This is a genomic window from Thermanaerosceptrum fracticalcis, assembly GCF_000746025.2.
GTDB classification, from domain to species: Bacteria; Bacillota; Peptococcia; order DRI-13; family DRI-13; genus Thermanaerosceptrum; species Thermanaerosceptrum fracticalcis.
This window is the reverse complement of record NZ_CP045798.1, coordinates 3,646,808-3,762,150: the sequence shown is the minus strand read 5'-3', so window position 1 is coordinate 3,762,150 and position 115,343 is coordinate 3,646,808. Positions and strand designations below refer to the sequence as shown.

The following is a 115,343-nucleotide window of genomic DNA, read 5'->3' as shown; positions in this document are numbered from 1 at the left end:
TAGTGAGAAATGGAAAGAGTTATACAAAGGGTGTACTGCTGTAGAAAGAGTTTTAAGACGTTCATGCTGTTCTGCATAATAAAAGCGGAATTCAGGCATACATAGAAATTTATACATAGTTTAATAGATTCCTGTTTGCGACGTTAACGAAAACTTCAAAATGAAAAAAGAATAGGACTCCAAAAACGGGTCCTTAAAACATTTTACCAAATATATATAGTTAGGGAGGTAAAGGAGATTTTATTGATATTTAAGAGTTAGCTTGAGGCTGTTGCTTAAACCGGTGGAAGCCACGGCCCATACCATAAGGTTTCTTGCTTGGGTCCCATTGTCCGGACTTGATTGCCTCAAGCCTAGCATTCATTCTCTCTTCCATTAATTTTGCCTGTTCCTGAGTAATGGTACCATCGGCAACATTTTGCTGGAGTATTTGTTTTTTAAGTTCCAGCATTTGCGTTAACAAAGCAGTCATTTGCGCTTTTTGCTCATCGGTTATTTTCAATTGGGGGAGATTTTTAAATTGCGCCCCCTTGCCCTTAAAGGGATTTGTTGCTGCAGGATTATCATCGGCCAAAGCCAAAGAAGCCGCACCTATACTAAGCACTAAGACCAGGATGATAATTAAGGCTTTTTTCACTTTGCTTCACCTCCTTTCTTGAGTTGGTTTTAATATACCCGGAAATTATGGCAAAAAAAGTACAGAGATGTGAACTTTTTGTGAACATTGAAGTTCTCAGGGTTTTTTTATAATTTTTTTGTAGTATATTCTTAGAAGGAGGGAAACAAATGAGTAATAAGCCGATTCTCTTAGTGGATGATGATCCCCATGTTCTTGAAGTTTTATCCCTTTATTTGAAGAAAGAGGAGTATCCGGTTGTCTTAGCAGATAACGGCATGGAAGCACTGGAGAAAATAGAGGAGGCAGACCCGCGTCTTATCGTATTAGACGTGATGATGCCGCAAATGGACGGTATCGAAGTCTGCCGGAAGATCCGGGCTGTGAAATCTACCCCCATTATCATGCTTACGGCTAAATCAGAAGATATCGATAAGATTTTAGGCTTGGAGCTGGGGGCTGACGACTATATTACCAAACCATTTAATCCCAGGGAGGTAGTAGCCAGGATTAAGGCTGTTTTAAGACGTACCAGTGATACAAACAGGAATATTAAAACGCTTTCTTTCCCTAATCTTGAAATTAATTTAGCGGAATACCGGGTTAAGGTAAAAAATCAAGTTGTGCCTTTAACGCCCAAAGAAATTGAGTTGCTTGCCCTTATGGCCTCCCATCCTAACATGGTCTTTACACGGGAGAATCTCCTGGAAAACGTTTGGGGTTATGACTATATCGGAGAAACCAGAACGGTGGATACCCATGTGAAAAGACTGCGCCGTAAGCTGATGGTCGCACCCCATAACCCCTGGGATATAAAAACCATCTGGGGGGTCGGCTATAAATTCGAGGTGAAATAAATGAACTCGAAAATAGGAGTAAAACTGCTTACTTCATATATTGTTCTTGTTGTGATTACCCTGGTTATTGTGGGGTCCCTTTTGAATCCACTTTTCAAGAATTATTTAATCACAGCCAAAAAAAATGAGCTTATGTACAAGGCCAATGAAATAGTTACTCTAACCCAAAAATATAACAATAAAGAAATGGATGAAGAGTCCTTCAACCGGATTGTGGAAACCTTAGACAGATTTATCGATACCCGCTTCCTGATCATTGATAAAGAAGGACGCATCCTTGCCCCTTCCCAGGTAAGACCCGAACTAGGCAGAAAACCTCCTATCCGGAAAGACTCCCGCTTAAGTAGGGAGGAATTTGAACAGGTACTATCTGGGCAGATGGTTATCAAGGAAGGCATGTTGCCTCATTTCAATACACCAGTGATTTCGGTGGCCCTACCTGTTACGACGATTAGTTCAGAAGGTGTACCAGAAGTGTCAGGGGCTGTACTATCCTTTTCACCTGTTTATTTAGTTACCGATACGGTGAAAAAAGCCTATTATTATCTGGGTATCTCCAGCGTTATCGCGATTCTCCTGGCCACCGGTATCGCCTATTACTACTCAAAAAAAATTTCTCTTCCTTTAAAAAATATGAACGAAGCAGCTCTCGCCATGGCCAAAGGTGATTACAAGACTATCATCAAACCTGTTAGTGACGACGAGCTTGGTGAACTGGCAACCTCCATGAACTTTTTGGCCAGCCAATTAGATTCGAATATTACTGCCCTTGAGCAAGAAAAAGGAAAGCTGGAATCAATAGTACTAAGTATAAATGAAGGACTTATTGCCGCCGATAAAGAGGGAAGAATTATCCTTATTAACCCCATCATTGAAAAATTTTTTATGACGACTGCAAAAAGAATACTGGGAAGACTTTTAACAGATATTTCTCCCCTCCCCGAGTTGACAAAAGCGTTCGAAGCTGCATTAGTGAACGGAACATCAACCTCGGCTGCTTTTAAATTACTGCACAGCACTTTTAAAGTCGTAGTTTCCCCCATCAAACAAGAAAACGGTAACCTCCTGGGGGCGGTAGGAATTCTGCAGGATATCAGTGAGATGGAAAAAGTGGAGCAGCTGCGCCGTGATTTTATCGCCAATGTGTCCCATGAATTACGAGCGCCTGTTACGGTGATCAGGGGCTATACAGACTGTTTGCTGGATGGAGTGACAGATCATCCGCCCAACCATTACTACAGTATTATCAAGAATGAGACCCTGCGCCTGGAAAGACTCATTAAGGATCTAATGGATTTGAGCCTGCTGGAATCGGGCAAAGTTGAACTACACCTGGAGGAAGTAAATTTAAGTGAATTGATTTATGAAACAGTAAACAAATTTCAGCAAAGAGCTAAGACCAAAGGTATTCACCTTTTTACCACCGTCCGTCCTCACCAAAATATCATAGTATACTGTGATGCCGACCGTATAGAGCAGTTATTAATCATCCTGCTGGATAATGCCATAAAATATACACCTTCAGGCGGTGCTGTCGAAGTTGATTTAAGGGATGAGAAGGAAAAAGTATTTTTAAGTATCAAGGATACTGGAATAGGGATTCCTGAAGAAGACCTTCCTTTTATTTGGGAGAGGTTTTATAAAGTGGATAAATCCCGGAACCGGCAAAACCAAAATGGAACCGGCTTGGGTCTTTCCATAGCCAAACAAATAGCTGATTTACACCACGCTGAAATGACGGTAGAAAGCAAACTTCATGAAGGAAGTACCTTTACTTTAGAAATAAAAAAACAGAACTAAGCAAAAAGGCCTTGGCTCGGAATCTCCGATCAAGACTCTTCTTATTACTTATTTATGGTAGTCTAATTTGGCCAAATAAGCCTTTATGAGAGGCCACATAACCATTAACGTACTGACTGCTAACCAAAATGGACTATAAGTAGACATGGCAGAATAAAAGTCACCTTTCACAATAATCCTCCTTTCTCGGGCAACTTAATCCTCGCGCTAATAACCCAATACTCCTCCGTAACCGTACCGCCAGCCCACGTTTTTAATGCATAACGTTCGCTGGGCTTAAGTGTACCGGTACCATCAATGCTGTACTCTATAGTGCCGCGCTGTACCGGCGCAGTAAGGAAATTGCCGGTACTGGCTTTTGCCTGTTTGTATTGTTGTAGATGAATGCAGATGCCACAATTAGCAGTGTTAGTACAACTGCAATAAAAATAAAAACAATCTTTAAACTTGGTTAGTTACATACTGCTTTTACTCACCTCCGGTTAAAAATGTTATTTAGAGTATAGGGGATATATGTGGCTTAAAAGGAACAAAAACGTGAACTTTTTGTGAACTTTTATTAGGTGATCCCTAAATTAAAAAAGACAACCCCCCTGTTTGAGGAGGGCTATCTTTTTAGGTGTGATGAGATTATTCAGATTGGGTTAAACAAGATACACAATCAACCACTTTAATGGATACATTCTCCCTCTTTCCTTGTGATGAGGCCAGGCTGGCTAAATTGATTAAATTTAATATATTATATCTCAAGTCTTCACCAGGGCGAATACCCGTTCTTCTTCCGCCAGCAATACCAATTGTTAGATCTATCTTTATATCATTCAACCATTTATATTCTTTAGTAGAATTTATGATTTTATTGGCAAAGGTAATTGCCCGTTCTAAAGAACCATCATATAAGATTAGGAATTCGTCTCCGCCAAACCTGCATAAATAACAATTTTCGTCAATTTGATCTTTTAGCAACATTCCTAATTGTAATAATATTTGATCACCAATTATATGCCCATTGTCTTTGTTAATAACCCCAAAATTATTTACATCAATAAAGATAACAGTAAAGTCACTTTCTTTCCGTAACAGTTCTACCGCCTTCTCAATAATAAATTGGCTTTTTGGCAAACTGGTCATTATGTCGATATGTTTACTCACTTCTTCAATGAGTTTTGCCTTAGTGATAATGCCCACTAATTGATCATTATGTATAACAGGCAATCTTTCAATGTTTTTTTTCTCCATTAGCTCCTTAGCTTCCCAAATTGTTGAATTTGCAGTAATAGTTATAACCTCTTTGGTCATAGCATCTGCAACAATCCTATTGGGATGGGCTCTTCTAATATCTTTGGACGTGATGATGCCCACTAATTTGTCATCAAGCACTACGGGGAGACCCCCTATATTATTTTCCCACATGATTGCTTCAGCTTTTTTTACACTTTCATAGGGACCAATGGTATAGAGACTTATCGTCATAATTTCCTTTACATATCTACTCATAAATCAATCATCCTATTTATTTCTACATGGATGTTTACCTGGGCTTTGACCATATTATCTTCATTGGCTACTAAACTCCCCTCATCAAGTATGATGGAAATTAATTTTTCTCTGGGGATTAGCTGTAGTAATGATTTTCTAATTACCAATGCTTCAAACATAAAGTGATCAAGACGAATCACTTCGTATTGGTCAGGTGCAAGTACGTCAATCATTCTTTTTGCTGCTTCAGCACCTATAGGCGCCCTATTTCCAATTAACACAACATCCTGCATAGGTGGAAACTCAAATTCCGTCATTTTAATTTTAATTTCCGCTTTTCTTATGGCAGTAGTATTCTCCATTTTGCTATCTCCCCTGTATTATAATAGGCAGCCGATGAACCCCGCGCCCTAATGTAAGCAATTTATGTCAAAACGCAACTTTATATATTTATACCATAAATTTTATTTTTCCTCCACAATTAATAAAATTTTCCATGCCCCTAAAAACTTATACTTTTTCTGACTGGTGAAACAAAACCCGTCCTAGCGACGGGTTTTCTGTTGCTTCATCAATCTGTATTTTGACTTAATATTTGCTCCATTTCTAGAAATTCTCGAACCAGTTCAGGATCCAACTGGCTTCCTGCCACTCTAAGCAGTTCTTTTTTTGCCTCTTCTACGGTAAGCGTTGGCCGGTATACACGTGGGGAAGTCAGAGCATCGTAGACATCGGCCACAGCAATGATTCTGGCATAGAGAGGTATATTCGGGCCTTTAAGCCCGGTAGGATACCCCTGACCGTTATACCACTCATGATGGTGTACAACTGAGGGAATCAAATCATTTAAGCCGGTAGAAGATAAAGTATCGATGGCCAGCACTGTATGCTTTTTAATGATTTCATACTCAATATCCGTTAGTTTTCCCGGTTTATACAGAATTTTCTCGGGAATACCCATTTTACCAATATCATGTATTAAAGCTGATTTAGTAACTAGCTCCACTTCACTTTCCGATAAACTGATTTTCGCCGCTAATATCTTGCTATATTGCGCTACCTTGTTGCAGTGAATATATGTTGATATATCCCGTAACTCCATTAATTTTACCATTGCCTTTAATGAATCTGATTGGACACTAGCTAAAATCACGTTTCCACGCCTTTCTGCGGCACAATATAGGACCATCGACCTAATTTCATGGATATTATACAAAATAATCCATTTCTTTGCAAGTTTCAGCAATTAATCTCCTGGGAAATTTTCTCTATAAAAAATGGTTGAAGCCAGGGCTGCAACCATAAAATTCTATCGTATTATAGTTTTATAAGATAAATCCACACAAGACCCGTAAAAAATAATAGTCCTCCCAGATTTACGATATGAAACTTTACAAGATAGTCTTTACCGGGATATTCTTTTGCGTAAAGCTTGTAGGAAATAAGGCTGGCCAGGGAAGCAATTAGTGTGCCCATACCGCCTACATTAACTCCCCAGAGAAGTTCCCGATAATGACCGGTGAAATTAGCCAAAAGAATAGCGGCAGGGACATTGCTGATAAACTGGGAAAGGATTGCACCTAAAAGGAAAGTATTGCCTTCGCCGTTTAAAAAAACGGTGATACTTTCCATAAGTCCCGGCAATCTCGCTAGGTTATCGACCAAAAGAAAAAAGGCAATAAAAGTACCAAGTAAATAATAATCAATCTTCAGGAGTAGTTCCCTGTCAAAAATAATGAGTACAAGTAAAGTAAAGAAAAAAATGAACCTGTAATCAATTGCACGCAACACAGATAATACAACCAGACCAAAAAAAATAAGATACATCAATTGTCGTTTGGATTCTGAAGGTGTAAAACTGACGTCACATTTATACTGGACAGGCTCTGGGGGAATTTTAAAGGCTAATATAATTAACGAGATCAGTCCCCCTATGACAAAAGGAGCCATCATGTTTATGAAAGATGTGGGACTGATTTTATAGTATTCGTAGAGAAAGAGGTTTTGGGGGTTTCCCATAGGTGTCAAACTGCTTCCTATGTTGGCGGCTAAAGTCTGTAAAATGACTAACCAGGCAGGATTAAAGCTGCAGCGTTTGGCAATTAAAAGGCTTAAAGGAACCAGGGTCAGTAGAGCCACATCATTGGTGATAAACATGGCAAAAAAACCCGTCATAAGCACTAAACAGATACTTAAGAGTCTTAAAGAACGGAATCGTTCGAGGAGTTTTAAAGATAGCTCATCTAAGACCCTGTACTTTTCCAGGGCTATAATCACTGCCATCAAGTTGAAGAGAATGATAATTACTTTCCAGTCAATTGCTGCTACACTGGGTTTGACAAAAAAGGAAGACGCCGCCACGAGAAAAGATGCCGTAACAAAAAGGGGTTCTTTAGTCCATATAGCCTGAAGATACTGGCGCATTACTCCGTCACCTTTCGTAATTCATTAAACGTTATTTATCTTACCATGAATTTGACAATTGTCCAGACCTGCTCCTCTCTCTCAGTATTAAATTCTTAGGTCGCGTAAAGCCTTTTTCTTTGCGAAAATAAAAACACCAATAGGGTAAAGAATATATTTACAATTTATAACGGCCTGTGTATAATGTATCCTGTATACATAATGCTTGGCTAATTCTTCTATTAGCTTAAAGGAGGTAGCAACATGTCTGAAGCGTATAATCCTTATCAAACTATGCTCAACGTCCTGGATGAAGCAGCAAAGAAAATCGGACTCAAGTACAACGACTATGTTACTCTACGATACCCGGAAAGAGAATTAACTGTATCTATTCCTGTGGTCATGGATGACGGCCGTACCGAAGTTTTTACCGGCTATAGAATCCAGCACAGCAGTTCCAGAGGTCCCTGCAAAGGCGGAATCCGGTTCCACCCCGATGTTAACCTCGATGAGGTAAAAGCGCTGGCGGCCTGGATGACCTGGAAATGTGCCCTGGTTAATATACCCTACGGTGGGGCCAAGGGTGCCGTAAAATGTGATCCCTCTAAAATGAGTATTGATGAAATTAGGAGACTCACCAGAAGATATACGGCCATGATCCTGCCAATTTTAGGCCCGGAAAAGGACATACCTGCCCCCGATGTGGGTACCAATGCCCAAATCATGGCCTGGATCATGGATACATACAGTATGTTTAAAGGATACGCCGTCCCGGAAGTTGTTACCGGTAAACCCCTGGAAATAGGTGGTTCACTGGGTAGAACGGAAGCGACCGGCAGGGGTGTCATGTTTACAGTTCTCAATCTCATTGAAAAACTAAGACTTGCTAAAGAAAACATGACGGTAGCCGTACAGGGGTTTGGAAATGTAGGCAGTATTGCAGCCAAACTCCTCAAGGATCAGGGCTTTAAAATCGTGGCCATCAGTGATGTCTCCTGTGCCCTGTATAAAAAAGAGGGTATTGATATAGATAAAGCTATTTTCTATGCCAAGAACAACCAAAACCTTTTACAAGGCTATACGGAGGAAGGGCTCTCCGTAATTACAAATAAGGAACTCCTAACCCTTGACGTGGATATCCTGATTCCTGCCGCTCTGGAAAACCAGATCACGGAAGATATCGCCACAGAAATGGGTGCCAAAATCATCGTTGAAGCCGCTAACGGTCCTACTACCAATATGGCCGATAAAATTTTAGAGGAACGTAATATAATCCTGGTACCGGATATCCTGGCCAATGCCGGCGGTGTGGTAGTCTCCTACTTTGAGTGGGTTCAGAATGAACAATCTTTCATGTGGGATGAAGACTATATTAACAGCAACCTGGAAAAGGTTATGAAGAAAACGTTTGAAGAAGTCTGGCAGGTCCATAAGGAGAAAAACGTGACCTTAAGGATGGCTGCTTATATGGTAGCCTTGGATAGAGTAGCGAAAGCTAAAAAGATCAGGGGTATTTTCCCGTAATACTTATAAGGAATGCACTTTTTGACAGTGCATTCCTTTTTTTCTGGTGTGTACCCAAGGCTTGCGGGTATATTTTTAAATTATATGTTCTTTATCCAGTTAGGCTTTGAAGAAATTGGTTAAATACTAGATAGAGTGACTTCTCCGGAGGGTTAGCCTGTGCGTAAGACCATAGGAATGGTAATGAAAACTGCAATGGGAACAACCCTTATCGAACTTATGATTGTGACGGTAATCATTGGTATACTGGCCACAACGTTTCTTTCCGCTTTTCAGAATGTGACGGCCAAAGCAAATTTAGTCAAAGTAAAAAGCGACTTAAAAAACATAGCCACAGCCTGCGAAACCTATAAATTAGCACGGGGAACTTATCCTGACAGTATAAACTCCTTGGGAGATTTGTATTTTTTTAAACTTCCTTCCTCACATATACCCGGATATAGCTATGTAGTGGATAAAGACGGGATTATCTACTTACTTAAAGATACCAATGACAATGGTAGAAAAGACCCGGAAGAAAACGATATTTATACCTTTAGCGACCCTGATGCTTTTACTTGCAGCTCCACGAATCTCTAGTTAGTGCACAGAAAACTACAGGGTATTTTATTTTACTTTTAGCACCTCATCACACTTTTGCAGCGTAAATTTATTGAGGATCATCTCGTGGGTAAGAAGTGAGTCCTGTAAAATCTCGATATGTCTGGCGTCTGAATTGACAACTACCCCGAAATCATACGCACAGAGAAATGAACAGTTTGTTCCTATTAATGCTTCTCCCAGGTCTTTTTCGAAATGATAGATTTCTTCTCTGGGTGTTTCCTCAAGAAAAAAGAAAGGCTGGCATATCCATCTTATTCCCTGATATCCCGCAGAAGTTACGGAAGAAGCCAAATTACAAATTTTTTCGTGTACTCCCTTGCTTCCGCTCCTCCGTAAACATTCGAGAAGTTCATTCATTGAATGGCTCATCACACCTTCTGTCGGTATACCGTTAACCTTGAGAAAGTAGTGTAAACGCTTCAATAAATCAGGGTCAAGGGAGAGGAAGACTGCTTCTCTATTAACGGCGGCGTTATGAATATAATGACAAAGATTTACCATGAGGTGTTCTAATTCGTAGTAATAAAAGACTGCGTGAACGCCAAAAGTATTAGCCATGAACCGAATTCCCTCCTTAATGGAATACCGGGGACCTGCCTAAAGTATATGAACAATATCTACTCTACTCTTCAAATCTATTAAACATTATACTATATTTTCTGAACATTCTTCCACCTTGTATCAGTTTAATATCTTTAAATATTCTACTATCGATTCATCTAATAATTCACTTAAGCGGATAACCTCCTAAGCGGATAACCTCCCTATCCTGAAAGTTACCTCCCTTATCGACTACAAGTTTAATTAAATCTGTCCTTAACCGTTCTATTTCTTTAAGTTTGTGGGCGAGTATATTCTTTTTATCCTGTTCCATGTCCATATCCTCCCCCGATTTGTCTATATTTTTCAATATATAAAACACAGAAGAAACAAGAAAATAGTAATATCTTGTAAATAACATGAAGAAATTAGGACTATAGGTAGAATTTTTCTGGGACTAATGCTATTATACAAAAAGAAGGAGGTCAAGAACTTGGACAATATACTGTACGAAAAACAAGTAACCTGTCTATACTGCAATTTACCCTTTAAAACTACAAAGGTCAAACAAAGCAAGCTAATCGTTAAACATAAAGATCATGACTTCTGCACCCATTATGAGGGCGAAATAAATCCCTATTTTTATGATGTAAACGTTTGTCCCCACTGCGGGTACGCTTTTTTAGGTAATACACCGGAATTACGAAATAGTGAAAAAGAAATCCTGCGTAAGAACTATATCGAACGCCTGAATAAAATTAACCTGTGCGGCCCCCGCAACATGGAGGATGCCATTACAAGTTACAAACTGGCCTTAATTTTTTCTACCCTTTTAGAAGAGCAATATTTAATGACGGCCAGTCTTTGCTTAAGGCTCTCCTGGCTTTACCGTTTTCAAAATAATCCTCAGGAGGAAGAAAGATTTTTAGCCAATGCGTTAAATGCTTACCTCAGTGTTTACGAATTTGAAGACCTTAATCACCTGGCTATGGGCAAAGCCACGTTATTTTATTTACTTGCCGAACTTAACGGTAGGCTCAAAAAATACGAAGAGACCAGAAAATGGTTTAGCAGACTCTTTGCGGAGAAAAATGCCGAACCGAGAGTAGTAAAAATGGCCCGGGAACGCTGGTATGATTATAAGGAACAGATTAAAGAAATAGGAATTTAGCGGGCAGTCTAATCAGCCGATTAGACTGCCCGTTTTTATCTTAAAAAGAATAAATACGGGAAATTGTAAATAAATAACATATGGAAACAACTTTTCCTTGTGCTCACTTCTGGATAAGTGTATAATAATTATCAATAATAATATTATTTGTACTATTTTGCCATATAATATTTAACAATTTCTTAAATTGATAGAAACAATTTCTACATATCTTTCGTCTATAATCTGTCTAGGAGTAGGAAAGGAGCGCAGAAGATGATTATTTTATTGAATATAGTTGTTATATTTTTAGTCTTAACTTACGTGGCTAAAAGGGCACGTAGTAACGAAGCTACAGAATAAAGAACAGCTTAAAGTTAAAAAGATAGCTTTTGCCTTCCGGCAAAGGCTATTTTTCTTTCTTGGGTTACCTTAAAATGCCTTTGCTTTTATGCTGTTTTCTGTATTATCATATTCATTGTGACTGTTCAAGCATTCATGAAGCATAGCATTGGAGGTATTTGTGTGAGCATTGTACAAAAAGAACAACACAAACCACGTGAGGGGTTTGCTACCAGCCTCGGTGTCATTACCGCTACCTTAGGTTCAGCAGTAGGCTTGGGTAATATATGGAAATTCCCTTACATGACGGGCGAAAACGGGGGAGCCGCTTTTATTCTTGTATATTTACTTTGCGTCATACTGGTTGGCCTGCCTGTCATGATTTCAGAACTCATCATTGGTCGTACTACCCAGGCTAATGCCATTACGGCCTTTAAAAGATTAGCGCCAAATAGGCCCTGGTATTTGGTGGGTGTTTCCGGGACAGCGGCCTCTTTCCTCATTATGGCCTTCTACACAACTGTAGCCGGCTGGGTTTTCTCTTATATCTTCAAAGCTGCCTCCGGGGTAATTTCTACCACTGACCCTGAAGTAACGACTCAAGTCTTCAAGACATCAATGTCTGCCGTGTGGAGCCCTCTCTTATGGCAATGGTTTGTCCTCCTCTTTACAGGTTCTATTATCATGCTGGGAGTAACCAAAGGCATTGAACGGATTACAAAAACCCTTATGCCCATCCTTTTTCTGCTCTTATTGATTTGTGTTATTAGGGCTTTAACCTTACCCGGAGCCAGTGAAGGGTTAAAATTCCTGTTTAGACCCGATTTTTCCAAAATAACTGGCGCCACCATTCTTACAGCTATGGGTCTTTCCTTCTTCAAATTGTCTGTGGGTATGGGAACCATGATTACCTATGGAAGTTATTTTGGCTTTAGGGAAAATATCCCCTATACCGCGGTAAAAGTAATGCTTTCCGATACTCTCGTATCTATCCTGGCGGGTATGGCTATCTTCCCGGCTGTCTTTGCTTTCGGATTTAAACCTGATGCCGGTCCTTCCTTGCTTTTCATTACTATTCCCACAGTTTTCGCTTCCATGCCTTTAGGCAACATCTTCATGGTCCTATTCTTCCTTCTTGTCTCCATTGCTGCTACCGGAGCCATGATCTCCCTCCTGGAAGTCCCTGTGGCTTACTTTACTGAAGAACTCAAATGGTCCCGCTTAAAAGCGACCCTGGTAACCATTATCTCCATTGCCCTGGTAGGCACTACTGCTACTCTATCTTTCAGCACCCTGGGTGATACGAAATTCTTTGATAAAACATTTTTCGATTTATATGATTTTCTCACTTCTAATATTCTTCTGCCTGTGGGTGGACTCTTGATTACCTATTTCATTGCCTGGAAATGGGGTCTTAAAAACATCGCCCGAGAGGCTTCAAACAATGGGTCTCTGTCAAACCAACCAGTCATTAACATCTACTTCTTTATCGTCAGATACCTGGCTCCTATAGCCATCACCCTTATTCTCCTGAACGGTTTAGGCTTTATTAAAATATAACCTTTGTTCAGGGCCGGTCCAACACCGGCCCTTTTATTATGCCAGAAAACTATCTTAATAAATTTTCCCTTGCCTATTAGACATAATTTGCTATTTCTGTGGAAAACTAAGACATGTCTTAAGTTAAATAGGATTGTCCTCCATTATTTTAATCAATGTTCTATACAGGAGGTATAAAATGGTTACATTAACTGCAATTCACTGGATCTATCTGTTAATGGTGGGAATAGTGATCGCAACCATGGTCATGCGCCGCGATACAGTATTACCCTGTATTGTGGGGCTCTTTATCATCGGTTTTGTATTCAGTGGCAAACTGGTTACCACTATCCAAATTATGTTCAACGCCTTGGTGGCAGCAGGCAATGAATTTTTAGGCATCATTACGGTTATTTCTCTTGTTGTAGCCATGTCTAAAGCCATGTCAGCTACAGGAATCGATGCTTTGATTGCCAGACCAGCTTCAAAACTTATGGTTAATCCTGCCGTTGCCTTTTGGGTATTAGGTCTGGGTATGCTCATTGTTTCCTGGTTTGTGTGGCCATCCCCTGCCGTAGCCCTGATCGGTGCCTTGCTCCTCCCCGTAGCTGTCAAGGCCGGACTTCCTGCTATCGGGGCTGCCATTGCCATGAACCTTTTTGGTCACGGGGTAGGTCTTTCCAGTGACTGGATTATTCAGGGCGCTCCTGGTGTTACCGCCAAAGCAGCAGGTTTAGCTGATGCAACTATGGTTACCTATCCGGGTGCCCCCCTGTTCATTGTGATGGCTGTGGTTACTACGGTAACGGCATATTTTATGCTGCAAAAAGACCTGAAGACCAATCAAGGAAAATATGCCAAGGAAGCCCTGGCTTATACCGAAGGAACGCCCATAAAGGCTAGTGAGACCGCCAAAATCTTTGCTTTTCTTATTCCCGCCCTCTTTATCATTGACGTTATTGCCATGTTGGCTCTGGACCTTAAAGGCGGTGACGCTACAGCCCTCATCGGGGGTACAGCCCTGGCCATCATGGCCTTAATCTCTATCGTGGAATTTAAGGGAGAAGCTCTGGAAAAAGTTACAGATTTTGTACGGGACGGTTTTATGTTCGGAATCAAAATTTTTTCCCCCGTAATCGTGATCGGCGCCTTTTTCTTCTTAGGCTCTGAAGGTACTGCCAAAGCCATCCTGGGTGAAAACGCCACCGGTCTTTTGACAGATATTGGATTGTTTTTATCACAACGAGCGCCCTTATCTGCAGCTCCTGTGGCTTTTCTCCAGCTCATTATCGGCGGCATTACGGGTTTGGACGGCTCCGGGTTTTCCGGCTTGCCCCTTGTAGGCTCTCTGGCCCAAACCTTCGGCAAGGCCATTAACGGTAATATTGGAGTTTTAGCAGCCTTGGGGCAAATTTCTGCCATCTGGGTAGGAGGAGGAACCATCATACCCTGGGGATTAATTCCTGTAGCCGCTATCTGTGGTGTTGACCCCCTGGAACTGGCCAGAAGGAACTTTATACCGGTAATTATTGGTTTTTTGGCCACAACCATTGTCGCGATCTTTCTCATCTAAATTGCCGGAGTCTGGACCGGAGGCGGACCATTATTCCCTGGGGTTTAATCCCTGTAGCCGCTATCTGTGGGTTGACCCCCTGGAACTGGCCAGAAGAACTTTATCCCTGTTATCATAGGCTTTGTTGCTACCCTCATCGTAGGCGTACTGATTATGTAGTATCGAGAAAGAAAAACCTGTCATCTTAAGCGATGACAGGTTTTTTACTGGCATTCGTGATTTAATTGTCTCCGGCATTATAGCAAGCTAAAGGTATAATCCAATGTTAAGATCCCTTCTAAAACTTTTACTGACCCCGGGTGGTATACTGACAGTGTAGTTTATTGAATATAACAAGTTAGTATCAGGAGTTAAGGTAAGTTCTGCTTATTGCTATTTAATCCATAGACATCACGAGAATTACATTACTTTATTTGGTATATAAAGAATTACTTCCGGGAAAAAAGAAAGTGTTAGCAGTAGTATGATTAATGCTACTATAGAGGGAACTACAGCCTTGGAGAGTTTCTCAATAGAAACACCCGAGATATTACATGCTACAAATAAGCACAAACCTACGGGCGGGGTAACCTGACCTATAGCCAACCCAAATACCATAATAATCCCGAAGAATACCGGATCAATCCCTATCTGGCTGATAACCGGATAGAATATGGGTGTTAATAGAACCATAGCTACCGCATTGTCTAAAAATGTGCCAACTATCAATAGAGAGAAAATAATTATTATTAATATTATTGTCGGATTTGTTGAAAATCCTAACATTAGTTGGGTAAACTGTTGAGGAATTTCTTCACTGGCTAGGAGATAACTGAATATATGAGCCGTTGCAACCAGATACATGATGATTGCCGTACTTTTACCTGAGCTTAAAAAGATTGCAGGCAGATCTTTTAATTTTAGTTCTTTATAAACAAATACACCTACAATAATACCGTATACTACTGCAACAACTGCAGCTTCCGTTGGTGTAAAAATACCTCCGTATATGCCGCCCAAAATTATTACAGGCATGAGAAGAGCAAGAGTACTCCTCTTAAATGCTTTTACTATAGAACTTAAGTTAGCAGGCTCATCACCGTGATATCTTTTCTTTTTTGAAATTAGATATTCAACAACCATTAAGACAACACACATCAATAACCCCGGAATAATTCCTCCTAAAAACAGTTTTCCGATGGAGACCCCAGCGATAACACCGTAGAGTACCATAGTAATACTGGGAGGAATCAACAGACCTATGGTACCCGATGCAGCCACAGTAGCGGCGGCAAATTCTTTGTCATAACCCCTTTTAACCATTGGTCCAACCATAACAGAACCAATAGCTGCTGTGGTAGCAGGGGCCGACCCAGATATGGCCCCAAAAAAAGTACAGGCTACTGTAGAGACAAGGGCTAAACCACCGGTAATTCTCCCCAATATGGAACCTGCAAGATCCACAAGGCGATTGGAGACCCCTCCTACTGACATGATATTTCCGGCTAGTATAAAGAAAGGAATTGCCATAAGGGTAAAAGAATCGACTCCGCCGAATATTTTTTGCACTACTACCATTAAGGAAAGTTTACTGTGAAGAAAAATGGCTATCATGGAAGCTAACCCCAGGGATATGGCAATTGGTACGCTTAGTAAAACAAGCGCAGCAAATACAATAAACAATGTTACACCCATTAATGTTCCCCTCCTTTTTGCCCTTCCCTGTCAAACCAGGTCTCGATAAAAATTTCCAGCAAATTAAATAACATAAGTAGACTTCCAATAGGTATCGCAATATAAACGATACCCACATAGAGAAACGGCATGGAGGGAGACACCTGTTTAAGTTTTATAATTCTCTGCGCTATGGGTACTCCGTAGCGAATTAATATGGCGAGAAAAGATATGCTGAGTAAATTGGCAAATACCATCAACATTTTGCGGAGTTTATTTTGTTTTATCCTAGCTATAAATTCCGCAACACATATATGGGATTTTTCCCGGGCCGCAACACTTGCTCCTATGAATGTAAGCCAAATAAAAAAGTATCGTGCCAATTCCTCTGACCATGATAAAGACTCCTTCAAGACATAGCGAAAAACAACCTGGGAAAAAACAAGAATAGTCATTATAATTAGAGAAAAAATTATAATAACTTTTGCACCCTCATTCGCTAAACGATTGAAATTCTTAAATGCCTGGTACATTTTTCTGTCACCCACCTTGAGGGATTACCAGGCAGCGTACGCTGCCTGGTATCCGTTTTTTAAAATGATATTGCGGTCTAATGCTTTACTTGTAAGGTTATTTACCTGCTGCCCGGATTTCTTCAATAAGTTCCTTTGTAAACTTAGGCTCGTATTTTGCATATATTTCTTTTGTGGCTTCCTGGAATGCCTGAAGGTTTACCGTGTTAACCTTCATACCCTTTTTCTTAAGCTCTTCAATTTCGCCCGCTTCCATTGTTTTAACTTTCTCAAATTCCCATATGGATACTTCTTTTGCAGCTTCTTTCAGGGCCTTCTGGTATTCAGAACTTAGTTTTTCATACACTACTTTGCTTATTAACAATGGCTCCACAACATGTATGTGATTTGATAATGATAAATAAGACTGAACTTCATAGTATTTCTGCGTCAAAATGTGGGTAGTCGGGTTTTCCTGTCCGTCCACGGTCTTCAGTTGCAGCGCTGAATATAGCTCACCAAAAGACATAGGAGTTGCGCTGGCCCCCAGCATATTAAAGGTATCCACGAAAACGGCACCGTTTGGGGTTCTGATTTTTAATCCTTTCAAATCAGCGGGCGTATTGATTGGTCGCTTTGAGTTGGTGATATGCCGGAATCCATTTTCCCACCAGCCAAGAACCGTTAAGCCTTTCTTATCAAGAGCGGCAGCAAGTTTATCCCCTACAGGTCCATTAAATACTTTGGTTACATGGTCAAAATCCTTAAAGAGAAAGGGCAGGTTTACAACGCCCAGCAGTGGTTCAAAACTAGATAGTTGTACATCGGAGGTTAAGACCATATCTACTGTTCCCAGTTGAGCACCCTCTATTAGTTCATTTTGTTTACCCAACTGATCTGACGGGAAAACCTTAATCTCCACCAGATTATTGGTTTTTTCAGCTACTTTCTTGGCAAACATCAGTGAAGCTTCCTGGTAATGATGGTCAGGGGCGCCGGTATGACCAAGTTTTAGGACAACTTTACCCTTGGCGCTTGAATTTGTATCCTGATTGCCGCCCGAAGAACAACCCGTAAAGAGTGTAAACATCAGGATAAAGATCATAAATAAGGTTAACGACTTAATATTCTTCAAACTATTCTCCTCCTCTATTAAAATATTTTTCTAAAAGATTCAAATAATATCAGTAAAACTTTCCTGTCTCCCCTATATGAATATATCCCGTGCACTTGACATTTAAGAATCTCCTATAAATCAGGAACTTACACTAACTGCAAACATGAACTAAATTTCCGTTGAATTCTGTTTATTTTTATTTTAATTAAATCCGCAGAATTTTATGGATGCCGTCACTCCCTATCCTAAAAGCAGGTCCACAATTTCATCCACAGTTCTTTGATTTGTCCATTCTTCTATGGATGGACTTTAGCTCGTATACCTCTAGATCGTTTTAGTTTTTGTCTAAACCCTCGTTTGAAACCAGTTTACCTATAACTTTACATAACGTTTTGACTAAATTGTCTTAGACCATTCCCATTTAGGTTCATCTAGTAAAATTTTTCCATTTATAAACGGCCCTAACTGCATGCTATCACCTCGCGGAACAAGTGCTTTATTTTTATAATGACTTCAGCTCCCATATCAGCCAACATCATACTATTGAACAGCTCCTCCAGTACCCTTGTCAGTTCAAGCAGCCTAAGGCCATCCAAGAAACCTTGCAATAAATTTAGTCATCTTTTTCTCTCCAAACCGATGCTTTTCCTGCCTTCCGGGCCAGAATTTTTTCTGCTAAGGTCATTCCCACCGAAAACTCACCCCTTTTGTAACTTTCTCAATTTTCCATCTAGAAGTACTTCAAGGGACTCCGCGGTTCATCCCACTTTATATAATTGCAACATTCATGCCAACAAAAAAATCCCCATTAATTAAGAAAAAAGAAAGAACATTGTGTTTCAAATGCCCTTTCCTCATAAAAAATGAAACATATTCGATTTATGCGGAAAACTATTTTGTGCTTCTCCATAAAGTAGTCCTGCTAATCCCCAGTTTTTCTGCAATTTTACTTTTGTTATCCGGGAAAACCAACTCAAGTTTTTCTATTAACTCGCTGGATATTTCTTTCCCTTTTATTTTATCAGTTGAATGATAGTTAAACTGCCGCAAAAGATCATTAACCAATTTATCCTCACCAATAGAAGTAACCAGCAGTTCCCTAATTAAATAATTGTTAAGCCTAATGGTGTTATTAAAAAGAACAGCAAAGCGTTCCACAACATTTTGCAGCTCCCGGATGTTCCCGGGCCAGGAATATAATGTTAATACAGGGAGTATATGCTCAATCATGTCTTCGCTAAGTTGATTTATATTAAGATGTTTTTTGAGAAACCGCAAAAACAAGTCTCGAATATCTTCTTTACGCTGCCGGAGCGCCGGAATTGTCAATTGCAAGACATTTAACCTGTAATAGAGGTCATCACGAAACTCATAAGGCATCTTATCTTCCAGTTTTTTATTGGTGGCGGCAATAATCCGGATATCGACCGGGATTACAGCATCACCCCCTATCCTAATGACTTCTTTTTCTTGTATAACCCTGAGCAGCCGGGCCTGTAAAGCCAGAGAAATTTCGCCGATCTCATCTAAAAAGATGGTCCCTTTATGGGCGAGTTCAAAGAGCCCAGCTTTACCTCCTTTACGACTGCCCGTAAAGGCCCCCTCATCATACCCAAAGAGTTCGCTTTCCAGGAGATTTTCGGGTAAAGCAGCACAATTGATGGCCACAAAAGGACCATTCTGCCGGAAGCTGTAATTATGAATACTCTGGGCAAAGATTTCTTTACCTACACCTGTCTCACCATAAATCAGGATGTTGGAATTGGTTTTGGCATAGATCTTGGCCTTTTCAATTATAGACTGCATAATTTTAGAACTGCCTATGATATCCGAAAAATTAGCCTTCGCCGAGAAGCCCTTCAATTTGTTTAATAAGCGAATTTTATGTTCCGTTCTTTGAATATCGGAAACCTTTTGGAAAGTGGCTACCGAACCGAATATTTTCCCGCCATTTTCAATGGGAACCCGGTTTATGACTATTTCTGTGCCATTTACCTGTTCAACACTTTCTATTTGCGGCATCCCTGTTTTTAAAACATCCTCCATGTTAAGTTCCGGGAATGTGCTTTTCAAAGGTTTACCCAGAACTTGCTGGGAACTGATACCAAGTATTCTCTCGGCGGATGGATTATAGATATTAATCTGGCCTTTAGCGTCTGTAGCAATCACACCACTCAAAGAAAAATCGAGAATAGCCTGGGAGATTTTCGACTTTTCTCTTTCTTTACGCAAAGCAATAGCTACGTTTTTTGCTTCTCGTATGGTAGATATAATGGCATCTTCGCCGGGATAGATCAAAACTGTGCCTAGGCCCAGCTTTGTTGCAATCTCAATAGATAAACTGGCACCAATAACGACTTCAATGTTTGACGATAAGAGTTTTTGTTCCAGCTCATCCGTATCATGAAAAATGACAGGGACAATTTTCATTCCGGACATTTTCTCTAGCTTATTTAAATCAAAAGAAACAGGATATTTATAGCTCACTATCCCCACATTTTTACCAAGTTCTTTAGCTTTTAATAAAGCCTCTAAATAATCCAAACCTGTCAAGTGTATTCTCAACACCGGGTATTGGGTGGCCTGCATAATCGTTTCGGCATTGGCCCCACCGCCCACGAATATTTCCACGCTATCCGTAAAAGCTTCCTTGACTTTCTCTATTAAATTTTCCATTAAACCCTCGATGAGGACAACCTCTATCGAGTCATCGTTGATTTTATTAATGGCACTCCGAGCCAACGCATCTAGATGCTTATAGGTCAAGCAGCCAATCTTGATTTTCTCCATGTTTGATCCCTCCCGGGATTCTTCCTTGCTCAAATTTTATCATAAAAAAATCACCCCAACGGGTGATTAAACAAAGATTTTAGTAATAAAAAAATGGTAAACCAAGGATTCCCTTTTCTCACAAAACACTACACACATTCACCATATGGCCCGTCAGCTCCGACATGATCTTGGCCTTAACAAGCTTGGCTGTTTCCAATAATTTTCCGAGATCAATGCCAGTTTTCACATTCATTCTTTCCAACATGTTGACAAGGTCTTCTGTCGCTATATTCCCGGCTGCACCGGGAGCAAAGGGACAGCCGCCCAGGCCACCAATGGCTGCTTCAAACTTTGTCATGCCGTTCTGTAAAGCCACTAAAACATTAGCTAACCCCATACCCCTGGTATCATGAAAATGCAGGCCAAACTCAACGCCGGGATAACGTTCTAAGACCTCTTTCAGCAGACTGCCAGTCTGCCTGGGATTGGCCACACCGATGGTATCGCAAAGACAAATTTCTTCCACTTCCAAGGTCAAGCCCTGTTCAATTATCTTAATCACCTGCTCAACAGGGATATCACCTAGAAACGGGCAGCCAAAAGCAGTAGCTATATCTAATTTTATTTTCATATCAGGGAGCGACTCTTTTAACTTTGCGAGTTCTCCGAAGGATTCTTCGATGGTCCTTCTCACATTTTCCATGTTATGTTTCTCACTAGCCGAAATTACGTAAGTTATTTCTTTTATTCCCGCGTTCCAGGCTGCAACGGCTCCCGTAAGATTTGGCACCAAAGCATTTAATTCTATATTTACTTTTTTTTCTAACAGCTTAGAAACTATGTCTTTTGCATCCTGCATCTGGGCGATGGCTTTGGGAGAAACAAAGGAAGTAACTTCTATTTTTTGAATATTGGCGGCGATTAAAGATTCTATCACTTCTAACTTCACATCTGTAGGGATCCATTTCTTAATGTTTTGAAAACCGTCGCGCGGCCCTACCTCTACGATCATCACACTTTCTGGCAATTCCATATTAATACCACCCCTAAATTACTCCTTTTTCCTTAAGAGATTTAAGTTGTTCTTCCGGGATATTCAATTCCTCTCCGTATATTTCCTGGTTATGTTGTCCAAGAAGAGGCGACGGTTTTCTAAAGGCAACCTTTGTTTCACTGAATTTCAAATGAGAACCCGTTATCTTTAACTTGCCGGCTTTAGGATGTTCCAGTTCTACAAACATCTCCCGGGCTCCTGCAATATGGGAATCTTTCACTACTCTCTCTATGGTGTTAATAGGGGCTGCGGGGATCCCGGCCTCCAACAACATATCTACGATCTCATCCACTGTCTTCATCATAGTCCATTCCTCAATAACAGGTTTTAATTCAGCATGCCTTTGGACACGTTTGGGATTCCTGTCAAAACGCTGGTCTTTGGCCAGTTCAGGTTTTCCTATAACTTTACACAACTGCTCAAAAAGTTTATCATTGCCACAGCCGATAACCAGGCTGCCATCACTGGCTTTGAAAGAATCATAGGGATAGACAGATTCATAACGATTGCCAATTCTTTCGGGGTTCCTTCCTTCAACTAAATAGATTTGATTAATAATCTCCAGGCTGGCCACCACAGAGTCAACCAAGGCCACATCCACCTTTTGTCCTTTTCCCGTATTATCCCTGTATTTTAAGGCGGCAAGAACAGCTACCGTTACGGAAAGACCCGCCAGCACATCTGCCATGGCCGTTCCAGTTCTCGTAGGCTCACCATCCGGCCAGCCGGTAGTGCTCATCAATCCTCCCATGGCCTGACCTATGATATCATAACCTGCCCTGTCTTTGTAGGGCCCATAATGCCCAAAACCTGAAACGCAGGCATAGATGATACCCGGATTAACTTTTGCCAGGTCCTCATATCCTAATCCTAACTTTTCCATAGTACCTGGTCTGTAATTCTCCACGACAATATCCGCCTTTTTCACCATTTCCAAAAAGATTTCTTTCCCTTCGGGGTGTTTTAAATTGAGAGTAACTCCCCTCTTGTTTCTATTTAAATTCATATAATAGGCACTTTCCCCATTGACAAAGGGACCAAACTGCCTGCTGTCATCACCTTTTTGGGGTTCCTCGATTTTGATGACATCGGCCCCCATATCGGCCAGCATCATGGTACAAAACGGCCCTGCCAGTACTCTTGTTAAATCAAGAACTTTAACACCTGTTAATGCACCTTTTGACATATGTTCTCTCCCCTCTTGACGATAAATTATTTTTCCAACCATACTGCATAGAGATATGATTACTTGCCTTTTTAATATTGCAAGGATTGTGCCAAAAAAAAAGATTGAAAAATCAGGTATTCTTTTAAATGTCATGTTTCATTTCTCTTTTTATAAAGCACATTGAAACATATAGAATACTTGAAAAGAAAAAATGATTGGGAATGGCCTCCCAATCACCTTACCGACAATTTGTAGTTACAACTTTCCCCGGTACCTATCTCACCAGTTTAGGTGCATTTAAGAGCAGCTCCCTAGCTTCCCGAATGGTAGCCTCAATGATTCCCTTCACGGGTAGGATTTCGGTGAGGGGGGTGAGGCTTTGCCCTGCCTGGACGAACCCATTGACAACATCACCTTCTACGGCAGCCAGGCGATTGGTCCCGGTAGCCAGCCTGTCCAGCTCTTCCTGGGGCGCTCCGGCCCGTTCCAAAGCCAGGTACTTTTCCGTAAACTCATTTTTTAAGCCTCGCACACCGTGTCCCCGGGAATACCCGGTCACTACCGAATCAGTATCTACGGCTTCCAACAAACGCTTCTTAAAGTTGGGGTGGGCCTGACACTCTTTGGAAGCCAGGAAACGTGTCCCCATTTGAATCCCTTCTCCTCCCATGATCAGGGCAGCGGCTAAACCACGACCGTCCACAATACCCCCGGCCACAACGACAGGAATTTTTACTGCCGGTATAACCTGGGTCATTAAGGCCATGGTGGTTAGGGTTCCGATGTGACCCCCTGCTTCCATGCCTTCAATGATGATGGCATCGGCGCCGTTTTCCTCTACCCGTTTGGCCAGTTTTACGTTGGGGATTACAGGCAAGACTTTGATTCCTGCTTTATGGAGCTTTTCAATATAAGGTACGGGGTTTCCCGCTCCCAGGGTAACAAAGCTCACGCCTTCCTCACACACTACATCGATGATTTCTTCTTTGTTTTTCCAAAGCAGGGCGATGTTGACCCCAAAGGGTTTGTCGGTCATGGCTTTAACTTTTCTGATTTCCTCTCTTACCCAGGCAATGTCACGCCCGCCGGTGGCAATGACCCCGGCGCCGCCGGCCTGGGAAACGGCCCCGGCTAAGATAGCCTCGGAGATCCAGGCCATACCCCCTTGAATAATGGGATATTCAATCCCTAACAATTCAGTTAATCTAGTTTTCATAGTACCCTCCTGTGTTTAGTCTTTGTATGGTTAAGATTTTACCAAAAATAGCTTTACTAAGCAATTTTTGCTTAACACAACCGAACGTATGTTTGTATTTTTCTTTTATTCTTGTTATACTAAAGGTAAAGATGATAAAAACAACCCCCGGGAAGTGATTGCTAATGGATATAGACAAGCTGGCCCTGTTGGGTGCCGCCGCAAAATATGATATCTGCGCTTCCACCTCTTCCGGCGTGAGTAAAGTAAAAAATCCCCTCATGGGCAGTCCCGTAGCCTCGGGTATCTGTCATTCCTTTACCCCCGACGGGCGCTGTGTCTCCCTTCTCAAAGTCCTCATGACCAATGAGTGTCAAAAAGACTGCAGTTACTGCGCCAACCGGGTTCAAAGGGATATTGAACGAACAAGCTTTACCGCCCCCGAACTTAGCAAAATCTTTATTGAACTCTACCGGCGCAACTATGTGGAAGGCCTTTTCTTAAGTTCCGGGATTAAACAGAGTACTACCCAGTCTATGGAAGAAATGATCAAAGCCGCAGAAATCTTACGGGAAAAGTATCGTTTTGGCGGGTACATACATTTAAAAATTCTGCCGGGGAGTTCTCCTGATCTCATCGCCCAGGCTGTTAAACTGGCCAACCGGGTTTCCCTTAACCTGGAAGTTCCTAACGAGAATCGCCTCCAGGCCATCAGCAAAACGAAAAATTACCATAAAGAGTTGTTAACTCCCCTCAAAGCTATTGCCGCTGATTTGCCCTATAACCCTGGAACAACCCAGACTACCCAGTTTATTGTGGGGGCGGCCCAGGAATCGGACCAGGAAATCCTCACCACCGTTATGTCTCTCTACAAGGATTACAGGGTAAAACGCTCCTATTTCAGCGCTTTTCAGCCTGTGCCCCAGACACCCCTGGAAAATCTTAAACCTGTACCCATTAAACGGGAAAACCGTCTCTACCAGGCGGAATTTCTTTTCCGCCTGTATAAATTCACCCTGGATGATTTGGTATTTGACCCCACGGGTAATCTGGATTTGACCCTGGACCCTAAGCTGATGTTCGCCGTTAAAAACCCCCAGCTTTTTCCGATGGAGATTAACCGTGCCAGTCTTTATGACCTCTTGCGCGTTCCCGGTATTGGCCCCAAATCGGCCCAGCGCCTCCTGGTTGTACGCCGTCGGCATCGTTTTACTTCCCTGGAAGAGTTAAAAAATGTGGGTGTGGTCATCAAACGGGCCAGCCCCTTCATCACCATCAACGGGAAAAAACAGGGGGATTTAAACTGGCTGTACAATCCCCGGCCCCAGAAATTTACCCAGCTCAGCTTCTGGTAGGAGGCACAAAAAATGATGATACAGTATTCCCCCCAGGTTCCTTCTCTAATTAAGGGAACTTTACTGGCTTATATTCATAAAACCGGCTGCCGGGTGAAGGCTGCCCATCCCTCACAGAATACCTTATTTGACAGCCACGAGTCCCTGGATGCCGATACTTTTAGCCTGGATGCCCTCATCACCCAGGTGTTAACTATTTATGCTAAAGATGTATCCTGGCTCAAGAAGCAGGCGGCATCCCCCCTGTATCAACGACTCTTTTACGCCCTGCGCCATTCTACACCGCAAAAATATGTCATTATGGAAAAGGCCCTGCTTGTAGCTTTTGAAAAGGGCCTGGAGTACTGCCTGAGCAATGTTTCTTCCTCCTGCCGGAGACTGGCTCTTCTGGCCCGGGAAGTACACCATGAAGTCCATCGTATGTTAGGGTTCATCCGTTTCTCCGCCCTGGATGAGGAGACTCTCGTGGCACGCCCCAAACTGTACCATGATACGGCAGACCTTATCCTAAAAAGATTTGCCCCCCGTTATCCCCACTATAAAGTGGTTCTTGTCCTGGACACACAGGCACTCTGCTTCTATCAGGGTAAAATTTTCTCTCTGGACGCCTGCCCTTTCCGGGAATTTCTCGCAAAAAAGGATGACTACAGCACCCTCTGGGAGAAATACTATAAATCCCAATATATCGAGGACCGTAAGAATATCCGCCTGGCGCAAAAAGCCATACCCCAAAAATACTGGGACTGGCTGCAGGAAGGTAATATTTTATCTGAGGGAAAAAAGAAATCAACTTAAGTTAAAAGCATGTAAAAGTGCATGCTTTTGTTTTTATTTCCCCGTATGCAAGAGAAATTATAACTTCTTGGGTATATACTATAATAAAGGAAGTAATAAAGAAAATTAAAAATATTTTGATTGAAACTTTTTGCAATGGGCAACACATCTATGCTATGCTATCCCTAAAGAAGAAAGGCACTTATGTGCACTTTGTTCTGCAACGGGACACTAGCGTTCCCGTTGATGCTTGGTTCCCTAACACCCCTAATTACAGAAAGTTATACCTTCTGTAATTATCAAAAAGAAGGTGATATTATCCAAGCTGCCGTAAGCTTTTCTCCTCAACTGGTTTTCCACAACACCAGGCAGGAAGTTCTTACTTTCCCCGAGATGTTCGCGCGTATTCTGAACTTTATTAAAGAGGATCCCCGGAGTGCCTACCGTATTGCCATTGGCACCGATTCCCAGGTAAGAAGCAAAACCTCTTTCGTAACCGGTATTCTGGTGCACCGGGTAGGTAAGGGTGCCCTTGGGTTTTTAAGAGAAGTGGTGGTTCCCCGTAACATCAAATCACTTCGGGAGAAAATCAGCCTGGAAACAGCTTTTACCCAGGAAATCGCTTATATGTTTACGCCCGGCCATATCGATATGATTTTAGACGTGATAACGGCTAACGGCTACCAGGATATCCATCTGGATCTGGAAATACATTTAGACATTGGCCCCCATGGTCCCACCAAAGAGTTAATCAAAGAAATGGTGAACCGGGTGACAGGCCTGGGTTTTGACGTAAAGATTAAGCCTTACGCCACAGCCGCCACCAGCTTGGCCAACAGGTATACTAAATAGTTGGTAGTTGATAGTTGGTAGTAAACTAATATAAAAACCCTGGAACAGTTGTACAGTACTGTTTCCAGGGTTTTGTTTTATAAGTTAGCCTTCCCGCGCCAAGCCTCTGCTAAAGCCCTGCTTGTTTCTTTAGGATCAGGCTGGCCCAAAATGGCCGAGATGACGGCAATTCCGTCTACGCCCGTTTCCCGTACTTTAGGGATCCTGGCCAAATCAATGCCGCCAATGGCCACAACGGGGATTTTTACACTCTCTTTAATAGCTTGCAGCCCGGTGAGCCCAATGGGTTCTCCCGCATCGGCCTTGCTCCCCGTAAGGTAGACAGGTCCCGAGCCCAGATAGTCAGCTCCTTCCTCCTGCCCCCGGAGGGCTTCGGTGATATTTCCGGCAGAATAACCCAGTATTTTTTCAGGCCCTAAGAGGCGCCGCGCCGTCGCTAAAGGCAAATCATCTTCGCCCACATGAAGCCCGTCAGCATCTACGGCCAGCATAATGTCCAGGCGGTCATTGATAATGAGGGGAATCCGGTATTTTTGGGTTAAGGCCTTCATCTCCAGAGCAAGGGTATAGAAATCACGGGAAGAAATACTTTTTTCCCGCAGCTGTACTAAGGTAACACCACCCCGGATGGCCTCTTCTACAGCCTGAAGCAGGTCCCGGCCCTTCGTTATGAGCCGGTCCGTTACCAGGTAAAGAGAATAATCTACTTTAGGCTTCACTTTTTTTCGCCCCCTTAACCCCTAATAATACTTATAAAAATGGTGGGTAGGCCCTACCCCTTTGCCTATGGAAAAAGAATTAAGAATAGCACCGGTGATGTACTCTTTCGCCCCCTGTACAGCTTCTTTCAGCGATAATCCCCTGGCCAGGTGGGCGGCAATGGCCGAGGAATATGTACAGCCCGTCCCATGGGTATTGGTTGTAGCAATTCGTTCCTGGTCATAGTAGGTAAAACTTTCCCCATCGTAAAGTACATCCACAGCATTGCCCCGGAGATGACCTCCCTTAACTAAAGCGCTTTTAGGGCCAAGGGCCACAATATCCCGGGCCGCTTTTTCCATATCTTCCACAGTTGTGATTTCCCTTTCCAGGATTACTTGTGCTTCATAAAGGTTGGGTGTCACCACATCGGCCACAGGGAGAAGGGTCCGGATAAGCTCCTCTTTGGCTTCGGGATGCATCAAATCATAACCGCTTTTGGAAATCATAACTGGATCCACCACAATGTTTTTGGCCTGGTATTCCTTTAGTTTCCTGGCAATGGTTTTAATGATTTCCGTCTTGGAAACCATGCCAATCTTCACTGCGTCAATAACAATATCCTCATAAAGGCAGGAAATCTGTTTGGCCACCATTTCCGGCGCAATTTCCTGAACAGCAAAAACGCCCTGGGTATTTTGCGCTGTCACCGCGGTAATCACACTCATGCCGTAAGTACCTAAGGCGGCAAAGGTTTTTAAATCAGCCTGGATCCCGGCCCCGCCGCAGGAATCGGAACCGGCTATGGTCAACACTTTTCGCATAAAGACCCTCCCTTTTCACATCTTATCTTTCCCAGGACCCAGGCCAGCACCAGGTCCGCTTCCTTAGCCGCAGCAATATTCACCCGGGGGGAAAGGGGAGGATGCCCTTCCGCCACATCACGCTTTCCATCTCCCACCAGGTAAAAGCTTTCCTTAATCTTCCTCGTTTTGATTTCATCACTGTTACCCCAGCCTGCCAGGCCGGAGGCTGCCACCAGGAGCTTTTCACTGGAAAGAAAGGTTTCTACCAGAAGTGTCTTGGCTTCCACCTTGTCAAAGGCCTCCACTATGATATCACAGGAAGAGAATAGGCTTAACACATTGGTGGTGTCTACACGGACCACATGGGCAGTAATCTCCAGATCAGGGTTAATTCGCAACAAATTGTTTTTCAGAGCTTCCACTTTATACTGGCCCACCTGGTCCAAAAAGTAGAACTGGCGGTTGAGATTACTTATCTCTACCCGGTCAAAATCCACCAGGGTAAATCGTTTAAAACCCGAGCGTACTAAATTAAAGGCACAGTTGGAACCCAGGCCGCCCGCTCCGGCAATACCCACATGATACCTCTGGATCAGGGCAAGATTGTCGGGTCCCAGGTAAGCAGTAAGGGCATGTTCAAAAATATTCATAGCTTCCTCCTACAGGTGGTGCCAGTCTTTATATAGGGGCTGGTAGCCCCGGCTTACCAGCATGTCATGCATCTCCCGGACGCTGCGCTGGTCAGCAATATCAAACTGGCCTTCCGTGGCCTCTTCCAGGTGTCCCCCCACCGAGGTACACGAGCCTGCCGACATCTTGGTGACACCTAAGGGTAAGAGGTTATCACGAAACTCTGCCCGTTCCCGGGTGGAAATGGTGATGCCCGCTCTGGGCAGGAAGAGTCGTAAAGCCAAGAGAATCTGGACCAGGTCCCTGTCGCTGACTACAGAACAGGGTGCAAAATTCCCCACGTGAGGACGCAGCCTGGGCAGGGACACGCTGATTTCCGTATCCAGGTATTTATCTTGCAGGTAAGCGGCATGCAGTCCTGTGAAAAAGGCTTCCTTGCGCCAGTCCTGAAGGCCTAAGAGGGCGCCGATATTCACCGCTCTCATGCGGGCCCGGCAGGCCCGCTCCGGGGCATCGAGACGAAAGCGATAATCCTTTTTGGGCCCGGCCAGGTGGATTGCATCATAAGTTACGGGGTCGTAAACCTCCTGGTAAAGGGTGAGCCCATCTACACCCGCTGCCACCAGTTGCCCATATTCCTCTTCCGTCAAAGGGTAAATCTCGATGGAAATGGAATCAAAATAATTTTTTAGTATACGAACACATTCCTCTATGTAAGATACGGGAGTATGCTGGCGGGACTCTCCCGTTAGGATGAGAATATGGCGTAAACCCGTCTGGGCAATGGCCCGGGCTTCTTTCTCCACTTCCTCCAGGGTAAGCTTTTTCCTGGTAATCCTGTTGGTTACCTTAAAACCACAGTAAGCACACTGGTTCACACAGTAATTGGCCAGATACAGGGGGGTATATAACAGGATTACCCTGCCGAAATGCTGTACGGTCAGCTGGTGGGCCTTTTGGGCCATTCTTTCCAAATAAGGTACGGCTTGCTCCGATAACAGGTTTAAGAAATCCCTTTCAACAAGGGCCTCTTTAGTCAGTGTTCTCTCAATATCCGCCCCGGTCACACCGGCCAGGTACGAAGCAAAGGGAAATTCCTGATACTTAAGGAGTTTGTCAGCAAAACTCATTATTCTCCACCTTACTTATGCAAAAATCCCGTTAAGGGCGAAGAAGCCACAGCATATTCCTGCACGGCTCCCGGTCCCGAAAGAAACGCCATTCTTCCGGCCTGCACAGCCAGGCTGAAGGCCCGGGCCGTTTGTACGGGATCCTGGGCCGTAGCAATGGCCGTATTCACCAGCACTGCTGCTGCTCCCATTTCCATGGCTTCCGCTGCCTGGGAGGGCCGGCCTATGCCTGCATCAACAATAATAGGCACTTTGATCTCGGCAATGAGGATGCGAAGCAATTCCCTGGTCATGAGGCCCCGGTTTGTGCCGATAGGGGCCCCCAGGGGCATGACTGCCGCCGCTCCCGCCTCTTCCAACCTTTTGGCGGCCATTAGATCAGGGCTCATATAAGGAAGCACCACAAAACCTTCCTTGGCCAGTATTTCCGTAGCCCTGATGGTCTCGTAGTTATCCGGCAGCAGGTATTTATTGTCGGAGATAACTTCAATTTTGACCCAGTGGCCACAGCCCGCTTCCCGGGCAATACGGGCTATCCTTACCGCTTCCTCGGCGTTACGGGCCCCTGAAGTATTGGGTAAAAGGATGCATTTCTTGTCTATGTAATTTAAGACATTATCCTGTTCGTTGGAAAAATTTACTCTTCGTAAGGCCATGGTGATGACCTGGCTGCCTGAGGCGGCAATCACCTTAGGGATGATTTCATGGCTGGAAAACTTGCCGGTGCCGATAAAAAGCCTGCTTTCCAATTCCTGTCCGCCAATAATCAATTTATCTTCCATAATCTCAACCTCCTCCCACAAAACGCAGTACTTCTAATTCATCATTTTCTTTTAGCACAATCTTTTCCCATTGCTCTCGCTTCACCACCTGGCCGTTCAACTCAATGACCACACTTTCCGGCTTAAGTCCTTTGTTTAAAAGATACTCTTTAATACTGAGGGAAAAAGGAATGGTTTCTAAGCTTCCATTGACACGTATCTGCATTTCTTTGCCTCCTTCTACCAACTACCAACTGCCAACTAAAAAAGCCTACCCGCAAGGGGTAAGCCCTGAAATAACCATTTCCTTCGTCTTACGCTTCCCTTCACTGGCATTATCCAACAGGTTCAAAGGGTTAAGAGTGAACACTCTTTCTCAGCCTTGCGGCACCCCTAGCATCCCAACTATTCTATTAGATTAATAATATTACTTTAATTTCTTTTTGTAAAGCTGAAACTTTTTAGTTTTTCGGCTACAGCCCGGGGATTATCAGCTAATAAAAAGCGGGACATTACAGCCACTCCTGCTACACCAAGGGGGGCTACCGCTTCTATGGTCTCTTCATCAATACCGCCGATAGCGATGATGGGGATAGATACTGCTTCTTTTAATTTCTGTAAAAAGACAAGGCCCCGGGCTTCCTGTCCCGGTTTGCACATGCTTGGGAAAATGTGGCCGGCTAAACAGTAACCGGCTCCCTCCCTTTCGGCAGTTTGCCCTTCGGCTACGGAATGAATGGATACCCCTGCAAGTTTTGCCGTTCCTAAAATCTCTCTAACTCGAGGCAACGGTAAACTGCCAAAGCTCAGGTTAACACCATGGGCATCTACTGCCAGGGCTACCTCTACACTCCTGTTGATGAAAAGTTTTTTCCCGTATTTATCGGTCAGGGCCTTAACCTGTACAGCTAAAGCATATAAATCCCGCGGCAACAGGTCTTTCTCCCGCAGCTGTACAACGTCTACGCCACCTTTGAGGGCTTCTTCGATGACCCACAATAACCTGTTCTCACCACAGAGATGCCGGTTGGTCACCAGGTGGATTTCCATGAATGCACTCACTCCTGGTTGTTAGTTGATAGTTGATAGTTGGTAGTATATACCACGACTCGATCACCGATCACCGTAATCAATTTTGTAATACACAGGAATAATCATTAACGGGTCACCGGACACTGGTCTCCGGTCACCGAAGTTACATATTACAGGCTTTCATGCTCTCTTCCCTGATCAATTCCAGGATTTCCTGTTTTAAGGCACTAAATTCGGGAGAGTTTTTCATGGTAAAGTGCCGGGGTCTGGGAAGAGGCACAGCAATAGTGGCTTTAACCCGGCCCGGTCTGGCCGTCATCACGTAAACCGTATCCCCTAAGAAAATGGCTTCTTCTACATCATGGGTGACAAAGAGAATGGTTTTCTGGGTCTCCTGCCAGGCATTTAAGAGGTTTTCCTGCATAATGGAACGGGTCTGAGCGTCCAGGGCCCCAAAGGGTTCATCCATCAAAAGTATCTCGGGATTGTTGGCCAAAGCCCTGGCAATAGCCACCCTTTGTTTCATCCCTCCCGAGAGATTCTGGGGATAAGCATTTTCAAAGCCTTTTAAACCTATTAACTCCAACTGGTGCAAGGCTGTTTTTTCCCTTTCTGCTTTGGGAATACCCTTGAGTTCCAGGCCAAATTCAATGTTCTTTTGCACTGTTAGCCAGGGAAACAAAGTATAGGACTGGAACACCATGCCCCGGTCAGCCCCCGGCGCTTTAATCTCTTTCCCATCTAACAGCGCCTGGCCGGAAGAAGTCTCCGTCAAACCGGCCACAATACGCAGGATCGTTGACTTGCCGCAGCCGGAGGGCCCCAGAATGGTCACAAATTCTCCTGCTTTCACATCAAAAGAGGTCTTTTCCAGGGCCGTAACCCTGTTTGCACCCTGACCGAAGACCTTGGAGACATTTTGAATGCTTAATTTAATGTTGGGCGTCTCACTCTTTATCATTGGTACTTGTACCTCCTTGGCTCCGCAAATAGGGGAAGAGCGCGCGGTAAAGAACTTTAAACAGGTAATCAGAGATAATTCCCAAAAGCCCAATTACCAGGATACCTACAAAAATTTTATCTGTACGTAAAAAACGGCTTGCTTGCATAATGAGATAGCCCAGGCCTTCACTGGCACCCACAATTTCAGCTACCACCAGGTAAGTCCAGGCCCAGCCGAAAGTAATCCGTAAAGTATCAACAATTCCCGGCAGTGAAGCAGGTAAAATTACCTTCCGGAAGACTGCCTTCCGGGAAGCTCCCAGGGTATAAGAGACGTCAATCAAGTCTACCGGTACGTTCTTGGTAACATCCATCACCATCAGGGTCTGCTGGAAGAAAGTTCCGAAAAAGATGACAGCAATTTTTTCACTTTCACCCAGGCCAAACCAGAGAATAAAGAGGGGTATAAAGGCTGAAGCAGGCATATAGCGAATAAAGCCGATAATGGGCTCAAAAAAAGCCTCCGCTATTTTCAAAGTCCCCATCAAAATGCCCAGGGGTACAGCAATAATGGAAGCCAGCAGAAAACCACCAGCTACCCGCATGATGCTGTAGGCAGCATGTTCTGCCAGTTCCCCCCGTGTCAGCATGTTAAGCCCTATAGAAAGTACTTTGGCCGGAGTAGGGATAAAACTGGCATCATTTTTTATCACTGCCGCCGCTGCCCATACTAGAAACACAAAAATGAAAGAGAAAATACCGGTATAGAAATATAGTTTTCTGTCTATTTCCGCTTTTGGTGTAATTAATTTTGTGCTGAAGCGTGGCAAAAAGAACAACCCCCATTGAAAAAATTTCAGTACTCGCAGGGAAAGGGAGCCTTGGCGGGCTCCCTTTGAGCTTAATTATTATCTTACTTGTTTACGTAGGTAGAATCAACAATGTCCGTAGCTTTGGGTTTCGTATCAATGACTTTGAGACTGGCATAGAAATCCACAGCTTTTTGTGTGGTTTCATAGAGAAGTCCCGGGCTGCTTGCAGTACCGAAGAACTTCTTATTGCCTTCCAGGTCGAAGAATTTTAAGTCAGGCAACACAGCCTGGAAGTCTTTCACTTCCATCCCTAAACCTTTGGCCATGATTTCTTCGGATTCCTGTTTGTTTTGTTTCCAGTAATCCATAGCCTTACTCATGGCCCTGACAAAACCTTCCATGGCTTTTGGATTGTTCTCCACTACATCGGCACGGAAACTGACGGTATCCACAATGATACCGGGATATTCCTTGGTGGAAGCCAAGACTTTACCCTTGGCTTTTCCTTTGCTGAGCCAGGGTTCCCAGGTTACAGCGGCATCAACCTGTCCGGCCACAAAAGCTGCTCCGGCATCGCCGGCTTTCATGTTGGTAATCTTAATGTCTTTTTCCGTAAGACCCACTTTTTGCAGTACGGTCAGGGCAAAAAAGTGACTGGTTGTACCTGTTTCCAGGGCTACTGTTTTACCCTTAAGGTCTTTTATATCTTTGATCTCATTTTTAGCCAGCATGCCGTCACCGCCATAAGAGTCATCCAGAGCCCAGACAACTTTTACTGGGATTCCTGCTGCGGCAATGGTAACCTGGACATCCTGGGCCGTAGCCATGCCGTCTACCTTTTTCCCGGCCAGGGCTTGTTTGCGCTCAGCCAGACCCTCGATTTTTGTTAACTCCACATCTAAGCCCTGTTCTTTAAAGAAACCCTTTTCTTTCGCCAAATACAAAGGTCCATATCCTACCCAGGTAGGTAAGGTAATAACAAGTTTTACAGGTTTCGGTTCTTCTTTAGCTTGGGGAGCCGGTGCAGGAGCCGGTTTAGAACCACTACAACCGGTGACAAGAGTCAAAATTAATAAGATAAGCAAAAACACTGATAGAAATTTTCTCATTCTTATTCCCTCGCAAATTTTTCTTTTATAGCAATAAGTATAAGCAACTCTGTATATTTATGCAATACTAAATATTTATCAACTTCTTCAGCTGATCCTGGAAATAAGCCATATCCTCAACACTGCCCAGGCTAACCCTGATATAGGAATCCAGTCCCCAGGCAGAACCGCAGCGTACCATAATCCCTTTTTCCGCCAACCGGGAGCAAAGTTTAATGGCATCCTGTCCCACGTCAATTAACACAAAATTAGTTTCTGAGGGTACAAAAGATAACCCGTGCCCCTGTAAAAAATCATACAACTCTTTTTTAACCCGGGCGTTATGGGCTTTTGCCGTTAAAATGTACTCTCGATCGCAGAAAGACGCAAGAGCTGCCACCTGCCCCAGGGCATTAAGGTTAAAAGGCGGCCTCACTTTGTTTATGGCCTGGATAATGGCGGGATTGGCCAAAGCGTAGCCCACCCTGGCCCCGGCCAGTGCATATATTTTGGAAAAAGTTCGAATCACCAGGACATTAGGATAGGCAGATAAAAAGCTGACACCGGAAATATAATCAGGGGCTTCTACATACTCCCCATAGGCTTCATCTAGCACCAGAAGAACTTCCGGAGGTAAGTTTTCCAAGAGGTTTATGAGCTCATCCTTACTGAGATAAGTACCTGTGGGGTTATTGGGGTTACACAGGAAAATCAGCTTGCTCCGGGGCGTAAGTGAAGACAGGATGTTCCCAATGTCCACTTTAAAATTGTTCAGGGCAACTTTTTCAGGCACTGCCCCCATTAAAATGGTGGAAGCAAAATACTGACCGAAGGTGGGAAAAGGTATTAAGACGTGGTCTCCTTCTTCCAAAAAGGCCTGGGCTGTTAAAACAATCATTTCATCGGCACCATTAGACAGGACAATGTGGTCTTTTGTTAAACCATAGCCCTGGGCCAAAACATCCCGCAGTCCATTGGCCACGGCATCCGGGTATAAATTAAGCTGAGACGCTGCTTCCCTGATGGCTTCCACAGCTTTGGGACTGGGGCCAAAAGGATTTTCATTAAAAGATAATTTCACGATTTTCTCCAACCCGGTAAGGGCTTTAATCTGCTCCAGGGCCATATCCGGCAGCTCTGGAATAAAAGGCTGTAGTCCCCTGGCTTCCTTTCTCATTCTTGTAAAACTGTTAAACAAGATTTTCACCTCCCCTGTAACGTCTTCCCAGTTGGTCTACGCGATAAAGAGCATCGACAACCATTTCCGCTGTTACCGTAAAAGGCATATTCGCCATGTCTTCCACTTCGGCGGAAGCCTTTCCCACAGCAAGTTCCTCTTCTTTACTCAGGCTATGAATTCCCAGTTCCTCCAGGGTCATGGGCAGTCCCGTCTTATGGTAGAAAGTCAATAGTTTAACTAATTCATCCTCTTTTTTATCCAAAACCAACTGGCATAAAATACCGTATGCCACAATTTCCCCATGATAACGCCGGTGGGCATTTTCTAAGACCGTGAGCCCGTTATAAATGGAATGGGCAGCCCCGGTCCGGCATTCATCACCGCCTAACCCGCTGACTAAACCACTTAGCATGATATTGGCATCCACAACCTGTTCCAAAGCAGGTGATACCTGGCCTTTTTCCCCACTAAGACAGGCCCCAGTGCCATATTCTAATAAAATTTGATAACACAGGTTTCCCAGGCTTAGGGCAGCAGAAACCGCTGCATTGCCCCCAGTATTACGGCTGGAAATCTCCGACTCGAACCATTTTGCCAGTGTATCACCGATACCCGCTCTTAAAAAAGCGATGGGCGCCTGGGCGATAACCTCGGTATCAACCAGAACTTTTGCCGGATTCTGGGCTTTAGAGGATAACTCCAGGTACATCCCCTCCAGGGTATACACTACCGCTAACGGCGTCCAGGCCGCACAGGTCGCGGCAATGGTGGGAATGGTAATTACGGGTAAACCCAAAGCAAAAGCAACGGCCTTGGCCGTATCCAGGGCTTTGCCTCCGCCCACGCCAATAATAAAATCGGCGCCCTTTTTCTTCACCTGTTGGGCAAGAGCCTCAATATTTTCCCAACAGCATTCACCACCGTACCAACTAACGGCTGCCGTTTCTACGCCCTTCTCTTCCAGACTGCCGGTCAAGTCTTTTTCTACTATGGAAAGAGCAGTTTTACCGCCGATGATAAAAGCCTTCTTTCCTACCTGGCGGCAATGGCTGCCCGCCTTTTTTATCATTCCCGCTTCACGCAAATAGTGGCCGGGAGCAACAATTCGCTGCAGCAACTAATACCATCCTTTCATTTCTTCGATGTAATTATGATAGCTGTAAGTGAATGATGTGTCCAGTACTCATTAAAAATATAAACCCGGGTATTCCCGGGTGTAAGTATTATTATTCGGTTAACAGGTCAAAGAACACGGTGATCGTAAATGGAAGTCGGATATCGGAAAGCAGATGTCGTCCCTGGAAGGTTACTCGTTCCTGATGGCATTGATGGGGCTTAGACGTACAGCCCGGTTGGCGGGATAAAGCCCGGCGATAACGCCGATCAGAAAGGCAAAAGCCATGGCAAAGAGCGCAAGATAAGGCGGTATCAGGGAAATTCCCATGACTTCTTCCCCCGGGGGCAGCCCCCGGCTCATAAAATTGCGGCTGAAATGATTAATAATGTAAGAAACCAGATAGCTGAGCCCCAGGCCGATGGTTCCTCCCATAAGACCGATGAGACCGGCTTCGGCCAAAAACATAGCATGAATGTCCTGGAAAGTCGCCCCTATAACCTTCATAATCCCTATTTCTTTGGTGCGCTCGTAGATGGACATAATCATAGTATTGGTAATCCCAATAGCCGCTACCAGCAAGGTTATCCCGCCAATGCCACCCAGGATAGCCTGAATGGTGCGGGAAGTTTTTTCGATGCCTTCCAGCTGGTCGGCAATAGAATAGGTATTGTAGCCCCGCTCTCTTAGGATATCGGAAACTTCCCGGGTTTTCGTCACATCTTCAGTCCGCACCAATAAGAAGTTATAGTCGTCGGGATCATAGCCCTGCATAGGCCGCCTACTGCTGCTGGTGGCACGTACTTCACCTCCGGTTTTCATGGCTATCTCCCGCATCATACGAGGATCGCCACCACCGTTCTGGGTTCCCTCCATCATGAATTTGCGCATCCTCTTAATATCTTCGATAGGCGCATAGGCCTGGTAGGCATGTTGTTTAAACTCCCCTTCCAGCACACCCACTACCTGGAAGTTGAAAATCCTTTTTTTCTCATGGTTGCTGTTGTTACGGATTTCCATAGCAATGCGCTGGTCCATCATTTCCCCGGGGTCCTTTCTTTCCAGGCGTCGGGGACCTTCGTAAAACATCATCCCGCGCTGCATCTTGCGGATCTCCGCTTCATCCCGGAAATTGTTGATGACCTGGCTGCCTACTACCATGACGTTGCGGTCCCCGGCTTTTAAAAGACGGCCCAGGGAAGCGGTGAATTCCAGGTTCACCATTTCTTCGGGGTCGATGCCAATCAACTGGATATGTCCCCGTTTCCGGCCAAACTTAGCTTCGCCACCGGATTCATAAGCAGGAGAAACGGCCATAACCCCCTCAATGGCTTTTATCTCTGCTACCGCTGCATCATCCAATTTTTTTGCTTCCCCCAAAGGCTTGCCTTCCCGGTCAAAGTTGATGCCCTGCTGGACCCGAATCATATTCAGATCCCCCCAGCGTTCCATGCTCTTACGCTGGCTCTCCTTCAGCCCTATACCCAGGGAGAGCATGACCACGATAGCCGTGGTGCCAATCATCACACCCACGACGGTAAGGATGGTACGGGCCTTTCTCCGCCAGAGGTTTCTATGGGCTAGTTTTAAGATGTCCAGCTTATTCATTAAAGAATTCCTCACTTGCTTTCTTTCTCTTTAAACGCCAGATATAGATGCCTTCCAGGATGATCACCAGGCCTAAAAGGAAGGTAGGCCACTTGGTTTTTACCGTATTAAGAAAGCTCCCCTTTTGGAGCGGCATCCCTTTAACAGGCATCCCCGGTTTCACCAGTCCGTCAGGCCCCATCATTTCCCCTTCCTGACCGGGAGGCGGCACAGGCCTTCCCTGTACCTCGATGGTAAAGGGGTGTTCTACCCGTACATCTTTGTTGTTATTGTCGATATAGGAAAAGACTAGCTTTCCTTCAACTTTGCCTTCATCCCTGGCGATGACCCCGCCCTGGAACATGTCACTGACACCGATATCGAAATTCCCGATGTAATAAGTCCCGTTATCTTTTTCGAAATCGCCCTCTAAAGTAACTATGAAATTTCCCAGGGCTACTTTACCCACATTGACAAATTCCGCCGTCACAGGAATGGGCTGGCCCATAAAACCCGTGGGGGGTACCTGAACAGAAAGGATCTGCAGTTTGCACTCCTGGGTGACGGGGATATTCACCAGTTCTTCACTGGTCAGAGTAGTGCCTTTTCTGTCCTCGTACTTTATTTCCACCGGAACGATGTATGTTTTCGCCGCCGCATTGGGATCTACATAAAGGTCAATATCTTTCTCCAGGACGGTTTTTCCCGGTATATAGTCAATAAAGAAGCTGTTACTGCTGTTCACTGGGGAAAAGACGGTCCCCCCCGTGGTTTTGCCGCCCGTAGTACCGGTAGAGGAAGAATCTTCAATCTTAATTACTCCCAGGGAAATCTTTACGTTCTTCACGGGCCGCTGGTTGGTGTTTTCAATATAAAGGCGCAGGGTAACAGTATTGCCGGCCAGCACTCTTTCCGCCGAAAGAGTATATTTATTGATAATGACCCAGGGGGTGGCCCCTATCCCCACATCTTCCCGGGGTAAAGGCAGATTAATGGTTTCCTCTACACTTTCTGTTTTATCACCCAGGTAGTCAAATTTAAGGGTCAGTTTCATTGTATTATTAGCCCGGGTATCCTTGGCCCGCAGCCGGTAGGTCACTGTTTCGTAAGTATTCTTCTCCAATTTGACAATATTCTTTTTATTAGAAATTTCCATGACCTCAAAATTATCGGTACCGTCCAGGAGAAGTGTCACGTTCCTGGCATCCGTCGTTTTACTCATGTTCCAAATCTGCAGGTGAACATCAAAGCCTTCCACCAGGTCGGGATTCTCGGGGCTGATGGAAGCTGATTTTACCAGGAGAACCGGTTTGGTCAGATCATAAGTAACAGGTATGGTAATAGTGGTGGAGGCATTTACTGTGTTCTGGAAAGAGGCATTCTGCCCGCTTAAGTTCACAATAAGCTTATAATCTTTGTTTTGGGCTTCCGGTTTTACCGTAAAGGCTACCATCACAGTCCTGGTGGCATTGCCGTCTATTTTATCAATGGTGGTGGCCTGACTGTCTTTAACGGTAAAGGGATCAAGGCTGTCCGTGCCTTCTACTTTAAAAGAGAGATTGAGGTTAAATCCCGGATTATTACTAATATTGCGAATAGACAGAGTCAGGTTAAAGTCACTTCCGGCTACAGCCTGTTCACTGCTTACCTTTTCGATTAAAAGAACAGGATCAATAGAATCGATGGTTATGGTCCCAGCCCTAGCGGGCAGCGGCGCCTGAATAAGAATGAAACTTAAAAACAATACAATCATCAGACTCCCGAAAATCTCCTTTTTCCCCTGGGTTTTCATGCCGACACTCCTTTTTCTACTATTTTCGTTATTTGCCCGTCAACCATATGGATTACCCTGTCTGCATAGTGGGCCAAATCCAGGTCATGGGTAACCATGATGAGGGTTACCCCGGAAGCTTTCACCCTTTCGTACAGGATATCCATGATTTCTTTGGTCGTTTTACTGTCCAGGTTCCCCGTGGGTTCATCAGCAAAAATGATTTTAGGGTTATTAACCAGAGCCCTGGCAATACTGACGCGCTGCTGCTGCCCTCCGCTCATCTCCGTGGGTTTGTTCTTCAGGCGCTCTTTTAGACCCAGTTGAATTAAAAGATCCCGGGCACGTTTCTCCCGTTCCCTTTTCTCCACGCCGTCAAATATGAGGGGTAAAGCCACATTCTCCACGGCAGTGAGGGTGGGTATCAGATTATAGGACTGGAAAATAAACCCCATATGTTTTCTACGGAAATAAGCCATGTCTTTTTCTTTCATTTTCGTCAGCGATACTCCTTTAACCAGCACTTCACCGCGTACAGGTTTCTCCAGGCCCGCCATGATATGTAAAAGGGTGGTTTTTCCCGAACCCGATGTCCCCAGGATGCAGAGGAACTCACCTTGCACTATACTCAAATTCACATTATCCAGGGCAGTGATAATTTCCTGCCCCAGACGATATTTTTTCGTGAGATTTTTGATTTCAATGAAAGCGGCCACTTGTACACCTCCTTAACTAAATTATAGACGGTAAAACTAGTAAAAAGTTCCATCCGGCATAATGTTTTTTACTTCTTTATAATTTACAATATTTACACAAAATCCGACAGAAATTAACTTCCTCTTGATATAATTTTCCCAGAGTATTTTCATGAGATTTTTTCCATATTAACCCGCCTTGAAGGAGGTTAATTGAAAAATATGGAAGGCTGGAAACTTGACAAAGCAGCCAAAATACTGCTGGAAAAACTTAATTTGAATCTGGGTAACGGTACCCAATCCCTATCCCCCACTGACAACACAGAATTTCTGAAAGAAATGCGCAAAACACTGACCAAATCCAGGGGCCTCCTGATCCACTACATCGATCTTTCCAATCTTTATGAAATAGAACATAACTACGGTCCGGTTTACTACAGCCAGGCGGTAAAAACGGCCGTCTTGGCGGCAAAAGAATATGTCCAACTATTCCCTTCTTATATCAATTGCAGGCAAATCCGATTATTATTAACGGATGATATTGCCATTTTCAGTGCTTTAGAAGAAATACCGCCCCTCCAGGAGCTTTATGACCTGGACATGAAAATTCGCCTCCATATTCACCGCAAACTGGAAGAAATCTTTCCTATGATCAGTCATGAATACCTGGTAGTGCACACTGGTCATTTTTTATCTAAGGAAAATTTGGGTAATATCCATAAAGAGCTTTTTCCTGCCTTAAAATACGCCTTAAAAAACGCCAAAAACCAGGAAAAATCACTCAATGCTTCCATGATTGCCCAGTTTGAGAACATCTTAAGCGAGGAAAAGATCTCCCATTTATACCAACCCATCCTTTCCCTGCGCAGTGGCTCCCTTCTCGGTTGGGAAGCCCTGGCCCGGGGTCCCCTGAATTCCTATTTTTATGCTCCGGTTACTCTTTTCCCTTATGCCGAAGAAACAGGAACCCTGCTTACCCTGGAAAACATTTCTCAGCGCAAAGCCCTGGCCAATGCAGGTGAACTTAAGGCCAGGCAAAAGCTTTTTCTCAACATCAATGCCCAAACTGCCCACACCCTGGAATTTACCAGGGAGAATCTGCTCTCTGTCCTGGAAGAAAAGGGTCTGAAACCCCAAAATGTGGTGCTGGAACTTACCGAACGCACTTCCATCCTTAATTTCCAGAAATTCAAAAAATCCCTGCAGAATATGAGAAACCTGGGATTTTCCCTGGCCCTGGACGATACGGGGGCAGGTTACTCGAGCCTGCAGGCCGTGGCCGAACTTGAACCCAATTATATTAAACTGGATATGTCCATTGTGCGCAATATTCACAAAGATCCCGTTAAACAGGCCTTAGTAGATACTTTTGTGACTTTTGCCAAAAAAATAAACTGTTCCCTGATCGCCGAAGGCATTGAAACCAGAGAAGAACTGATAACCCTTATCAAATTAGGAGTCCATTACGGCCAGGGCTATCTTTTGGGGAAACCCCACTTTCCCGCTTCTCAGGTTTCTCCAAGTATTACCAGCCTGATTCGCAAATTTGGCAAAAAAAATGAAGAAAAACTTCCCCACAACACCATCACCATCGGAAGCATTGTGCAACCTGCCCTTATGGTTGCTCCCGAAACCTCGGTGGAAGAAGTTTTGCGGTATTTCCAGCGTGACAAAAATCTGGAAGGCATCATCGTGACCAAAGAAATGATCCCCCTGGGACTGGTCATGCGCAGCCACTTCTTCAATTTCCTCAGTTCCCGCTACGGTGTGGCCTTGTATTATAAAAAACCCGTTACCGTTGTGATGGACCACTTCCCCCTGATGGTGGAAGATGAAACCACCCTGGAAAAAGCCTCACAAATAGCCACCAACAGGACTCAGGAAAAACTTTACGACCACATTTTGGTTACTAAGAACGGCAATATTCTGGGGATAGTTTCCATCAGACACCTTCTAGAAGTAATTACCCAAAGCAAAATCCAGATGGCCCAGTATGCCAATCCCCTTACCGGGCTCCCCGGCAATATCAGGATCCAGGAAGAACTGAACAAGATAATCAGCGGTGATAGAACTATGGAAGTAACCTACGCTGATATTGATAATTTCAAACAATTAAATGATACTTATGGTTTCGAGTGGGGGGATGAGATTCTCCTTCTCTTAAGCAAAGTATTAAAGCATGTGGTAAGAAATTACGGCAATGATGAGTGTTTCCTGGGTCATATCGGAGGGGATGATTTTATTCTAATTACACCTCCTCAGTATTCCGACCTGATTAATACCAAAATCATCAAAATCATGCATAAGTTAAAGAAAGATACGGTTTCTACTTCACTGGCTGTTATAGCAGCAACTCCCGGCCGCTTTAAAAACCACCTGGAACTGGCGGAACATGCAGCCAAAGCCAAAAAATATGCCAAAAGCATCAAAGGGTCTGTTTTCGTCAAGGAAGGACCAACGGGCCAGTTCTGCTGCTTTTGTCAGATCGTCAATGCCTGCCGTGATGTGCCCGAACCTTAAATTGTTTTTCCATAAAAGAGAGGCTTACGCCTTCCGCTTCTTTCTGATATAGTTAGCCAAAGAATATGTTTTTTGGAGGAGGAACCATGTCTTTTAACAGCAACCTGCAGCGGGAAGTGGACCGCTGGGTAAAAGAAGGCCTCATTACTCCCGAGACAGGGGATGCTTTGAGGCAGCGTTACCCTGTAACCAAAACCAGCATGACCCAGACCCTGGCTTTACTGGGCAGTATCCTTCTGGGTATTGGCGTTATTCTGTTTTTTGCAGCCAACTGGGAAAGCATGTCCCGTACCCTTAAGGTGGCTGTAGTGGTTTCATCTTTTACTCTGGCCTACCTGGGAGGGTATTACCTGCGCTATACGAAAGGCACTTACCCCAAGGTAGGGTATGCCCTGATTTGCCTGGGTTCTCTACTCTATGGCTCGGGCATCTGGCTCATTGCCCAGATTTTCCATATTGAAGCGGAGAGAGGTTTAGGCTTTATGCTCTGGTATGTGGGTGTGATTCCCATAGCCTATCTTTTTCATTCTTCCTTTAACCTCTTCCTGGCCCTGGCCACCTTGACTTCCTGGTTTATCGCCGGAAAATACCCCTTGAACTGGGCGTTCCTCCTTTACCCCTTGCTCCTGGCAGGCACCATCCTGCCCCTGGCCCTGCGCAAGAAAGATCAATTCAATTTTACTGCTGCCGTCATCGCAGGTTATATCTGGTTTATCCCCCTGGGAGTGAAACTGGCCCGTGTAAACTTTAGTTTCCAACTGGGGATCATCAGCCTCCTCCTTTTCAGCCTGCTTCTCTACTTTCTGCTCCAGCTGTTCCGGGAGGAAAAATCGATCTTTGGGGAAAACTTACTCTTCTCCCTCTCCCTGGTTGGTATGTTCACTGCCCTGGCAGCCTTTAGTTTTAACGATTTTCTCCATGAATTTCTCGATAAACACCCGCTCTATAACTTCCCATATCTTGTGGCTGCCGTCTTGCTGGTTATAGGCGTGATGAAATTCAAGGAGAAATCCCTTACTGTACGTGATTTACCCCTGGGCTTACTGTACCTTTTAGTTTTTCCCTTTTTCCCGGAAACTGCCAGGAACAGCTTCTTACTCATTTTCAATAACATCTTTTTCTTTGTTTACACTTTACTGGCCATCTACTACGGTTACTGGCTGAAACGTCCCCTTATCTTCAATCTCAGCATGGTGATGTTTGCTGTGGCCGTGATCCTTAAATATTTTGACTTCTTCTTCGCTCTTCTCCCCCGCTCCGTCTTTTTCATGTCCGGAGGCTTACTCCTTTTGTTGGGCAGTATCCTTTTGGAACACAAAAGACGTAAGCTCATTAAGACCATGGAGTGAGGTGAAAAGAAATGCTTAAAACATTAGCCGGTAATAAAAAATATTTGTTGATCCTGGTAATTCTCCTGCAGATCGGCATCCTGACAGCTATGGTGGTAAACAGCTACCAGATTATCGCCCGGGGTGACAAAGTTACCCTGAAGGTAGAGCCATTGGATCCCCGCAGCCTCTTCCAGGGAGATTACGTTATCCTGAGTTATCCCTTTAATAACCTGAACCTCAATAAAGTAGAACACGACCTGGACCTGGACAAAATCAATTACCAGCAGGATATTTACCTGGCCCTGGAACCCAAAGGAGAGGCCTGGGAACCTGTCCTGGCTACCCAGAACCCTGCCAGAGTTAAGGATAAAACTTATTTAACCGGCAAGGTTCTCTATCTCCGCCCGGAACCCCAGCCCATACTGCACCTCAAATTCAACATAGAAAACTTCTTTGTCCCCGAGGGTAAAGGCAAAGAAATAGAAAAACAGATCCAGGAAGGTGTCGTTTACGCCCAGGTCTCTGTTTATAAAGGAAAGGCCCGGGTAATGGGACTGGTAAGCAAGTAGCCGCAGCGCGGTTCGATCTCCGATTGCCGAATACACAAGTTTTTTTCAACTTCCTTGTGTACGGGCAACGGTAAAAGGTATAATATGGTTGGAGCCAAGTGTATCCATTAGATATCCTGATTTTAGCCGGAGCGCGGATAAGGGGGTTCTCATGATGAATGAAAATCAATTTGGTGTGCTTTTGGAAAATATTCTCGACAAAGTAAATGCTATTGCCGAAGGCCAAAAAAGTATGGAAGAACGTTTTGAAAAAAGATTCGAAGGTATTGAAAAAAGGCTTGATAACATAGAATCAGACGTACAAGAACTTAAAAGTGATATGAAAAAAGTCAAGTCTGATGTAAAAATTATTAAATCTTTTGTTGCTGCCCTTGACGAAGGAATCAATGATCATGAAAGACGGATTACCGCTCTTGAGAAAAAAATAGCCAATAAGTAGGAGACACCCGACATCCGAATAAAAACAGTAAAACCCAGGTCTTAAACCTGGGTTTGCTATTTAATTACTAAAGGAATATCCCCTCTTTAATTTTTAAGGAAATTATCTGATGTCGGAATTCGGAAAGCGGACAGTCCTCTTAGATTCCCAGTATCTCCCCAATAACCTCTTTGATTTCCCCTTTGTCACAAACCCGCTTGTGGAGGACCGGCTTCTTATCCAGGTCTTTCAGAGCAGGGTGAAGGGGCATACCGCTCACTTTACTCAATTCCTGCAAAACTTCAAACTCATCCTTACAATCAGTAGTTTGCTCACCTTTAATGGCCTCCAGGACACTGGTATTAAATTTGAAGGGGCTGGCAGTAGCATCAATCACTGTTTTGTGCATGTCACCGCTTTCTTTACGGTAATCTTCATAAACCTTAACCGCCACGGCTGTATGAGTATCCAGGGTATAGCCGGCGGCTGCAAAAACTTCTTTGATTGTGTCCAGAGTCTCTCTTTCTGTGGCAAAACCTGCGGCCATGATCTCATCCATGGCTTTTTTGGTATCTGCATCAACCTGAAAACGACCCGTCTTATTGAGCTCATCCATCCATGTTTTTATCTTTTTCCCATCGTGACCTGTCAGCTCAAAGAGAAATCTCTCCAAATTGCTGGAAATGAGGATGTCCATAGAGGGGCTGTTAGTTTGTTTAAACTCCCGGTTCCGGTCGTAAATCCCGGTATTGAAGAAATCAGTAAGGACTTTGTTTTCATTGGAAGCACAGACAAATTTATATACAGGTAAGCCCATTTTCTGGGCATACCAGCCGGCCAGGATATTGCCAAAGTTACCGGTAGGAACGACAAAATTAATTTTTTCCCCTGCTTTTATTTCACCTTGAGTTAAAAGGTTCAGGTAAGCATAGAAATAGTAGACAATCTGGGGAAGGAGCCGACCCCAGTTGATGGAATTAGCCGAAGATAATTCATAGTCATGCCCTGCCAGGACAGCCTTAAACTCTTCATCGGCAAAAATATTTTTGACAGCGCTCTGGCAGTCATCAAAATTGCCTCTGACAGCCACTACATAAGTATTACTGCCATCGGTAGTGCTCATCTGCAGTTCCTGCACCCGGCTTACCCCCTGGTGCGGGTAGAAAACGATAATTTTAATGCCCGGAACATTTTTAAACCCTTCCAGAGCAGCTTTACCCGTATCTCCCGAAGTTGCCACCAGGATGACGATTTCTTTGTGGGCTTCCACTTTTCTTACGGCCAGGGACAAGAAATGGGGCATAATCTGTAAGGCCATATCTTTAAAAGCTGCCGTAGGCCCGTGCCAAAGTTCCAGGATAAAAGTGCGGTCATCAAGTTTAGAAAGAGGGGCTATCTCAGGGTGGGTAAAATTCTCTCCGTTATAGGCCCTGGCTACGCACCCTTTTATTTCTTCCGAGGAAAAATCCTCAAGGAAAAGGGAAATAATTTTCTCGGCCACCGCCTGATAGCTGCACCCTTTTAAAGCAAATATCTTCTCCAGGGAAAGCGTGGGAATTTGTTCCGGGACAAAGAGCCCGCCTGCCGGAACCATGCCCAGTTTAATAGCCTGGGCGGCTGATACTTTCTCATAATTATCTCTAGTACTGATATACATAACTCAAGCTCCTTTATATTAACGATTTCCGTCTTCCGTTTTCCGATTTCCGGAATATATTCAGGTTTTACGGCCTAGTTATTACCTTAAGGGATATATACTTTTTTCTATTGTATCTTTTCTTAAGATTATTTCAAGTCCCCCTACTGAATTTTCCTTTTGTTTCGGATATCGGAAGTTGGATAACGGATATCGTTACTCAATCCAGCCAGCCTCTCTTTTTAAAATGCCTGTACAATCCAAGCCCCAGGAGTAACATAACCAGGAGCACAGCAAAATACCCATATTTCCAGTCCAACTCGGGCATAAACTCGAAATTCATACCGTAGATACCGGCAAGCAGGGTTAAAGGCATAAATACCGCCGTGATTACAGTGAGCCGCTGCATAATCCTGTTTTGCTCTGCCGAAGTCTCTGTCATTCTCAGGGATATGACGGATAAATAGGTTTCAAAGAGAGCCGCGATCAATTCCCTGTTAACATCTACAAAATGGAGCACCCGTTGGAAACGTTCCATGGCATCCCGGAGATAAGCCCTGCTTTCTTCTGTAAAAAATTCAATATCAGGCTGGGTAAGTTTTTCCAGCATAGCCACTTCGGAGCTAAGCTGGCGTCGGAAATAAATCAGTCTTCGCCGTAACGTTGTGATCTGGGGTAAGATATTATCCAAATTTCCTACAATAATATCTTCCTCTAAGTCTTCGATCTGGGCAGCTATTTCTTCCACTACTTTATGGAAACTGTCTGCCACCGCCGTTATAACGTGATATAGGAGAAAATCCGTACGCATAGGTCCGTCATAGAGACGCTGTAAAAGACGGTGCCAGTACTGTTCCAGTTCGTCTACATGATAGTAGTGCACCGTTACAAGATAATTGTGGGACAAAAAAATATCCATTTCCGGGAACATGAGTTCCTTCGCTTCGTGGAGAACGTGGGTAACAATAAACAAATAATCATCGTACTCATCCAGCTTGGGATTTTTGGTATATTCCCCGCAGTCCTTAAGGCAGATTTCAGCAAAACCAAAAGTGCTGCCTAAAAACTCCAAATCCTCCGGGGTAGGGTCCAATACGTCCAGCCAGAGGAGTACCTGGTGTTTTTCCTGTACCTGCCGGATTTGTTCTAGCGATTCCGTAAAATATACATTTTTATCGCGGCCAATCCCTAACGCCCTTATCAAGACAGTCGCTCCTTACAACTTTTATGCTTATTATTAATTATGATTGTAACCTATTCTTATCATGCCTGCAGAAAAATATTTGTTTGCAATTGTAACAATTAATTGGCTCGATACAAGTCGAGTTTTATAACATAAAACTATCCCCTCCAAGTATACAGTGATGTTCTTTCTTAATTACTGTCTACCTAAAGGGGATAATCATACCATGAACTAGTCTCACTTTTTATAGGGGATATTGAACATTTCCGGTATGGTTACAAACTGGTAACCTTCTTTCTTTAAAGTAACAATGATATCCCGCAGGGCAGCTACAGAACCTGTAAGGTTCTCCTCTTTGCTGCCCGAGGAATGCTGCAAAATCACACTGCCTTCTTTCACATTTTCCAGAATATTGTATTTTACCTGTTCCGCCGTTAAGCTCTTCCAGTCAAGGGAATCCACGTTCCAGGCAATAATCTTATAATTTAACTTTCTTATTTCTTTAATTCTTTTCTCGTCAATGGAACCATAAGGTGAACGGAAAAGGGCAGTACGGTATCCTGTCAATTTACTTAAAGCCTCTTCTGCATCCAGTATCTCTTTAAGCATTGCAGCATTGTCTAACTTAACGATATTGGGATGGCTCCAGGTATGATTCCCGACAATATGTCCTTCATTGACCATTCTTTTCACCACATCGGGAAAAAGGTCTGCCCGTTTCCCAATTAAAAAAAAGGTTGCCTTTACGTTTTGTTCTTTCAATATATCCAGCATTTGCGGGGTATAAAGGGAATCGGGTCCATCATCAAAAGTTAAGGCCGCTCTTTTTACATTTTTGGACCCTTCCCGGAAAAAAAGTTCGGGAAACATACTGCTCAAATCCACAATCTTCCGCTGTGGAAATCCCCGGTTATCTCGCTCCGACCCTCCCGCCAGTTCGAAATCCTCAGTCATTTCTTTGGGAGAAGGCGAAGTGTTCTGGGGCGGGCGTAATTCCGGTTTATTAGGGACAAAGCGTAATTCATATTCATTGTTATATGCCCAAAAAACAAACAAACCTATCACCAGCAATGATCCTATAAGCAGTGTTTTTTTCATGTTCTCACCTCAATGATAGGTTTGCCAGAGTTATCATGTCTTATTACAGATTCTTCTTTTTATTGAGGTAAATAGACCCATCCTCTGACATTTCCAACACATCTATCTGGGAGAGGTCCTCCATACCCAGATCCTGGATGGTCTCCCAGACAAAAGTTTCATCAAGGCCTAGAGCATGCAAATTTTTATGGATGATTTCGCCGTCTGCTACCAGCACAACCCGGCGAAAAGTCCTGTTCTTTAAGGATAAATATCCCGTAGATATAGTCAAAATAGCAAAAATCAATACAAGCAAAAGGGTCATGTACACAAGCGCTCCCCTAAATAATGCTTCCAGGAATTTGTCCATACCATCCTCTCCTTTCACACTTATTATTATGTAATATAAAGGAAAGGATTCATACCGGACTACCTTAAGATTGTCAGCAACTCATGTATACTATGAGGAATTCTTTTACCCTCCTCCAGATAACCCTTACGCAGAAGTTCCTGGTACACTCTCCAGATGAGGGGTTTTTCCAGTTCGGCCTCCTGTAATACCGCCTCATTGGCAAAAATCTCCCGGGGCGTACCTTCTGCGAGCAGTCCGCCATTCTTTAATACAAAGAGGTAATCAGCCCAGGAGAGGGCAATATCCAGGTCATGGGTGGAAATAATGATTGTTTTACCGGCGTTATTTAACTCCGTTAAAATATTCATAATGATGCCCGTATGTTTAGGATCAAGGTTGGCTGTGGGCTCATCCAATACAATAACCTCAGGCTTCATAGCCAGGACTCCAGCCAGGGCAACACGCTTTTTTTGTCCAACACTTAGAAAATGGGTAGGTTTATCTTTCAATTCCCATAAATTTGTTATTCTAAGGGCAGTCTCTACTCTCCGGGTAATTTCCTGAGCCGGCAACTCTAAGTTAAAAGGCCCGAACGCCACATCCTCGCTTACACTGGCGGAAAACAACTGATTATCGGGGTCCTGAAAAACTAACCCCACCTGCTGGCGAAGTTGCTTTAGAGATTTCCCGTCATACCGGTAGGGCTGGTCTTGGAAGAACAGACTGCCCCTGCTGGGACGGTTAAGGCCGTTCAAATGAAGGAAGAATGTGGATTTTCCCGCCCCATTGGGTCCCAGAAAGGCAATTCTCTTCCCCCGCGGCAGGGCCAGGGTAAGTCCTCTGAGGGCCTTGGTACCATCGGGATATGTATATTCCAGTTTGTCCGCTCTCATGATGTAGTCACTCATCACAAAACACCTCCTGCTGCCCCCAGCACGATTATGCCCAGCACCAAAACGAAAACCACAATACCTAAAAGATGACTTACAGAAAGGGGCGGAAGCTCTTTAGGCACAAGAAGTACACCTCTATAGCCACGGCCGGCTAAACCTAAAGTAAGCTGGCGGGAGCGATGTAAAGTTTTAGTAAAAAGGTTAACGATCAAAAGCCGTAAGGCACGGAAAGCACTTGACCTGGTAGTAAACCCACAGCGGGCTTCCTGGGCCCGGTAAATCTGCCCCGCAGTTTCCAGGAAAACAAAAATGAAACGGTAAGTTAACACCATAAGTTCCAGAAAGATCCCCGGCACTTTCAAACGGTGTAAAAGGGCCATAAGATCCACCAAAGGTGTAGTAAAGAGCAAAAAGATCATAGAGGTTAACGAGCCTATTACCTTAGCCAAGACTGTCTTGGCTAACCATATACCGGAATAGGAAATAACAAGGTAATATCCTGCCCATGCCCCCAGGACTAACCCCCCGGAAGCTTCTCTCGTTATAGAGAGAACCAGCATGACAAGGCTTAAAAAAACAAAACCCGCGGGTATCAGCATAAACCCCAGGATGGTTAAGAGCGGTATCCGGGCTTTCGCCACCAGTACTGCCATAATAAAACCTGCCAAGACCAGGGAAATCAATAAAGATTTGTTAACCAAAGCTATAAACAGGGTAAGGATGAAAAAGAGCCCTTTTTCACCGGGGTGTACATGGCGCAGGCCATTGCAATAAGCATAGGTTTCACTGATAAACAACCTTTACACCTACTTCCATAGTTCGACTTCCGTTTTCCGAATTCAACTATCAACTATCAACTAACAACTAACAACTATCAACTATCAACTAACTATTTACCGTCAGGTAATCACCCTGGTTATAAAAGCGATTATCTGTGCGGCAGGAACTAAGAGAATCTGGGCAAGAAGTGTTCCCAGGAATTTTCCGCCAGCCAAAAGACCAATAGCCGATTTTAATTCCGCTTCCTCCCGCTTTCCTTTCAGCGTCTCGTCCAAAATTAAGGCCGATATGGGGTCCACGATAACTACCAGTAAAACAGTGGCAATACCATTAATAATGCCGGACAATTGACTGGCAGTCAGGCGGTATTCCGGGATTAAATATCCTGCATAGATGGAAGCCAATACGCCTACAGAATAAAAAGAAACGAGGATGGGGTTAGTAAAAATAAAGGTAAGAGGTATCCTGGACCACTCTATGGATTTTAAATGCCGCAGGCTGGCCAGGGGCACATGGACAGCTTTCTTGATATTGGCGGGACGTAAAAATTCAATGGCCACTACCGGAACAGAGTGGAATTTCTCCATTTTACCGATGCCCCAGGTAAAAGTTCTTACAGATAAAGGTAGGAAAAGAATACCAACGAGGGTCCCTAGAGAATTGGCAAAAATAATAAAGCGGAAGACAAAAAGGAGCGGAGCCCCCTCTCCCGCCTGTAACGACTTATCTACGATACTGGCCACCAGGGGAAGCTGGATCAAATTAGCCGTACGGGCGGTCAGGGCCACAATATTATACAGTGACATGGCCAGCGAAGGGCTATGGGTTCGCACTCCCGCCAGGCGTGCACCAAAGGCCAGGGTATCAATCATATTAATAAAGGCGACGAGAACCATCACGACACCAAGGCGGAGATACATGATTCTCCCCCCTCTTTGAATTTTACTTAGATAATTATATCATTCCCGTGTAGTAGTGCACAGTTCACAGTTGGCAGTTCGTAGCATTTAGAAAAGTAGCGAGTAAACACTTTTTCAGTGACCGGTGACCCGTGACCTGTGACCGGCTTTTTAACTGGACTCTGGTCACTAAATACTCGCTACTCATGACTCATTACTGACGATTCTGAAGTCGAATGATGCATAAAAAATCCTTCCCGGGAAACAACTACCCTTTGGAAGGATAAAATTTCCATACCATGTATTAAAGGCTGGTGCCCCGGACTATGCAAAAGGAGCACATCTCTTCCTTACAGTTATTTTGTTTAACCATAAGCTTTAACCTGGGAACTGCCATTATCTTAACCCCTGCCATCCGTTACGGCGAAAGAGATGCCTGGCTGGGAAATACCATTGCCACAGGTCTCGGTATGATTATCTCCCTCATGCTTTATCTTCTGATTAGTAAATTTCCGGGTAAAAACCTGGGGGAAATCCTTACTGCCCTTTTAGGTCCCCTGTTAGGCAAGGTAATTCTCAGTGGTTTTATTCTCTACGCCATCCTGTTAGGTGCTTTTGTGCTTAACAACATTGAGTCTCTTTTTAGTACGGTCATTATCCCCGAAACACCCCGATGGGTTTTTGCCTTAACCATGTCCCTGGCTACCGGGTTTGTGGTGGCTAAAGGCCTGGAAGTTGCGGCCCGCTGCTGTCACGTGGTTACTCCCCTGGTGGTTTTAGCCTTTTCTTTTATGGTCCTGGCCGCTGCCCCCCAGTTGAATTTTAATTACTTACGGCCCTTTTTTGCCGCAGGCTTTGTAAATATAAGTAAAGTAGTGATCATTATTACGGCCTTCCCCTATGGAGAAATGATTTTACTTTCCTTTCTCGCTCCCCAGGTGCAGGACACAAAAAAGATACTCCCAGCACTGCTGTCCGGCACGGCTTTATCCGGTTTTTTTCTTATTTTACGGCCTGTCTACGCCATCGGCATTTTCGGCGCCCATGAGGCCGCTCAGCTCAATTTTCCTGTCTACTTTGTGGCCCGCAGCATCGTCCTGGGTGAATTCGTGGAAAGAGTTGAAATCCTCCTGGTATTTGCCTGGTTTTTTACGACTTTCATCAAACTGGCTGTCTGCATGCTGGCCAGCTTATGGGGGTTAGCCTATTTATTTAATTTAAAAGACATTAAGGGTTTGGTTTATCCCTTCAGCCTTTTCCTTTTTCCCCTAGGCCTAAGGGCTTATGCCGATCATACAGAAGTTGAACCGCTGGTAGCTTCTGTATGGCCCCTTTTGACCCTGCCCCAGGTTTTTGTCCTCTTACCCTTTTTACTCCTCCTGTCCAGGTTAAAACCAGGCAAAAAGAAAAGGGAACAGTTAAAAAAACGCCAAAAGTTCCTCAGAATCCAAAAAAAGCCGGGATAAAGGGGAAAAGCCTTTCTACCGCCGTATTTAATATGGCCGCCTGAGAAGGGGGTTCTATGCCTAAGTGGAAAAGCAGAGTGAGAAAAAACCCCATTGAAATAAACACCCCGGCCAATATGAGATTCAGCCATTGCTTATGTTTCCATAAGGGCGGCAGTTCCACAGCCATAATTAAGATTGAAACAATTAAAACCACATAAAAGATAACCCCCTCACCTCCTATACCGGTTTCCCCCGCACGCCGGCACTGTTAATCTTGGTTTTGACCTCCAGCTCCAGTTCCAAAGCCATAAAGAATTCCTGCCATTCCGAGGGATCTGTTTTTAATAAAAAGGGATAAGCATGAGCGAATTTGTCCCCCAGTAAAAAGATATCCGTCTTCAACTCCCTTTGTGCCTTTTTCCAGATTTCCCGGATTTCTTTTTCTATTTCTTCACTGCAGGCCTTTTCCAGCATCTTTACCGTTTCCTTTTTAGTAATATCCGCTTTTCCCCCATATTCCACCAGGGACCCTGTAACCTCAATGGTATACTTCACCTGTCCCCCTTCCTCCTTGAGCAGGGGTTTCATTTTTGTCTTGACCCTGTCAATCTGCAGGACGGTATTTTTTTCCCTTTCCCCTTCCGGAGCAAAGGAGATCACCCCTGTCTTGATATTATCACGCAGCCAGTTGGCCCCCCGGGTCTCCCTGGTATTGAGAAGACCTATCAGCTTATAGTTATAAAACACGCCTGCCCCGGCCTGAACCTTTTCCTCCCCTTGACCCGGTATTTCCGGATTCCCCCCGTAATTACGGATATCCATATAGTTGACCAGACTGGTCCGGGTAACTCCCTCGGATTGGGCAATAAAATCGTTCAGTATCGTAACTAAACCTTTAGCGGAAATCCTGGTCAGACGAATCTGTTCGATGATTTCCCTGGCCGGGTACTGGCTTAAGGTTGGCATCACTTTTAACATCTCTCCTGCCTGCCCCCTGGTTACTATGAGATAGGTTTCCCGCCTACGCTCATGGTCCCGTGTAAAAAAATCCAGGAGTTCCCTTAGGCCCTTTTCCCTGGCATAGCCTTCACTGACCAGCACAACTTCACAGTGGGCCCAGTAGTTGCGCCGCGGCATAATTAAACTAAGGTTGCGGGCGGCCTCGAAGATTGTTTTCCCCTCGGCGGAGGTGACAACAAAAGGGCTGCCCTGCCCACTACCCTGACTCCTTTCCTTGCCGCCGCCTCCTTGTGTAGGGTCCGTGCCCATCACCGTGATGTAATGATGATCATTTTTTAGGTCCAAGGCAGCCCCCAGGATGATGGTAAGGTGGTTCAATTCTCTCCTGCTCCAGCAGCCGGAAACCGTGATCAGGGCCAGAACAAACAATAAAACCATGGCTGACAATTTCCTCATCCGCATAGTTCACCTCTACTTTTTGCCTGTATTTTGGGGAGAAGGACGTCTGCCCTGGCGGGTGGGATTTCTTTGGCCTAATAGTTTGGGCCGCTTGCGCATGGCCCAGAGGGGAGCCCTCACCAGGAACTCATCAAGGTTAAGGTTAATTAAAGACCCCGCGGGGCTGAGATAAGGAATGCCAAAAGAACGCAGGGAGGTAAGATGGGCTAAGAACAGGAGGGTGATGATCAAGATACCCCACAGGCCCAGAACACCTGCAGCCATAACAAGGATAATGCGGATGATTAAAAAAGCCTCGCCAATAATTAAGGTGGGTACGGTAAAAAAAGTAATGGCCGTTAGGGCAGTCACAATGACCATGGCGGCGGAAACAAGGCTGGCTCTCACGGCCGCCTCCCCAATGATCAAAGCCCCTACAATGCTGACAGCCTGGCCTATGGGACGGGGCAGGCGCAGACCCCCTTCCCGCAAAATTTCAAAGGCAATCCCCATTAAAATAGCTTCCAAGACAGCGGGAAAGGGCACACCCTCCCTCTGGGTCTGCAGGCTAATCAAGAGGGAAGTAGGCAGCATCTCCTGGTGAAAAGTGGTAAAGGCTACATACAGGGCCGGGGCATAAACGGAAATAAGGACAGCAGCAATACGGAGAATTCGTATAAAAGTGGCAAAGAAATAGCGGTTATAGTAATCATCGGCGGCCTGAAAAAACTGCTGGAAAAAGGCGGGCATGATTAAGACAAAGGATGTATTTTCCTGAATAATGACAATACGGCCTTCCAGGAGAGAGGCCACCGCTTTATCGGGCCTTTCCGTAGTCTGGATGGTGGGGAAAGGTGAGTATGGTTCATCATCGATAAGTTCTTCGATATATGAAGATTCCAGGAGGGCATCGATATTGATCAAGTGGAGGCGGCGCAGGACTTCCTCCAGGAGTTTGGGGTGGGCAATAGATTCCATATAACAGACCCGGACATTGGTATGGCTTCTTTTTCCCAGGACCAGGGAAACCACTTTAAAATCAGGGGTGGCCAGGCGGCGCCGCAGGAGAGAAATATTGACCTCCAGGGCTTCAACAAAACTGTCCATGGGCCCCCGTACGCTGGGTTCGGCCTGGGGCGTATCGATGCTGCGTTTTTCCCCGCCAGGGATATCTAACACTAAAACATCCCGGTAACCCTCTAGTAAGAGCAGGGCCTTCCCGGCGAGCAGGTCTTTGATACAGGAGTCCACTTTGTTGGATTGGGTGATGCGACCGATGGCCAGCCCCCGGTATTTTAACTCTTCCAGGAGGTCACGGGCTTCCTGGGTGAAGTCTTCAAAACATATCTGCAGGATGCCTTTACTTAGCAGGTCGGTGTTAATCATCCCCTGGGCATAGACAAGATAAGCCTGGCGCCTGGCTACGGTCAGACAGCGAAAGACTACGTCGGAGCAATTATGCAAAATGTCTTGCAAGGCTTTAATATTGGCCTCCAGGCATAGTGTAAACTCCTCAGGCTGGTTAACTTTCCTTTTTTGCTTTTCTTGTTCACTTTTATTTTCTTGTGCCTGCGGTTTCTTTTTCTTCTGCCAGAACACAGCAATCCCCCGTTTTTCCAGCCTACACTTAGTATGTCTTAGAAAAATAAGAAATATTTCCCTCAGGCATAACAAGAATAAACAATTTTAATAACCTTTACGGCCGGCCCAAGGACAAATCGAACGCAAAATCAGCCTGGCTCACCTGCGAGCGGTCATCATCGGGGAGGATTTCGGCCGGAAGGGTATTAAAGACCTGATTGACTATCTGCACATTGGCCAGAGTTTGTTTAACACCTATCCTGCAGTTTATCGGAATATCAAGTGGGAAGAGATCTTTCCCCAGGTCCCAGTGGGAGTCCGGGTCGATGCCCGTATTACCCGTATCGGCCTTAAACGCTAAAAACCCGCTCTTATTTTTGAGCGGGTTTTTCTACATCCCAGTTAAACTGGCGGTATTTTTTTTGCAATTCCTTGACTTCCTGGCGCCGGGCTAAAAAGGTCTCCATGGTAGCGGGCAAGACCTCTCCAAAATGGTGGCCCATGGCCTCAGGCGTAAAACGGTGTTCCCCTGCATCTGTAAATTCAAGAAAAATATTGCCCTCTTTCAGGTCTATTTTACCCCGGCTGCCGCAGACAGGACACCATACCACCCCCTCGGCCTGCAGGGAAAGATAAGGGTTCCAGCAAACAGGGCAGGCCAGGGAAGGAGGTTGCGAGATATAGCCGGGTTTAAAAAGGTTTCTTCCTGCTTCTCTTAAAGCCTGCAGCAATTTTTCATCAGTAAAGCATTCACCGGGATAGGATGACTTAATAAGGAAACTGTCTTTCAGGTCTAAGTGGAGAAAACGGGCAAAGAGATTGGTAAATTCCCTGCTAAACCCCTGCCACCCCTCTACACCGTAGGTAGTGACGGTGAAACAAGGCTTCCCCTTAAACCTGTCTGCTTCATTCCCCACGGAAATAAATCTATCCATGATATTTTTCAGGATAGCGTTAGGGCCTAAGAAATAACAGGGTGCGGCCAGAATAATACCATCGGACTGGGCTATTTTGTCCAGGAGATAATTGAAATCATCCTTCTCCGGGCAGAGGGCGCCACTGGGCAAACAGCGATAGCAGGCTTTACAAGGCTTGATCTCCAGCTCATGTAAATAAATAATCTCTTTCTCCCAATCCTCTCCCGCCAGCATGATTTCTTTCAGGAGCATTTCACAGTTCCCCATCCTTCGGGGTGAAGCCACCAGGCCTAAGACTTTCTTACCCATAGCACTCCTCCATTACATATTCTTTATTTTTAAGAGTATATGAACTGGCCCCCTTTTGACAAGGTGCAAGTAGTACTATTCTGAAAAAAATAGGAATAAGATTGACACTGTTTTCTCACCAGTGTTATATTTAAATTTAACAGGACCATGAAGGCCTGCTGTAAGTTACTAGTTGCTAGTTGCTAGTTACTAGTAACGATTTATTAGATAATACCTCGTTTCTATCAACAACCAACAACTAAATTACCAGTAACTAATAACTGACGATAGCCATGAAGGCTGCCCAGAAAAGGGTTTTGCTTTCGTGGCTTTTTCTTTAAGAAAGGGTGATAATATGGAGAAACTTAAAAGATTGCAGGATAACCTCAAACAATTAGGCAGTGTGCTGGTGGCTTACTCCGGAGGAGTAGACAGTACCCTGCTCCTGGCTGTAGCCCGGCAAAGTCTGGGAGAAGAAAAGGTCCTTGCCGTTACAGCAGCTTCCGAATTATCCACTGAAGAGGAAATTGCAGAAGCCCAGCTCTATGCCCAACAGATAGGAGCCAGACATCTCCTGGTACCGGTGGCCGACCTGGAGAATGAAAACTTCACCGCCAACACGCCGGATAGGTGCTATCATTGTAAAAAGTTCCGCTTCCTGGGTCTTTTAGAACTGGCCAAGGAACAGGGATTAAACTGGGTCATAGAGGGGTCTAACGCCGATGATCAAAATGACTACCGCCCCGGGCACAGGGCCGTCCTGGAACTGGGGGTGAAAAGTCCTTTACTGGAAGTGGGATTAAGCAAAGCAGAAATCAGGGAATTGGCCCGCTCTTACGGATTAGCCGTATGGAACAAACCCTCCAAACCCTGTTTAGCCACGCGGGTCCCCTACGGCACCACTATTACCCGGGAAATCTTACAGCGGGTGGGACAGGCTGAGAATTACCTCATAGACCTTTTAGGAGAAAAACAACTGCGCGTTAGGGACCACGGCCAGCTGGCCCGCATAGAACTGCCCCCGGAAATTTTTCCCCGGATTACCGCGCCTGATATGGGTGATAAGGTTACTAGGGAATTAAAAAAACTTGGTTACACCTATGTGACCCTGGACCTTCTTGGCTACCGCCAGGGAAGTATGAATGAGACACTGTAGTCCCCTTGGCGGCCTCGACTTCCGACATCCGATTTCCGACTACCGAATTTTTGTAAAAACTGGTTTTTTTCGCTGGGAACCGGATACTGGACTCTGGACTCTGGACTCTGGTCACCGGTCACTGATTACCAGATACTGGCCAAGGTTTACGGGTTCACGTATGCAAGAATAGTTATAACCCGTTGCTTTTAAATTATCAGCGATTGGAGGACAATGTATGCAAGAACAGATCAAAAAACTTCTACAAGCTATCCAGCAGGGAAAAGTCACTGTCGAGGAAGGAATGGAACAGCTTAAGGAATTACCCTTTAAGGACCTGGGCTTTGCCAAAGTAGATAACCACCGGGCGTTGCGGCAAAATCATCCTGAGGTCATTTTCTGCCAGGGTAAAACTCCCCAGCAGATTAAAGAAATTGTCGGTTACCTGGCCAAAAACAGTAACAATATCCTGGCCAGCCGGGCCAGCCTGGAGGCCTATGAAGCCATTAAGGAAGTATGTCCTGAAGCCGAATATCATGCCTTAGCCCGGATGGTGGTGGTGAACCGGAAACCCCTCCAGCTTAATAAAGGGACCATCCTGGTCGTAAGCGCCGGCACAGCCGATCTTCCCGTGGCGGAAGAGGCAGCCATCACGGCGGAAATCATGGGCAACAGGGTGGAGCGTCTCTATGACGTAGGCGTAGCCGGGCTGCACCGCCTCCTGGCCCATCTTGATAAGCTGAGAAAGGCCAATGTCCTGGTTGTCGTAGCGGGAATGGAAGGGGCCCTGGCCAGCGTGGTAGGCGGCCTTGTCTCCCGCCCGGTCATTGCCGTACCTACCAGCGTGGGCTATGGCGCCAACTTTCACGGCCTCTCCGCCCTCCTCTGCATGTTAAACAGCTGTGCTGCCGGAGTTGGCGTGGTGAATATCGATAACGGTTTCGGCGCCGGAAGATTAGCCGCCATTATTAACGAAGACGCGAGGTAACAACAATGAAAGCTCTATATTTCGACTGTTTTTCCGGTATTAGCGGCAACATGGTCATCGGTGCCTTTCTGGACGCCGGGATACCCTTGGAGTGCCTGGCCCGGGAACTGCAAAAACTGCCCTTACATAATGAATACGAATTGGTTTATCAACGGGTAAAAAAATTAGGAATAAGCGCCGCCTATTTTGATGTGAAGCTTCCCCACCACCATCACCAAGAACACCAGCATGGCCATCACCAGCACAGGAACCTCCAGGACATCACAGAAATAATTGAAAACAGCACCCTGTCCCCGAAAGTGAAAGGCATGTCCCTTGAAATTTTCCAGCGCCTGGGAGAAGCGGAAGCCAAGGTCCATAACTGTGCTTTGCACGAAGTCCACTTCCACGAAGTAGGTGCCGTAGATGCCATTATTGATATTGTAGGCACTGCCTTTTGTTTTCATTACCTGGGTGCTCCCAGAGTGTATGCGTCCCATCTCCATGTGGGAAACGGCATGGTAAAATGCTCCCACGGCCTCATGCCTGTTCCCGCCCCTGCCACTGCTGAACTGTTAAAAGGTATCCCTTTTTACAGCGGTGAAATCAAAGGCGAACTGGTAACACCTACGGGAGCTGCCATCATCAGCACCCTTGCCCGGGAATTCGGCCCACTGCCTCCCTTGAAAACAGAGTCAATTGCCTATGGAGCGGGAACCTGGGACCTCCCCATTCCTAATGTCCTGAGACTTTTTGTCGGTGAACTGGTGGATAAAGCCGAAGAAGAAGATGCTTCCACCATTATTGAAACTACAATTGATGATATGAACCCTGAATTCTACAACTACCTGATGGAAAAACTCTTTGCGGCCGGCGCCGCCGATGTCTTCCTTACCCCCGTTTACATGAAAAAAAACAGGCCGGGGACGCTCTTATCCGTGACCAGCAACTTGGCTGATCACCAGCCTCTTCTCGATATCATATTTACGGAATCTACCACCATAGGCGTACGGATGTACCAGGTAACCCGCCGTAAATTGGTCAGATCTTCCCATGTGTTAGAAACAAAGTACGGTCCCGTCCGGATTAAAGCAGCCAAAACAGGAGGAAAAATCGTAAATATCGCTCCCGAATTCGAAGACTGCCGTACTATCGCCCGGGAAACGGGAATCCCCCTAAAAGAAATCTACCAGGAAGCCATGACTTTAGGCTATAAAACCTTTGTTACTGAAAAGGAAGATTAAAGTGCATATACCCGATAACTTCCTGAATGCACCTACATTACTCACCACAAGTATAACTTTTGCGGAATTTCTGAGCTATGCTCTTAAAAAGTGCCGTGCCACTATGGAAGAAAAAAATATTCCCCTTTTAGGAATAACAGGAGCTTTCATTTTTGCTACCCAGATGTTAAACTTCCCTGTCCTCATGGACACCTATACCCGTACAGTAAAGTCATATTACGGTTGTATAATATCTCCTTTGCTTTAAGCCAGACATGCTTTGTAATTTGTCTGTCTCTAATCTATAAAGCCTTCCTTGCTGTTTCTGTACTAATCACAATCAATGCCTTAAGCCCCTTCCCCCAGCCCCTCTCCTCCTTAACCAGATTGGGAGTGCCCCGGGAGCTGGTTTCTTCACTTATCGTTACCTTTTCGTCGTTAGGGAAGAAGCCTTTAACGGGATTAACGGAGCAAACCCTGCTCTTAAAGAAGGGCCAACTGGCAGATGACGGTCCGGCAAGTGACCAGTGACCAGTGTCCTGAGTCCGGTTATCTATATCCGTAAACCGTGAACAGTGAACAGTGAACCTTTTTTTACAGCTTCTTGAGTTCCGACATCCGACATCCACTATCCGACGTACCATATCCGTATTTTTAAATTTATGCTTATTAATTTACAGATAACGGAATTCGGTAGTCGGAATTCGGTTTACGGTTTACGGTTAACTGTTAACGGTTCACGTTAAAGATTACTACCAACTACCAACTAGCAACTAGCAGCTAACAACTAACATACATTGTCTTTCATCCACATATTAAGATATAATAAATTTAATGCTTCTACTTGACTGACAGGAGGCTTCATTGTGATAAGTGTAACGAAACTCCTCTGTAACAGTGATAATTACGGTGACTCCCTGCGCTACAGTACTTCATCCCACGGGGCCACCCACGGGACTACCCACGGCGTGGGCCCGGTGGTGGTCTGGAATTGTACACGGACCTGTAATCTAAAATGCATTCACTGTTATGCAGCCTCTGATCAGCAAAAATATGCCGGTGAACTAACGACTGAAGAAGGCAAAGCCTTTATTGATGATTTAAAGTCATTTAAGGTCCCTGTTCTCCTCCTTTCCGGGGGGGAGCCATTCATGCGGGAAGATGTCCTGCACTTGGCCCAGTATGCAGCAAGTCTAGGCATCAGGACTACTTTTTCCACCAACGGCACACTCATCACACGCAAGGTAGCCCAAAAATTAAAAGAGATCGGTGTAGGGTACGTCGGCATAAGTTTAGATGGCATTGGCGAGAACAACGACCGTTTTCGGGGCCAAAAGGGAGCCTTCGACCTGGCTTTAAGAGGAATGGAAAACTGCCTGGCCGTAGGCCAGAAAGTGGGCCTGCGCTTTACCATCAACAAACATAACCTCGGCGAACTGCCGGGCATCTTTTCCTTAATTGAGGAAGTAGGCATACCGCGGGTCTGTTTTTACCACCTGGTTTATGCCGGGCGGGGCAGTGAGATGGTCAAAGAAGATATCAGCCATGAGGAATCCCGCCGGGCCCTGGATCTGATCATGGAACAAACTCTTCGCTTTCATGAGAAAGGTTTGGATAAAGAAATTCTTACCGTAGATAACCATGCCGACGGGATTTATATCTATCTAAAGTTAAAAGAAATTCATCCGGAGCTGGCTCAAATCGCCTGGAATCTCCTGAAAAACAACGGAGGCAACCGTTCCGGCATTGCCATCGCCAGCGTGGACTGGTACGGCAACGTCCACCCCGACCAGTTCACCCAAAACCACACCTTCGGCAATGTGCGGGAGAGACCTTTCGGGGAAATCTGGACAGACCTTTCCCATCCTATTTTGCGGGGTTTAAAAGACCGCAAGCCTCTCCTGAAGGGCCGCTGCCGGGAGTGCCGCTGGCTCAGCATTTGTAACGGCAACTTCCGGGCCCGGGCTGAGGCCGTCACCGGTGACTTCTGGGAAGCAGACCCGGCCTGTTATCTCACTGATGACGAAATCAGCCTTACCTAAATTTAGATTTAAGGAGATAAAAGATGATTATTTCCTGGAATGCGACTAACCAGTGTAATATGTACTGTGCCCACTGCTACCGGGAGGCAGGGCAAAAAGTCGAGGACGAACTTAATACCTCTGAGGCCAAGAAACTCCTGGAAGAAATCGCCAGGGCAGGCTTTAAAATCATGATCTTCAGCGGGGGGGAACCCCTGATGCGGCCGGATATCGTTGAACTGGTCCAGCATGCCGCAAACCTGGGTTTAAGACCTGTCTTCGGTTCTAACGGCACTCTCCTTACCAAAGATTTAGCCCGCGCCCTTAAGAAAGCGGGAACTATGGGCATGGGTATCAGCCTGGATAGTACCGATCCGGCTAAACACGACAAATTAAGGGTCTATCCCGGTGGCTGGGAACAAGCCCTGCGCGGCATGGCATACTGCCGGGAGGCTGGCCTTCCCTTTCAAATTCACACTACGGTGATGGATTGGAATCAGGCTGAAATTGAAGCCATTACGGACCTGGCCGTAGAACTGGGAGCCGTAGCCCACCATATTTTTTTCCTGGTTCCCACGGGCCGTGCCGTCAATATTGAGGAGGAATCCCTGCGGGCCAGGGAATATGAAGACCTCCTTGAGCGCATTCTCGAGAAGCAAAAACAGGTGCCTATCGAATTAAAGCCTACCTGCGCACCCCAGTTTATGCGTATTGCCAGGCAAAAGGGTTTAAAAATGAGGTTCTCCAAGGGCTGCCTGGCCGGTACTTCTTACTGCATCATCAGCCCTAAAGGTGACGTCCAGCCCTGTGCTTATTTAAACATCCTGGCCGGCAACGTGAGAGAAACCCCTTTCGACCAGATCTGGCGGGAAAGTCCGCTCTTTTTAAAGTTGCGTACTGAAGAGTACGGTGGGGGATGCGGTGGCTGTGAATATCGAAAAGTATGTGGAGGATGCCGGGCCCGGGCTTATTTCTACCATGAAGGGGATTACATGGCGGAAGAACCATGGTGCCTTTACCACGGAAGGACAGGTGCATGACGGTGGATAACTTAGACAAAGAGCTTCTTACCCTCATCCAGAGTGATTTTCCCATCTCCCCCCGGCCCTACCTGGATTTAGCCATCCAACTGGGAATTACGGAAGAAGAAGTTATTACACGTTTAAGGAAAATGAGCGAAGAAGGACTCATTCGCCGCATAGGCGCTATTTTCGATTCCCGGGCCCTGGGCTATACCAGTACCCTTTGTGCCATGGAAGTTCCTGAGGAAAGAATAGCGGAAACAGCCCGGGTGATTAACAGTTACCCCGGGGTTACCCATAACTATACACGCCAGCATGATTATAATCTCTGGTTTACCCTCATTACACCTTCGCCTGAAGTTTTACAGCAAATCATCGGTGAGATAGAAAAAAAGACGGGCTTAAAGGTTTATAACCTGCCCGCCCTCAAGCTTTTCAAAATAAAAGTAAATTTCACCGTTCCCGGACGGGAGGAGAAGTCCCATGCCCTTTAGCCCTTTGGACAAGGCCATCATTCGCGAACTCCAGGGCAACATCCCTCTGGAACCACGGCCCTTTCTCCGTATTGCCCAGCGACTGGATATCCCGGAAGAAATGCTCCTGGAAAAAATCCGGGAGTTCCGGGAGAAAGGATATATCCGGCGTTTCGGGGCTGCACTCCGCCACAGGGAAATGGGTCTCAAAGCCAACCCCATGATTGTCTGGCGGGTACCTGAACAGCTCATTGATATAGTAGGCAGAAAAATTGCTGCCTACCCCCAGGTTACCCATTGTTATCACCGCCCGCCCCTGCCCAAATTCCCTTATAACCTTTTCTCCATGATTCACAGTGAAACTGAGGAAGAGTGTTTTAATCTGGCAGCGAAAATATCCCGGGAAACAGGGATTACCGAATATCAGCTACTTTTCAGTACAGCAGAACTGAAAAAAACCAGTATGAAGTATTTTATGGAGTAAATTTGTCTTCATTTATGGACTGTTTTAAATCAAACATCGGTGCTATAATAGGAGCATGAGCCGAGCACCGTCACAAGGTGGGATTCGCTTATGACTAATGAAGAATTCCAAAAAGTCGTGTTGGAACAGTTTAACAATTTTGCAAAACAGTTTGATACGGTAACCAAAGAACTAAAGGGTATCAAGTCTGATATTGAGGGGCTAAAGAATGATGTTGCAGGGCTGAAAACCGAAGTTGCAGGGCTGAAGAATGATGTTACTGTGCTGAAGAATGATGTTACTGTGCTGAAGAATGATGTTACTGTGCTGAAGAATGATGTCACTGTGCTGAAGAATGATGTCACTGGGCTAAAAGCTGCTACAGAGGAAAATACCGCCTTACTAAAAGCACTGGAACACCGCACGGAAGAAAATACCGCCGCGCTTGCCGCCCTGGGAGAAGACATGCAGTACCTCAAGGGCGAAGTAACCATGTTAAAAGGTGAAATGGGCAACGTTAAAGAGGATATGGCCGGGGTAAAAGCGGAGCTGGCCAACGTGAAAACAGACGTGACCCAAATAAAAGAAGACTTGTCCAAAGTCAAGAACGACGTAAGCGAATTAAATGGGAAAGTAGACTTTTTATCCAGGGCCCTGATTACCACCAAACGCAGACAATTGGAAATGGAACGGGATATCTTGGAATTGCAGGAAAAAGTCGTAGGAGCATAAGGGGCATTGTCCCCTTCTTTTTTTGCCTCCCCCTATGTCTAGCCTTAGTAGATTTGCCAATGAAAAAGGCTGCTGACGTGTCTTTGTCAACAGCCTGGAGAAGCGATTTCTTTGTCTTCCTTTAACTTTCTTCCAGAGTTTTCTTCATTTCCAGGTACTGCTCTTGGGTAATCTCTCCTTTGGCAAACCGTTCCTTCAGGATTTGCACAGGAGTACTTTCACCGGTATGGGTGACTTGTCTTTCTACTACAGATACCTTGTTTTTCCCCAGCCAGTTGATAAAGCCATAGAGGGCAAAACCCAGGGCGGCAATCAGTAGTATCCACACAAAAATCATAAACAGCCCACCTCCAGGCATACCGTACATACCGTAACCGTATCTCATCATAACCGATTCCTCCTTGTTCTTTTCGGGGTAAATTTATCTTTACCCCTATCCTAACAAAAAATTATGAGGAATCCGTTGGCAAATTATGAAGAAAATGTGGAGATTCAATTCTCACTTTGACTTTGTAAGAATATGTTTGTCACTTCCTGGTAAATGAACTTTAAGGGTTTCCCAGTCTTTATCGCTATTTTTTTGCAATCCTCATATTCAGGACTCACATTTACTAAACTTCCACCATTTTGGGCTGTTTTAACACGTACTTTTCCGTAAGGAGTATGAATTTCATGTAGTTCTTTTTCAGCTTTTGTAGTAAAGGCTTTATATACTCTAACACCGATAGAAGAGCTCTCCAGATAGATTAACCTAATTACGGAATGGGTTAAAGAAGGACTACATATAATTCTTATGACGATGCCTGGTCTACCTTTCTTCATATAGACTGGAGTCAGATATACCTCATGTGCTCCAAGAGCTCTTATCTTTTCACATACATAATCATAGAATTGCGGGTTCATATCATCAATATTTGTTTCTATAACATCCACCTCCCTGTACTTTTCATAAGTGCTTTCTACGAGAAATATTTTTATACCCTCATCTTGTGTTAAACTATGATAACCAATCCCTACCGATTTTACCTTTATTGTGAAAGTATCACTGTATTCATGGACAATTATTTTTAACAATGCCAGGGTGGAAATGTCTAGAGACGAAGTTACTGAAAAATCTCCTTTCATTAACATACCTGGTAAAATTTTTAGCAAAGCCGGGTTATTAATTCGCCCCTTAATAGAAGAACAAATAACTTTTTTTATGTCTGACTTTTCCAGACTATATATTATTATCGCAGCAACCAGAAGATCCTGTAACGATATTTTTTCAACAGAAGAATCGGTATGATAATCTAAATACTCTTTTAATTTGCGGTTGACCTTTGCTTCCGGTGTTATATTGCCAATAATCTCGTATGCTTCACTCAAATTAATTTGTCTTGACACATCGCGTATAAGCAAAGTCACCGTAGACCCTTGTTTAACTAACTTTTTGGCGTTTATCAGCCCTTTACCCCCGACTGGATAACTTAAATCTTGTTTAATTTTGTCAAGATCTATAAGCATACAGTCGATCATACCCGCCAATAATGCACATGAACTTATTTCTGATGGACAATCAATATAGATAGAGCACATGGAGAATTCCTCCTTTTATTTTTGTATAAAAAAAGCTACCAAAACTGGTAGCTTATTTAGTGTATCCTAACCTCACTGAAATATTAAAAGCTGTTTCTTTAACAATTTCTGTTAACTCATTGATTTTTTCATAAGTCATCCTGATGGTTGGGCCGGAAACGCTGATTGCAGCGATAACCTCTTTCCTGTGGTCAAAAATCGGTGCAGCTACGCAGCGTAAACCGACCTCAATCTCCTCATCATCAATACTATATCCTTTTTCCTTAATCTCTCTGAGATGTGCTAATAATTTTTCTTTATCAGTTATGGTATTTTCTGTAAATTTTTTCAGGGGATGTTGTGTAAGTCTATCAATATATTCACTTGGCAAAAAAGCTAATAGAACCTTTCCTACGCCTGTACAATGAAGATTAACTCTAGTGCCTATTTGTGAAATAATTTTAATGGCACTGGGCCCTTCCACTTTTTCTATAATAAACAGCTTCTCTTCTGTCCCTTATTACCAGGTGAACAGTTTCTCCCGTCTTATCCACTAATTCCTGCAGAAAAGGCTTAGCAATTTCCCGTAACTCTAAACCTGCTTCATATATTTTCCCAAGCTGAAAAATCTTTAAAGATAAACGGTATTTGCCATTGTCAGGATTCTGTTCCAGATATCCTTTTTGCAGCAGGGTGTTAATCAAGTTGAAACAGGTACTCTTATTTAGCCCTACCCTTTTAGCTATCTCAGTCACGCCAAGTTCTCTTTCTCTGACGCTAAATTCTTCGAGAATAGCCAGGGCTCTTTCTACTGATTGTATAGTAAGACCGTTTTTGCCTTGAGTACCCATCCACCAAATCCCCCTTAATTTGAGAACAATATAACTATTTGATTATATCATATAATCAACTGATTTGTATGAATTCTCTGGGGAAATCGGTAAGGAATTCAAGGTAGGAAGTAAAACATCCCCACACAATAGCCTATTTTGGGGATTGGCTCAGTTGATAAGCTACTTCTATGATTAAATCCTCCTGTCCGCCGACAGTCTTCCTTTTACCTAATTCAACAAGTATATCCCTGGGGTCAACCTTAAACTTTTCGGCAGCACGGAAGGTATGAAGCAGGAAACTGCCATATACGCCGGCCCATCCTAAAGTAAGGGCAGCCTTGTCAATAACCTGAGGTCTGTGCATACGCGGTGTTACCACATCTTCCGCAACATCCATTATTTTATAGAGGTCCACACCCGTTTCCACATTAAGTTTGTCAAACACAGCAACTAAAACTTCCGTAGGAGCATTACCGGCCCCTGCCCCCAAACCTTTCACAGTGCCGTCAATATAATCGGCCCCTGCTTCAAAGGCAGCCAGGGAATTGCCAATGGCTAATCCTAGATTATTATGGGCATGAAACCCTACCGGTATCTGAACAGCAGCTTTCACAGCGGCTACCCTCTCTTTCACTTGATGGGGCACCATAGCCCCGGCAGAATCTGTCACATAAACGGCATCGGCGCCATAGCTTTCAAAAAGCTTTGCCTGCTCTACCACTTTTTCGGGGGGAGCCATATGGGCCATCATCAAGAATCCTATAGCTTCCATACCATAGTCTTTAGCCATTTTAATATGCTGCTCCCCAATATCTGCTTCCGTAACATGGGTGGCAATCCGCGCAACTTTTACATTGTATTTGGCCGCCTTTTCCAAGTCTCTTTTCGTCCCTATACCGGGAATTAAAAGAATGTCCAGTTTAGCTCTTTTGATTACGGAAGAAACTGCTCTGAGATAGTCTTCGTCAGAGGCCTTGGCAAACCCGTACTGGAAGGATGAGCCGCCCAAACCGTCACCATGACCCATCTCGATTGTATCTACACCAGCTTCATCAAGAGCCCGGGCAATTGCAGCCATATCTTCGGGAGTAAATTGGTGGCTGACGGCATGCATACCGTCGCGCAGCGTGGAATCAAATATTCTAACCTTTTTCATTGGGCAGCCCTCCCCTTTTCTACAACTTTTTCTGCGTCTTTTAGCATGTTTTCAGCGATTTTTTCCGCTACCCCCAGGGCAGCGGCAGTAATAATATCCAGGTTGCCCGAATATTTGGGTAAGTATGAACCTTCACCCTCCACTTCAATCATTGTGGTCACTTTGTTTCCATCAACAATGGGCGCCAGTTTCAGGGTATACCCAGGTACATATTCTTTAACTCTGCTCACCATTTCAGTAACACTAGCCATAATGGCCATATGATCGGGATTTTTTACCCGGCAGTAAATGGTGTTTCTCATCATAATAGGTGGCTCGGCAGGATTCAGGATGATAATAGCCTTGGCGGTATCTGCCCCTGCTACTTTAACCAAACCGTTAGCCGTTGTTTGGGTAAACTCATCAATGTTTTGCCTGGTCCCGGGACCGGCGCTGCGGCTGGAAATGGTGGCCACTATTTCCGCGTATTCCACATCAGCAACCTTATTGATGGCGGCAACTATAGGTATAGTAGCCTGCCCGCCACAGGTAATCAGGTTGATATTGTCACTATCAAAGTTCTCCAGCATATTGACAGCGGGGGAGACATAGGGTCCCACTGCCGCCGGGGTCAGATCAATGGCTATTTTCTTATGGGCTTTAAGGATCGGAGCATGCTTGAGATGGGCTTTGGCACTGGTACAATCAAAAACAATTTTAATGTCGTCCCGCTTGATAATGGCCTCGATTCCTTCGGCAGAAGTATTAAACCCATGACTTTTTGCCAGCATCAGTCCCTCAGAATCCGCAATAATACCTGTTACAGTATCTAGTTCGATGTTTCTGGCCCGTTTCAATATCTTGTACATGAGGTCCATTCCGATGTTGCCGGGGCCAATGATGGCTGCTTTTATTTTTTCCACTCGTGTCACTCCTCATCTTTATTCTGTAAACACTGCTTTAACGGAACCTAATCCGCCAAAAGTAGCTACAAACACATCTCCTGCTTTTACTTCTATTGCTTTCGTAAGAGAACCGGACAAAATTATTTCTCCTTTTTTCAAACCGATGCCCATAGAACCTAATTTATTAGCCAGCCAGGCTACGGCTAACGCAGGATGCCCCATGACAGCGGCACCTGCGGCCGTTTCGATAATCTGCCCGTTCTTCTGTAAGACCATTCCCACATATTTTAGCTCCACCTGGTTAACAGGTATAAGCTGACTGCCCAAAGTAATGCCTGCACTGGAGGCATTATCAGCTATGGTGTCCTGTATTTTGATTTTCCAATCCTTAATACGGCTGTCAATTACTTCAAAAGAAGGAACGACTCCTGCAGTAGCTCTTAATACATCGGTAAGAGTTACTCCAGGTCCCTGTAAATCATCACCCAGGACAAAAGCGATTTCAGCTTCAATTTTAGGCTGTAATAAATTACTTAAACTAATGGGGATTTCTTCATCCCAGATCATGGTATCCAGAAGATGTCCATAATCAGGCTCATTAACGCCTAAAAACTTCTGCATAGCCACACTGGTTAAGCCGATTTTCTTACCCACAATCCTTTTTCCAGCTTTTACGGCCTCTTCCACATTAACCAGTTGTACTTGGTAAGCTTCTTCGATGGTGATATCGGGTTTTTGTTCAGTTAAAGCGGAAATAGGTTTTTTGTTTGTCATGGCCACTCTTAAGGCCTCGGCAGCTTTGACGATAAACTCCTTATCCATTTTTCTTCACCTCTTTTTATTTAATGATGGTGCCAATGGGCTGCTTTTTCCTGTAAACGGTGCCGCAGCGCATCGACTAACATTTGAGCCAGTCTATGTTTGTCATAATTATTTTTCAAAGCTTCAATGATTAGAGGCACGGTTATCTTTACCTCATCATGAGGCCCTGGCAAAGCAATTAACAAGCTGTTGTTATACTCCCCGACCCCAACTTTGACGCCCTCTTTGACATGTCTCCCCTGTCCTTTAGTAAATTTCACGATAAAAGGTGTGGCAGCCTCCGGGTCCAAAGCCAGTATCCCTTCAATAGTAAAATCCTTATCTTCGGCACCTACACCGCCGGTAGTGATGATAACACCACAGTGGCTGGCGGCCTCTTTTAAGCTTTGGACAATAGCCTCTTTACTGTCATGGATGGCTTTCCCGATCTCAACAATAAACCCTGCCTCTTCCATTCTTTTGGCGATATAAGGTGTATTGGTATCCTCAATCTTGCCTTCAATTATCTCAAAGCCCGTTGGATAAACTCTTGCCTTAGAACGTTTCTGAGACATGATGTTATTGACCATGGACCTGGTCCGTTCTAAAACAACGTGGGCCTCAGCTTCATCTAAGCCGATATAACCCAGGATGCCATCAGAATGGATATCCGTTGAGGTTTTAATACGCACCCCCGGCAACTTGGCGAGTGCTGCCAATAAAACCCCTTTTTTCCCAAATATTTGTTCTGCCTGAACGGTTCTCTGGAGAATATCCAGGGCAATGTGGTCATTTCTTACATCTACTACCAGCACTTTATCCCTTGGTAATTGCATAACATCGGCCACAGTTTGAGCCAGGTCAGTCAAATTTGCATTTTCCAGCTCAATATCCGTTATTCTCACTTCGGTTTTTTCTAATAGGTTTAGCTCCATTGGCTTAATCCCCCTAATAAATGTGGACAACATCCATTTTCAGGTCTAATAAAGAAGCATCAATAATCTGGGTCCCAATATCCAAAATATCCACGTCATATTCAAGGAGTTTGGGGATGTCCTTTATTTTGATTGACCCGGCAAAAGCAATTTTTACTTTTTGCCTCGCTCCCATCCTCTTAACAATCTCACTGACAGCAGCCAGATCATCTAAAGAGCCGGTATCCACCATTAAGACATAGGCTCCTCCCTCAACTGCCGCCTTTGCTTCAGTGGTAATATCCTCAATTTCTCCCCGCAGTTGAATGACTTTGGCATAGTCTTCCAATCCCCGCACTGCTTCCAGGGTCGCCTTGACACTGCCAAATATCCGCACGTAATTCTTATCAAGATAGATAAAAGGGCCTTGTACTATCCTGCCCGCGGAGCCGCCGGTCATAATCCCGTGACGGACCAGGTGTTTGATGTCAAAGGGCATTTTTTTCCAGGCACCACTAACTATCTCTATTTTACCTTGTGCTAAATCCACTGCTTTCCGAGCCGCCCTGGCAATACCGGAAGGCTTAGCAATATAGCCCATCACCAGATCTTCCGCCATGGCAATAGTTTTGGGATCTCCCGAAAAAGAAAGGATTACATCCCCTTTTTCTACAGGAGTGCCGTCATTCACCATTTGGTGAATGACGGCTCCCAAAGAATCTAATTTTTCTGCCGCAAATTTCATGCCACAGACGATACCACTGTCTTCTACAGTAATATTGGCCCTTACTTTTTTATGCATTACCGAGAGAAATATATCGTCCCGCAAATCCTGGGCAATGTGCATTATGACCTCCTATAGACCTGTTTTTTAACTGTCAAAATCTTTGGGTTCGGCAATCAGTGAGGCAACAACGCCCCCCAGTAAAGCCCAGAAGGGAGAACTGATTTTAAGAATAGTTACGCCAGACATGGCGATTACTAAGGCGAAGAAAGCACCCATTCTGAATTTTTTGGTACTAAAGGCATATTCAAAAGAACTGATCAAAACGCCCACCATGGCCAGCCCGGCCACAATGGCGATTAATGTTTTAGGTAAGCCTGTGACAAAGGCTACAGCAATACTGGCAATGAGTCCGAAGCTTCCAAAGAGGATACCATTGACAACGGTAGCTGCGTATCTGCCTTCTTTGTTTTCGCCAGCTTCCTCGGAAGAACAAATGGCTGTCATGGGTCCTGCAATATTGGCGTTATGACCACCGAAGAAAGAAGTAAGGATTCCACCAATACCACTGATAATAGTCATAGTGTTAATAGGGGGTTTATACCCTTGAGAAACTAGAACTCCGTAGGCCTGGGCATTTTCCGCACCCATGACCAGCACCGCTAGGGGGATGGCTATGGAAAGCATAGTTCCCATATTAAAGGTGGGTATGATAATCTCCGGGCCGATTAATTTATATTGAACCCCGGCAAAATTTAATTGTCCTGTGAAACCGGCAGCGGCTATACCCAGTACTAAAGCCGTAAGAATTGGGGGTAGTTTTTTAGAAACTTTAGGTGCCAAAAAGTAACCAACTAAGGTGGCAAAGCCAATCACGGGAGCAGCCTGTGTGGAAGTTACGATACCTGTACCGAATCTGATCATAGCCCCTGCAATCATAGCCATGACGATAGGAACCGGTAACCATCTCATCACTTTTCCGATCAAACCTGTCAAGCCGAGGATAAGGACGATGAGACCGGCCACCAGATAGGCCCCTGCTGCATCACTTAGAGAATTGTTTTTTAATGAATCAATGAGCATTACAGCACCTGGTATGGAGTAGGCACCGTTAATGGGCTGTTTGTATTTCAAGGCCAGGATAATACTAATCAAACCACCGAAAAAGTAAATGGCAAATAACCAGGATATAGCCTGGGGCTGTGTCAATTTACCGGTCTGGGCGGCATTTAAGACAATCAGCGCAGGCCCCGTACAGCCGAATACGGCGGCCACAGTACCGGCCGTGATGGTATTGGCGTTTAAATGTTTGCCCAGATCGGCTAAACCGCTGGCAAATCCCGGTCCCGGTTCTATAATGCTTTTCCTAGCCTCTTTGACTTCTAAACTCATGCTTTATATCCCCCTTCTACAATCCGCTCACTTGAAATTTTTCAGAACCTCAGGGTCTACACCACGCTGACGCAACCATTTGGGGAGTAATTCTTCATCCACCAGTTTGTTGACATAGGGAGCTTTTTCTATCAGGAACTTGGCCAGGGATTCGCTGACGTTGATACCACCGGCTGCCCCGTCAAAGATAATCACTTTATCGGTTTTGGCAGTCTTATAGGCAAATGCCATTGCCGTATCAAGGTTATCAGCAATTACTGCATGAGACATGTATTCGATATTCTGGGGGTCACGGTTCATTACTTCTGCCTGTTCCCGGCCTACAACGATGGTGGGAATGTGTTCACTGAAGAAGGCGCTGGGATAACCACCCCACCCGTAATTTTGCACACACATCTTAATAGCGGGGTTAACGGGAGCAACTCCCTCGATTAAAGGTTTACCGTCCTTGCCATAGAAGGCTTCCGTATACCAGGTATAAGGAGGCAGGTCACCTTCTAAATCAAAGAGATCTACATTGGCCCCTACGAAGTTGGCATAGATGACACCAGCAGCAAATACATAAGGTACGGGGCAGGGGAAATCTAAAGCGGCAATACACTCATCTATTTGCCCCAAAAGAGTCATAATTTTCCCGTAATATTTACAGCCTGCCACGGTTAGCCTGTCGTTTAAGGCATAGAGGTCATTGTCGGCATCAACACCCACCACACCCACAGGCGACATATCCAGAAAGGCAGTGAAAGCAAACTTGCTTTGTACAAATTCTGAAGCAAAGATAGAACGGGCGGTAAAGTTGGCCCCTCTGGGGCCCAAATTCTGGTGATATGTGGAACGGGTTTCAATCCTGGCATAAGACATGCCAAAGGGTTTTACCGCCCTGTCAACCTGGCGGTGGAAGTGGACTTCGCGCACATCACTGTTATGAACGTGAACTATCCAGTCAGCATCATAAATAGCCTTAATCCCATAAAGGGTCCCTATCTCAGTTTCAATGGGTATGCCTTCATCAACAGGAGCTACGCCACGGGCCTTACCTTTATAGTGTTCATCCAGCTTAAAAGCTTTAATATATTCTTCAGTCTCCCGGAAGCGAAGACCAACCCCGGCTCTTAAACGAATATTGTCGGTTCCGGTTTTTCTGGCAATCACATCTCTGACTGTCCGCAAAAGCTCCGCATAAGGCTCTCCACCCAGTAAGGTAAAGCCATGGTGAGAGGCACATACATTAACAGAGTCTCCGGGTTTTATCATACTCATATCGATGTTTTCTAAGGCTTTTTCGGCAGCTTCCCTTACAGCGGCAATACCCTTTTCACTGGGGTAAATCACCTTGGGAGTATCAGGAAACAGATCACTCAACATAACGGAGGTAATCTCAGGATATTCGGCTACCCTTTTCGTTACATATTTAGGATCCACACCATACTGGGACACACGGGGTTTCTGCGGGGTAATAGGCTTTCTCAACATCTATTTCTCCTCCTTTCTAGTATCTTTAACTTTGTTAAGGAGTTTAATATCTTCATCGAAATAAAAGCCACGGCTGCTATATTTTTTCTTTACTTCCTCCGGTATATCCCATATTGTGGGGGTCCGGCCATACCATTGATAACCACCTTCTGGAGGTACAGGTGTAACGCCATGAGCTTCTAAGAGACGAAGCATAGGTTGAATACATTCAACCTTACAACCTGTCCTAACCCCGGTAAGCTGCGACAGTTCTTCCGGAGATTTTGCACCTTTTAGAACTGCGGCCGCCACTTCCTCAGCGCGGGTAGCGGTACAGTAGCAAATGATTTGTTCAGGATTTAATAAGGCCTTTTTGCATAACTCGTCAATCTTTTCATAAGGAACATCCTCCACAGCCACCGAAACCTTATAAGGTTTCTCCAGCTTTTCCATGGTCACGGCATAAACAGGGCATCTCTGATTACAGTTGCCACAGCCGCGGCATAATTCTTCGTTAATAACTGCTTTCCTATCCACAATTTCAATCGCTACTGTGGGACATACCTTCGCACAGGTTTTACAACCCGTACATTTTTCTTTGTCCACTTTAGCCACTAAGGTTATGAGTTTCACAAGCATACCTCCCCATATTGTAATGGACTAATAAACTTTCAACGCCTAAAAAACTCCCCTTACTCTCACCCCCATCAAATCGTTCCATATTATTGAACGCAGTTTTATATTGTTGTATATATATTTCTATCTACTAGTAGATATTCCTTCTAAAAAATATATTTTATTTTATTTTTATTTTTTGGCTATTTAGTCCTTCTTTGGAAAAGCAAAGACCCCAAGACAAAAAATTATCCAAAAAAATATGCCGCTGAAGTAAATCAGCGACACGTGTTTATCCTTAATTTATGCTAATGTTTTACCATAGGGAATTAGGAACTCCTGCACAATTTCTTTTTTCCAGTGAGTTCCTTTTTCTCTCTTTTGGGTAAGGGTATTGAAATCTGCAAGAGCCCGGGCCATTTTTTTCTGAGCTACGGTACCGGTAAAGAAACCCTTAAACATACACTCACCACCTGTTTTTCAACTATATATGCGGTGTAGAGTATGATGGTGCATGGTCATTTTTTAGTTGATAGTTGATAGTTGTTAGTTGTTAGAAATATTTTAAAAACCCCTGGCCTTATGGGCCAGGGGTTTCGGGCAGTTTTCGTCATGCCCAGGACTAACGTATGCACCCTTCTTTGCAATGAGCAGTTTCTCTTAACATCCAGTGTTTCGTGAACATACAATACCCCCTTATTTTATATGAACTTTATAATTATTTTAATACATTTTTACTACTTGCGGGCAAACTTTTTTAAATGTTTTTTCCACTGCAATCACTCAGAGACTGCACCAGGAAAGAGCAACATGTTTAACAAAATTTCATAACTTTGAAGCCCTGGTATAAACCAGTCTTTGTTCCTACTCTGTAAGTTTATACATATTTTTAGCGAACACTGCCAAATCACCTGCCACATGAGATAACTCAGAACTGGATGCTGTAACCTCTTCAACCACAGCCGCCTGTTCCTGGGCAGCGTTTTCTATGTTTCCCACCCTCTGTGACAACTCAGCTATCCCTGCCTGAACCTGACGTAAAGCCTCCGTAATCTCTTTGACCGAACGAGCGCTCTCCGTGGCTAATTTACGGATTTCTTCCGCTACCACACCAAAACCGCGCCCCATCTCACCTACCCGGGCCGCCTCAATAGCCGCATTCAAACCCAGTAAATTGGTTTGCTCTGCAATATTCTTGATAAAATGTATGATATTATCAGTCTTGATGATGTTTTCGGATAAAGATTTACCCAGTTGGTCTAAAGCTTTCACTGTTTCCGCCAGGTTCTGGGCCTGGGCAGCCACTTCTTCCATAGAGGCAGAAAGGTCTTGCGAAGAATGGTCCAGGTTGTTCGCTACATCGGTAATTTTAAAATATGCATCTAAGCTCTGGTTGGTAATAATGCAGCCGATCACCTGCCCCTCGGCATAAACAGGAGTAGCACAGCTTAAATAAGGTACGCCACAGCGTGACCTTTCCTTGCTGATCATTACCACTATGCGTTTCCCACTCTTCATGCAGCGGTCAGGAATAGACCCTTCCGTAACGGGACTGCCAGGTTTCAAACCAAGGTCTACCTTAGAACTGGGTATGTAGGTAAGCAGTGAACTCCTGTCATAAACAAAAATTCCTATGTCTTCCTCCAGAATAACATTAAAGAAAGGCGCTGCTCCCTGGAAATGGTCTAGCAGTTCGGGTTTGCCATTAATATGCATATTTACCTCCTAATTTTGTTGACACTTCTTGTACTATTTTATTATAAAATAATGTATTGATGTTAGACAATTCGAAACCACCCATCTAATATTTTACTTATGTAGCATGATGTCTTCATTCTTGACAGATGGAGACATTGGAAAGTTATCAAAGCCTCCGGAAGGATTTTTAGTTTGTTTGTTATTACAGGTAGTTTTTCGCCCTTTGTACGGCCTCTTTAATCAATTCGGCCAGGGGCTGCTGGGTTTGCATACCCACTATCTCCAGGTTTTTGTGATTCACGGGAATGAGTATTTTAGGAACAGGACTGCTGGCAATCATGCTGGCAACTGCCTGGGAAATCTCACCCAGCATGGAATCCGCCAAAACGATTCCTATTGGCCCTATGACGCAGCCGGCATTTTTCAAACATACCCGTACTGCGTTTTCCCCTGTGGCCCCTTTGCTGGCTCCCGCCTTAACCATGGCCGTGGTGGCTGTGGAATTTGTTCCTACCGCTATAATTTCGGCTTGAGGCAGCTGCAGGCGCAACTGGGCTACGATCTGTGCGCCTAATCCCCCCCCCAAACCATCTACCACTAATATACTCAAATTCTTCTCCACCTTTCTTCTATATTAAAAACGGTGCATCTTTATTATAGAGTACATCTAAATAGTATCATACTGGTCTCTTTTATTTCTACAGATAAAGAAAAACTGCTGGTGAGTACTAAACCCTCCAGCAGTTCTTTTTTTCTTGGGAGAATTATTTTAATTAATTGTGATAGCCCTGTGAGCACAGTAGTTTAAACACTTTCCACAGCCTGTACACTTGGTTTTATCCACTTCCAGAACCACCTTTTTCATGATCAACCCTCTTGATTCTTTTACTTTAATCGCTCCTATCGGACATACCCGCATCGAAGGACACCAGGGATTACCATCACACCGCTCATTCAATATTTTGGCTACGGGCTTAACCTTTCTCTTTGTTTCCACAAATAACCACCTCACATATATACCCCCAAGGGGTATCTATTATGTTGTTATTATATGTCACCAACTTAAAAAAGTCAAAGAAAACTTGGCTTGTGCCGAGCCAAAGGTGAAGGCAGAAGCCTAGTTGCCCTTGTGCCTGTGGTGCAAAGAAAACTTGGCCTTGTGCTATAGCGAGACTAGGAACGCAGTGACGTAGCGAGACTTATGCCTGAGGTACGAGCCAAAGGTGAAGGCAGAAGCCTAGTTGCCCTTGTGCCTGTGGTGCAAAGAAAAAAACAAAAAAACCTGGTCGCTTTATAACCAGGTTTAATAGATATATGTTCACACAAGGGCCCCAGCTTCTCGTAAAAGATCTAAAGCTTGATGATGTTTGGCTTCATCCACCACAGCCGTAAGAAGGATATCATGACCGGTTACCACCTCATTGCCCCCGTCACTGAAGCCGCTAGCCGTCACATCTGCATCCAATAAGACACGTGAATCGGGTCCGGAATCTTCCAACCCCAAAGTCAAATCGGCCAGGCTTTCAATTTGGCCGGTAATCGGATTCATGAACTGGCTTACACCATCACCCGGATATTTACGATAACGATCTATCTGGAGATCAATGACACCCAAGTCTCTAAGTTTAGCCGCCGCTTCCTGGGCCTGATCAGGGCTTTTGAAATAAGCCAGGATATTTTTATCAGCCATAAACCATCCTCCTCTGTATTTGCTACCTTTATTCTGTTCGCTGGCTGATATTTTATACAGGGAAGGAAATTTATAGTACCGGCTATAAATCAATGGGCCCCGGATCCACTAAGGTCTCTAACCCCAGAAGTTCCTTCCGGATAGCATCCCTTATATACCAGCCTGCCGGCGGACAGCCCTCCACGAAGAGAGCGCCTTTCGCTCTATTCTTTTTCTGGCAGTTACCAACCAGGATGCTTAAACCTTCCTCCGTTAAATCTCCTTGCCCAAAGATAATATTTACCTTACTGTATCTTTTCCGGAGAAGGTCTAATTCCCCGGCTGCATCCATCCTCTTCAAAGTCATCATGACCTGCATGTTACAGCCGCTGCAGCCCTTTTCACTAATTATTTTAAAACCGGCAAACTCCAGCTTCAGGTCAGGCCGCACAAAGGGATGAACACAGTCTTCCAGTTTTTCTCCCACAACCTTGATTTCTTTTAGCTGGTTGCAGCCTACACCTTTTTCTCCTGCCAGGACCAGGTGTCTTACTTCCCGTACTTCCACACCCATGATATGAGCGCCCACCGTATCCACAGCTGCGGCATCGGCTCCAGCCATAATCATGCCCAAGGGCAGGGGAGTACCGGAAACAGGCCCCAGCCCCTCCTGGGCCACAAGGGCATCCACCACATTCAGGCGAGGTTTGATCACAGTGTTTAAGTCCACAATTCCCTCGTGGAGGCCGTGAAAATGCATGGCTTTTTTGCTTTCGTAGGGTATAACACCTTTCATATTTTTTAAACAGCAGGTAATTAGAGTAGCCACATGGGTCTTCAAAACCGGCACATTAATAATGGCATCTACTTCCAGGGCCAGTTTGGCTATTTTTAACTCTTTAAAGACAAGACCATTGGGAATAGAAATTTTCACTTTCTCTTCTTTATTAAGATCCACCAGGCGAATGCCTTTTTCTGTAAACATGAACCAGCCTGTTTTTTCCATACATTCTAAAGAATCTTTGCCTACCCCTGCCCCTTCGCCGATGATGATCTCCCCGGCTCCAGCCTGCCGGCACAGCCCTACCAGGGCTTCTACTATATAGGGGTCGGTGGTTGTCCCTCTATCGGCTGGATGATCCTCGGTTACATTAGGCTTAATCAGGACACGCTCGCCCTTTTTTATAAAGGAATTAATCCCTCCCAACAGGTCAATAGCCCGGTATACCTGCCGGTGTATCTCTTCTCGGGAGGGATAGAGGTTGCCCCGGGTTATAGCTACGATACTCATGAAATTCCTCCTCTGTAAAAACTAAACATTTATTCCTTTCGCCAAATCTGTGGTTAATCCTATTTGTAACCAAAAAATTAACCCTTTTGGTTAATTTAAGACATCATCAATACCTTAGCCTCCATGATGCCCTGACCGGGCTATATAACCGCGCCTACTTCCAGGAAATAATGCGCACCCTGGAAAAAGGACCCATCCAGCCGGTAGGTATGATAATTTGTGACGTGGACGGACTCAAACTGATCAATGATACCCTGGGTCATGAGATTGGTGACTCATTACTTATAACAACGGCAGAAATTATTTCTACTGCTTTGGGTACTCAAGGTATAGCAGCCAGGATTGGCGGTGACGAATTTGCCATTTAAAGGCTGACCTAAAAACACATTAGGTCAGCCCTTTTTCAAAGGAGTCTTTTTGTAACCGGGAGCGTGATTTTTACACAATTTCTTTGTGGGCCCTGTTCACCGGTTGCTGTGAGGTTAAAAAAGTTACAATTTTCTTCCATACCTGGCGGGTTTGGGAGAAGGTTTCATAGTGTTTTACTACGTTCCTGTGATAATACTCAAGATCATCATGAATCCTGGTAAATTCATTCGTATTAAAGTACTGGAGAATGGGATCATGCTTCCGTAAGTGCATAAATACAAAACCTCACCGCTAAGAGTGAGGTTTGTTTTGGGCTAATGCTTCCAGTAACAACTTCTTCAATTTTACAAATTTTTCCTCCGTGATCAGATCACGAAAACGGGGTCTTTCCAGTTTTACCTCTACATCCAGTTTCACCGTAGCGGGCCGTGTACTGAGGACATAGACCCGGTCCGACAAAAGCAGGGCCTCGTCTACATCGTGGGTGATAAAGAGGACGGTAGGATGATATTTTTCCCAGATTCCCAGGAGCCACTCGTGCATTTCCCCTTTGGTAAAGGCATCCAGGGAACCAAAGGGTTCATCTAAGAGCAAAATCTCTTTCCCCTGCAGCATGGTCCGGAGGAAAGCCACCCTTTGTCTCATACCACCCGATAATACGACGGGAAAACTCCGCGCAAACCCCTCAAGGCCGAATTCCGGCAAAAGGGCCTCAGCCCGTTTCCGGCCCACGTCCCTGGCAACCCCTTGTACTTCCAGCCCCAAAATACAATTGTCCAACACGGTACGCCAGGGGAGGAGCAAATCTTTTTGCAGCATGTAAGCCGTATGCCCCTTCTGTCCCGTGATATCCTGGCCGGATAAAAGGACCTTCCCCCGGTCCGGCCTCTCCAAACCGCTGATGATATTAAAGAGGGTGCTCTTGCCACAACCGCTGGGCCCGATGATACTAACAAATTCACCTTTGCCAACGGCCAGGGAAATATCCTTTAATGTCCATATTTCTCCCTGGGGAGAGCTATAGGTCTTTGTAATATTTTTAATTTCCAACATATTTCTCTCCCCTTACCTTCATCCTAATATTCCCCTCTGTATACCTCTTATTTTGGGGGCAAAAATTCATTGGTAAAGGCCTTGTCAGCTTCAATCATTTTATCAAGAAGCTTGCGTTCAAACATCCACTGGGCATACCCCTCCCAGACCTCTTTTTTTTGCCGGCCCCACTGGGGAGCATCGGCCTGAAGCTGAGTACTCAGCCACTTCTGGCTGGCCATTACCAGTTCGGCGTTAAGTTCGGGAGCATGTTTGAGAAGAATCTTGGCTCCTTCTTCCGGTTGGGCAATAGCCAATTCGTAGCCCTTGCTTGTTGCATGCATAAACTTTTTTACAAGGTCTGCCCGCTCTTTAATATTCTTTTCGCTGGTAATAATGACAGGAGTGTAATAATCCAGGGCTTTATCAAAATCTTTGAGCATGATGACATTCAAAGGGATCTTTCTTAATTCGGCCTGGATCCCGTCCCAACCATAATAAATCCAGGTAAAATCCACTTTTTTACCAATAACAGAGAAAAAATCAGCGGAACCGATATCGATAAATTTTACTTTTTTCCCATTACCGCCGTCTTTGGCCATGACCGCTTCAATGACCGCATGTTCAGCCGGGGACCCCCATCCCCCATAGCGCTTGCCTTCCAGATCTTTGGGACGGGTTAGATTGGCTTCTTTCAGCGAAGCAAAACCTGAGGTATTATGTTGAATAACTGCCGCCAGGGAAACGATAGGAATATCGGCTGCGCGCGCATTAGTCACTTCCTCCTGGTAACTGACTCCGAAATCCACTTTGCCCGCAGCTACTAACTGGGCCGGTCCCGGTTCACCTGACTGTAGAATTTCCACATCGAGCCCCTGCTCTTTATAAAAGCCTTTTTCTTTAGCTACATATAAGCCTGTGTGGTTGGTATTGGGGGTCCAATCCAGCATCACTGTAACTTTAGTGAGAGGTGGAGGAGCAGGAACGGGGGCAGGTTCCTCTTTCTTGGGCGGAGCAGTAGATGTACATCCGGTCAGCGCCATCAAAACAAAGATGAGGAGGGTGTAGGCTGTAAACAATTTTTTCATAAATCATTCCTACCTTTCTATGAATTAGGAAGCTCCCGCCGCTAAGCGAAGTGTAAGCGGGAGAGGCTTTACACCTTTTCATCCTGTTGCCAGGATATTTTCTGATACAGCCAGGGCATAGTTAACCTGGCGATTATTTCAATGATTCCGACAAGGATTAGACTCATGGCGGTAATCGCCACAATGGAGGCAAATACCCGCTCCGTAAGAAAAGAGTGCATGGAACGAGTCATGTATATTCCTAAACCTTTGGACCCACCCAGCCATTCACCGATGACAGCGCCCATAATACTGTAGGTGGCCGATATTTTCAGTCCTGCAAAAAAGGACGGTAAGGCTCCCGGGAACTTTACCAGCCTCAGGATCTGCCCGGGGGTAGCCCCCATGGTCAAAAGCAGTTTCACCATATCCTGGTCAATATGATCCAGACCTTCTACCGTACTTACGGTGATGGGGAAAAAGCAAACCAGGGCCACCACCAGTACCTTAGGCAGAATGTCATAACCAAACCAGATGATCAGCAGGGGAGCTACGGCCATAATGGGTATGGTCTGGGAAACCACAATTAAAGGATAAACTGTCCTTTTCACCCAGGGAAGCAAGCCCATGGCCAAAGCCAGACACGTGCCCATGATTACGGCAAGGCCAAAGCCTAAAAGAGCTTCCACAGCGGTTTGCAGGCTGTGCTCCAGAAGAAGAGGAAAGGATGCTATCAAAGCCCCGGCCACGAGACTGGGGGCAGGTAAAATAAATTTCTCAATTTGGAAAATCTCCACAGAAAATTCCCACAAGAGCAATAAAATGAGAAAAGCAAGAAAAGACGAGACATATCGTTTCATCACATCAACTCCTGTACTTATGTATTTTTTCTTCCATGGTCACTCCCTCCGGCTTATAGTCAATCTTGATCACGGACATAACCCTGGAAGCTCCTGCCCGGATACAGGCATCCTGAGCCTTTTTCACCACTTCCCAGAGGGTGTCCAATTCTCCTTCCATGGTAGTCTCCATGGGACCCACCAGGTATTTGACCCCTGATTCCCGGATGACTTTAATGGCTTCATCCACTACCTCGTAGGTTCTCTCGTCCTCTACTTTGGGTATTACCTGTAAGCTCAGATTGACCGTTGCCATAATTCCACTCCTCCCGATTTTCGCTTCGACTATGGGACTTCCTGTATTATACTAACAACTATCATCTAACAACTATCAACTGCAACTAAAACGCCGCCCCCAGCTAGGAAGCGGCTCTACACTTTATGCTCATATTCCCTCCGCTGGCATTATCCAGATCAGGTTAAAGGGTCGGCATATTATAGTAATGCCCTCTCAGCCGGGTTCACCCAGCTCCCCTCTTATGTAGTTTAATCATATCTTAACGCAAGTATTTTAAAACGTCAAACAACCTTTTTTATTTTCCCAGCTCTTCAATTATAGACACCACATACCGGGCACTATCGACCAGATCCTTAATGGGAATAAACTCATCAAGAGTATGCACCTTGCTCATGCCGACACCCAGATTAACGGCTTTAATCCCCCGGGCGTTAAAATTATTGGTATCACTGCCCCCACCGGTGGAAATTACCCTGCTCTCCAGGCCTAATTTCTCTGCAGCCTTCCTGGCTGCCAATACCAGGGGGTCCTGTTCCTCTACAAAAAAGGGGTTATAAGCCCTTTCCACATTGCTTTCCAGCCTGGCGCCAAATTCCCGGCAGGCCTCTTCCATACACTCCACCATATGCCGGCTCTGCTTCTCCAGCTTTTCTACGGAAAGGCTTCTGGCTTCGGCCTCAATTTCCACCCGGTCACAAACAATATTGGTGACACTACCTCCTTTAATAACCCCAATGTTGGCAGTGGTTTCTTCATCAATCCGCAGGAGTTTCATCCGGTCAATAGCTCTAGCTGCTGCCTGAATGGCACTGATTCCTTCTTGGGGGCTTACGCCGGCATGGGCAGCTTTGCCGTGGATAACAAAAGAGAGTTTATCCTGGGCAGGGGCCCTGTTGATAATCGTTCCCGGTGCCCCACCGCTGTCTAAAACAAAGGCAATCTTACCCTTTAATAAGCTGTAGTCCAGGTATTTCGAACCAAACAGGCCCCCTTCTTCGGCAATAGTAAAAACAACCTCAATGTCGCCATGGGATATGCCCTCTTCCTTGAGATGACGCAGGGCCTCCAATATGGCGGCGATTCCCGCTTTATCATCAGAACCCAGGACAGTATCGCCTCTCGAGTAAATAATACCCTCTTTAATCACCGGTCTAATACCCTCACCGGGTGATACGGTATCCATATGGGCAGCAAAAATCACGGCAGGCAGCCCGGGTTTATTGCCCTTTAACCGTCCAATCACGTTTCCGGTGTCTGACCCCGCCTCTTTGCCCGCATTGTCCACATAAACTTCCAGGCCCATGGCCTCCAGCTTATGTTTTAACAGCTGGGCAAATTGCCCTTCCTTTTTGGTAGGACTGGCTACCTGCACCATTTCCATGAATTCCTTAACTATACGTTCCTGGTTAATCATTAGACACACCCCGTTTTAGTTGGTAGTTGTTAGTTGATAGTTGGCAGTATAACTAAATTATAGCAGGAAGCCTCACTGTTCGTATACGGCAGGTTCAGGCAACGCGTACACCTGGGGAATCCCTTTCGGATAGCGGGAACGGGGCGTGTAGCTGGTATGCAGGAGCTTGTGGGCCTTTTCACTAAGGGGATGACCCAAAAATTCTTCATACAGCTTTTTTACTGCCGGGTTTTCATGGGATTTGCGGTAGGGCAGTTCCTTTTCAGCTTTATAAAGGGAATCGGCGCGATCCATTCTATAATCTATGGTCCCTTCCCAACCCCTGCGCAAGGGGAGGATGGGTTGCCCTCCTCCTCCCACGCAGCCACCGGGACAACCCATGATTTCTACAAAATGATAAACTTCCCCGCTTTTTATTTTTTCTAAAAGCATCCGGGCATTCCCCGTGCCATGGGCAATGGCTACCCTGATTTTTCCCTGGGGCAGCTCAACTTCCGCCTGTTTGAGACCATCCATGCCGCGAAGAGACTGGACATATTGGGGTAAAGGTAATTCCTTACCTGTGGTGATCTCGTAAATCGTCCGTAAAGCCGCTTCGATCACTCCCCCTGTAGCCCCAAAGATCAGGCCGGCGCCGCTGGCTATACCCATGGGGGTATCAAATTCTTCTTCCGGCAAATTGGCAAAGTCAATACCGGCCTGGCGAATCATGCGGGCCAACTCCCGGGTAGTAATGGCTATATCCACATCCTTAAACCCACTGTCATTCATCTCCGGGCGGTTTAGCTCATATTTTTTGGCAGTACAGGGCATTACAGAGACGACCACCATTTTGGCAGGGTCTATCCCCACTTTTTCAGCATGATAGGTTTTAGCTAAAGCACCAAACATGGAGTGGGGAGACTTAACTGTGGATACACAGTCTAAGAACTCGGGATAAAAGTGTTCGCAAAACTTAATCCAGCCGGGACTGCAAGAGCTTAAATGGGGGAAGGGGCCCCCCGCTTTTAGTTTTTGCAGGAATTCATAACCCTCCTCCATAATCGTGAGGTCGGCCGTAAAATCTGTATCAAAGACCTTAGCAAAACCCATCTTGCGCAAGGCAGCTACCATCTGTCCTGTAACTACAGAGCCAATGGGAAACCCAAATTCCTCTCCCAGGGTAACACGAACCGAGGGAGCCACCTGGACAATAACATATTTTTCCGGATCATTTAGGGCATCCCACACCTGACTGGTATTATCAGGCTCATGTATAGCCGCAGTAGGGCAGACATTGGCACACTGCCCGCAGGTGATACAGGCTACATCATCCAGACTCATCCCAAAGGCAGGGGAAATAATAGACTCAAAACCCCGATGGGTAGCAGAATAAACATAGGCTGTTTGTATAGCCGAGCACACACCGATACAACGGCGGCAGCGAATACATTTAGAAGGTTCCCGCATGACAGCAACAGACTTGTCATCATTGGGAAAGGTGGTGCGCTCCCCGTGAAAAGGAATTTCCACTATATTGAAACGATGGGCCATGGCCTGGAGTTCACAGTTGGTATTGCGGTAGCAGGTCAAACAATCCTGGGGATGTTCCGACAACAAAAGCTGCAGTACGGTACGGCGGGCCTTCAGCACCCTCTTGGTATTGGTTCTTACCACCAGACCTTCAGAAACAGGATAGGTACAGGAGGCCTGCAGGTTTTTGGATCCCTCTATTTCTACTACACAAATCCGGCAGGTCCCCACCTCGTTCACACCCTTTAAATAGCACAGGGAAGGAATATCCACCCCTGCATGCCGTGCCGCCTCTAAAACCGACATTCCTTCGGGTACCGTCACTTTTCTGCCGTCAATGGTCAGGCTGACCTTTTGCTCTTCCTTCATCATCATCACTCCTTGGCTATGGCGCTAAAAGGACATTTGGCCTGGCAGGCTCCGCATTTAATACAGATATCCTGGTGAATAAAATAGGGCGGCTTCTTAGGGGTGCCCGTGACAGCGTCAACGGGACAGACCCTGGCACACACGGTACAGGCTGTACACTTTTCGGGAATTATCTCGTAACGGACAAGCCTGGCACATACTCCCGCCGGACAGCGTTTCTCCAGAATATGAGCCAGGTATTCATCTTCGAAAAAGCGAAGGGTGCTCAGGACCGGGTTGGGTGCAGTCTGTCCCAGTCCACACAAAGAGGTATCTTTAATATCCTCGGCCAGGCTTTTTAGAAGGTCAAGATCACCCTCTCTACCATCCCCCATGGTAATACGCTGTAAAATCTCCAGCATGCGTTTGGTTCCTACCCGGCAGGGTGTACATTTACCACAGGATTCATCCTGGGTAAACTCTAAAAAGAACCTGGCAATATCCACCATACAGTCGCTTTCGTCCATGACAATCAAGCCGCCTGAACCCATCATGGCCCCTATTTCCAATAAGCTGTCATAATCTATGGGCACATCCAAATGGGCTTCGGGAACACAGCCCCCTGAGGGTCCCCCGATTTGGGCCGCTTTAAACTTTCTCCCCTTAGGTATCCCGCCGCCGATCTCGAAAATAATCGTACGCAAAGTAGTACCCATGGGGACTTCAATCAGGCCCGTATTCACAACTTTACCGGCAATAGCAAAAACCTTGGTCCCCTTGCTTTTTTCCGTGCCTATGCCGGCAAACCACTCCGGTCCCTTCAGGATAATTCGGGGTATGTTAGCCAGGGTTTCTACGTTATTAATTAATGTTGGCTTAAAAAACAGCCCTTTGACGGCGGGGAAGGGCGGACGGGGCCGGGGCTCCCCCCGTTTGCCTGAAATGGAATTTAAGAGGGCTGTCTCTTCTCCACAGACGAAGGCCCCTGCCCCCAAGCGCAGTTCTATATCAAAATCAAAGCCTGAAGCAAAGAGATTTTTGCCTAAGAGGCCCAGTTCCCGGGCCTGTTTAATGGCAATGTTCAATCTTTCCACGGCGATAGGATATTCGGCCCGGATGTAAACAAAGCCTTTGCTTGCGCCAATAGCATAACCGGCAATAGCCATTCCTTCCAGTACGGCATGAGGGTCACCTTCCAGGATGCTCCGGTCCATGAAAGCCCCCGGATCACCTTCGTCAGCATTACAGACGACGAATTTTTCCTCACCTTCTGCCTGGGCGGCAAATTCCCATTTCCTGCCTGTGGGAAAACCACCACCACCTCTTCCCCTTAAACCGGAGGCTTTCACCATCTCAATGACCTCCTGGGGTTTATAGCCGGTCAGGACTTGCCCCAGAGCAAGATAACCGTCACGGGCAATATATTCTCTGATATCTTCAGGGTTGATATGACCACAGTTATGCAGTACCTCCCGCCGCTGATGCCGGAAAAAGTCAATGTCATCCAGTTCAGATACCCGCGCCTTATCTACAGGGTCCTTGTACAACAGGCGCTCTATCACACGCCCCTTGATGAGATGGGTTTCCACTATTTCCCTGGCGTCACCAGGCTTTACTTTACAGTACATGATACCTTCCGGGTAAACAACCATGATAGGCCCCATGGCACAAAAACCAAAACAGCCCGTAGGGATTACCTTCACCTGTTCAGCAAGCTGAGAGCGTGCAAGTTCCTCTTCCAGGGCTTTTTTTACCGCTTCACTGGCCGAGGATGTACAGGCCGTACCATGACAAAGTAATAAATGGGCACGTTGAATTTTCATGCCTCTTGCTCCCCTCCCCTATGTCCACAGGGATTGCGGGTACCTATCAGCCAGTCCCACACGGGCTGTTTGTTTACCAAGTGCCGGGCTACCACTATTTTTACCCTTTCCGGCGTCATCTCTCCATAGGTATAGGTAGTACCCTCACTCTCCGTAATCTGGACGATGGGCTCTTTTTTACATATCCCCGGGCAACCGGTGGTTAACACCGCTACCCAGGGTAAATTCCGCTTGTTGATCTCTTCAAGGAGAATATTTAAAATTTCCCGGGCTCCTGCCGCAATACCACAGGTACCCATTCCCACCGTAACACGCACCTGGCCTTCCTTTGCCTCCCTGAGTGCCATACGCTCCCGGGTCTCTTCTTTAATCTTTTTTAATTCCTCCAGGGACTTCATACTCTTTTCTTCTCTCCTTCCTCAGCGGGTCCCCCAACTTTCCTGTCCTTGTTATGGATGCGGGCTTGACTGAGGGGCTGGTCTTTTTGGACAGCTTCCCGGTAACGGTCAAGGAGTTTAGGAACATCATCGGGGGTCAACTGGCCATGGATATCATTATTGATGGTTAAAACGGGGGCCAACCCGCAGGCCCCGATACAGCGGGCACTTTGCAGGGTAAAAAGACCATCCTGGGTAGTCTCACCTTCGTCAATTTTTAAATTTTCCTTGAAGGCTTCCATAATATCTCCCGCCCCTTTTACATAGCAAGCCGTCCCCAGGCATACAGAAATGGTATATTTTCCCCGAGGGACAGTGGTGAAAAGGGAATAAAAAGTAACCACGCCGTAGACCTCACTGATGGGCACATCTAAGGCATCGGCAATATAAATTTGTACATCACTGGGTAAATAACCAAAGATAAGCTGGGCCTCATGGAGCACAGTAATCAGGTTTTCGGGTTTTTCCCTGTTTCTGGCCAGGACACGGCCTAATTCCTGATATTTTTTATCAGGATGTTGCCGTAAAAACTCTTCGGGGTTTGGCACCCTCTTTTCACCCAGGCGGCAGCCACAGGTTGTCATCAATAATCCCACCCTTTAAAATATATTACTCTTAGTATGCTGCGTGCTTGGAGAAATAAACAGGTTGGCCTAACCTCATTTACCCTTTTAGAAAAAATCCTTGGCCATCTTTCATACTAAAATTGAAAAAACCCTTGCTTAGCAAGGGCTGAGAACCAGAAATTCCTTCTCCCATTATTCCAATTTTCATAAGTAAATATAAAATTTTAAAATAAGGTAATTTATGTTTTATAGTTCTTAGCCATTGACAAAGTAAAAACTCACCCCATATAATAGATATAAAATTACATACAGAGAACAGTGATGCGGAAGAAAAGTAAACTGCTGTAAAGTCTCCAGGGAGAGGGTGTCGTGACTGGAAGCACCCTTAGTACTTTCGCCAGTTGAAGTTCCCTTCCAAACTGCCAGGGTGAGTACTAATAAGGTTAGGGGACACACCTGCTGAAGCTTGAGTCTATCTCTTAAGACAGGAATGTCCCCAATAATAGTATGTAGTTCTGGCCGGAAACTTCTACCGTTACAAAGAAGGGGGTATCGGATTTATCCTGTACCTTTGCGCTAAAGAGGGTAGATTATATCTGCCAACCAGGGTGGTACCGCGAAAGCACAGCCTTTCGTCCCTAGAGGACGAAAGGCTTTTTTTATTTACCAACTACTCTATCTCTTTAGCCTGGTGATCCTGTACCCTTAAAAGAGGGTTCATGCCATGAACCAAAAAGGGTGGTACCGCGGAAAGTCCACAGTTTTCGTCCCTTTAGGGACTTAAACTGTGGACTTTTTTAATTATATTAGCAAGGAGGAAAGAAAAATGATTGTCGTAATGCAAAAAGGCGCCACAGAAGAACAACTGCAGGAGGTGGTACAAATTTTAGAAGACAAAGGCTTTCGCACCCAAATAACGAGGGGAACAGAAAAAAATATCATAGGGGCCGTAGGGGATAAATCCAGGCTTTTAGACTTAGCCATTGAGGCCATGACCGGTGTAGAAAAAGTGATACCAATACTGGCTCCCTATAAATTAGCCAGCCGGGAATATAAACCGGAGGATACCGTCATAAACATAGATAATCTTTCTCTCGGTGGTCATGATTTACAGGTAATGGCCGGTCCCTGTGCCGTGGAAAGCAAGGAACAACTGCTGGAAGTAGCTCATTTAGTGAAAAACGCCGGAGCCAAAATATTAAGAGGCGGTGCTTATAAACCCCGCTCTTCCCCCTACTCCTTCCAGGGACTGGAGGAAATAGGCCTTAAGTACTTGGCCCGGGCCAGAGAAGAAACTGGCCTCTACATTGTGACTGAGGTGATGGATACCCAAAAGGTTGACCTTGTTTCCTATTATGCTGATGTCTTGCAAATAGGCGCCCGCAATATGCAGAACTTCCCCTTACTGCGGGCCGCAGCAAAATCAGGCAAACCTGTCCTCTTAAAGCGGGGACTTTCCGCCACTATCGAAGAATGGATTTTATCCGCAGAATATATTCTGAAGGAAGGAAATTCCCAGGTAATATTATGTGAACGTGGTATCCGAACCTTTGAAACATATACCCGTAATACCCTGGACCTTAGTGCCGTTCCCGTCATCAAGTACCTCACCCATCTCCCGGTCATCGTCGACCCCAGCCACGGTACCGGCAAGTGGCGCTGGGTACAGCCCATGGCCCAGGCGGCAGTGGCTGCAGGCGCCGACGGCCTGATAATCGAAGTTCATCCTAATCCCAGCGAAGCTCTGTCCGACGGTCCCCAGTCCCTGACGCCGGAGAACTTTAACAAGCTGATGAACAGCCTCAAACCCATTGCCCAGGCGGTAGGCAAAAAATTTGATCTCTCCGGTACCCCCGAATATTTTGGTTACTCCCAGGTGATCTAGATGAAAAAGATTTTGGCTTTTCTCGGACCTGTGGGAACATATTCTTACGAGGCCGCTTCCCGCTGTCTCCTCACCCTGGAGAATACCCAGGAATGGACGTTGCAAGCCTTACCCACTATCCCCCATATCCTCACGGCAGTTGCAGAAGGAAGTGTGGATGCAGGTTTAGTGCCTGGCGAAAATTCTATTGAAGGGACCGTCAATATTACCCTGGACATGCTGGCCCATGAATTATCCCTCTATATCCAGGGGGAAACAGTTCTCAATATTAACCACTGCCTTTTCAGTCACAGCCAGGACCTGGGGGAAATCCATACCGTGCTCTCCCATCCCCAGGCCCTGGCCCAGTGCCGCAGGTTTCTGCAGCAAAAACTGCCCCAGGCACGTTGCCTTCCCGCCAATAGTACAGCCGAGGCAGTACAGAATCTCGCAAGTATGGGCCCCGGTACGGCCGCCATTGCCTCACGGGATACTCACCGGTTCTACAACGTACCTATCCTGGTCCCTGACATTGGGGATTATCCCTGTAATCAAACACGCTTTCTTTTGGTAGGCCGTACCCCTTGTCCCCATTCAGATACGAAAAAAACCTCCCTGGTGCTGGCCCTGGAAAAGGACCGCCCGGGAGGACTCTATGAAGTTTTAGGGGAGTTCGCCAGGGAAAACATTAATCTCACCAAAATAGAATCCCGCCCGGCTAAAAAAGAATTGGGTAACTATATCTTTTTTATTGATTGTGAAGCGGGCCATGACCATCCTGGGTTACAGGAAGTCCTTCGTAATTTGGAAAAGAAAACGGCGTTGTTAAAAAATCTGGGGTCGTATTGTTCAATTGTGTAAGCAAACATCAAAAAGGTATACTACCCTCTGTTTCCTAAATAAAACGGGTAAGCATATACATTTATTCCAACCAAAATGCTATAAAATGTTTAAGAAGTAATATAAGAAAAGCTGTAGTAAGCCCCTGGCTACCGGAAGGTAAGACCAAGGGCGAAATTTTTGTTGTCACTATTTATTTTTATGGTAGAGAGGATTATTGCTTATTTTTGAAGAAACATAGATTTCAAGTAATATTTCGGAAAATATTTAGTGAGGTTAAGTGATGACTCTTCGGAAAAAAACCTTGATTCTTATAGCGTTTTTCTTAATAGGGCTCCTTCTTTTCGTCTATTTCACTTCTCAGTTTGTTCTCTACAATGGTTATCTGGAACTGGAAGAGCGAATACTCAAAAGAAATGTTGACCGGGGACTAAATGCATTGCAAAGAGAAATTATGACGTTAAATGTTACAGTGGGTGACTGGGCCTTTTGGGACGATAGCTACCAGTTTGTACAAAATCTCTCAACCGAATATATAAACTCAAACCTTACTGACCCAACATTTATTACCAATAAACTCAGTTTAATGATGTTTATCAATAACTCTGATGAAATTGTTTTTAGTAAAGGGTTTGATTTAATCAATAAGAAAGAAACTGATATTCCCGAAAGCTCTAGGGAAATGGTGAGAAAAAAATTATTTCATTTTGAGCTTTCAGATAAAAACATGAGTAAATCTGGCCTCATATCAGTACCCGAGGGACTCTTCCTGGTAGCTTCCCGCCCCATTTTGACCAGTAATTACGATGGTCCTTCAAAAGGTGCTTTAGTCATGGCCCGTAAATTTGATGATACAGAATTAAGCATCCTTTCTGACATTACTCAATTGACATTAACACTGAAACCCATTAAAGAATTGCCTGATTATGCTTCCTTAAGAACCTTACCTGATAAAAATAATAATTTAATAAGCAAGATTTATGACAAAGACTTCATTACAGGATATACCGTATTGAAGGACATTTTTGACCAGCCGGTGATGCTGCTGGGGGTTACTGCACAACGGGAGATTTATAACCAGGGACTGGCTACCTTATATTTTTACATTGCCATTGTGTTTATCGCTATTGTATCATTTTTCACATTAATCTTTTTGCTTTTACATAAAATGGTTTTATCCCCCATAGCTAGATTGAGCGCTGCAGTGCAAAAGATTGCCGTTAACAGTGACCTATCCTCAAGAGTACCCGTTGAAGGCAAAGATGAAATATCCAGTTTGGCAGCAGAAATTAACAAAATGCTGTCAGTAATTGAGAATACCCAACAAGAACTTAAGGTAAGTAAAAACCGGTATAGATACCTCAGTTATCATGATAGTCTTACCGGCTTATATAATAGGACTTTCTTTGATGAAGAGATGGCCCGTTTAAATAGAGATCTAAAGAATTACACACCCTTAAGCATCATTTGTGTAGATGTAGATGGTCTAAAACTTACAAATGACACCTTAGGCCACAGAGCCGGCGATGATTTATTAATATCCTTTGCGAGATTGCTGGCCAAACCCTTTAGGAAAACAGATGTAATTGCCAGAGTTGGTGGTGATGAATTCTGTATTATTCTCCCCGGCACAACTAATGAAACAGCCCATATAAAAGCGGGGGAAATTATAAAACTAATTGAACAATACAATGCAAATCATTCGGTCATACCCATAAGCATTTCCGTGGGGATAGCCACCTCCCAGGGGTCTGAGAGTGAGTCCATCTATGATATTTATCAGGCAGCAGATAATAATATGCAGGAGTTATGCAGTTGGTGGAAATAAATAGAAAATAATAACTCAAAAAATATTTTAAAAAAGATCCTAATTTTCGACAAAAAAGGTCTTGACTTTTTCGAAAAGCCCCCATAATCGCTTTGGATGGTATTTTTTACCATCACTCTAGCGATATGGGTGATGTTGATGAAGAAACTGTGTAAACCAACTTTCGAAAAAAAGGATCACGGTCAAGGTGCCGGAATCCCGGTACTCAAGACAATTTGGGATTTGTTTGACCTGTCTCTGCTGTTTTCCCAGTCCGGAATACGCAAACACTCCGGAATTCCAGCGTGGCTCCTGGCTTTTGCCTACATCTGCGGCCTTGCTAATCATTCAAGTTCTGCAAATCAAAATGCTAAGTTTTCAACGGAAGCTCCATTTTTACAACAACTGCTTTCCGGGCAAATCATCTCTCAAAGTGCCTTCAGCCGGTTTCTCTCCAAGCCCTTTCAGTGGCTCCGGTTCTCTTTGGGCAGATTTGCCAGGTTACAAGAAAACACGGATAGCAGGCTGACCGACGGCGATATCATTGCCTTAGACGATACTAAAATTGAGCATCCTCACGGTAAAAAAATCCCCTTTCTCTGTTGGCTCTTTGACAGTTCGGATAAGTGCCATGTATGGTGCATTAATCTTGTGTCGACCCTGGCTGTCTTAAAGAATGGGCTCGAATATCCTATGCTGTGGCGCTTCTGGGTTAAAAATGGCCAGGAGAATGAAAAACAAACCAAGCTTGATCTTGCTAAACAGATGCTCGCAGAGGTGCGTCAGTTGAACAAGGCCAGACTCTGGGTAGCCATGGATCGCTGGTTTTTGTGTAAAAAGTTCCTGAACTGGCTGATGGGTCAAAATTTTGACTGGGTTACCAAAGCCAAACGTAACACGGCGCTATTCAGGAAAATCTACGACCCGGTACTAGGAAAGGAACGCTACATTAAACTTAATCCGAAGCAACTGCTGCGAGAAGTTTATTCCCAGCTTCGGGTCCTTGGCAAAGAATCGGTTCTCAGTATTCCGGACATTTACATCAAAATGCCCTATGAGACCTTAACACGCAAGGGAAAACCCATTACTAGACAACGTTTTTTACCCATAGCTGCCATTGCAGCCACTTATGAGAAGCAGGCTGTCGAGGGCAGCATAGTTCTTCCGGAGGAAGAATGCCCGGCAACCTTCAAGGATGCGTATCTCCTGATAAGCAATCGCGTAGATACGCCGGAAGAAGCTGCAACTGCCTATGCTAAACGATGGAGAATAGAAGTTTTTTACCGCACCGCTAAACAGAATCTTGGTTTAACATCTTGCTATGCTCAGTCTGAAACAGCTCATTTCGCACATGTGGAGCTCTTGTTTACAGCGAAGACCCTTCTTTGTTATGCCTCTTGGGAGTGCAATAAAGAAGGCGCCGAACAAGCCCCCTCCCTCTGCGAAGTGATAAGGTACTTCTTCAACGCCGGTTGTCGGATCCGCTGTTGCGAGCAGTTGATCCAAGTCTATTTTGACACGGCAACCCAGCGTTTTTCAAGGCTTATTGATAAATTCTGGCCACATTCTTTGGAACTTAGGTTATGGAATTGGAAAAATTATCCTGAAACTGCATAACTACTGTAATATGTATCAATATAAACTGAGCCAGGCAGGCAGTCCAAAAAGCAAAATAATTGACCTGCTTCTGGAAGCCCTGGCCCAAAGAGATTTTGTAGCTCAGGGTCATGTTGAGCGTTTAGTAAATATGGCTGAGAGAATGGCAGACAGATTAGGTCTTTCGGAAAATAAAAAAAGAGATTTAGTACTTTTAGCCAAGGTGCATGATCTGGGGAAAGTTGGAATTCCTGACAGTATTCTTTACAAATCCGGTAAGCTGACAGATGAAGAATATAAAAAGATGAAAGAGCATCCTCAAATCGGCTATAGCATTGCCAATCGTTCCTCAGAACTTGCCCATATTGCTAACCTTATTCTTCATCACCACGAACACTGGGATGGAAGAGGTTACCCTGATGGCCTTAAGGGTGAAGAAATCCCCTTGGAGTGCCGAATACTCGCAGTCATAGATGCCTATGATGCCATGACAAATACTCGCCCTTATCACCAGGGAATCTCTAGGGAAGAGGCAATAAAGGAACTGGAGGACTGTTCGGGAAAACAATTTGATTCTAGAATAGTCGAGGAATTTGTAACACTACTTAAATCCGAGAAGTGTTCTAAGAAGGATTGAGCCGTTCTCAATCCTTCTTTTCTATTATCTCAACAAATTTATATTTATTGCTCTCATTACTCTATTAGCTGCCCTTTCCATTAGTTCCGCACCATTCTTCATACACTCCTCAAGCCCCATGGGCCCTTCGGCAATGGAAAAAATAGCGTCTATGCCCAGGTCATAAAGCATGTCAGCTCCGCGTCCAATGTTGCCTACGAGGGCAATGACAGGGATGTTCATACTTTTAGCCACAGTTGCTACGCCCATGGGGGTTTTGCCATGGGCGGTCTGGAAATCGATCTGCCCTTCGCCTGTAATTACCAGATCGGCACCTGCCATCTTTGCCGCAAGCCTGGTAGCCTGAATAATTATTTCAATGCCTCTTTGCAGCTGGGCATGACAAAAGGCCATTAAACCTGCTCCTAAACCACCGGCGGCACCTGCTCCGGGAAAGTCTTTTACATCCTCCCCTACATCTCTTTTGATCACAGCAGCCAGGTGAGCCAGGTTATGATCTAAGAGCTCAACCATTTCCGGTGTGGCCCCTTTCTGGGGTCCGAATACGGCGGAAGCCCCTTTTGGTCCGCAAAGAGGATTGTTGACGTCGCAGGCCACCATCACCTTACATTCCTGAAGCCGTGGATCTATCTTGCTCGCATCGATTTTCTCCAGGCGGTTTAGACTGCCGCCGCCAAAAGGAATTTCTTTACCCTCCGCATCTAAGAAACGCACACCCAAAGCCTGAGCCATTCCAACCCCACCGTCATTGGTGGCGCTGCCGCCAATCCCGATAATAAACTCCCGGCAGCCCTGGTCCAGGGCGGCTTTGATCAACTGCCCCGTACCATAAGTAGTGGTAACCAGGGGGTTTCTTTTTTCTTTGGGTACCAGGGGCAATCCCGAAGCCAGGGCCATTTCAATCACAGCCGTTTTCCCGTCGCCGAGAATACCGAAATATGATTCCCGTTTCTCTCCCAAAGGGCCAAGAACATTAACCTTGATAACCCGTCCACCGGTGGCATCAACCAGCGTTTCTACCGTACCCTCTCCCCCGTCGGCCATGGGGATTTTTTCGATTATAACATTTGGGCAGACAGCTTTAATTCCCCGTTCCATGGCCTCTGCTGCCTCTCTAGCCGACATGCTTCCTTTAAAAGAATCAGGAGCAACAACAATTTTTCTCATCCTCCCCACCTCCATCAATCAAGTGTTTTAATCTAACTTGATCACCGCACCATCTTTTGCAGAAGTGACTATTCTCCTGTAAACATCGAGAAAACCTTGTTTATATTCTATATCCTTAGTTTTAATCTTCAAATTCTTTAACCGTTGTTCAATTTCCTCCTGCGAGACCTTTAAGTTTAATTTTCTGTTGGGTATATCTATCTCAATAATATCCCCGTTTTCTACAATAGCTATAGGACCTCCGTCAGCAGCCTCGGGGGATACGTGCCCAATACATGGTCCTCTGGTAGCTCCCGAGTACCTGGCATCAGTAATCATGGCCACAGAGTCACCAAGTCCCATCCCGATTAAAATGGCCGCAGGTATGGAAAGTTCCCTCATTCCGGGCCCTCCTTTCGGGCCTTCGTATCTAATGACGAGTACATCTCCCGGCTTAACTTTATCTTTGAAGAAATAATCTCGTACCTCTTCTTCACTGTCAAATACTACAGCAGGCCCCGAATGAATTAACATCTTGGGATGGACAGCACTTTGTTTGACAATGGCTCCTTCGGGAGCTAAGTTTCCTTTAAGAACAGCCAACCCTCCTTCAGGACTAAGAGGATTAGAAAGAGTTCTGATTACTTCCGGTCTTTTCACCACTGCATCTCTGATATTTTCGCCCACAGTCTTTCCGGTAACTGTTAATACATCAGTATAAATTATTTCTTGTAACTCTGATAAAACGGCCTGAACTCCACCTGCTTCATAAAAATCGTTGATATTATAATCCGTAGCCGGTTTGAATTTGGCAATGCATGGCGTCTCCCGGCTCAGTTCATCAAACCAGTCCAGGGTAATCTTTATACCCAGCTCATTAGCAATGGCCGGCAAATGTAAGAAGGTGTTGGAAGAACCACCGGTGGCTAAGACAAACCTTAAAGCATTCTCCATGCTCTTTATGTTCAGTATATCCCTAGGTTTCAGCCCTTCCTTTACCATTTCGACAATGCGTATCCCTGTCAACTTGGCCAGGCGAATTCTTTCGGAAGAGACAGCTGGAATCGTAGCCAGGCCCGGCAGGCACATGCCTAAAGCCTCCACTACAGAACTCATAGTGTTTCCTGTCCCCATCATGGAACAGACACCAAAGGTAGGGCAGGTATTAGCTTCTATTCTGGAGAATTCCACTTCATCAATTTTACCTGCCTTGAATTCCCCCATAGCCTCTTTGATGTCGCACATCACCCATTCCCTGCCGTTATGTTTATGCGGTAACATAGGTCCTGCAGGTATCATAATAGTTGGAATGTTTAATCTGGCCGCCGCCATGAGCATAGCGCCAGGAACCTTATCACAGGAAGATAATAACACTAAGCCGTCAAAGCACCTGTGGCCTCCAACCATCACTTCAATCTCTGCGGCGATTAATTCCCTGCTGGGTAATACGTAATGCATCCCTTTTCCCTGGGCGATAGCATCACAAACGGCAATAGTATGAAATTCTACAGGAGTACCCCCTGCCATCCATACACCTGCTTTAACATATTGCGCTAACTCTTTGAGATGAGCGGTGGCCGGGTGGATCTCATTGTAGGAACTGACCACACCGATGATGGGACCCTGGATTTCCCTGTCCGTATAACCTGCTGCTCTAAACATCTGCCTGGGATAAGCACCGGGTATACCTTCCAAAACTTTGCTGCTTTCGTATTTTCTAATCATAACAAACCACCTTTTGTTCTTTTTTTAAAAGTTTTGCTTTATAGCAGTGACAATATTAAGCTTGTTACTGCAGCAAAGGAAACCCCATAGGTAAAATTAAGCTTTATGCTTACTTCCAAGGGACTTTCCTTTGTAATACCGGTCATGATCAGAGACAGCGCAGAGAAAGGTGAAAGTATGAGATAAAGTAAATAACCGGCCAGTAAGGTAACAGCCATTTGCAGTTCCGTGAGAGGCAAAGTGCCAACGGGTAAAGTTACCGCAACAGTGGAAATGCTGATAATTGGATGGACACCTATTAAAGAAAGTAGCGCAATCACCGTTAACAGTAAAGGTATAAGGCACGAAGCCGAATTAAAGCCTAACCTGTTTATCAAGTCGACAATGTACTGCCCAATATTGGAAATACGTAGGGCATAGCCCAGAAAGCCGATAGCGGTAAAGAGAAAAACCTCATTATGCATACCCGGTAACGAAACGTGAAGATAGTCTCTGAACTTCTCTTTAAAAATCCCCATTTTCTTTAAGATTAAAGCCAGGATAAGCGGTGCCGTAAAAGAGACCAAAGGCACCGTGACTAAGACGCTTTGGTCAATACACAATTCTAAGAGAATAATGTAAAAGATAAAAAAGGCAATAAGCCCAATTAGTTTATAAGAATATCTCTTCCTAGACGCATAGGTTCCTTCCTTATGGGAGGAAACAAGAAGCCTAACGTCAGGTTCTTTTCGGCTTAATCTTTCAATGACTATCCCTAACAGATTTCCCACAATGGCCAACAATAGCCCAAGGGGCGCTATTTTATACCAGGGGATCTTTAGATAGTGTAAAACAACAGCTACGGAAATAAAGTTGGGAGACCACATCAGGTTGGTACAGAACCCCCTGGTTAAAGCTTTATAATATAGCTTTTGGGGGTAATATTGACTGGTTTTCTCCATAAGCTGGTAGACCAAAGGTATGGTGGCCAAATTGAGGATCATACCTAATCCATTTACAATGAAAACAGTGATGGTATAAAAACTAAAGTTGGAAGTTATATATTTTTCTGCAAGTTCTAATATGCCTTCGGCATAGTTGTCGTAGTGTAAAATAATGCTCAAAAGGGGCACTGTTAATAAAAGAGTAATGATACCCGCATTCTCGGTAAAGGCCCTTAGCAAGTCTTTTAGCCCAGCATTACTTTTTATTAGGATGTATGCGCCTAGAATGAAAAGAGCCATTGCTAGTAATTTATTAGAATTTTTCACATCAGGAAAAACCACAAGGAAAATAATAAAAATGCTAATGACCATGGAATATTGAAAAAATTCCCACGAGTAAAAAGAATTTACGAGAAATAAAAAGACGTAGGCGAACATCAGATATATTCTGCTGTTTTTTTTCAACCGCTCCATAATTCACCCAACTTATATGTAATTAATACAGTTCTAGAAAAATTGTATTTTATTAATATTCATAGACTCTATAGTCTTTTTAACTAAAAAAATAGCTTCTCCCTACATGTTATTTGTATAAATTGCCTTGTTTTTTAGGACTATACAAATAATTATTTTTTATTAGAATTTAATAATAAGAGTAAATGCAATAAGAGAAGGGAGGTACACATGGACCTATTTTACGATAGTTTTAAAAATATTGCTGCTATCGCTCTTATTGCCTATCCCTTAACCAAGAATGCCAGTTTTCGCCGCTCTCTTATTATGAACCCAAACACGGAAGATAAATTAATATTGTCACTGCTTTTTGGGGGCTTCTCCATCCTCGGGAACCTGCTGGGTATCGAGACTTTTAACGGCGCTCTCATCGACAGCCGTATTGTAGGGCCAGTTGTTGGTGGTATTGTAGCCGGTCCGGTGGTCGGTATTGCTGCCGGTCTCTTAGGCGGCCTGCACCGTTTATCTATGGGCGGTTTTACGATTGTGCCTGATTTTATTGCCAATATTATTGGTGGAATCATTGGCGGTGTAATTTACCATAAATACGGGAAAAAGAGAATGAATTTTATGATAGCTTTTTTGGCCGGTGGCCTGGCAGAACTGGTTTTAAAGGGATTAACGCTGCTTCTGGCCAAACCGGCAATCGTAGCAAAAGCCCTGGTGAGTATGATCGGCTTAACCACTACCCTTGTCAATGCCCTGGGGGTCGCAATCTTCGTGACTTTTGTCCAGGATGTGCAATCCAGTCAGCATTTAATTGGTGCCAGCTATGCCGAAAAAGCTTTGGAAATTGCACGTCAAACCTTACCTATTCTAAAAAAGGGTTTCAATGAGAAAACCGCAGGTGAAATAGCCCAGGTCATTTATAATATTGCCGGGGTAGATGCAGTTGCCATTACTGATAACAAGAAAATCCTGGCTTTTAAAGGAGCTGCCAGTGATCATCATATACCTGGCAATCCTGTCCTGACTTCATCAACCCGGGAGGCTATTAAAGGTGAAAATGTTTTGATTGCAAATTCCAAGGAAGAAATCGGCTGTCCTGTAGCTAGCTGCCCTTTAGATGCGGTAATTGAAGCACCATTAACCTGTAACGGTGAATTTATAGGTTGTTTGAAAGTATATAAAGTTGGGGACATCATGCATCTGCCTGATATTAAAATGGTGACGGGTATTGCCAATCTACTCAGCCTTCAACTGGAGAATTTAAAGTTGGACGAGCAGGCCAAACTTTTGGCCAAAGCCGAATATGCCACCTTAAGAGCCCAGATCAATCCCCATTTTTTATTTAACGCCTTAAGTGTCATTAAACTGTTAATCCGGACAGACCCCAAGCGCGCTCAGGACCTCATAGTGAGTTTAGCGGCTTTCTTCCGTAGAACCCTTAAACATAACGAAGACCTTCTTCCCTTCTCAGAAGAGCTTGAAGGTGTTCAGATATATCTTGATCTTCAAAAAGCCCGTTTTGGCGAACGCCTGCAGATCGACATTAATGTAGAAGAAAGTTGTGGCGATGTGTTATTCCCTACCTTTGCCCTCCAACCCCTGGTGGAAAATTCTATGAACCACGGGCTCTCTCATAAAAAAGGATTGCTAATTCTAAAAATTAATGCACAGGTGAAAAATGGTTATCTTGTAGTATCAGTACTTGACAATGGCATAGGAATCCCTGAAGAAGTGATCCAGGCTGTAAAAACCAATTCCACGAAAAGCAATATGGGAATCGGCTTAACAAACATCAACCGTCGCTTGAAAAGCCTCTATGGCAGCAATTATACCTTCCGCTTAGAAAACACTATGGACGGCTCCCTGGTGTTGATAAAAATTCCGGTCTCTTATAATTAAAGGGGGTGTGTAAAGGTGATTACCAGGGTTCTCATTGCAGATGATGAAGATCATATCTGCCAGGAACTGAATTACCTCCTGGGTCAGGAAAAAAACGTGGAAGTGGTAGCCATCTGTTCCTCTGGTGACGAAGCCCTTGAGAATATTTGCCAGCTCAAACCGGACGTGGTTTTTCTCGATATTGATATGCCAGGACTGGACGGCATTAAACTTGGCAATTGTCTAAAAAATCTAAAAAACTGCCCATATATCATCTATGTAACAGCTTATGACAAGTTTGCCGTGGAAGCCTTTAAAGTGGGGGCGAAGGGATATATTCTTAAACCTTTTTCAGATAAAGATGTTAAAGAGCAGTTAACTGCCGCCGTCACTTATCTGGATGAAAAAGGAATGCAGAGATCCGGCCAAGCCCCCCAAACCGCTGCACCTTTTTCCCGTGTTGTCGGCGAACTAAACGGCAAAATGAAACTTCTTGACCAGGAAGAGTTGCTGATGGTTTACGCAAAAAACAGATCGGTTTATCTACGTGCCAACGGTAAAGACTACCAGACCAGTTTCTCCCTTTCTGAGTTTGAAAACAAACTTCATCCCGGTATGTTTTTCCGCTGTCACCGCAACTATATTATTAACCTGTACAAAATTAAAGAAGTAGTTCCCTGGTTTAATGGGACCTACCTGCTGATTATGGATGACCCCGAGAAGACTGAAATTCCTGTCAGCAGAAACAATGTAAAAAGCTTTAAAGAACTGTTAGGTATCTAGACACCCCCTAGGGGTGTTTTTTTATGAACAGAAACTTTGTTACACCATTAATGTTTGTATTTCTCGTAGGCATATATGTTAACCCGTAGCAAAATAGTGCCGGTGGTAGAATATTTGTTATCTTTTTTTCGCTAATAGTTTATTGTTGGAATTGAAATACTTGTTTAAATTTCGTTTTTTTTTGGCTAATAGTAGGAAGCGCCTGAAAGGGGGGAAAAGTTTTGGTCATTATCAACACCAAGTTCTGTAAAGGATGTCAAATATGTGTCGATTTTTGTCCGAAACATATCATCAAACTGGATGATATGCAGAAGGCCCAGATTATTGATCAAAGTAAGTGCATCTCATGCGGTTTTTGTGAGCTGAGATGCCCTGATTATGCCATAACAGTAGTTAAAGAATGATAATGGTGACAGAAGGAGGTGTAATTTATGTCCCAAACAATGTTAGTTCAAGGTAATCACGCCTGCGCATTAGGAGCTTTAGCCGCAGGTGTAAGATTTTTTGCCGGGTATCCCATCACTCCGTCTACTGAAATTGCAGAAATTTTAGCAAAAGAACTACCAAAAGTAGGCGGCAAATTTATCCAAATGGAAGATGAGATTGCCAGCATGGGGGCAATATGTGGTGCTTCACTGGGCGGGTTCAAAGCCATAACTGCTACCAGTGGCCCGGGTTTTTCCCTCATGCAGGAATTAATAGGTTATGCATCCTTAGCGGAGATTCCTTTAGTTATAGTCAATGTACAGCGGGGTGGTCCCAGTACCGGACAACCAACTTCCCCCAGTCAATCTGATGTAATGCAGGCCCGCTGGGGTTCCCATGGTGATAGAGGCGTCATCGCCCTCGTTCCTTCATCGGTTCAGGAATCCTATCAGTTAATGATCGATGCTGTAAACCTTGCCGAACGTTTTAGAACCCCTGTCATCTTTCTAATGGACGAGGTGGTGGGGCATATGCGGGAAAAGCTAGTCATTCCCAAAACTACACCTACCATAATCAACCGGCGGAAACCGGAACCTGGCGAGTTGCCCTATGCACCGGGACCGGATGGGGTTCCGGCACTTCCACCTTTTGGCGAAGGCTATCATTTTCACGTGACAGGGCTTATTCATGATGAGACCGGCTTCCCCACAGGCAGCCCGGAAGTTACTGAGAAGACCATTAAACGGTTACATCAGAAACTGGAAAACAACATGGACGAAATACTTCGCTATGACGAACTTCATAGCGCAGATGCTGAATACCTGATTATCTCCTATGGCTGTTCCGCCCGTTCCGCAGAAGAAGCAGTAAGAATGGCCCGCGAAAAGGGTATTAAGGCTGGCTTACTGAGACTTATCAGCATCTGGCCTTTCCCCTCCGATTTAATAGAGGAAAAGTGTGCAAGGTTTAAAAAAGTCTTTGTGGCAGAAATGAACTATGGGCAGGTAACCGGTGAAGTTACAAAGGTTCTGGGCCGCAGCAAGGTACAACCCGTTTTACGGGTGGATACCCAGATGATTACACCCCGGCAGATTCTAGAGGCTATTACCAGGGAGGGCAATTAACATGAAGGAGACGCTGAAAAAATATTTCCGTATGAATCGTTTACCTCATATCTGGTGTCCCGGCTGCGGTAATGGCATTGTGGTGGGGGCACTGGTAAGAGCCATTGATAAACTTGGTCTCAACCCTGACAAAACGTCAATCATCTCGGGGATAGGCTGTTCCTCCCGTTCTTCCGGTTACTTAAACTTTGATACAGTTCATACCGCCCATGGTCGTGCCTTAACCTTTGCCACCGGTCTTAAGCTGGCAAGACCGGACCTTAACGTAATTGTGTTGACAGGAGACGGAGATGCCACGGCTATAGGCGGAAACCACTTCATCCACGCTGCCCGCCGTAACATTGACCTTACTACAATTGTTTTCAATAATAACATTTACGGCATGACAGGAGGTCAGTATTCTCCCCTTACTCCCACTCATAGTAAAGCTACCACATCACCCTATGGCCATATCGAAAATCCCTTTGATATTACGGAACTGGCCAGAGCTTCAGGCGCAAGCTATGTGGCCAGGGGTACCACCTACCACACTTGGGAACTCATCAACTTAATTGCCGATGCTATCTCTCATAAAGGTTTCTCCGTAGTAGAAGCCATCACTGCCTGTCCTATTTCCTTTGGACGTCAAAACAAGCTTGGCAATGCCCCTGCCATGATGAAATGGCAGAAGGAAAATACCATTTCCGTAAAGGCTGCATCTAAACTACCGGCTGAACAGTTGGCTGGAAAAGTTGTCATTGGTGAACTCTACCGGCGTCAAGCACCGGAATATACAGCTGAGTATCAGAAAGTTATCGATAGGGTGACGGGAGGTAATGGGCAATGAGGGAGATTCTTTTAAGTGGCTCGGGTGGACAGGGAATGATTTTAGCTGGAATCATTTTAGCAGAAGCAGCATTAAGAGAAGGCAAAGAGGTTGTACAGACTCAATCCTATGGTCCAGAAGCTCGGGGTGGAGCCTCTAAAGCTGAGGTTATCATCGCTAATAAAAAAATCTCTTTTCCCCATATTGAGAAACCCGATGTAGTCCTGGCCATGACTGAAGAAGCCTTCAATAAATATACGAAATGCCTTAAGGAAAATGCTGCAGTTATTGTTGACAGTACTTATGTAAAGAACCCCACTTTAACACGGGGCGACCTTCACGAAGTTCCTATTACTGCCCTGGCCGAGAAAGAAGTGGGCAGCCCCCTTTTTAGTAATATCGTAGCTCTGGGCGTTCTTATCGGTGTGACCAATATTGTAAAAGAATCTACTATTAAGGAGGCAGTACTGGCCCGGGTACCAAAGGGAACAGAAGAACGTAATCTAAAGGCTTTGGAGCTAGGCTTTATTGCAGGTAAGAATATTTTGTAAAAAGAAGATAGAAAAATGGCCCCTTTGCGGGGCCTCTACCTGTATTCTGCGATATTATATTTAAGGTGAAAGGGTGATTAAAGTGATATTATCACATGCCTTTGCCCAGGAGATCGCAAATAAAGTTTCACCTCTCATAGGCCATAATGTCAATATTTTTAATATGGAAGGAATAATAATCGGCAGCCTGGATTCTGAAAGAATTGACGGCTTTCATCAGGGAGCCTTAGAAGCCATAAAAACAGGCCGTGAAGTAACAATCACGGACGAAAAAAGTTCTAAACTTAAAGGTGTAAAGCCGGGAGTTAATCTCCCTCTGGAGTTTAACGGCAGTACAATCGGAGCGGTAGGAATTACAGGGTCCCCCGATAAAGTTAGAACACTTACCTATTTAACAAAAATGACAGTGGAAACCATGATTAAAATGGCTTTTATGGAAAAGGAAGCACAGCTTGACTCTAAAGCTAAAGAACATATCCTGTATAATATCATCTTTGAACAAATAGATGAAACAAGAGAAACTCTTAAACAGCGGGCTGCCCTTTTAGGCTTCGATATAGACATTCCCCGGGTGGCAGTGGTCCTGCATTTAGATGGTTACGAAAACTGTAAAATTGCAAATGCAGAAAAAGATAAAGTACTGGACTGCATAAAATATGTAATGGCCGGTAATAAACATTACCTTTCAGCCTATACCGGCAGTAATGAGTTTGTTGTCTTTTTGCCTGTTAACCCATCCGACGAAAAATCATCCCTTAAAAAATATATCTCCCGGACTTGCAAGAGTATTGCCAATACAATTAAAAACTATCTTAATCTGGACTGTACAATAGGTGTCAGTTCCCTTTGTTCAGAAACAGTACTTTCCTATAAAAAAAGTTATCGAGACGCAGCTGATTCTCTTGCCATAGGCAAAAAATTTAAAGGCCACGGTGGTGTTTACTTTACTGATGACCTGGGCTTAGAGCTGATTCTTAATTGTGTACCCAGTGATACCGCTGACAAATTTATAAAGAACACCCTGGGAGAAAAGAAGAAAGCCATTACGGGAATCTTAGACGAGACGCTATTATATACCCTAAAAGTGTTCTTTGACTGTAACTTAAACATCAGCGAGACAGCCAGAGCCTTATTCATCCATAGAAACACTCTGCTTTACCGGTTGGATAAAATTTATAAGCTTACCAAGAGAGACCCCAGGATTTTTGACGAAGCCATTGAATTAAAAATCCTATTCTTACTTAACAAAACCCTTCTCAAACAGGAGGAAGCCATCGTAAAGCTGGCACAGTAAATTATATCAGTACCTATGATATCGCCCTCCTCAAAAAAAAGGCGATTTACAACCTTTTCATACTATAGTAGGGTTTTAAATCGCCTTTTTCCTTTTTAATGTTATTATCTCAGTTATTCCGCAACACACTTGTATTAACCAAATTAGGTGGTATCTCTCCTCTTAAACCCGCAATCATGTTTTCCGCTGCCATCAGGGCCATCTTATTTCTCGTAGCTATACTGGCGCTGGCTATATGGGGTAAGACAACTACATTATCTAATTTGAATAGGGGATGGTCGGCCCTTGGTGGTTCAGGGTCCATCACATCTAAACCCGCGGCCCAAATAGTACCATTCACTAAAGCTTCGTATAAATCATCTTCATTAATGATAGGCCCCCTGGCCGTATTTATGATGACAGCATTTTTTTTCATCTTCTTAAGGCTGTCTTTATTAATAAGGTGTCTCGTATCCTTGGTTAAGGGTACATGCAAACTTATAAAGTCAGATTGTGTCAATATTTCGTCTATGCTCGCATATTCCACCCCTAACTCTTTTTCCGCCTGCTCGTTCCTAAATAAGTCATAATATTTAACCTTCATATCGAAACCACGTGCTCTTTTAGCGACAGCACAGCCAATTCTGCCAAAACCTAAAAGCCCCAGTTGGGCGCCATAGATATCCTGACCCAAAAATTTCAGGGGTTCCCAGGTTTTCCATTTACCCTCCCGGGTAAACTTATCTGCCCACACCACGCTCCGGGCAGTAGCCAGCAGTAAGGCAAATGCTAAATCAGCGGTAGTTTCAGTGAGTACACCAGGGGTGTTAGTAACTAACAGACCTCTTTGTGTGGCAGCGTCCAAATCAATATTATCAAAACCAACTGCATAATTACTGATAACCTTCAAGTTCTTCCCAGCATCCATTAATTCCCCATCTATTTTGTCTGTTAGTAAAGAAACTAAGCCATCTACTTCTTTTACTTCCTGCATGAGGACCTCACGGGGTGGAGGCAATTCTCCGGACCACACTTTGACCTCCGCTACTTCTTGCAATTTTTTAATTCCAATATCAGGAATTAAACGCGTTATAAATACTCTTGGTTTCATATTACCTCCACGTATATTATCCAAATTATCCTTTTTTTTAATCTAAAGTCCAGGCGACTCGACAAAGGGCTCCTTCTTCTTTTAATTCCTTAATCACTGCCGGACTAAGAGGTATTCCTTCCTTGAGTCGTTGTTGCTTCTTTTTAAGTTCAATCTCCCCGGGGAGGAATATTTCCTGAACTCCCTTAGCAGGTGTACTCCCTTTGATTTCCCTGATCATTTGATCCATGTTTTGTTTAAAAAGGCTTGTATCAATAAATTTACTAATATCAAAGGCTCCGAAGATATGGCCCGTATTGGTAGGCTCTTCAAAGTTGGCATACATATCTTTAATATGGGGGCCAAAACTTGCTCCCGCCAGGATACCGGAGAAAACATCTATTAAGAGGGCAATGGCTGAACCTTTAGGTCCGCCAAAAGGCAACACCGTACCCTCCAGGGCTTCTTTGGCATTTGTTGTATCCTCCCCGTCTTTATTTATGGCCCAGCCAAGTGGAATTTCTTTATTGTTTTTGGCGGCCAGGATGATTTTCCCCCTGGCGACCAGGCTGGTGGCCATGTCTGCCACAACTGGCAATTCCTGCCCGGCAGGGACAGCTATGGAAAAGGGGTTTGTGCCAAAATACGGGTCTTTGCCGCCCCACGGTGCCATCCTGGCTGGTCCGTTGGTGGAGGAAAAACCAATCATATCATGTTCCAGGGCCATCTTGGTATAGTAGGCTGCCGTACCATAATGATTGGAATTTCTTACAGTGACAAAGGCCACACCGCTTTCTTTTGCTTTCTTAATAGCCATCTCCATTGCTTTATAGGAGGCAACGGCACCCATACTGTTCTTGGCATCTATAACAAGCACTGCGGGATGCTCAGCCACAACTTTAATTTCACATTTCGGATTTACAACGCCATCGCGAATCCTTTTTAGATAGATTGCCATTCTGCTGACACCGTGTGATTCGACGCCGGTTAAATCAGCATCCACCAGGTTGTCTGCATTGATATAAGCCTCATCTTCAGGCATCCCGACACTTTCAAAAAGGGCTGTACAGTATTGGCGTAAGGGTTCGGCCTGTACATACTTAACATTGTTAGTCAATGAATTCACAACCTTTTTCCTTCAGTGTTTTATCAACCCAGCTTCTGTCCCAGGTTCCCTCTTCAATAGCCTTAAATATTGCGGATTCTTTGGCAAAGGTAGCCCTGGCTTTTTCCAGGATTTCAGGTGCATCTTTAGGACTGATCACCACGACGCCGTCATCGTCGCCAACGATGATATCTCCAGGGTTAACAACAACACCGCCACAGCTAACGGGAACATTGATTTCTCCAGGACCATCCTTATAAGGACCCATAGGCGTTACTGCTCTGGCATAAACGGGGAAGTCAAGTTCCTGCAGGCCACCAAAGTCTCTGATGGCTCCATCCACCAGGAATCCGGCGATACCTCTCTTCATGGCATAACGCATCATAATCTCACCGACTACGGAGTTAATGGTATCTCCCTGCACGTCAACCACAATGATATCACCGGGTTGGGCCATATCTAAGGCCTTATGGAAGAGAAGATTGTCCGCTGTGCTGGACCTTACGGTGAAAGCTGTCCCTAACAAATGGTGTTTGTTCATCGGTTTAATGGCGGCATCCACACAGAAAAAGCGACTCATATTATCCGCAATGTTAGGCGTTGGCAACCCTTTAAAAGCCTCAACCAGTTTCCTGTCCGGTCTTTCTATTTTGGTATAGATTCTAAATCCTACATTTGACATAATTCTCGCCTCCTCTTAATTTTAAAGGGTTGAACTAAAAGGCTTTAACCATACCGCCATCCACCAGTACAGTTTGACCGGTAACGTAAGTATTAGTTGCCGCACATAAGAATACAGCAGTTTTGCCATACTCCTCCGGATAGCCGTAGCGACCTAACGGGATAATCTTTTCGGTATTTTGACGTACTTGTTCAGGCGTAATACCGGCTTTATCAGCCCTTACTTTGTCAAGATACTCGATTCTGGCCGTACCAATCCTGCCGGGTCCGATTACGTTAACCAGGATGTTGTCCTTACCCAGCTCTTGAGACAGGGTTTTGGCCAAACCCACAACACCCATTCTAAAGGTATTGGAAAGGATGAGATTTTCTAACACCTGTTTTACAGAAGAAGAAGTGGAGCAGAGAATTCTTCCTCCGCCTCCTTGTCTCATATAAGGAAGGACTTCTCTAATGGTACGAATATAGGATAATAAGGTTAATTCATAGGCTTTTTGCCAGGCGGCATCATCAAAATTGTCAAAGGTCCCCGCAGGAGGGCCGGCAGTATTATTAACCAAGGCAAAGATATTGCCAAATTTATCATAGGCCTCTTTGACCATAGCCTTGATATGGTCATAGTTAGTAATATCACCTACGAAGAAAGCCGGTTCGTTTCCGGTAGCTTCTTTAATATCAGCCTGGGCCTGCTTTAATTCGTCCTCGAAGGGGCTAAACAGCATCACTTTTGCCCCTTCTCTGGCAAATTCCAAAGCAATGGCTTTACCCAGGCCTGCACTGGAGGCCATCACTATGGCCCCCTTATCCTTTAAACCTAAATCCATGATATATCACCTCTTTTTATTTACTTCTGCTTTTTTAAGTCGATAACAGGATTTTTCAGAGGAGCAAAACCATCAATCCAGCACTCTACCACGTCACCGTCGTTAATATGCACAGCGCGTGGTGTTCCGGTGGAAATTATGTCACCGGGAAGCATTGTCATTACTTTGGAGTGGAAAGACACAAGGTAGTCGGGCGGGAAAGTCATATTAGAAACCACGTTCTGAGCATGGATTTGACCATTGATAACAGTAGCCACTTTGAGTTTCATAACATCTTCCACTTCATCGGGTGTTACCAGTTCAGGGCCAAAGCTGAAGAATGTATCAAAGCTCTTGGATCTCGTTAAGAATCTGGGATTCTTTCTCAGGATGTCTTCAGTAGTCATGTCAATAATTGTAGTAAAACCGGCCACGACACTTAACCAGTCTTCACGTTCCACGTCCTTACACTGTTTACCGAAAATAACCCCTAATTCACTTTCAGCGGTGGTCTTCTCAGATTGCAGAGGAATTTTAATGTTATCCATATGTCCAATTATTGCTGTGTCGGGTTTCATAAAGCTGGCAGGCTCTTCATTGGGAGCCTTTTCGGCCAAATCAGAAGCATGGTCAACGTAGTTCAGACCAATCCCCCAAATTTTTCTGGGCCGGCGGTAAAGAGGGGCGAATACCGCTTTTTCTCTGGGTATAGCCTCCAGGGCTTCAACTTTTTCTTTCCCGCCTGCACGGTACCAGTCATTTAGCTTTTCTAATTGCCCGGAGGTGATAATCTCCAGCATATCCGTGGACCAGTTCTGGTTTAGTTTTTTATTTACCTCCTCTACCGGTACGACTCCGGCAGCTGAAACAATGGCGGCAACTTCAGCACCGTTTAATTTGATAGTAGCTAGTCTCATTGGTTAAGCTCCTTTCATTTTTGTCTGTAATTTATGAATAGAGGTATTCTCCGGCATAGTATAGACTAACACTACAGCCGGGCCTTCTCTACTTTATTGACGACAAATTTGGGGTTCTCTCCTTTTTCAATCAAGGAGAAGTTCTGGAAAGCCAGGCCTAATACTTTATTTAGGGTATCTCTGGTACCAGCACCGATATGGGGTGTGGCTAAAACATTATCGAATTTTAACAAGGGATTATCCTTCTCTACAGGTTCGGAAGCAAAGGTATCAATGCCTGCACCTGCGATCAGCTTATTCTCCAGGGCTTCGGCCAGGGCTTTTTCGTCTACAATATGACCCCGGGAAACGTTGATTAATATGGCTGTCGGCTTCATGAGGGAGAGTTCTCTGGTGCTGATGAGGTTTCTGGTTTCAGGAAGGAGAGGAATGTGAAGGCTTATGATATCGGCGTTCTTTAAGACTTCATCCATTTCCATATAAGTAACCCCTAAAGTCTTTTCCTCACTTTCCGGCAGTCTATATTTATCGTAGTAAATAACGTTGGTTCCAAAGGCCTGGGAAAGCTTGGCTGTGGTCTTGCCAATATTGCCAAAGCCGATAAAACCATGGGTTTTGCCACTCATCTCATAAGAAGACGGACGAAGTTCCCACATGAGCCATTCCCCGTTTTTGGTAGCTCTGTCCAGGACATTAAGCTTACGATAAAGGCTTAAAATCATACCGATCGTCAACTCAGCCACACCTGTCGCATTACCGCCGGGAGTGTTACAAACGGGAATACCTAAGTCAAAAGCAGCCTGCAGGTCAATGTTGTCTACACCAATGCCGGTTTTTTGTACCATGCGAACTTTCGCGGCTTTATTTAACATGTCTTTGGTAATCTTGGTGGTTGCCACTAAGAAGTAGTCGGCTTCCTTTAAGCTTGCTTCTTTTTCAGCCTCATTCATGTCATACCAGTACAAAAGTTCCAAACCTTCTGCATTGTGGGACTGTAAGAGTTCTTTAAAGGCGGGAAAAACCTTGTCAAAATAGATAACTTTTGAAGCCATGTCTTAATCCTCCATTTTTTAGTATGAATTTAGTTATCATCTGAGGTAGCTGCAGTCTGGATGCCGCTCTTGTTTTGCCACTTCTTCATGAGAATAGGCGAGAGCAAACCCAGGACAATTAAAACCATGATGACAATGGAGATAGGACGGCTGAAGTAATATGCCAGCATATTACCTTTGGAGAGAACGAGGGACTGTCTGAAGCCCTGCTCAGCCATAGATCCAAGGATCATCGCCAGTACTACGGCAGCGGTAACGTAACCGGTCTTTCTCATGAAATAACCAATGAAACCAAAGACCACCATGATGTATACATCGAACATGCTGTTGTTAATGGCATAAGAACCAACTACAGACAATACGACGATAATGGGCGCCAGGATACCGGAAGGTATAGTGGAGACTTTTACCACATACCTGGCAATGGCAAGACCAACAAGACCCATTAAGATGTTGGCAATGATAAATCCGACGATTACGGCATAAGTGATGTTAGCATGCTTTTCAAAAAGCTCATGACCGGGCAGCAACCCCTGGATCAAGAGACCGCCTAATAAGACTGCTGTCGTAGCACTGCCCGGAATTCCTAAGGTTAAAAGGGGGATAATGGCGCCACCGGTCACAGCGTTATTTGAAGCTTCCGAAGCTGCAATACCTTCCATATGACCTGTGCCAAACTTCTCTGGTGTCTTGGAAAATCTTTTGGCCTCATT

General features: G+C 44.8%; 118 protein-coding genes and 2 riboswitches (1 of these 120 cut by a window edge). Of the genes, 40 read left to right on the top strand and 78 right to left on the bottom strand.

What is annotated here, in order from left to right; all coding sequences use genetic code 11:
• Positions 1 to 250: 250 nt before the first annotated feature.
• Complete coding sequence (locus tag BR63_RS19010; RefSeq protein ID WP_034420847.1) at positions 251 to 637, bottom strand: DUF2680 domain-containing protein; 387 nt, start codon at positions 635 to 637, stop codon at positions 251 to 253.
• A gap of 149 nt (positions 638 to 786) precedes the next feature.
• Here BR63_RS19010 and BR63_RS19005 point away from each other — a divergent pair, with 149 nt between their 5' ends.
• Together BR63_RS19005 and BR63_RS19000 are read left to right on the top strand one after the other, a co-directional pair.
• Positions 787 to 1,473: a response regulator transcription factor gene (locus BR63_RS19005; protein ID WP_034420846.1), complete on the top strand. Its 687-nt coding sequence runs from the start codon at positions 787 to 789 to the stop codon at positions 1,471 to 1,473.
• Positions 1,474 to 3,273 (top strand): ATP-binding protein, encoded by a 1,800-nt coding sequence (locus BR63_RS19000; RefSeq protein ID WP_034420845.1) that lies wholly within the window; start codon positions 1,474 to 1,476, stop codon positions 3,271 to 3,273.
• A 630-nt stretch (positions 3,274 to 3,903) separates the two neighbouring features.
• Here the strand turns inward: BR63_RS19000 and BR63_RS18995 are convergent.
• The 4 genes from BR63_RS18995 to BR63_RS18980 all read right to left on the bottom strand — a co-directional run bounded on the left by BR63_RS18995 (position 3,904) and on the right by BR63_RS18980 (position 7,176).
• Positions 3,904 to 4,770, bottom strand: a complete 867-nt coding sequence (locus BR63_RS18995) for a GGDEF domain-containing protein (protein ID WP_034420843.1) — start codon at positions 4,768 to 4,770, stop codon at positions 3,904 to 3,906.
• Positions 4,767 to 5,114, bottom strand: a complete 348-nt coding sequence (locus BR63_RS18990; protein ID WP_034420841.1) for a hypothetical protein — start codon at positions 5,112 to 5,114, stop codon at positions 4,767 to 4,769. Before BR63_RS18990 ends, BR63_RS18995 begins: the two co-directional genes overlap by 4 nt.
• A gap of 209 nt (positions 5,115 to 5,323) precedes the next feature.
• On the bottom strand, positions 5,324 to 5,998 hold the full coding sequence (locus tag BR63_RS18985; RefSeq protein ID WP_051965509.1) for an HD-GYP domain-containing protein: 675 nt from the start codon (positions 5,996 to 5,998) through the stop codon (positions 5,324 to 5,326).
• 71 nt (positions 5,999 to 6,069) lie between these two features.
• Positions 6,070 to 7,176 (bottom strand): SLC13 family permease, encoded by a 1,107-nt coding sequence (locus BR63_RS18980; RefSeq protein ID WP_034420839.1) that lies wholly within the window; start codon positions 7,174 to 7,176, stop codon positions 6,070 to 6,072.
• 243 nt (positions 7,177 to 7,419) lie between these two features.
• Between BR63_RS18980 and BR63_RS18975 the strand changes: the two genes are divergently transcribed.
• Positions 7,420 to 8,679, top strand: a complete 1,260-nt coding sequence (locus BR63_RS18975) for a Glu/Leu/Phe/Val family dehydrogenase (RefSeq protein WP_034420837.1) — start codon at positions 7,420 to 7,422, stop codon at positions 8,677 to 8,679.
• Between the two features lie 159 nt (positions 8,680 to 8,838).
• Positions 8,839 to 9,258, top strand: a complete 420-nt coding sequence (locus tag BR63_RS18970) for a type IV pilin protein (RefSeq protein WP_051965507.1) — start codon at positions 8,839 to 8,841, stop codon at positions 9,256 to 9,258.
• Between the two features lie 27 nt (positions 9,259 to 9,285).
• Here the strand turns inward: BR63_RS18970 and BR63_RS18965 are convergent, their stop codons facing one another.
• Positions 9,286 to 9,840: an MEDS domain-containing protein gene (locus BR63_RS18965; RefSeq protein WP_034420835.1), complete on the bottom strand. Its 555-nt coding sequence runs from the start codon at positions 9,838 to 9,840 to the stop codon at positions 9,286 to 9,288.
• Positions 9,841 to 10,009: 169 nt separating this feature from the next.
• Positions 10,010 to 10,156, bottom strand: coding sequence for a Spo0E family sporulation regulatory protein-aspartic acid phosphatase (locus tag BR63_RS18960; RefSeq protein WP_161781857.1), 147 nt, complete (start codon positions 10,154 to 10,156; stop codon positions 10,010 to 10,012).
• A gap of 159 nt (positions 10,157 to 10,315) precedes the next feature.
• Between BR63_RS18960 and BR63_RS18955 the strand changes: the two genes are divergently transcribed.
• From BR63_RS18955 to BR63_RS18945, 3 genes are all read left to right on the top strand, one after another.
• On the top strand, positions 10,316 to 10,993 hold the full coding sequence (locus BR63_RS18955) for a DUF2225 domain-containing protein (protein ID WP_034420834.1): 678 nt from the start codon (positions 10,316 to 10,318) through the stop codon (positions 10,991 to 10,993).
• A gap of 504 nt (positions 10,994 to 11,497) precedes the next feature.
• Positions 11,498 to 12,874 carry a sodium-dependent transporter gene (locus BR63_RS18950; protein WP_243270036.1) on the top strand — a complete coding sequence of 459 codons (1,377 nt, stop codon included), beginning with the start codon at positions 11,498 to 11,500 and terminating at the stop codon, positions 12,872 to 12,874.
• Positions 12,875 to 13,052: 178 nt separating this feature from the next.
• The gene (locus tag BR63_RS18945; RefSeq protein WP_034420830.1) at positions 13,053 to 14,426 is read left to right on the top strand and encodes a hypothetical protein; all 1,374 of its coding nucleotides are present in this window, start codon (positions 13,053 to 13,055) and stop codon (positions 14,424 to 14,426) included.
• A 399-nt stretch (positions 14,427 to 14,825) separates the two neighbouring features.
• Here BR63_RS18945 and BR63_RS18940 read toward each other — a convergent pair whose 3' ends face one another.
• From BR63_RS18940 to BR63_RS18905, 8 genes are all read right to left on the bottom strand, one after another.
• Entirely contained in the window at positions 14,826 to 16,100 is a 1,275-nt protein-coding gene (locus tag BR63_RS18940) for a TRAP transporter large permease (RefSeq protein ID WP_034420828.1), read from the bottom strand.
• On the bottom strand, positions 16,100 to 16,612 hold the full coding sequence (locus BR63_RS18935) for a TRAP transporter small permease (protein WP_051965505.1): 513 nt from the start codon (positions 16,610 to 16,612) through the stop codon (positions 16,100 to 16,102). Before BR63_RS18935 ends, BR63_RS18940 begins: the two co-directional genes overlap by 1 nt.
• A 97-nt stretch (positions 16,613 to 16,709) precedes the next feature.
• Positions 16,710 to 17,726, bottom strand: coding sequence for a TRAP transporter substrate-binding protein (locus BR63_RS18930; protein WP_051965502.1), 1,017 nt, complete (start codon positions 17,724 to 17,726; stop codon positions 16,710 to 16,712).
• Positions 17,727 to 18,169: 443 nt separating this feature from the next.
• Entirely contained in the window at positions 18,170 to 18,304 is a 135-nt protein-coding gene (locus BR63_RS20110) for a CoA transferase (RefSeq protein ID WP_420825515.1), read from the bottom strand.
• A 295-nt stretch (positions 18,305 to 18,599) separates the two neighbouring features.
• The gene (locus tag BR63_RS18920; protein ID WP_034420827.1) at positions 18,600 to 20,498 is read right to left on the bottom strand and encodes a sigma 54-interacting transcriptional regulator; all 1,899 of its coding nucleotides are present in this window, start codon (positions 20,496 to 20,498) and stop codon (positions 18,600 to 18,602) included.
• Positions 20,499 to 20,616: 118 nt separating this feature from the next.
• On the bottom strand, positions 20,617 to 21,513 hold the full coding sequence (locus BR63_RS18915; protein ID WP_034420825.1) for a hydroxymethylglutaryl-CoA lyase: 897 nt from the start codon (positions 21,511 to 21,513) through the stop codon (positions 20,617 to 20,619).
• Between the two features lie 13 nt (positions 21,514 to 21,526).
• On the bottom strand, positions 21,527 to 22,720 hold the full coding sequence (locus tag BR63_RS18910) for a CaiB/BaiF CoA transferase family protein (RefSeq protein ID WP_034420822.1): 1,194 nt from the start codon (positions 22,718 to 22,720) through the stop codon (positions 21,527 to 21,529).
• 256 nt (positions 22,721 to 22,976) lie between these two features.
• On the bottom strand, positions 22,977 to 23,918 hold the full coding sequence (locus BR63_RS18905; RefSeq protein WP_034420819.1) for a nitronate monooxygenase: 942 nt from the start codon (positions 23,916 to 23,918) through the stop codon (positions 22,977 to 22,979).
• Positions 23,919 to 24,082: 164 nt separating this feature from the next.
• On the opposite strand from BR63_RS18905, the gene BR63_RS18900 reads away from it, so the two are divergent.
• From BR63_RS18900 to BR63_RS18890, 3 genes are all read left to right on the top strand, one after another.
• Entirely contained in the window at positions 24,083 to 25,252 is a 1,170-nt protein-coding gene (locus BR63_RS18900; protein ID WP_051965500.1) for a putative DNA modification/repair radical SAM protein, read from the top strand.
• 12 nt (positions 25,253 to 25,264) lie between these two features.
• Positions 25,265 to 26,047, top strand: a complete 783-nt coding sequence (locus BR63_RS18895; RefSeq protein WP_034420817.1) for a DUF4130 domain-containing protein — start codon at positions 25,265 to 25,267, stop codon at positions 26,045 to 26,047.
• A 183-nt stretch (positions 26,048 to 26,230) separates the two neighbouring features.
• A complete protein-coding gene (locus tag BR63_RS18890) occupies positions 26,231 to 26,878 on the top strand; it encodes a ribonuclease H-like YkuK family protein (protein ID WP_243270035.1) in 648 nt (215 codons plus the stop codon).
• Positions 26,879 to 26,955: 77 nt separating this feature from the next.
• Here the strand turns inward: BR63_RS18890 and thiE (BR63_RS18885) are convergent, their stop codons facing one another.
• From thiE (BR63_RS18885) to BR63_RS18815, 15 genes are all read right to left on the bottom strand, one after another.
• Positions 26,956 to 27,597, bottom strand: a complete 642-nt coding sequence (gene thiE, locus BR63_RS18885) for a thiamine phosphate synthase (RefSeq protein WP_034420815.1) — start codon at positions 27,595 to 27,597, stop codon at positions 26,956 to 26,958.
• Positions 27,598 to 27,618: 21 nt separating this feature from the next.
• Positions 27,619 to 28,401: a bifunctional hydroxymethylpyrimidine kinase/phosphomethylpyrimidine kinase gene (gene thiD / locus BR63_RS18880; RefSeq protein WP_034420814.1), complete on the bottom strand. Its 783-nt coding sequence runs from the start codon at positions 28,399 to 28,401 to the stop codon at positions 27,619 to 27,621.
• Positions 28,386 to 29,033: a sulfur carrier protein ThiS adenylyltransferase ThiF gene (thiF, locus tag BR63_RS18875; protein WP_034420812.1), complete on the bottom strand. Its 648-nt coding sequence runs from the start codon at positions 29,031 to 29,033 to the stop codon at positions 28,386 to 28,388. The genes thiD and thiF overlap by 16 nt, the downstream gene beginning before the upstream one ends.
• 9 nt (positions 29,034 to 29,042) lie before the next feature.
• Positions 29,043 to 30,143, bottom strand: coding sequence for a 2-iminoacetate synthase ThiH (gene thiH / locus BR63_RS18870; protein WP_034420809.1), 1,101 nt, complete (start codon positions 30,141 to 30,143; stop codon positions 29,043 to 29,045).
• A gap of 11 nt (positions 30,144 to 30,154) precedes the next feature.
• A complete protein-coding gene (locus BR63_RS18865; RefSeq protein WP_034420806.1) occupies positions 30,155 to 30,925 on the bottom strand; it encodes a thiazole synthase in 771 nt (256 codons plus the stop codon).
• Between the two features lie 4 nt (positions 30,926 to 30,929).
• Positions 30,930 to 31,130, bottom strand: a complete 201-nt coding sequence (gene thiS, locus BR63_RS18860; RefSeq protein WP_034420804.1) for a sulfur carrier protein ThiS — start codon at positions 31,128 to 31,130, stop codon at positions 30,930 to 30,932.
• Between the two features lie 78 nt (positions 31,131 to 31,208).
• Positions 31,209 to 31,309: riboswitch (TPP riboswitch) on the bottom strand.
• Between the two features lie 27 nt (positions 31,310 to 31,336).
• A complete protein-coding gene (gene thiE / locus BR63_RS18855) occupies positions 31,337 to 31,954 on the bottom strand; it encodes a thiamine phosphate synthase (RefSeq protein WP_034420802.1) in 618 nt (205 codons plus the stop codon).
• Positions 31,955 to 32,099: 145 nt separating this feature from the next.
• Entirely contained in the window at positions 32,100 to 32,897 is a 798-nt protein-coding gene (locus BR63_RS18850) for an ABC transporter ATP-binding protein (RefSeq protein ID WP_034420800.1), read from the bottom strand.
• Positions 32,884 to 33,708, bottom strand: coding sequence for an ABC transporter permease (locus BR63_RS18845; protein ID WP_153802033.1), 825 nt, complete (start codon positions 33,706 to 33,708; stop codon positions 32,884 to 32,886). The genes BR63_RS18850 and BR63_RS18845 overlap by 14 nt, the downstream gene beginning before the upstream one ends.
• Positions 33,709 to 33,791: 83 nt before the next feature.
• Positions 33,792 to 34,799 (bottom strand): ABC transporter substrate-binding protein, encoded by a 1,008-nt coding sequence (locus BR63_RS18840; RefSeq protein WP_034420798.1) that lies wholly within the window; start codon positions 34,797 to 34,799, stop codon positions 33,792 to 33,794.
• Positions 34,800 to 34,866: 67 nt separating this feature from the next.
• On the bottom strand, positions 34,867 to 35,976 hold the full coding sequence (gene hisC, locus BR63_RS18835; RefSeq protein ID WP_051965499.1) for a histidinol-phosphate transaminase: 1,110 nt from the start codon (positions 35,974 to 35,976) through the stop codon (positions 34,867 to 34,869).
• Positions 35,969 to 37,075 carry an iron-containing alcohol dehydrogenase family protein gene (locus BR63_RS18830; RefSeq protein ID WP_034420796.1) on the bottom strand — a complete coding sequence of 369 codons (1,107 nt, stop codon included), beginning with the start codon at positions 37,073 to 37,075 and terminating at the stop codon, positions 35,969 to 35,971. Before BR63_RS18830 ends, hisC begins: the two co-directional genes overlap by 8 nt.
• A 189-nt stretch (positions 37,076 to 37,264) precedes the next feature.
• Positions 37,265 to 38,680 carry an ABC transporter permease gene (locus BR63_RS18825; RefSeq protein WP_034420794.1) on the bottom strand — a complete coding sequence of 472 codons (1,416 nt, stop codon included), beginning with the start codon at positions 38,678 to 38,680 and terminating at the stop codon, positions 37,265 to 37,267.
• Positions 38,673 to 40,451, bottom strand: a complete 1,779-nt coding sequence (locus BR63_RS18820; protein WP_034420792.1) for a hypothetical protein — start codon at positions 40,449 to 40,451, stop codon at positions 38,673 to 38,675. Before BR63_RS18820 ends, BR63_RS18825 begins: the two co-directional genes overlap by 8 nt.
• Positions 40,448 to 41,146 carry an ABC transporter ATP-binding protein gene (locus tag BR63_RS18815; protein ID WP_034420791.1) on the bottom strand — a complete coding sequence of 233 codons (699 nt, stop codon included), beginning with the start codon at positions 41,144 to 41,146 and terminating at the stop codon, positions 40,448 to 40,450. The genes BR63_RS18820 and BR63_RS18815 overlap by 4 nt, the downstream gene beginning before the upstream one ends.
• A 201-nt stretch (positions 41,147 to 41,347) precedes the next feature.
• On the opposite strand from BR63_RS18815, the gene BR63_RS18810 reads away from it, so the two are divergent.
• The 4 genes from BR63_RS18810 (at position 41,348) to BR63_RS18795 (ending at position 45,984) form a co-directional block, all read left to right on the top strand.
• Complete coding sequence (locus tag BR63_RS18810; protein ID WP_243270135.1) at positions 41,348 to 43,645, top strand: GGDEF domain-containing protein; 2,298 nt, start codon at positions 41,348 to 41,350, stop codon at positions 43,643 to 43,645.
• Positions 43,646 to 43,731: 86 nt separating this feature from the next.
• Entirely contained in the window at positions 43,732 to 44,994 is a 1,263-nt protein-coding gene (locus BR63_RS18805) for a DUF2157 domain-containing protein (RefSeq protein ID WP_034420790.1), read from the top strand.
• An 11-nt stretch (positions 44,995 to 45,005) separates the two neighbouring features.
• Positions 45,006 to 45,545, top strand: coding sequence for a GDYXXLXY domain-containing protein (locus tag BR63_RS18800; protein WP_034420788.1), 540 nt, complete (start codon positions 45,006 to 45,008; stop codon positions 45,543 to 45,545).
• A gap of 151 nt (positions 45,546 to 45,696) precedes the next feature.
• Positions 45,697 to 45,984: a hypothetical protein gene (locus BR63_RS18795; protein WP_243270034.1), complete on the top strand. Its 288-nt coding sequence runs from the start codon at positions 45,697 to 45,699 to the stop codon at positions 45,982 to 45,984.
• Positions 45,985 to 46,123: 139 nt separating this feature from the next.
• Here the strand turns inward: BR63_RS18795 and thrC are convergent, their stop codons facing one another.
• The 7 genes from thrC to BR63_RS18760 all read right to left on the bottom strand — a co-directional run bounded on the left by thrC (position 46,124) and on the right by BR63_RS18760 (position 52,804).
• Positions 46,124 to 47,620 (bottom strand): threonine synthase, encoded by a 1,497-nt coding sequence (gene thrC, locus BR63_RS18790; RefSeq protein WP_034420784.1) that lies wholly within the window; start codon positions 47,618 to 47,620, stop codon positions 46,124 to 46,126.
• Positions 47,621 to 47,819: 199 nt separating this feature from the next.
• On the bottom strand, positions 47,820 to 48,803 hold the full coding sequence (gene corA / locus BR63_RS18785) for a magnesium/cobalt transporter CorA (RefSeq protein ID WP_034420782.1): 984 nt from the start codon (positions 48,801 to 48,803) through the stop codon (positions 47,820 to 47,822).
• 216 nt (positions 48,804 to 49,019) lie between these two features.
• Complete coding sequence (locus BR63_RS18780; protein WP_034420780.1) at positions 49,020 to 49,880, bottom strand: polysaccharide deacetylase family protein; 861 nt, start codon at positions 49,878 to 49,880, stop codon at positions 49,020 to 49,022.
• A 43-nt stretch (positions 49,881 to 49,923) separates the two neighbouring features.
• Positions 49,924 to 50,229 carry a hypothetical protein gene (locus tag BR63_RS18775; RefSeq protein ID WP_034420778.1) on the bottom strand — a complete coding sequence of 102 codons (306 nt, stop codon included), beginning with the start codon at positions 50,227 to 50,229 and terminating at the stop codon, positions 49,924 to 49,926.
• 59 nt (positions 50,230 to 50,288) lie between these two features.
• Positions 50,289 to 51,119, bottom strand: coding sequence for an energy-coupling factor ABC transporter ATP-binding protein (locus BR63_RS18770; RefSeq protein WP_034420774.1), 831 nt, complete (start codon positions 51,117 to 51,119; stop codon positions 50,289 to 50,291).
• Positions 51,119 to 51,901: a cobalt ECF transporter T component CbiQ gene (gene cbiQ, locus BR63_RS18765; RefSeq protein ID WP_034420771.1), complete on the bottom strand. Its 783-nt coding sequence runs from the start codon at positions 51,899 to 51,901 to the stop codon at positions 51,119 to 51,121. The genes BR63_RS18770 and cbiQ overlap by 1 nt, the downstream gene beginning before the upstream one ends.
• Positions 51,902 to 52,003: 102 nt before the next feature.
• Entirely contained in the window at positions 52,004 to 52,804 is an 801-nt protein-coding gene (locus BR63_RS18760) for a lipid II flippase family protein (RefSeq protein WP_051965494.1), read from the bottom strand.
• 305 nt (positions 52,805 to 53,109) lie between these two features.
• On the opposite strand from BR63_RS18760, the gene BR63_RS18755 reads away from it, so the two are divergent.
• Both BR63_RS18755 and BR63_RS18750 read left to right on the top strand, forming a co-directional pair.
• Positions 53,110 to 54,249: a GerAB/ArcD/ProY family transporter gene (locus BR63_RS18755; protein WP_034420769.1), complete on the top strand. Its 1,140-nt coding sequence runs from the start codon at positions 53,110 to 53,112 to the stop codon at positions 54,247 to 54,249.
• A gap of 56 nt (positions 54,250 to 54,305) precedes the next feature.
• Entirely contained in the window at positions 54,306 to 54,449 is a 144-nt protein-coding gene (locus BR63_RS18750) for a hypothetical protein (RefSeq protein ID WP_153802032.1), read from the top strand.
• A 19-nt stretch (positions 54,450 to 54,468) separates the two neighbouring features.
• Here the strand turns inward: BR63_RS18750 and BR63_RS18745 are convergent, their stop codons facing one another.
• Both BR63_RS18745 and BR63_RS18740 read right to left on the bottom strand, forming a co-directional pair.
• Positions 54,469 to 55,647 carry a Ger(x)C family spore germination protein gene (locus BR63_RS18745; protein WP_034420765.1) on the bottom strand — a complete coding sequence of 393 codons (1,179 nt, stop codon included), beginning with the start codon at positions 55,645 to 55,647 and terminating at the stop codon, positions 54,469 to 54,471.
• A gap of 15 nt (positions 55,648 to 55,662) precedes the next feature.
• Positions 55,663 to 57,228: a spore germination protein gene (locus BR63_RS18740; RefSeq protein WP_051965493.1), complete on the bottom strand. Its 1,566-nt coding sequence runs from the start codon at positions 57,226 to 57,228 to the stop codon at positions 55,663 to 55,665.
• A gap of 118 nt (positions 57,229 to 57,346) precedes the next feature.
• On the opposite strand from BR63_RS18740, the gene BR63_RS20105 reads away from it, so the two are divergent.
• The gene (locus BR63_RS20105) at positions 57,347 to 57,571 is read left to right on the top strand and encodes a Ger(x)C family spore germination C-terminal domain-containing protein (protein ID WP_420825514.1); all 225 of its coding nucleotides are present in this window, start codon (positions 57,347 to 57,349) and stop codon (positions 57,569 to 57,571) included.
• A gap of 10 nt (positions 57,572 to 57,581) precedes the next feature.
• Here BR63_RS20105 and BR63_RS18735 read toward each other — a convergent pair whose 3' ends face one another.
• A complete protein-coding gene (locus BR63_RS18735; RefSeq protein WP_034420763.1) occupies positions 57,582 to 58,436 on the bottom strand; it encodes a flavodoxin family protein in 855 nt (284 codons plus the stop codon).
• 334 nt (positions 58,437 to 58,770) lie between these two features.
• Between BR63_RS18735 and larE the strand changes: the two genes are divergently transcribed.
• The 10 genes from larE (at position 58,771) to BR63_RS18685 (ending at position 66,451) form a co-directional block, all read left to right on the top strand.
• Positions 58,771 to 59,571 carry an ATP-dependent sacrificial sulfur transferase LarE gene (larE, locus tag BR63_RS18730; RefSeq protein ID WP_034420893.1) on the top strand — a complete coding sequence of 267 codons (801 nt, stop codon included), beginning with the start codon at positions 58,771 to 58,773 and terminating at the stop codon, positions 59,569 to 59,571.
• A gap of 217 nt (positions 59,572 to 59,788) precedes the next feature.
• A complete protein-coding gene (larB, locus tag BR63_RS18725) occupies positions 59,789 to 60,538 on the top strand; it encodes a nickel pincer cofactor biosynthesis protein LarB (protein ID WP_034420761.1) in 750 nt (249 codons plus the stop codon).
• Positions 60,539 to 60,543: 5 nt separating this feature from the next.
• On the top strand, positions 60,544 to 61,761 hold the full coding sequence (gene larC, locus BR63_RS18720; protein WP_034420759.1) for a nickel pincer cofactor biosynthesis protein LarC: 1,218 nt from the start codon (positions 60,544 to 60,546) through the stop codon (positions 61,759 to 61,761).
• A 1-nt stretch (position 61,762) separates the two neighbouring features.
• Positions 61,763 to 62,008, top strand: a complete 246-nt coding sequence (locus BR63_RS20100) for an energy-coupling factor ABC transporter permease (protein ID WP_034420756.1) — start codon at positions 61,763 to 61,765, stop codon at positions 62,006 to 62,008.
• Positions 61,984 to 62,271: a hypothetical protein gene (locus BR63_RS18710; RefSeq protein ID WP_153802031.1), complete on the top strand. Its 288-nt coding sequence runs from the start codon at positions 61,984 to 61,986 to the stop codon at positions 62,269 to 62,271. The genes BR63_RS20100 and BR63_RS18710 overlap by 25 nt, the downstream gene beginning before the upstream one ends.
• Before the next feature lie 335 nt (positions 62,272 to 62,606).
• Positions 62,607 to 63,782: a putative heme d1 biosynthesis radical SAM protein NirJ1 gene (nirJ1, locus tag BR63_RS18705; protein WP_034420754.1), complete on the top strand. Its 1,176-nt coding sequence runs from the start codon at positions 62,607 to 62,609 to the stop codon at positions 63,780 to 63,782.
• A gap of 23 nt (positions 63,783 to 63,805) precedes the next feature.
• Positions 63,806 to 64,801: a putative heme d1 biosynthesis radical SAM protein NirJ2 gene (gene nirJ2, locus BR63_RS18700; protein WP_034420752.1), complete on the top strand. Its 996-nt coding sequence runs from the start codon at positions 63,806 to 63,808 to the stop codon at positions 64,799 to 64,801.
• Positions 64,798 to 65,277, top strand: coding sequence for a siroheme decarboxylase subunit alpha (ahbA, locus tag BR63_RS18695; RefSeq protein WP_034420751.1), 480 nt, complete (start codon positions 64,798 to 64,800; stop codon positions 65,275 to 65,277). Before nirJ2 ends, ahbA begins: the two co-directional genes overlap by 4 nt.
• The gene (gene ahbB, locus BR63_RS18690; protein WP_034420750.1) at positions 65,267 to 65,740 is read left to right on the top strand and encodes a siroheme decarboxylase subunit beta; all 474 of its coding nucleotides are present in this window, start codon (positions 65,267 to 65,269) and stop codon (positions 65,738 to 65,740) included. The genes ahbA and ahbB overlap by 11 nt, the downstream gene beginning before the upstream one ends.
• A gap of 90 nt (positions 65,741 to 65,830) precedes the next feature.
• A complete protein-coding gene (locus tag BR63_RS18685; RefSeq protein ID WP_034420748.1) occupies positions 65,831 to 66,451 on the top strand; it encodes a hypothetical protein in 621 nt (206 codons plus the stop codon).
• Positions 66,452 to 66,572: 121 nt separating this feature from the next.
• On the opposite strand, the gene BR63_RS18680 is transcribed toward BR63_RS18685, so the two are convergent.
• The 18 genes from BR63_RS18680 to BR63_RS18600 all read right to left on the bottom strand — a co-directional run bounded on the left by BR63_RS18680 (position 66,573) and on the right by BR63_RS18600 (position 81,437).
• On the bottom strand, positions 66,573 to 66,839 hold the full coding sequence (locus BR63_RS18680; protein WP_034420746.1) for an SHOCT domain-containing protein: 267 nt from the start codon (positions 66,837 to 66,839) through the stop codon (positions 66,573 to 66,575).
• 104 nt (positions 66,840 to 66,943) lie between these two features.
• Positions 66,944 to 68,029, bottom strand: coding sequence for a nickel pincer cofactor biosynthesis protein LarC2 (gene larC2 / locus BR63_RS18675; protein WP_034420744.1), 1,086 nt, complete (start codon positions 68,027 to 68,029; stop codon positions 66,944 to 66,946).
• 52 nt (positions 68,030 to 68,081) lie between these two features.
• The gene (locus tag BR63_RS19405) at positions 68,082 to 68,492 is read right to left on the bottom strand and encodes an IclR family transcriptional regulator (protein ID WP_207724738.1); all 411 of its coding nucleotides are present in this window, start codon (positions 68,490 to 68,492) and stop codon (positions 68,082 to 68,084) included.
• Positions 68,470 to 68,859: an IclR family transcriptional regulator gene (locus BR63_RS19400; protein ID WP_207724737.1), complete on the bottom strand. Its 390-nt coding sequence runs from the start codon at positions 68,857 to 68,859 to the stop codon at positions 68,470 to 68,472. Before BR63_RS19400 ends, BR63_RS19405 begins: the two co-directional genes overlap by 23 nt.
• A gap of 133 nt (positions 68,860 to 68,992) precedes the next feature.
• Positions 68,993 to 69,997: a 4-hydroxy-2-oxovalerate aldolase gene (gene dmpG, locus BR63_RS18665; protein ID WP_034420742.1), complete on the bottom strand. Its 1,005-nt coding sequence runs from the start codon at positions 69,995 to 69,997 to the stop codon at positions 68,993 to 68,995.
• Positions 69,994 to 70,899, bottom strand: a complete 906-nt coding sequence (locus tag BR63_RS18660) for an acetaldehyde dehydrogenase (acetylating) (protein WP_034420740.1) — start codon at positions 70,897 to 70,899, stop codon at positions 69,994 to 69,996. Before BR63_RS18660 ends, dmpG begins: the two co-directional genes overlap by 4 nt.
• Before the next feature lie 18 nt (positions 70,900 to 70,917).
• Positions 70,918 to 71,703 (bottom strand): 2-keto-4-pentenoate hydratase, encoded by a 786-nt coding sequence (locus BR63_RS18655; protein ID WP_034420738.1) that lies wholly within the window; start codon positions 71,701 to 71,703, stop codon positions 70,918 to 70,920.
• A gap of 20 nt (positions 71,704 to 71,723) precedes the next feature.
• Positions 71,724 to 72,617, bottom strand: a complete 894-nt coding sequence (locus tag BR63_RS18650; protein ID WP_034420737.1) for a molybdopterin-binding protein — start codon at positions 72,615 to 72,617, stop codon at positions 71,724 to 71,726.
• 13 nt (positions 72,618 to 72,630) lie between these two features.
• On the bottom strand, positions 72,631 to 73,443 hold the full coding sequence (locus BR63_RS18645) for a hypothetical protein (RefSeq protein ID WP_034420735.1): 813 nt from the start codon (positions 73,441 to 73,443) through the stop codon (positions 72,631 to 72,633).
• A gap of 24 nt (positions 73,444 to 73,467) precedes the next feature.
• Complete coding sequence (locus tag BR63_RS18640) at positions 73,468 to 74,712, bottom strand: benzoate/H(+) symporter BenE family transporter (RefSeq protein WP_034420733.1); 1,245 nt, start codon at positions 74,710 to 74,712, stop codon at positions 73,468 to 73,470.
• Between the two features lie 27 nt (positions 74,713 to 74,739).
• Positions 74,740 to 76,185: a hypothetical protein gene (locus BR63_RS18635; protein ID WP_153802030.1), complete on the bottom strand. Its 1,446-nt coding sequence runs from the start codon at positions 76,183 to 76,185 to the stop codon at positions 74,740 to 74,742.
• Entirely contained in the window at positions 76,186 to 76,797 is a 612-nt protein-coding gene (locus BR63_RS18630) for a 4Fe-4S binding protein (RefSeq protein ID WP_034420732.1), read from the bottom strand.
• A 285-nt stretch (positions 76,798 to 77,082) separates the two neighbouring features.
• Positions 77,083 to 77,241: a hypothetical protein gene (locus tag BR63_RS18625; protein WP_153802029.1), complete on the bottom strand. Its 159-nt coding sequence runs from the start codon at positions 77,239 to 77,241 to the stop codon at positions 77,083 to 77,085.
• A 402-nt stretch (positions 77,242 to 77,643) separates the two neighbouring features.
• A complete protein-coding gene (locus BR63_RS19830) occupies positions 77,644 to 78,495 on the bottom strand; it encodes a methyl-accepting chemotaxis protein (RefSeq protein WP_034420729.1) in 852 nt (283 codons plus the stop codon).
• Between the two features lie 184 nt (positions 78,496 to 78,679).
• Positions 78,680 to 79,087, bottom strand: coding sequence for a DUF3842 family protein (locus tag BR63_RS18615; RefSeq protein WP_034420727.1), 408 nt, complete (start codon positions 79,085 to 79,087; stop codon positions 78,680 to 78,682).
• Positions 79,088 to 79,246: 159 nt separating this feature from the next.
• The gene (locus tag BR63_RS18610) at positions 79,247 to 79,474 is read right to left on the bottom strand and encodes a 4Fe-4S binding protein (protein ID WP_051965492.1); all 228 of its coding nucleotides are present in this window, start codon (positions 79,472 to 79,474) and stop codon (positions 79,247 to 79,249) included.
• 321 nt (positions 79,475 to 79,795) lie between these two features.
• Positions 79,796 to 80,167, bottom strand: coding sequence for a hypothetical protein (locus BR63_RS18605; RefSeq protein ID WP_034420726.1), 372 nt, complete (start codon positions 80,165 to 80,167; stop codon positions 79,796 to 79,798).
• Between the two features lie 82 nt (positions 80,168 to 80,249).
• Positions 80,250 to 81,437, bottom strand: a complete 1,188-nt coding sequence (locus BR63_RS18600; protein WP_034420724.1) for a DUF362 domain-containing protein — start codon at positions 81,435 to 81,437, stop codon at positions 80,250 to 80,252.
• Positions 81,438 to 81,523: 86 nt separating this feature from the next.
• Between BR63_RS18600 and BR63_RS18595 the strand changes: the two genes are divergently transcribed.
• Complete coding sequence (locus BR63_RS18595; protein WP_243270033.1) at positions 81,524 to 81,805, top strand: GGDEF domain-containing protein; 282 nt, start codon at positions 81,524 to 81,526, stop codon at positions 81,803 to 81,805.
• 70 nt (positions 81,806 to 81,875) lie between these two features.
• Here the strand turns inward: BR63_RS18595 and BR63_RS18590 are convergent, their stop codons facing one another.
• The 10 genes from BR63_RS18590 to BR63_RS18545 all read right to left on the bottom strand — a co-directional run bounded on the left by BR63_RS18590 (position 81,876) and on the right by BR63_RS18545 (position 91,160).
• Complete coding sequence (locus BR63_RS18590) at positions 81,876 to 82,079, bottom strand: hypothetical protein (protein ID WP_034420720.1); 204 nt, start codon at positions 82,077 to 82,079, stop codon at positions 81,876 to 81,878.
• A gap of 18 nt (positions 82,080 to 82,097) precedes the next feature.
• Positions 82,098 to 82,859: an ABC transporter ATP-binding protein gene (locus BR63_RS18585; protein WP_034420718.1), complete on the bottom strand. Its 762-nt coding sequence runs from the start codon at positions 82,857 to 82,859 to the stop codon at positions 82,098 to 82,100.
• Between the two features lie 47 nt (positions 82,860 to 82,906).
• The gene (locus BR63_RS18580) at positions 82,907 to 83,926 is read right to left on the bottom strand and encodes an ABC transporter substrate-binding protein (protein WP_034420716.1); all 1,020 of its coding nucleotides are present in this window, start codon (positions 83,924 to 83,926) and stop codon (positions 82,907 to 82,909) included.
• Positions 83,927 to 83,994: 68 nt separating this feature from the next.
• Positions 83,995 to 84,765 carry an ABC transporter permease gene (locus BR63_RS18575; RefSeq protein WP_034420714.1) on the bottom strand — a complete coding sequence of 257 codons (771 nt, stop codon included), beginning with the start codon at positions 84,763 to 84,765 and terminating at the stop codon, positions 83,995 to 83,997.
• 4 nt (positions 84,766 to 84,769) lie between these two features.
• The gene (locus BR63_RS18570; RefSeq protein ID WP_034420713.1) at positions 84,770 to 85,060 is read right to left on the bottom strand and encodes a thiamine-binding protein; all 291 of its coding nucleotides are present in this window, start codon (positions 85,058 to 85,060) and stop codon (positions 84,770 to 84,772) included.
• A 118-nt stretch (positions 85,061 to 85,178) separates the two neighbouring features.
• Positions 85,179 to 85,291, bottom strand: a riboswitch (TPP riboswitch).
• Positions 85,292 to 85,337: 46 nt separating this feature from the next.
• Entirely contained in the window at positions 85,338 to 86,456 is a 1,119-nt protein-coding gene (locus BR63_RS18565; protein WP_034420712.1) for a M20/M25/M40 family metallo-hydrolase, read from the bottom strand.
• 72 nt (positions 86,457 to 86,528) lie between these two features.
• Positions 86,529 to 88,343 (bottom strand): NADH-dependent [FeFe] hydrogenase, group A6, encoded by a 1,815-nt coding sequence (locus BR63_RS18560; protein ID WP_243270032.1) that lies wholly within the window; start codon positions 88,341 to 88,343, stop codon positions 86,529 to 86,531.
• Positions 88,343 to 90,139 (bottom strand): NADH-quinone oxidoreductase subunit NuoF, encoded by a 1,797-nt coding sequence (locus BR63_RS18555; protein WP_034420711.1) that lies wholly within the window; start codon positions 90,137 to 90,139, stop codon positions 88,343 to 88,345. Before BR63_RS18555 ends, BR63_RS18560 begins: the two co-directional genes overlap by 1 nt.
• Complete coding sequence (locus BR63_RS18550) at positions 90,136 to 90,537, bottom strand: (2Fe-2S) ferredoxin domain-containing protein (RefSeq protein WP_051965490.1); 402 nt, start codon at positions 90,535 to 90,537, stop codon at positions 90,136 to 90,138. The genes BR63_RS18555 and BR63_RS18550 overlap by 4 nt, the downstream gene beginning before the upstream one ends.
• Positions 90,534 to 91,160, bottom strand: coding sequence for an NADH-quinone oxidoreductase subunit NuoE family protein (locus tag BR63_RS18545; protein WP_081908051.1), 627 nt, complete (start codon positions 91,158 to 91,160; stop codon positions 90,534 to 90,536). Before BR63_RS18545 ends, BR63_RS18550 begins: the two co-directional genes overlap by 4 nt.
• An 808-nt stretch (positions 91,161 to 91,968) precedes the next feature.
• Here BR63_RS18545 and aroF point away from each other — a divergent pair.
• The 5 genes from aroF to BR63_RS18520 all read left to right on the top strand — a co-directional run bounded on the left by aroF (position 91,969) and on the right by BR63_RS18520 (position 97,886).
• Positions 91,969 to 93,027, top strand: a complete 1,059-nt coding sequence (gene aroF / locus BR63_RS18540; RefSeq protein ID WP_051965489.1) for a 3-deoxy-7-phosphoheptulonate synthase — start codon at positions 91,969 to 91,971, stop codon at positions 93,025 to 93,027.
• A complete protein-coding gene (pheA, locus tag BR63_RS18535) occupies positions 93,028 to 93,867 on the top strand; it encodes a prephenate dehydratase (RefSeq protein WP_034420709.1) in 840 nt (279 codons plus the stop codon).
• A 262-nt stretch (positions 93,868 to 94,129) separates the two neighbouring features.
• Positions 94,130 to 95,674, top strand: a complete 1,545-nt coding sequence (locus tag BR63_RS18530; RefSeq protein ID WP_051965488.1) for a CHASE4 domain-containing protein — start codon at positions 94,130 to 94,132, stop codon at positions 95,672 to 95,674.
• 138 nt (positions 95,675 to 95,812) lie between these two features.
• Entirely contained in the window at positions 95,813 to 97,270 is a 1,458-nt protein-coding gene (locus BR63_RS18525) for a transposase (RefSeq protein ID WP_243269998.1), read from the top strand.
• 10 nt (positions 97,271 to 97,280) lie between these two features.
• Positions 97,281 to 97,886 carry an HD-GYP domain-containing protein gene (locus BR63_RS18520; protein ID WP_081908028.1) on the top strand — a complete coding sequence of 202 codons (606 nt, stop codon included), beginning with the start codon at positions 97,281 to 97,283 and terminating at the stop codon, positions 97,884 to 97,886.
• A 24-nt stretch (positions 97,887 to 97,910) separates the two neighbouring features.
• Here the strand turns inward: BR63_RS18520 and BR63_RS18515 are convergent, their stop codons facing one another.
• The 3 genes from BR63_RS18515 to BR63_RS18505 are packed head-to-tail and all read right to left on the bottom strand — an operon-like array spanning position 97,911 to position 102,007.
• A complete protein-coding gene (locus BR63_RS18515; protein ID WP_034420443.1) occupies positions 97,911 to 99,053 on the bottom strand; it encodes a glycerate kinase in 1,143 nt (380 codons plus the stop codon).
• Between the two features lie 27 nt (positions 99,054 to 99,080).
• On the bottom strand, positions 99,081 to 100,757 hold the full coding sequence (gene ilvD / locus BR63_RS18510; protein WP_034420444.1) for a dihydroxy-acid dehydratase: 1,677 nt from the start codon (positions 100,755 to 100,757) through the stop codon (positions 99,081 to 99,083).
• A gap of 38 nt (positions 100,758 to 100,795) precedes the next feature.
• The gene (locus BR63_RS18505) at positions 100,796 to 102,007 is read right to left on the bottom strand and encodes a hypothetical protein (protein ID WP_153802015.1); all 1,212 of its coding nucleotides are present in this window, start codon (positions 102,005 to 102,007) and stop codon (positions 100,796 to 100,798) included.
• A 357-nt stretch (positions 102,008 to 102,364) separates the two neighbouring features.
• Here BR63_RS18505 and BR63_RS18500 point away from each other — a divergent pair, with 357 nt between their 5' ends.
• From BR63_RS18500 to BR63_RS18470, 7 genes are all read left to right on the top strand, one after another.
• A complete protein-coding gene (locus BR63_RS18500) occupies positions 102,365 to 104,041 on the top strand; it encodes a LytS/YhcK type 5TM receptor domain-containing protein (protein WP_034420446.1) in 1,677 nt (558 codons plus the stop codon).
• A 15-nt stretch (positions 104,042 to 104,056) separates the two neighbouring features.
• On the top strand, positions 104,057 to 104,803 hold the full coding sequence (locus tag BR63_RS18495) for a LytR/AlgR family response regulator transcription factor (protein WP_034420447.1): 747 nt from the start codon (positions 104,057 to 104,059) through the stop codon (positions 104,801 to 104,803).
• A gap of 221 nt (positions 104,804 to 105,024) precedes the next feature.
• A complete protein-coding gene (locus BR63_RS18490) occupies positions 105,025 to 105,207 on the top strand; it encodes a 4Fe-4S dicluster domain-containing protein (protein ID WP_034420448.1) in 183 nt (60 codons plus the stop codon).
• Between the two features lie 27 nt (positions 105,208 to 105,234).
• Positions 105,235 to 106,353, top strand: a complete 1,119-nt coding sequence (locus tag BR63_RS18485; RefSeq protein ID WP_034420449.1) for a 2-oxoacid:acceptor oxidoreductase subunit alpha — start codon at positions 105,235 to 105,237, stop codon at positions 106,351 to 106,353.
• A 1-nt stretch (position 106,354) separates the two neighbouring features.
• Positions 106,355 to 107,179 carry a 2-oxoacid:ferredoxin oxidoreductase subunit beta gene (locus BR63_RS18480; protein ID WP_034420450.1) on the top strand — a complete coding sequence of 275 codons (825 nt, stop codon included), beginning with the start codon at positions 106,355 to 106,357 and terminating at the stop codon, positions 107,177 to 107,179.
• Positions 107,176 to 107,709, top strand: a complete 534-nt coding sequence (locus BR63_RS18475; protein ID WP_034420451.1) for a 2-oxoacid:acceptor oxidoreductase family protein — start codon at positions 107,176 to 107,178, stop codon at positions 107,707 to 107,709. Before BR63_RS18480 ends, BR63_RS18475 begins: the two co-directional genes overlap by 4 nt.
• An 82-nt stretch (positions 107,710 to 107,791) precedes the next feature.
• On the top strand, positions 107,792 to 109,003 hold the full coding sequence (locus BR63_RS18470; protein WP_161781853.1) for a CdaR family transcriptional regulator: 1,212 nt from the start codon (positions 107,792 to 107,794) through the stop codon (positions 109,001 to 109,003).
• Between the two features lie 109 nt (positions 109,004 to 109,112).
• Here the strand turns inward: BR63_RS18470 and BR63_RS18465 are convergent, their stop codons facing one another.
• The 7 genes from BR63_RS18465 to BR63_RS18435 form a co-directional block, all read right to left on the bottom strand.
• On the bottom strand, positions 109,113 to 110,093 hold the full coding sequence (locus tag BR63_RS18465; RefSeq protein WP_034420453.1) for a 2-hydroxyacid dehydrogenase: 981 nt from the start codon (positions 110,091 to 110,093) through the stop codon (positions 109,113 to 109,115).
• Between the two features lie 37 nt (positions 110,094 to 110,130).
• Positions 110,131 to 111,189, bottom strand: a complete 1,059-nt coding sequence (locus BR63_RS18460) for an Ldh family oxidoreductase (protein ID WP_034420454.1) — start codon at positions 111,187 to 111,189, stop codon at positions 110,131 to 110,133.
• Complete coding sequence (locus BR63_RS18455; protein ID WP_034420455.1) at positions 111,182 to 111,859, bottom strand: RraA family protein; 678 nt, start codon at positions 111,857 to 111,859, stop codon at positions 111,182 to 111,184. Before BR63_RS18455 ends, BR63_RS18460 begins: the two co-directional genes overlap by 8 nt.
• Before the next feature lie 34 nt (positions 111,860 to 111,893).
• On the bottom strand, positions 111,894 to 112,682 hold the full coding sequence (locus BR63_RS18450; protein ID WP_034420456.1) for an SDR family oxidoreductase: 789 nt from the start codon (positions 112,680 to 112,682) through the stop codon (positions 111,894 to 111,896).
• A gap of 20 nt (positions 112,683 to 112,702) precedes the next feature.
• Entirely contained in the window at positions 112,703 to 113,578 is an 876-nt protein-coding gene (locus BR63_RS18445) for a fumarylacetoacetate hydrolase family protein (RefSeq protein ID WP_034420457.1), read from the bottom strand.
• A gap of 71 nt (positions 113,579 to 113,649) precedes the next feature.
• Positions 113,650 to 114,630 carry a 2-hydroxyacid dehydrogenase gene (locus tag BR63_RS18440; protein ID WP_051965447.1) on the bottom strand — a complete coding sequence of 327 codons (981 nt, stop codon included), beginning with the start codon at positions 114,628 to 114,630 and terminating at the stop codon, positions 113,650 to 113,652.
• Positions 114,631 to 114,659: 29 nt separating this feature from the next.
• Positions 114,660 to 115,343, bottom strand: the 3' portion of a protein-coding gene (locus BR63_RS18435) for a tripartite tricarboxylate transporter permease (protein WP_051965463.1). It continues 846 nt past the right edge of the window; only the last 684 of its 1,530 coding nucleotides appear in the window; its start codon lies beyond the right edge, outside the window — the gene reads right to left on this strand; its stop codon occupies positions 114,660 to 114,662.

Bases quoted from the DNA above. Each gene is read 5' to 3' on its own strand.
- aroF (WP_051965489.1), top strand. From the start codon at position 91,969: ATGATTGTCGTAATGCAAAAAGGCGCCACAGAAGAACAACTGCAGGAG.
- BR63_RS18895 (WP_034420817.1), top strand. From the start codon at position 25,265: ATGATGATACAGTATTCCCCCCAGGTTCCTTCTCTAATTAAGGGAACT.
- thiD (WP_034420814.1), bottom strand. From the start codon at position 28,401: ATGCGAAAAGTGTTGACCATAGCCGGTTCCGATTCCTGCGGCGGGGCC.
- BR63_RS18770 (WP_034420774.1), bottom strand. From the start codon at position 51,119: ATGAGTGACTACATCATGAGAGCGGACAAACTGGAATATACATATCCC.
- BR63_RS18750 (WP_153802032.1), top strand. From the start codon at position 54,306: ATGCCTAAGTGGAAAAGCAGAGTGAGAAAAAACCCCATTGAAATAAAC.
- BR63_RS18945 (WP_034420830.1), top strand. From the start codon at position 13,053: ATGGTTACATTAACTGCAATTCACTGGATCTATCTGTTAATGGTGGGA.
- BR63_RS18995 (WP_034420843.1), bottom strand. From the start codon at position 4,770: ATGAGTAGATATGTAAAGGAAATTATGACGATAAGTCTCTATACCATT.
- BR63_RS19000 (WP_034420845.1), top strand. From the start codon at position 1,474: ATGAACTCGAAAATAGGAGTAAAACTGCTTACTTCATATATTGTTCTT.
- BR63_RS18565 (WP_034420712.1), bottom strand. From the start codon at position 86,456: ATGATTAACCAGGAACGTATAGTTAAGGAATTCATGGAAATGGTGCAG.
- BR63_RS18640 (WP_034420733.1), bottom strand. From the start codon at position 74,712: ATGAGTTTAGAAGTCAAAGAGGCTAGGAAAAGCATTATAGAACCGGGA.
- BR63_RS18800 (WP_034420788.1), top strand. From the start codon at position 45,006: ATGCTTAAAACATTAGCCGGTAATAAAAAATATTTGTTGATCCTGGTA.
- BR63_RS18650 (WP_034420737.1), bottom strand. From the start codon at position 72,617: ATGGAGCTAAACCTATTAGAAAAAACCGAAGTGAGAATAACGGATATT.
- BR63_RS18545 (WP_081908051.1), bottom strand. From the start codon at position 91,160: ATGACAACCTGTGGCTGCCGCCTGGGTGAAAAGAGGGTGCCAAACCCC.
- ahbA (WP_034420751.1), top strand. From the start codon at position 64,798: ATGACGGTGGATAACTTAGACAAAGAGCTTCTTACCCTCATCCAGAGT.
- BR63_RS18805 (WP_034420790.1), top strand. From the start codon at position 43,732: ATGTCTTTTAACAGCAACCTGCAGCGGGAAGTGGACCGCTGGGTAAAA.
- thrC (WP_034420784.1), bottom strand. From the start codon at position 47,620: ATGTATATCAGTACTAGAGATAATTATGAGAAAGTATCAGCCGCCCAG.
- BR63_RS18735 (WP_034420763.1), bottom strand. From the start codon at position 58,436: ATGGGTAAGAAAGTCTTAGGCCTGGTGGCTTCACCCCGAAGGATGGGG.
- pheA (WP_034420709.1), top strand. From the start codon at position 93,028: ATGAAAAAGATTTTGGCTTTTCTCGGACCTGTGGGAACATATTCTTAC.
- BR63_RS18555 (WP_034420711.1), bottom strand. From the start codon at position 90,139: ATGAAAATTCAACGTGCCCATTTATTACTTTGTCATGGTACGGCCTGT.
- BR63_RS18515 (WP_034420443.1), bottom strand. From the start codon at position 99,053: ATGAGAAAAATTGTTGTTGCTCCTGATTCTTTTAAAGGAAGCATGTCG.
- BR63_RS18645 (WP_034420735.1), bottom strand. From the start codon at position 73,443: ATGCACATTGCCCAGGATTTGCGGGACGATATATTTCTCTCGGTAATG.
- BR63_RS18475 (WP_034420451.1), top strand. From the start codon at position 107,176: ATGAGGGAGATTCTTTTAAGTGGCTCGGGTGGACAGGGAATGATTTTA.
- BR63_RS18775 (WP_034420778.1), bottom strand. From the start codon at position 50,229: ATGGACAAATTCCTGGAAGCATTATTTAGGGGAGCGCTTGTGTACATG.
- BR63_RS18530 (WP_051965488.1), top strand. From the start codon at position 94,130: ATGACTCTTCGGAAAAAAACCTTGATTCTTATAGCGTTTTTCTTAATA.
- BR63_RS18915 (WP_034420825.1), bottom strand. From the start codon at position 21,513: ATGGAATTGCCAGAAAGTGTGATGATCGTAGAGGTAGGGCCGCGCGAC.
- BR63_RS18825 (WP_034420794.1), bottom strand. From the start codon at position 38,680: ATGAATAAGCTGGACATCTTAAAACTAGCCCATAGAAACCTCTGGCGG.
- BR63_RS18450 (WP_034420456.1), bottom strand. From the start codon at position 112,682: ATGGATTTAGGTTTAAAGGATAAGGGGGCCATAGTGATGGCCTCCAGT.
- BR63_RS18440 (WP_051965447.1), bottom strand. From the start codon at position 114,630: ATGGCTTCAAAAGTTATCTATTTTGACAAGGTTTTTCCCGCCTTTAAA.
- BR63_RS18570 (WP_034420713.1), bottom strand. From the start codon at position 85,060: ATGGCAACGGTCAATCTGAGCTTACAGGTAATACCCAAAGTAGAGGAC.
- BR63_RS18455 (WP_034420455.1), bottom strand. From the start codon at position 111,859: ATGTCAAATGTAGGATTTAGAATCTATACCAAAATAGAAAGACCGGAC.
- thiF (WP_034420812.1), bottom strand. From the start codon at position 29,033: ATGAATATTTTTGAACATGCCCTTACTGCTTACCTGGGACCCGACAAT.
- BR63_RS18960 (WP_161781857.1), bottom strand. From the start codon at position 10,156: ATGGAACAGGATAAAAAGAATATACTCGCCCACAAACTTAAAGAAATA.
- BR63_RS18685 (WP_034420748.1), top strand. From the start codon at position 65,831: ATGACTAATGAAGAATTCCAAAAAGTCGTGTTGGAACAGTTTAACAAT.
- BR63_RS18485 (WP_034420449.1), top strand. From the start codon at position 105,235: ATGTCCCAAACAATGTTAGTTCAAGGTAATCACGCCTGCGCATTAGGA.
- BR63_RS18590 (WP_034420720.1), bottom strand. From the start codon at position 82,079: ATGCACTTACGGAAGCATGATCCCATTCTCCAGTACTTTAATACGAAT.
- BR63_RS18560 (WP_243270032.1), bottom strand. From the start codon at position 88,343: ATGATGATGAAGGAAGAGCAAAAGGTCAGCCTGACCATTGACGGCAGA.
- BR63_RS18655 (WP_034420738.1), bottom strand. From the start codon at position 71,703: ATGGATAAGGAGTTTATCGTCAAAGCTGCCGAGGCCTTAAGAGTGGCC.
- BR63_RS18990 (WP_034420841.1), bottom strand. From the start codon at position 5,114: ATGGAGAATACTACTGCCATAAGAAAAGCGGAAATTAAAATTAAAATG.
- thiH (WP_034420809.1), bottom strand. From the start codon at position 30,143: ATGAGTTTTGCTGACAAACTCCTTAAGTATCAGGAATTTCCCTTTGCT.
- BR63_RS18445 (WP_034420457.1), bottom strand. From the start codon at position 113,578: ATGAGACTAGCTACTATCAAATTAAACGGTGCTGAAGTTGCCGCCATT.
- BR63_RS18900 (WP_051965500.1), top strand. From the start codon at position 24,083: ATGGATATAGACAAGCTGGCCCTGTTGGGTGCCGCCGCAAAATATGAT.
- BR63_RS18940 (WP_034420828.1), bottom strand. From the start codon at position 16,100: ATGGGTGTAACATTGTTTATTGTATTTGCTGCGCTTGTTTTACTAAGC.
- BR63_RS18965 (WP_034420835.1), bottom strand. From the start codon at position 9,840: ATGGCTAATACTTTTGGCGTTCACGCAGTCTTTTATTACTACGAATTA.
- BR63_RS18910 (WP_034420822.1), bottom strand. From the start codon at position 22,720: ATGTCAAAAGGTGCATTAACAGGTGTTAAAGTTCTTGATTTAACAAGA.
- BR63_RS18585 (WP_034420718.1), bottom strand. From the start codon at position 82,859: ATGTTGGAAATTAAAAATATTACAAAGACCTATAGCTCTCCCCAGGGA.
- BR63_RS18865 (WP_034420806.1), bottom strand. From the start codon at position 30,925: ATGGAAGATAAATTGATTATTGGCGGACAGGAATTGGAAAGCAGGCTT.
- BR63_RS18480 (WP_034420450.1), top strand. From the start codon at position 106,355: ATGAAGGAGACGCTGAAAAAATATTTCCGTATGAATCGTTTACCTCAT.
- BR63_RS18850 (WP_034420800.1), bottom strand. From the start codon at position 32,897: ATGATAAAGAGTGAGACGCCCAACATTAAATTAAGCATTCAAAATGTC.
- dmpG (WP_034420742.1), bottom strand. From the start codon at position 69,997: ATGAAAAAGGTTAGAATATTTGATTCCACGCTGCGCGACGGTATGCAT.
- BR63_RS18890 (WP_243270035.1), top strand. From the start codon at position 26,231: ATGTGCACTTTGTTCTGCAACGGGACACTAGCGTTCCCGTTGATGCTT.
- BR63_RS18795 (WP_243270034.1), top strand. From the start codon at position 45,697: ATGATGAATGAAAATCAATTTGGTGTGCTTTTGGAAAATATTCTCGAC.
- BR63_RS18780 (WP_034420780.1), bottom strand. From the start codon at position 49,880: ATGAAAAAAACACTGCTTATAGGATCATTGCTGGTGATAGGTTTGTTT.
- ilvD (WP_034420444.1), bottom strand. From the start codon at position 100,757: ATGATTAGAAAATACGAAAGCAGCAAAGTTTTGGAAGGTATACCCGGT.
- BR63_RS18600 (WP_034420724.1), bottom strand. From the start codon at position 81,437: ATGAGTATCGTAGCTATAACCCGGGGCAACCTCTATCCCTCCCGAGAA.
- BR63_RS19830 (WP_034420729.1), bottom strand. From the start codon at position 78,495: ATGCATATTAATGGCAAACCCGAACTGCTAGACCATTTCCAGGGAGCA.
- BR63_RS18935 (WP_051965505.1), bottom strand. From the start codon at position 16,612: ATGTACCAGGCATTTAAGAATTTCAATCGTTTAGCGAATGAGGGTGCA.
- BR63_RS18680 (WP_034420746.1), bottom strand. From the start codon at position 66,839: ATGATGAGATACGGTTACGGTATGTACGGTATGCCTGGAGGTGGGCTG.
- larB (WP_034420761.1), top strand. From the start codon at position 59,789: ATGCAAGAACAGATCAAAAAACTTCTACAAGCTATCCAGCAGGGAAAA.
- BR63_RS18810 (WP_243270135.1), top strand. From the start codon at position 41,348: ATGGAAGGCTGGAAACTTGACAAAGCAGCCAAAATACTGCTGGAAAAA.
- BR63_RS18820 (WP_034420792.1), bottom strand. From the start codon at position 40,451: ATGAAAACCCAGGGGAAAAAGGAGATTTTCGGGAGTCTGATGATTGTA.
- larC2 (WP_034420744.1), bottom strand. From the start codon at position 68,029: ATGTGCTCTATCTATATTGATTGTCCATCAGAAATAAGTTCATGTGCA.
- BR63_RS18500 (WP_034420446.1), top strand. From the start codon at position 102,365: ATGGACCTATTTTACGATAGTTTTAAAAATATTGCTGCTATCGCTCTT.
- BR63_RS18975 (WP_034420837.1), top strand. From the start codon at position 7,420: ATGTCTGAAGCGTATAATCCTTATCAAACTATGCTCAACGTCCTGGAT.
- BR63_RS19400 (WP_207724737.1), bottom strand. From the start codon at position 68,859: ATGGGTACTCAAGGCAAAAACGGTCTTACTATACAATCAGTAGAAAGA.
- larE (WP_034420893.1), top strand. From the start codon at position 58,771: ATGGAGAAACTTAAAAGATTGCAGGATAACCTCAAACAATTAGGCAGT.
- BR63_RS18635 (WP_153802030.1), bottom strand. From the start codon at position 76,185: ATGTTGAGAAAGCCTATTACCCCGCAGAAACCCCGTGTGTCCCAGTAT.
- BR63_RS18905 (WP_034420819.1), bottom strand. From the start codon at position 23,918: ATGAAAACTAGATTAACTGAATTGTTAGGGATTGAATATCCCATTATT.
- larC (WP_034420759.1), top strand. From the start codon at position 60,544: ATGAAAGCTCTATATTTCGACTGTTTTTCCGGTATTAGCGGCAACATG.
- thiS (WP_034420804.1), bottom strand. From the start codon at position 31,130: ATGCAGATACGTGTCAATGGAAGCTTAGAAACCATTCCTTTTTCCCTC.
- BR63_RS18755 (WP_034420769.1), top strand. From the start codon at position 53,110: ATGCAAAAGGAGCACATCTCTTCCTTACAGTTATTTTGTTTAACCATA.
- BR63_RS18575 (WP_034420714.1), bottom strand. From the start codon at position 84,765: ATGAAACGATATGTCTCGTCTTTTCTTGCTTTTCTCATTTTATTGCTC.
- BR63_RS18625 (WP_153802029.1), bottom strand. From the start codon at position 77,241: ATGTTTAAGGGTTTCTTTACCGGTACCGTAGCTCAGAAAAAAATGGCC.
- BR63_RS18580 (WP_034420716.1), bottom strand. From the start codon at position 83,926: ATGAAAAAATTGTTTACAGCCTACACCCTCCTCATCTTTGTTTTGATG.
- nirJ2 (WP_034420752.1), top strand. From the start codon at position 63,806: ATGATTATTTCCTGGAATGCGACTAACCAGTGTAATATGTACTGTGCC.
- BR63_RS18980 (WP_034420839.1), bottom strand. From the start codon at position 7,176: ATGCGCCAGTATCTTCAGGCTATATGGACTAAAGAACCCCTTTTTGTT.
- BR63_RS18760 (WP_051965494.1), bottom strand. From the start codon at position 52,804: ATGTATCTCCGCCTTGGTGTCGTGATGGTTCTCGTCGCCTTTATTAAT.
- BR63_RS18840 (WP_034420798.1), bottom strand. From the start codon at position 34,799: ATGAGAAAATTTCTATCAGTGTTTTTGCTTATCTTATTAATTTTGACT.
- BR63_RS18520 (WP_081908028.1), top strand. From the start codon at position 97,281: ATGTATCAATATAAACTGAGCCAGGCAGGCAGTCCAAAAAGCAAAATA.
- BR63_RS18525 (WP_243269998.1), top strand. From the start codon at position 95,813: ATGAAGAAACTGTGTAAACCAACTTTCGAAAAAAAGGATCACGGTCAA.
- BR63_RS18465 (WP_034420453.1), bottom strand. From the start codon at position 110,093: ATGAAACCAAGAGTATTTATAACGCGTTTAATTCCTGATATTGGAATT.
- BR63_RS18920 (WP_034420827.1), bottom strand. From the start codon at position 20,498: ATGGAGAAAATCAAGATTGGCTGCTTGACCTATAAGCATCTAGATGCG.
- BR63_RS18605 (WP_034420726.1), bottom strand. From the start codon at position 80,167: ATGGCTGATAAAAATATCCTGGCTTATTTCAAAAGCCCTGATCAGGCC.
- BR63_RS19005 (WP_034420846.1), top strand. From the start codon at position 787: ATGAGTAATAAGCCGATTCTCTTAGTGGATGATGATCCCCATGTTCTT.
- ahbB (WP_034420750.1), top strand. From the start codon at position 65,267: ATGCCCTTTAGCCCTTTGGACAAGGCCATCATTCGCGAACTCCAGGGC.
- thiE (WP_034420802.1), bottom strand. From the start codon at position 31,954: ATGGAAATCCACCTGGTGACCAACCGGCATCTCTGTGGTGAGAACAGG.
- BR63_RS18550 (WP_051965490.1), bottom strand. From the start codon at position 90,537: ATGAAGTCCCTGGAGGAATTAAAAAAGATTAAAGAAGAGACCCGGGAG.
- BR63_RS18745 (WP_034420765.1), bottom strand. From the start codon at position 55,647: ATGAGGAAATTGTCAGCCATGGTTTTATTGTTTGTTCTGGCCCTGATC.